Source organism: Flavitalea flava, assembly GCF_054461575.1.
Window position 1 is genome coordinate 1 of the sequence record NZ_JBTLQH010000010.1, and the last position, 115,343, is coordinate 115,343.

General features: G+C 46.6%; 88 protein-coding genes and 1 riboswitch (1 of these 89 running past the window's edge). Of the genes, 59 read left to right on the forward strand and 29 right to left on the reverse strand.

Going from position 1 to position 115,343, the window contains the following annotated elements; translation table 11 throughout:
• The 4 genes from ACX0G9_RS11505 to ACX0G9_RS11520 all read right to left on the reverse strand — a co-directional run.
• The coding region (locus ACX0G9_RS11505; RefSeq protein ID WP_459065049.1) for a carboxypeptidase-like regulatory domain-containing protein at window positions 1–1,819 on the reverse strand (1,819 nt) is incomplete at its 3' end.
• Window positions 1,820–1,962: 143 nt separating this feature from the next.
• A complete protein-coding gene (locus ACX0G9_RS11510; protein WP_459065050.1) occupies window positions 1,963–3,087 on the reverse strand; it encodes a FecR family protein in 1,125 nt (374 codons plus the stop codon).
• A 140-nt stretch (window positions 3,088–3,227) separates the two neighbouring features.
• Window positions 3,228–3,899: a lipoprotein signal peptidase gene (locus ACX0G9_RS11515; RefSeq protein ID WP_459065051.1), complete on the reverse strand. Its 672-nt coding sequence runs from the start codon at window positions 3,897–3,899 to the stop codon at window positions 3,228–3,230.
• Between the two features lie 238 nt (window positions 3,900–4,137).
• Window positions 4,138–4,719 (reverse strand): RNA polymerase sigma-70 factor, encoded by a 582-nt coding sequence (locus tag ACX0G9_RS11520; protein WP_459065052.1) that lies wholly within the window; start codon window positions 4,717–4,719, stop codon window positions 4,138–4,140.
• A gap of 85 nt (window positions 4,720–4,804) precedes the next feature.
• Between ACX0G9_RS11520 and ACX0G9_RS11525 the strand changes: the two genes are divergently transcribed.
• Both ACX0G9_RS11525 and ACX0G9_RS11530 read left to right on the forward strand, forming a co-directional pair.
• Window positions 4,805–4,960 carry a hypothetical protein gene (locus tag ACX0G9_RS11525; protein WP_459065053.1) on the forward strand — a complete coding sequence of 52 codons (156 nt, stop codon included), beginning with the start codon at window positions 4,805–4,807 and terminating at the stop codon, window positions 4,958–4,960.
• A gap of 295 nt (window positions 4,961–5,255) precedes the next feature.
• Entirely contained in the window at window positions 5,256–6,704 is a 1,449-nt protein-coding gene (locus ACX0G9_RS11530; RefSeq protein WP_459065054.1) for an AAA family ATPase, read from the forward strand.
• Window positions 6,705–6,732: 28 nt separating this feature from the next.
• On the opposite strand, the gene ACX0G9_RS11535 is transcribed toward ACX0G9_RS11530, so the two are convergent.
• Window positions 6,733–12,225, reverse strand: a complete 5,493-nt coding sequence (locus tag ACX0G9_RS11535; protein ID WP_459065055.1) for an alpha-2-macroglobulin family protein — start codon at window positions 12,223–12,225, stop codon at window positions 6,733–6,735.
• Window positions 12,226–12,617: 392 nt separating this feature from the next.
• Between ACX0G9_RS11535 and pbpC the strand changes: the two genes are divergently transcribed.
• Entirely contained in the window at window positions 12,618–14,984 is a 2,367-nt protein-coding gene (gene pbpC, locus ACX0G9_RS11540) for a penicillin-binding protein 1C (protein WP_459065056.1), read from the forward strand.
• Between the two features lie 66 nt (window positions 14,985–15,050).
• Here pbpC and ACX0G9_RS11545 read toward each other — a convergent pair whose 3' ends face one another.
• Window positions 15,051–15,785, reverse strand: coding sequence for a hypothetical protein (locus ACX0G9_RS11545; protein WP_459065057.1), 735 nt, complete (start codon window positions 15,783–15,785; stop codon window positions 15,051–15,053).
• A gap of 301 nt (window positions 15,786–16,086) precedes the next feature.
• Between ACX0G9_RS11545 and ACX0G9_RS11550 the strand changes: the two genes are divergently transcribed.
• The 4 genes from ACX0G9_RS11550 to ACX0G9_RS11565 are packed head-to-tail and all read left to right on the forward strand — an operon-like array spanning window position 16,087 to window position 18,761.
• The gene (locus ACX0G9_RS11550; RefSeq protein ID WP_459065058.1) at window positions 16,087–16,815 is read left to right on the forward strand and encodes a pirin family protein; all 729 of its coding nucleotides are present in this window, start codon (window positions 16,087–16,089) and stop codon (window positions 16,813–16,815) included.
• A 44-nt stretch (window positions 16,816–16,859) separates the two neighbouring features.
• Entirely contained in the window at window positions 16,860–17,165 is a 306-nt protein-coding gene (locus ACX0G9_RS11555) for a hypothetical protein (RefSeq protein WP_459065059.1), read from the forward strand.
• 20 nt (window positions 17,166–17,185) lie between these two features.
• Window positions 17,186–18,121, forward strand: coding sequence for a ring-cleaving dioxygenase (locus ACX0G9_RS11560; RefSeq protein ID WP_459065060.1), 936 nt, complete (start codon window positions 17,186–17,188; stop codon window positions 18,119–18,121).
• 22 nt (window positions 18,122–18,143) lie between these two features.
• Window positions 18,144–18,761, forward strand: a complete 618-nt coding sequence (locus tag ACX0G9_RS11565) for an alpha/beta hydrolase (protein WP_459065061.1) — start codon at window positions 18,144–18,146, stop codon at window positions 18,759–18,761.
• Window positions 18,762–18,770: 9 nt separating this feature from the next.
• Here the strand turns inward: ACX0G9_RS11565 and ACX0G9_RS11570 are convergent, their stop codons facing one another.
• From ACX0G9_RS11570 to ACX0G9_RS11580, 3 genes are read right to left on the reverse strand one after another with little or no spacing between them, the layout of a single operon-like run.
• The gene (locus ACX0G9_RS11570; protein ID WP_459065062.1) at window positions 18,771–19,352 is read right to left on the reverse strand and encodes a Crp/Fnr family transcriptional regulator; all 582 of its coding nucleotides are present in this window, start codon (window positions 19,350–19,352) and stop codon (window positions 18,771–18,773) included.
• A gap of 42 nt (window positions 19,353–19,394) precedes the next feature.
• Window positions 19,395–20,069, reverse strand: coding sequence for a hypothetical protein (locus ACX0G9_RS11575; protein WP_459065063.1), 675 nt, complete (start codon window positions 20,067–20,069; stop codon window positions 19,395–19,397).
• An 8-nt stretch (window positions 20,070–20,077) separates the two neighbouring features.
• Complete coding sequence (locus ACX0G9_RS11580; protein WP_459065064.1) at window positions 20,078–20,803, reverse strand: head GIN domain-containing protein; 726 nt, start codon at window positions 20,801–20,803, stop codon at window positions 20,078–20,080.
• A gap of 182 nt (window positions 20,804–20,985) precedes the next feature.
• Between ACX0G9_RS11580 and guaA the strand changes: the two genes are divergently transcribed.
• The 8 genes from guaA to ACX0G9_RS11620 all read left to right on the forward strand — a co-directional run bounded on the left by guaA (window position 20,986) and on the right by ACX0G9_RS11620 (window position 31,473).
• Window positions 20,986–22,518 carry a glutamine-hydrolyzing GMP synthase gene (guaA, locus tag ACX0G9_RS11585; RefSeq protein WP_459065065.1) on the forward strand — a complete coding sequence of 511 codons (1,533 nt, stop codon included), beginning with the start codon at window positions 20,986–20,988 and terminating at the stop codon, window positions 22,516–22,518.
• Window position 22,519: 1 nt separating this feature from the next.
• Window positions 22,520–23,821, forward strand: coding sequence for a type 1 periplasmic-binding domain-containing protein (locus ACX0G9_RS11590; protein ID WP_459065066.1), 1,302 nt, complete (start codon window positions 22,520–22,522; stop codon window positions 23,819–23,821).
• 84 nt (window positions 23,822–23,905) lie between these two features.
• Window positions 23,906–24,937, forward strand: coding sequence for a ligase-associated DNA damage response exonuclease (locus tag ACX0G9_RS11595; protein WP_459065067.1), 1,032 nt, complete (start codon window positions 23,906–23,908; stop codon window positions 24,935–24,937).
• Complete coding sequence (locus ACX0G9_RS11600; RefSeq protein ID WP_459065068.1) at window positions 24,934–26,619, forward strand: ATP-dependent DNA ligase; 1,686 nt, start codon at window positions 24,934–24,936, stop codon at window positions 26,617–26,619. The genes ACX0G9_RS11595 and ACX0G9_RS11600 overlap by 4 nt, the downstream gene beginning before the upstream one ends.
• Window positions 26,620–26,737: 118 nt before the next feature.
• Window positions 26,738–28,156, forward strand: a complete 1,419-nt coding sequence (locus ACX0G9_RS11605; RefSeq protein ID WP_459065069.1) for a c-type cytochrome — start codon at window positions 26,738–26,740, stop codon at window positions 28,154–28,156.
• 25 nt (window positions 28,157–28,181) lie between these two features.
• The gene (locus ACX0G9_RS11610; protein WP_459065070.1) at window positions 28,182–29,123 is read left to right on the forward strand and encodes a helix-turn-helix transcriptional regulator; all 942 of its coding nucleotides are present in this window, start codon (window positions 28,182–28,184) and stop codon (window positions 29,121–29,123) included.
• A 126-nt stretch (window positions 29,124–29,249) separates the two neighbouring features.
• The gene (locus tag ACX0G9_RS11615; RefSeq protein WP_459065071.1) at window positions 29,250–30,389 is read left to right on the forward strand and encodes an epoxide hydrolase family protein; all 1,140 of its coding nucleotides are present in this window, start codon (window positions 29,250–29,252) and stop codon (window positions 30,387–30,389) included.
• Between the two features lies 1 nt (window position 30,390).
• Entirely contained in the window at window positions 30,391–31,473 is a 1,083-nt protein-coding gene (locus ACX0G9_RS11620) for a winged helix DNA-binding domain-containing protein (RefSeq protein ID WP_459065072.1), read from the forward strand.
• 12 nt (window positions 31,474–31,485) lie between these two features.
• Here the strand turns inward: ACX0G9_RS11620 and ACX0G9_RS11625 are convergent, their stop codons facing one another.
• Window positions 31,486–32,208, reverse strand: a complete 723-nt coding sequence (locus tag ACX0G9_RS11625) for a hypothetical protein (protein WP_459065073.1) — start codon at window positions 32,206–32,208, stop codon at window positions 31,486–31,488.
• A 151-nt stretch (window positions 32,209–32,359) separates the two neighbouring features.
• On the opposite strand from ACX0G9_RS11625, the gene ACX0G9_RS11630 reads away from it, so the two are divergent.
• The 5 genes from ACX0G9_RS11630 (at window position 32,360) to ACX0G9_RS11650 (ending at window position 37,420) form a co-directional block, all read left to right on the forward strand.
• On the forward strand, window positions 32,360–34,921 hold the full coding sequence (locus ACX0G9_RS11630; protein WP_459065074.1) for a ligase-associated DNA damage response DEXH box helicase: 2,562 nt from the start codon (window positions 32,360–32,362) through the stop codon (window positions 34,919–34,921).
• A gap of 86 nt (window positions 34,922–35,007) precedes the next feature.
• Window positions 35,008–35,469, forward strand: a complete 462-nt coding sequence (locus ACX0G9_RS11635; RefSeq protein ID WP_459065075.1) for a heme-binding domain-containing protein — start codon at window positions 35,008–35,010, stop codon at window positions 35,467–35,469.
• Between the two features lie 138 nt (window positions 35,470–35,607).
• Window positions 35,608–35,805, forward strand: coding sequence for a hypothetical protein (locus tag ACX0G9_RS11640; RefSeq protein ID WP_459065076.1), 198 nt, complete (start codon window positions 35,608–35,610; stop codon window positions 35,803–35,805).
• Window positions 35,806–35,926: 121 nt separating this feature from the next.
• Entirely contained in the window at window positions 35,927–36,718 is a 792-nt protein-coding gene (gene pdeM, locus ACX0G9_RS11645) for a ligase-associated DNA damage response endonuclease PdeM (protein ID WP_459065077.1), read from the forward strand.
• Window positions 36,719–36,763: 45 nt separating this feature from the next.
• On the forward strand, window positions 36,764–37,420 hold the full coding sequence (locus tag ACX0G9_RS11650) for a hypothetical protein (RefSeq protein ID WP_459065078.1): 657 nt from the start codon (window positions 36,764–36,766) through the stop codon (window positions 37,418–37,420).
• Between the two features lie 83 nt (window positions 37,421–37,503).
• On the opposite strand, the gene ACX0G9_RS11655 is transcribed toward ACX0G9_RS11650, so the two are convergent.
• Window positions 37,504–38,253 carry an XRE family transcriptional regulator gene (locus tag ACX0G9_RS11655; protein WP_459065079.1) on the reverse strand — a complete coding sequence of 250 codons (750 nt, stop codon included), beginning with the start codon at window positions 38,251–38,253 and terminating at the stop codon, window positions 37,504–37,506.
• A 379-nt stretch (window positions 38,254–38,632) separates the two neighbouring features.
• Here ACX0G9_RS11655 and secA point away from each other — a divergent pair, with 379 nt between their 5' ends.
• The 5 genes from secA to ACX0G9_RS11680 all read left to right on the forward strand — a co-directional run bounded on the left by secA (window position 38,633) and on the right by ACX0G9_RS11680 (window position 44,476).
• Window positions 38,633–41,992, forward strand: coding sequence for a preprotein translocase subunit SecA (gene secA / locus ACX0G9_RS11660; RefSeq protein WP_459065080.1), 3,360 nt, complete (start codon window positions 38,633–38,635; stop codon window positions 41,990–41,992).
• 151 nt (window positions 41,993–42,143) lie between these two features.
• Window positions 42,144–42,395 (forward strand): RNA recognition motif domain-containing protein, encoded by a 252-nt coding sequence (locus tag ACX0G9_RS11665; protein WP_459065081.1) that lies wholly within the window; start codon window positions 42,144–42,146, stop codon window positions 42,393–42,395.
• A 300-nt stretch (window positions 42,396–42,695) separates the two neighbouring features.
• Complete coding sequence (locus ACX0G9_RS11670) at window positions 42,696–42,947, forward strand: short-chain dehydrogenase (RefSeq protein ID WP_459065082.1); 252 nt, start codon at window positions 42,696–42,698, stop codon at window positions 42,945–42,947.
• Between the two features lie 19 nt (window positions 42,948–42,966).
• Window positions 42,967–44,040, forward strand: a complete 1,074-nt coding sequence (locus ACX0G9_RS11675; protein ID WP_459065083.1) for a 3-oxoacyl-ACP synthase III family protein — start codon at window positions 42,967–42,969, stop codon at window positions 44,038–44,040.
• A 151-nt stretch (window positions 44,041–44,191) separates the two neighbouring features.
• Window positions 44,192–44,476 carry an RNA recognition motif domain-containing protein gene (locus ACX0G9_RS11680; protein ID WP_459065084.1) on the forward strand — a complete coding sequence of 95 codons (285 nt, stop codon included), beginning with the start codon at window positions 44,192–44,194 and terminating at the stop codon, window positions 44,474–44,476.
• 59 nt (window positions 44,477–44,535) lie between these two features.
• Here ACX0G9_RS11680 and ACX0G9_RS11685 read toward each other — a convergent pair whose 3' ends face one another.
• Both ACX0G9_RS11685 and ACX0G9_RS11690 read right to left on the reverse strand, forming a co-directional pair.
• A complete protein-coding gene (locus tag ACX0G9_RS11685) occupies window positions 44,536–45,882 on the reverse strand; it encodes an amidohydrolase family protein (RefSeq protein WP_459065085.1) in 1,347 nt (448 codons plus the stop codon).
• A gap of 10 nt (window positions 45,883–45,892) precedes the next feature.
• Entirely contained in the window at window positions 45,893–49,054 is a 3,162-nt protein-coding gene (locus ACX0G9_RS11690) for an amidohydrolase family protein (RefSeq protein WP_459065086.1), read from the reverse strand.
• A gap of 166 nt (window positions 49,055–49,220) precedes the next feature.
• On the opposite strand from ACX0G9_RS11690, the gene deoC reads away from it, so the two are divergent.
• From deoC to ACX0G9_RS11715, 5 genes are all read left to right on the forward strand, one after another.
• Entirely contained in the window at window positions 49,221–50,015 is a 795-nt protein-coding gene (gene deoC, locus ACX0G9_RS11695) for a deoxyribose-phosphate aldolase (RefSeq protein WP_459065087.1), read from the forward strand.
• A gap of 59 nt (window positions 50,016–50,074) precedes the next feature.
• Window positions 50,075–50,551 (forward strand): SPOR domain-containing protein, encoded by a 477-nt coding sequence (locus ACX0G9_RS11700; RefSeq protein ID WP_459065088.1) that lies wholly within the window; start codon window positions 50,075–50,077, stop codon window positions 50,549–50,551.
• Window positions 50,552–50,652: 101 nt separating this feature from the next.
• Window positions 50,653–51,888, forward strand: coding sequence for a M20 metallopeptidase family protein (locus ACX0G9_RS11705; protein WP_459065089.1), 1,236 nt, complete (start codon window positions 50,653–50,655; stop codon window positions 51,886–51,888).
• Between the two features lie 143 nt (window positions 51,889–52,031).
• Window positions 52,032–54,410, forward strand: coding sequence for an ABC transporter permease (locus ACX0G9_RS11710; protein ID WP_459065090.1), 2,379 nt, complete (start codon window positions 52,032–52,034; stop codon window positions 54,408–54,410).
• 89 nt (window positions 54,411–54,499) lie between these two features.
• The gene (locus ACX0G9_RS11715) at window positions 54,500–56,371 is read left to right on the forward strand and encodes a CocE/NonD family hydrolase (RefSeq protein ID WP_459065091.1); all 1,872 of its coding nucleotides are present in this window, start codon (window positions 54,500–54,502) and stop codon (window positions 56,369–56,371) included.
• 79 nt (window positions 56,372–56,450) lie between these two features.
• Here ACX0G9_RS11715 and ACX0G9_RS11720 read toward each other — a convergent pair whose 3' ends face one another.
• Window positions 56,451–57,263 (reverse strand): zinc-dependent metalloprotease family protein, encoded by an 813-nt coding sequence (locus ACX0G9_RS11720; RefSeq protein WP_459065092.1) that lies wholly within the window; start codon window positions 57,261–57,263, stop codon window positions 56,451–56,453.
• Between the two features lie 610 nt (window positions 57,264–57,873).
• Between ACX0G9_RS11720 and ACX0G9_RS11725 the strand changes: the two genes are divergently transcribed.
• From ACX0G9_RS11725 to sucD, 5 genes are all read left to right on the forward strand, one after another.
• The gene (locus tag ACX0G9_RS11725; RefSeq protein WP_459065093.1) at window positions 57,874–60,219 is read left to right on the forward strand and encodes an NADP-dependent malic enzyme; all 2,346 of its coding nucleotides are present in this window, start codon (window positions 57,874–57,876) and stop codon (window positions 60,217–60,219) included.
• Between the two features lie 55 nt (window positions 60,220–60,274).
• A complete protein-coding gene (locus tag ACX0G9_RS11730) occupies window positions 60,275–61,012 on the forward strand; it encodes an MlaE family ABC transporter permease (RefSeq protein ID WP_459065094.1) in 738 nt (245 codons plus the stop codon).
• A gap of 208 nt (window positions 61,013–61,220) precedes the next feature.
• On the forward strand, window positions 61,221–62,030 hold the full coding sequence (locus ACX0G9_RS11735) for an ABC transporter ATP-binding protein (protein ID WP_459065095.1): 810 nt from the start codon (window positions 61,221–61,223) through the stop codon (window positions 62,028–62,030).
• 50 nt (window positions 62,031–62,080) lie between these two features.
• Window positions 62,081–62,620, forward strand: a complete 540-nt coding sequence (locus tag ACX0G9_RS11740) for a YbhB/YbcL family Raf kinase inhibitor-like protein (protein WP_459065096.1) — start codon at window positions 62,081–62,083, stop codon at window positions 62,618–62,620.
• 343 nt (window positions 62,621–62,963) lie between these two features.
• On the forward strand, window positions 62,964–63,836 hold the full coding sequence (gene sucD / locus ACX0G9_RS11745; RefSeq protein ID WP_459065097.1) for a succinate--CoA ligase subunit alpha: 873 nt from the start codon (window positions 62,964–62,966) through the stop codon (window positions 63,834–63,836).
• Window positions 63,837–64,010: 174 nt separating this feature from the next.
• Here the strand turns inward: sucD and ACX0G9_RS11750 are convergent, their stop codons facing one another.
• Window positions 64,011–64,334, reverse strand: a complete 324-nt coding sequence (locus ACX0G9_RS11750; protein WP_459065098.1) for a hypothetical protein — start codon at window positions 64,332–64,334, stop codon at window positions 64,011–64,013.
• Window positions 64,335–64,642: 308 nt separating this feature from the next.
• On the opposite strand from ACX0G9_RS11750, the gene ACX0G9_RS11755 reads away from it, so the two are divergent.
• From ACX0G9_RS11755 to ACX0G9_RS11765, 3 genes are all read left to right on the forward strand, one after another.
• Window positions 64,643–71,020 carry an alpha-2-macroglobulin family protein gene (locus ACX0G9_RS11755; protein ID WP_459065099.1) on the forward strand — a complete coding sequence of 2,126 codons (6,378 nt, stop codon included), beginning with the start codon at window positions 64,643–64,645 and terminating at the stop codon, window positions 71,018–71,020.
• A 269-nt stretch (window positions 71,021–71,289) separates the two neighbouring features.
• Window positions 71,290–71,613, forward strand: a complete 324-nt coding sequence (locus ACX0G9_RS11760) for a DUF6934 family protein (RefSeq protein ID WP_459065209.1) — start codon at window positions 71,290–71,292, stop codon at window positions 71,611–71,613.
• A gap of 11 nt (window positions 71,614–71,624) precedes the next feature.
• On the forward strand, window positions 71,625–71,792 hold the full coding sequence (locus ACX0G9_RS11765; protein WP_459065100.1) for a hypothetical protein: 168 nt from the start codon (window positions 71,625–71,627) through the stop codon (window positions 71,790–71,792).
• Between the two features lie 159 nt (window positions 71,793–71,951).
• Here the strand turns inward: ACX0G9_RS11765 and ACX0G9_RS11770 are convergent, their stop codons facing one another.
• Window positions 71,952–72,836 carry an EamA family transporter gene (locus ACX0G9_RS11770; protein WP_459065101.1) on the reverse strand — a complete coding sequence of 295 codons (885 nt, stop codon included), beginning with the start codon at window positions 72,834–72,836 and terminating at the stop codon, window positions 71,952–71,954.
• A 245-nt stretch (window positions 72,837–73,081) separates the two neighbouring features.
• Here ACX0G9_RS11770 and ACX0G9_RS11775 point away from each other — a divergent pair, with 245 nt between their 5' ends.
• Entirely contained in the window at window positions 73,082–74,293 is a 1,212-nt protein-coding gene (locus ACX0G9_RS11775) for an NAD(P)/FAD-dependent oxidoreductase (protein WP_459065102.1), read from the forward strand.
• A gap of 74 nt (window positions 74,294–74,367) precedes the next feature.
• Here the strand turns inward: ACX0G9_RS11775 and ACX0G9_RS11780 are convergent, their stop codons facing one another.
• Complete coding sequence (locus ACX0G9_RS11780; RefSeq protein WP_459065103.1) at window positions 74,368–75,249, reverse strand: zinc-dependent peptidase; 882 nt, start codon at window positions 75,247–75,249, stop codon at window positions 74,368–74,370.
• Window positions 75,250–75,514: 265 nt separating this feature from the next.
• Window positions 75,515–76,327, reverse strand: a complete 813-nt coding sequence (locus ACX0G9_RS11785; protein ID WP_459065104.1) for a zinc-dependent peptidase — start codon at window positions 76,325–76,327, stop codon at window positions 75,515–75,517.
• 182 nt (window positions 76,328–76,509) lie between these two features.
• On the opposite strand from ACX0G9_RS11785, the gene aspS reads away from it, so the two are divergent.
• Window positions 76,510–78,345, forward strand: coding sequence for an aspartate--tRNA ligase (aspS, locus tag ACX0G9_RS11790; protein WP_459065105.1), 1,836 nt, complete (start codon window positions 76,510–76,512; stop codon window positions 78,343–78,345).
• The gene (locus ACX0G9_RS11795) at window positions 78,329–78,850 is read left to right on the forward strand and encodes a hypothetical protein (RefSeq protein WP_459065106.1); all 522 of its coding nucleotides are present in this window, start codon (window positions 78,329–78,331) and stop codon (window positions 78,848–78,850) included. The genes aspS and ACX0G9_RS11795 overlap by 17 nt, the downstream gene beginning before the upstream one ends.
• On the opposite strand, the gene ACX0G9_RS11800 is transcribed toward ACX0G9_RS11795, so the two are convergent.
• Complete coding sequence (locus ACX0G9_RS11800; RefSeq protein WP_459065107.1) at window positions 78,806–80,242, reverse strand: S1C family serine protease; 1,437 nt, start codon at window positions 80,240–80,242, stop codon at window positions 78,806–78,808. The genes ACX0G9_RS11795 and ACX0G9_RS11800 overlap by 45 nt on opposite strands.
• Before the next feature lie 68 nt (window positions 80,243–80,310).
• Between ACX0G9_RS11800 and ACX0G9_RS11805 the strand changes: the two genes are divergently transcribed.
• The 6 genes from ACX0G9_RS11805 (at window position 80,311) to ACX0G9_RS11830 (ending at window position 86,063) form a co-directional block, all read left to right on the forward strand.
• Window positions 80,311–81,576, forward strand: a complete 1,266-nt coding sequence (locus ACX0G9_RS11805) for a replication-associated recombination protein A (RefSeq protein WP_459065108.1) — start codon at window positions 80,311–80,313, stop codon at window positions 81,574–81,576.
• Window positions 81,577–81,579: 3 nt separating this feature from the next.
• Entirely contained in the window at window positions 81,580–82,020 is a 441-nt protein-coding gene (locus ACX0G9_RS11810; protein WP_459065109.1) for a GNAT family N-acetyltransferase, read from the forward strand.
• Window positions 82,021–82,243: 223 nt separating this feature from the next.
• Entirely contained in the window at window positions 82,244–83,221 is a 978-nt protein-coding gene (locus ACX0G9_RS11815) for a hypothetical protein (protein WP_459065110.1), read from the forward strand.
• Window positions 83,222–83,389: 168 nt separating this feature from the next.
• Window positions 83,390–83,824, forward strand: coding sequence for a T9SS type A sorting domain-containing protein (locus ACX0G9_RS11820; protein WP_459065111.1), 435 nt, complete (start codon window positions 83,390–83,392; stop codon window positions 83,822–83,824).
• Window positions 83,825–84,132: 308 nt separating this feature from the next.
• Window positions 84,133–85,299 carry a sensor histidine kinase gene (locus tag ACX0G9_RS11825; protein WP_459065112.1) on the forward strand — a complete coding sequence of 389 codons (1,167 nt, stop codon included), beginning with the start codon at window positions 84,133–84,135 and terminating at the stop codon, window positions 85,297–85,299.
• Window positions 85,296–86,063, forward strand: a complete 768-nt coding sequence (locus ACX0G9_RS11830; RefSeq protein WP_459065113.1) for a LytR/AlgR family response regulator transcription factor — start codon at window positions 85,296–85,298, stop codon at window positions 86,061–86,063. The genes ACX0G9_RS11825 and ACX0G9_RS11830 overlap by 4 nt, the downstream gene beginning before the upstream one ends.
• Window positions 86,064–86,132: 69 nt before the next feature.
• Here the strand turns inward: ACX0G9_RS11830 and ACX0G9_RS11835 are convergent, their stop codons facing one another.
• Both ACX0G9_RS11835 and uvrA read right to left on the reverse strand, forming a co-directional pair.
• On the reverse strand, window positions 86,133–86,660 hold the full coding sequence (locus ACX0G9_RS11835) for a 5' nucleotidase, NT5C type (RefSeq protein WP_459065114.1): 528 nt from the start codon (window positions 86,658–86,660) through the stop codon (window positions 86,133–86,135).
• A 70-nt stretch (window positions 86,661–86,730) separates the two neighbouring features.
• Entirely contained in the window at window positions 86,731–89,697 is a 2,967-nt protein-coding gene (gene uvrA / locus ACX0G9_RS11840; RefSeq protein WP_459065115.1) for an excinuclease ABC subunit UvrA, read from the reverse strand.
• 342 nt (window positions 89,698–90,039) lie between these two features.
• On the opposite strand from uvrA, the gene ACX0G9_RS11845 reads away from it, so the two are divergent.
• Complete coding sequence (locus tag ACX0G9_RS11845) at window positions 90,040–91,437, forward strand: MATE family efflux transporter (RefSeq protein ID WP_459065116.1); 1,398 nt, start codon at window positions 90,040–90,042, stop codon at window positions 91,435–91,437.
• Between the two features lie 87 nt (window positions 91,438–91,524).
• Here the strand turns inward: ACX0G9_RS11845 and ACX0G9_RS11850 are convergent, their stop codons facing one another.
• Window positions 91,525–92,412, reverse strand: a complete 888-nt coding sequence (locus ACX0G9_RS11850; RefSeq protein ID WP_459065117.1) for a DUF4382 domain-containing protein — start codon at window positions 92,410–92,412, stop codon at window positions 91,525–91,527.
• 405 nt (window positions 92,413–92,817) lie between these two features.
• Window positions 92,818–92,942, forward strand: a riboswitch (SAM riboswitch).
• A gap of 251 nt (window positions 92,943–93,193) precedes the next feature.
• Here ACX0G9_RS11850 and ACX0G9_RS11855 point away from each other — a divergent pair.
• From ACX0G9_RS11855 to ACX0G9_RS11875, 5 genes are all read left to right on the forward strand, one after another.
• The gene (locus ACX0G9_RS11855; protein WP_459065118.1) at window positions 93,194–94,396 is read left to right on the forward strand and encodes a trans-sulfuration enzyme family protein; all 1,203 of its coding nucleotides are present in this window, start codon (window positions 93,194–93,196) and stop codon (window positions 94,394–94,396) included.
• Between the two features lie 200 nt (window positions 94,397–94,596).
• Entirely contained in the window at window positions 94,597–95,931 is a 1,335-nt protein-coding gene (locus ACX0G9_RS11860) for an O-acetylhomoserine aminocarboxypropyltransferase/cysteine synthase family protein (protein ID WP_459065119.1), read from the forward strand.
• 111 nt (window positions 95,932–96,042) lie between these two features.
• Entirely contained in the window at window positions 96,043–97,083 is a 1,041-nt protein-coding gene (locus tag ACX0G9_RS11865) for a homoserine O-acetyltransferase family protein (RefSeq protein WP_459065120.1), read from the forward strand.
• Between the two features lie 221 nt (window positions 97,084–97,304).
• Window positions 97,305–98,561 (forward strand): homoserine dehydrogenase, encoded by a 1,257-nt coding sequence (locus tag ACX0G9_RS11870; protein ID WP_459065121.1) that lies wholly within the window; start codon window positions 97,305–97,307, stop codon window positions 98,559–98,561.
• A gap of 331 nt (window positions 98,562–98,892) precedes the next feature.
• On the forward strand, window positions 98,893–99,528 hold the full coding sequence (locus tag ACX0G9_RS11875) for a GNAT family N-acetyltransferase (RefSeq protein WP_459065122.1): 636 nt from the start codon (window positions 98,893–98,895) through the stop codon (window positions 99,526–99,528).
• 21 nt (window positions 99,529–99,549) lie between these two features.
• Here ACX0G9_RS11875 and ACX0G9_RS11880 read toward each other — a convergent pair whose 3' ends face one another.
• From ACX0G9_RS11880 to ACX0G9_RS11895, 4 genes are all read right to left on the reverse strand, one after another.
• On the reverse strand, window positions 99,550–101,325 hold the full coding sequence (locus tag ACX0G9_RS11880; protein ID WP_459065123.1) for an ABC transporter ATP-binding protein: 1,776 nt from the start codon (window positions 101,323–101,325) through the stop codon (window positions 99,550–99,552).
• Window positions 101,326–101,359: 34 nt separating this feature from the next.
• On the reverse strand, window positions 101,360–101,719 hold the full coding sequence (locus tag ACX0G9_RS11885) for a DoxX family protein (protein WP_459065124.1): 360 nt from the start codon (window positions 101,717–101,719) through the stop codon (window positions 101,360–101,362).
• Between the two features lie 18 nt (window positions 101,720–101,737).
• On the reverse strand, window positions 101,738–103,819 hold the full coding sequence (locus tag ACX0G9_RS11890) for a DUF5723 family protein (protein ID WP_459065125.1): 2,082 nt from the start codon (window positions 103,817–103,819) through the stop codon (window positions 101,738–101,740).
• A 189-nt stretch (window positions 103,820–104,008) separates the two neighbouring features.
• Entirely contained in the window at window positions 104,009–104,764 is a 756-nt protein-coding gene (locus ACX0G9_RS11895; protein WP_459065126.1) for a hypothetical protein, read from the reverse strand.
• A 161-nt stretch (window positions 104,765–104,925) separates the two neighbouring features.
• On the opposite strand from ACX0G9_RS11895, the gene ade reads away from it, so the two are divergent.
• From ade to ACX0G9_RS11925, 6 genes are all read left to right on the forward strand, one after another.
• A complete protein-coding gene (ade, locus tag ACX0G9_RS11900) occupies window positions 104,926–106,647 on the forward strand; it encodes an adenine deaminase (protein ID WP_459065127.1) in 1,722 nt (573 codons plus the stop codon).
• 331 nt (window positions 106,648–106,978) lie between these two features.
• Entirely contained in the window at window positions 106,979–108,130 is a 1,152-nt protein-coding gene (locus ACX0G9_RS11905) for a T9SS type A sorting domain-containing protein (RefSeq protein WP_459065128.1), read from the forward strand.
• Between the two features lie 420 nt (window positions 108,131–108,550).
• On the forward strand, window positions 108,551–109,375 hold the full coding sequence (locus ACX0G9_RS11910) for a LiaF transmembrane domain-containing protein (protein ID WP_459065129.1): 825 nt from the start codon (window positions 108,551–108,553) through the stop codon (window positions 109,373–109,375).
• A 113-nt stretch (window positions 109,376–109,488) separates the two neighbouring features.
• Window positions 109,489–109,848 carry a DUF4288 domain-containing protein gene (locus ACX0G9_RS11915; RefSeq protein ID WP_459065130.1) on the forward strand — a complete coding sequence of 120 codons (360 nt, stop codon included), beginning with the start codon at window positions 109,489–109,491 and terminating at the stop codon, window positions 109,846–109,848.
• 10 nt (window positions 109,849–109,858) lie between these two features.
• A complete protein-coding gene (locus tag ACX0G9_RS11920) occupies window positions 109,859–110,899 on the forward strand; it encodes a sensor histidine kinase (protein ID WP_459065131.1) in 1,041 nt (346 codons plus the stop codon).
• On the forward strand, window positions 110,896–111,651 hold the full coding sequence (locus ACX0G9_RS11925) for a LytR/AlgR family response regulator transcription factor (RefSeq protein ID WP_459065132.1): 756 nt from the start codon (window positions 110,896–110,898) through the stop codon (window positions 111,649–111,651). Before ACX0G9_RS11920 ends, ACX0G9_RS11925 begins: the two co-directional genes overlap by 4 nt.
• A gap of 41 nt (window positions 111,652–111,692) precedes the next feature.
• Here ACX0G9_RS11925 and ACX0G9_RS11930 read toward each other — a convergent pair whose 3' ends face one another.
• The 3 genes from ACX0G9_RS11930 to ACX0G9_RS11940 form a co-directional block, all read right to left on the reverse strand.
• Window positions 111,693–112,682, reverse strand: coding sequence for a family 43 glycosylhydrolase (locus ACX0G9_RS11930; RefSeq protein WP_459065133.1), 990 nt, complete (start codon window positions 112,680–112,682; stop codon window positions 111,693–111,695).
• Window positions 112,683–112,789: 107 nt separating this feature from the next.
• Window positions 112,790–113,968 (reverse strand): anhydro-N-acetylmuramic acid kinase, encoded by a 1,179-nt coding sequence (locus ACX0G9_RS11935; protein WP_459065134.1) that lies wholly within the window; start codon window positions 113,966–113,968, stop codon window positions 112,790–112,792.
• A 47-nt stretch (window positions 113,969–114,015) separates the two neighbouring features.
• A protein-coding gene (locus tag ACX0G9_RS11940) for a formylglycine-generating enzyme family protein (protein WP_459065135.1) crosses the window boundary here: on the reverse strand, window positions 114,016–115,343 show its 3' portion. The gene runs 889 nt beyond the window's last position; only the last 1,328 of its 2,217 coding nucleotides appear in the window; its start codon lies beyond the right edge, outside the window; its stop codon occupies window positions 114,016–114,018.

Here is a 115,343-nt window from a genome sequence, read left to right on the forward strand (position 1 = left end):
AACCATTGAGCTGGTATCCGAATGCTACCCGGGGTTCCGGGTTCAGATAGGTTTTTACCGCCTGCCCCGAATTATAATGCATGGTGTCGGTGATCTTACCCGTGGAATCTATATTATAATAGTCCCCCTTGCCGAGAATCGTAAAGGCAGAAACCCGCAGTCCGTAAGTGACACTTAATTTATCCGATGCCTTCCAGGTATTGGTAGCATAGAAGGCATTCTCCAGCGAGTATCTGCGTTGAAGCTCCATTGAATTGATGCCTGCGTCTTTAGAAGCGGATATTTCGCCCGGCCGTATGGTATGATGAATCGCATTAAATCCGATATTGACAGTATTCCGGGAATTGGCATACCACTGCAATTCCTCTTTTAAATTCCAATCCTTGATCTGTGAAAAAATATTAAATTCATTACCCTGCACATGATTGGAGATCTTAAAATTATAATTGCTGAAGATCAGAGAGGTATTGGAAAATAAGCGGCTGTTGAACAGGTGGTTCCACCGGGCCGTCGCCGTCGAGTTCCCCCAATTGATCCCCGAAACATTGTCCTGGCTCAATACATCCCTTCCAAAATAACCCGATACATATAGCCGGTCCTTATTTCCGAAAATATAATTCGCTTTGGCATTAAGATCATAAAAATACAAATGGCTTCTGTTGATGTTGGTATCGCTGGATAATTTGAGAAAGAGGTCGGCATAGGTCCTGCGGCCGGATATAAGAAAGGAAGATTTGTCTTTCTGTATCGGACCTTCTATGTTAAGACGACTAGCGATCAGGCCAACTCCGCCGCTTATCCCAAAGTCCTGGTTATTACCATCATTCATTTTTATGTCCAGGACAGAAGATAACCTTCCCCCATACTGGGCAGGCATGCCGGCCTTATAAACGGAAACATTTTTTATCGCATCCGAGTTGAAGGTGGAAAAGAAACCGAATAAATGAGATGGATTGTATACGGGTGCTTCATCCAATAAAATCAGGTTCTGATCGGCTGCACCACCACGAACAAAAAATCCGCTGTTCCCGTCCCCAGCCGATTTGATACCCGGCAGCATCTGGATGGTCTTAAGCACATCCCTTTCTCCAAACAAAACCGGAACATCTTTTATTTCCTTCATGGTAATACGTTCCAGACCCATTTGCGGGGTTTTCAGGCTCCTGCCTGCCGTTGTCGCCCGGATAGTTACTTCTTCAAGGTCCTTACTCTCTTCTTCCATGGATATATTCAACACGGTATTGCCATTGACGATTACCTCTATCGTTTGCCTTTTCATGCCCACCGCACTTATCTCCAGCGTATAATTGCCCGGGGCAAGGGCGATAGAATAAAAACCATATTCATTACTGGAGGTACCCGTTTGGGCATTAGCTACCCGGATGGTTGCGCCGATAAGGGTTTCTCCCGTTTTTTTAGCCTTCAGCGTACCGCTGAGCGTGTACTTCTCCGGAAGTTGCAGCTTAACGGTATGGAACAGATCCCTCCCGTCCTTTGTATTTTCTTCTTTTTTCAGGATGATATTGATGCCTACCTGTTTGTAGCGGATGTTGCGGCCTTTAAAAAGTAAAGACAAAACTTTGCTCACCGATTGATCCTTTACCATAAGGGTAACATCCTGCTCATGTTCAATATCCTCTGCCCTTGCCAAAAATTTAAAGGGGCTCACCCGCTCGATCTGCAGCATGGCTTCCTTCAAAGAAACCCGATGCAGCTGCAAAGAGATCTTTACTTCGGTCAGTTTTTGTGCCTTTCCTTCACTGGCCTTTAAAGAAGCAAGGAGGGTAATAAAAAATAACATGGTCATCGATACACGCATAAATATCCTTGTTAGCGGATTTGGTAAGGGCCGGGTCGGGGAAATAGTTTGCCCCTGAACGCATAATTGCATACTTTTATAATGGTTTTATTACGTAAAACTTTATTGATTCTGCAACCGGTTGCCGCCGGTTGCGGTTTTTTTTATTGGCATTCCCTTCCATCCAGCGTAACCGTCTTCAGGTCCTGGTCGATGCGAAAGGTCATGTCATTCATTTCTCCGATAGTGGTAAGGAGATTTTCGAGGCTGATCGTATTCTCAAAATTCAGATAATACCGACAGGAGCGCATGCCCGGATTGGAAAATTTAAATTGAACATTATACCACCGCCCCAGACAGGCCGTAATTTCTTCCAGGTTCTGCCCCTGGAATTTCAACCTGCCTTGCTGCCATCCAGCAATCAGGGCCGTGTCGACTGTCACCGTCCGGGTCTTTCCCGACCGGGTATCCAATTGCAATTGGCGGGACGGAGTCAATACATCCAATACACTGGCGCTATCCTGTACCTGAACCTTTCCCCGGATGACCGATACACTGGCCTGCGACTCACCGGCAAAAGATCTGACATTGAATACCGTCCCCAGTACCGTAGTGGTAAGCGTTCCGGAATGGACAATAAAAGGATGACCGGGATCCTGAACTACATCAAAATAACCTTCTCCATCCAGGTACAGTTCCCGCTTCCTGCCGAATTCCTTTGCATACCGCAGGGTACTTTGTGCATTCAACCAGACCCTGGTGCTGTCAGGCAATTGGATTTTCTGAATTTTCCCCGAAGGGTTATGCACCATTACATATTCCGTGTTTTTTCCCATTTGCAAACGCTGATACCGGTACCCGATCCAGGCGACCGCAGCTACCAGTATAATACTGGCGGCCACCCGCAAACCCCGGAAACGATAGACCTGGATTTGCTCCTGTTTGTGCATCTGATCCTGTAAACGCAGCAACATCCGGAGACGTAACGCTTCTTTCGCTTCCCCCAGACCATCAGGCCGGTCCTGAGCCGACTGGCCATCTTCGTCCGCACTCCCTGCGGCTGCCTTGCCCGGGTCAACAAGATTTCCCGCTCCATCCTGTTGACCGGGGGATCCCGGTTCGGCCGAAGACGGGCCTCCCGCTGGCTGTTCCCCGGTAAGAGCTATCGGCCATTCAACGGCCCCGATTTCCCCTCCCCGGTACCATTGATGCAATTCCCGCTCTTCTTCCGGGGAAGCTGTTCCGGCAGCATATTTCTGTATGAGCTTGTATAGGCGTTTTTCTTCCATGATACCCATTAGTACCCCCGGAAAGGAAGATCCCCTAAACTGCTTAGGACATTTTTTAAGGAAATGGAGAAATCAGGGGGTTATTGCAGCAGATTATTAAATCCGCTGATGGAGGCATGGTGACGGAGAGGCAGGAATCTTTATCCAAAAGATATGGAATTGTCCCTGTTGGGTTGGGGAGCAAATCGTTTGTGGAAAATGAACAACAGCAAAATTCCGGCACCGATCGATGCATCCGCGATGTTAAAGATGAGGTTGAAAAATTCGAACCGATCTCCACCCCAAATAGGGAACCAGGACGGAATATTTCCCCTGATCAAAGGAAAATAAAGCATATCGACGACATTACCATGGAACAGGCTTCCATAACTATGGGCCGAAAATAAAGAGGCCAACCCTTCATATCTGAGACCCGAACCATGCGGCCCCTTAAATGATGCCCCCTTATCAAAGAGTACGCCATAGAAGGTAGAATCTATCAGGTTACCGAGAATACCTGCATAGATCAGCGATACGCAGACAATAAATCCCAAACTCCGTTTTTGCCGGAGTATTTTCCGGATATAAAAGGTACCCCAGATCACAGCCACCAAACGAATCAGGGTCAATACAATTTTTCCCCAGGTAAAATGTAATTTCCAGCCTCCGGCCATCCCATCATTCTCTATGAACTGAAGCCGAAACCATCTGCCTATCATAAGGCGTTCTTCATAATAATGAAAATTCGTCTTTATATATATTTTAAGGAGCTGGTCGAGTAGTACGATTCCGATAATAGTCAAAATCGCTATTGAGGCATTGCTTTTCTTCATTTTCCCTGTTATTGAGATCCCGGACAAGTCCCTGTAGTTCCTGCTGTTAAAAATCGGGCAAAAACCCGGTAGTGCTTGTGGCCCCAATGGCCCGAATGTTCAGGTACAAGTTATTAAATATTTAATTGCTTTTGATAAGCAGGGTTTTGATTTTACCCCTTAAAAATGTAGGTAAAAACACTTAATTCCTTTTCTATTACAGATGAACTCTGAACATGAAAAAAATTTTATCCGGAATTTATTGAAGAAAACCTACAAATTGTAAAAGCGAAAATAGAGTAAGTTTACTCATGGAGTCCCGCAAAGTTTTTAAGGCCTTAGTCATATGATATTCCACCGCCTTGGGGGAAAGATCCATTTTGCCGGCTATTTCCCGGATGGAAAGCTCTTCTTCCCGGCTATATTTAAATACCAGTCGGGCCTTCTCTGGCAATTGCTCCACTACTCCTTCCAGAAAGTCTTTGAGGAAACGGGCATCCAGCTCTTCTTCGGTCTCATTGTGGACTTCCGGGCGTAATTGACCTGACAAAAGCTCTTCTCTTCTCTTTTTTCGGGCGATGGCCTTGAAAACTGAAAATTTTACAGCTGTTGCCAGGTAGGCTGATAAGGACCGGACCTCCAATTCCTCCCGTTTGTTCCATAAACGTATCAGCACTTCATTCACAATATCTTCCGCCGCCTCTTTTGCCCGGGTGTAATAATACCCGGTTGCCACCAGTTTTTCCCAGTACCTGTTATAGATCTCCGTAAAAGCAGCCTCCTTCCCTTTTTTCATCAGGAGTAGTAATTCCAGGTCATCCAGTTCCGAATAAACGATCATAATCTTTTGTATGGGCCGGCAAATTTACCAAAAACCCTCCATTGCCAGCAATGCCTTGCTGCCGCTCATGTATTAAATTCCAGTCATGCGCAAACGAATTCATGCACGAACGAATTATTATTCCAAATCCACCGGGAGCATGCTGCAAAAAAAATCTGCCCTCTTTAAATGGATCAATTTCCTTTCCGGTTTCTACGTATCCTCCGGGTCATTACCTGATTCAGGTGATGGCGGCGGGTAAGGTGCTGAGAACGGAGAAATTGATTATTACCAAGAAGGGGTAATATAATATATTGATTTTCAAAAATCAGCATACTAAAAAGCTACATCCGAAGCCAAAACCATCTTTTTTTATAGGTTTTGGCTTCGGATAATATTTTATAAAGAGCCAAAACTGCCTTTTTTTATCACTTTTGGCTTCGGATAAGAATTTATCGGCGTCCAAAACCATCTTTTTTTACTACTTTTGGCTTCGGATAAAAATCTATCGGCGTCCAAAACTTTTCTTTTGGATGATTTAAGTAAAAATAGAAAAAATGGATGTCCTGATCGGAAGAACGGCGGAGCAAAAAATGCTCGAGGAAGCCTTACATTCAACGGAAGCCGAATTAATAGCAGTTTATGGCAGACGAAGGGTCGGTAAGACTTTCCTGATCCGCAAAGTTTTTGAAGAGCACTTTGCCTTTGAGTTCACGGGAATACACGGGCTAGAATTATCTGAGCAATTGCAAAATTTTAGTCTTGCACTCAAAACGGCCATGAACAGTCCGGTAAATGTGGCAATTCCATCAAATTGGTTAGAAGCCTTCCATTCGCTGCAATCCTATTTAACGCATCTGCTGACAGTTAAAAAACAAGTAATTTTTTTTGATGAGTTCCCATGGATCCATACTCCAAAATCCGGCTTCCTTGGCGCTTTTGGCCATTTCTGGAATACATGGGCATCGAAGCAGGATAACCTGGTCGTAATCGTTTGCGGATCAGCGGCATCCTGGATGATCCGGAATATTGTAAATAATAAAGGAGGGCTTCACAACAGGATCACCCAAAAGATCAGGCTTCTACCTTTCAATCTTTATGAAGTAGAAGCCTATCTTCAAAGCCGGCATATTTCCCTGGAACGTTACCAATTGCTGCAAATATATATGAGTTTAGGAGGTATTCCACAATACCTGAAATCAATACAACCAGGAGAAAGCCCCGCTCAGTCAATCGACCGGCTTTGTTTTTCGAAAGACGGAAAATTGAAGGAAGAATTCGGCAATTTGTACCAATCCCTGTTTGATCACGCATCTAATCACATCAACATTGTCAAAGCACTGGCAGAAAAAGGCCAGGGCCTTACCCGCACCGAAATCATGGAAGTGTGCGGATTTTCCACAGGTGGAACAACGACAAAATGGCTGGAAGAACTGATCGAGTCCGGATTTATCACAACGTTCATTCCATTTGAGAAAAAAGAGAAGGATGCTATTTATAAACTAACCGATGAGTATTCCCTTTTTTACCTGAAATTCATGGAAAAGAACCGAAGCAACAAGCCGGATACCTGGCTAAGACTGACGGAAACCGCTTCCTGGAAAAGCTGGAGCGGCCTGGCCTTCGAAAGGATCTGCCTAAAACACATTTCACAAATTCAAAAAACCCTCGGCATACAAGGAGTCCTCACAGAAGAGTCAATTTGGCGCTATTCGCCTCAAAAAAACGAGAGCGGCGCCCAGATAGATCTCCTGATCGACCGCCAGGATCAATGCATCAACGTTTGCGAAATCAAATTTACGCTCTCTGATTTTACCATTGATAAGATGTATGCGTCGGAACTTCAACGAAAGCTGGCGGTTTTCAAAGAAAAAACAAAAACCCGCAAAACATTATTCCTTACGCTCATCACTACGCATGGCGCAAAAAAGAACCCGTATTACCTGGGGCTCGTGCAAAAGGAGATTACCATGCATGATTTGTTTTCAGATACTAATTACCGGTAATAAATTACCAGTCTACATTAACCCTTTTTTACTCGACCACCTTCACCGTGCCGGCGCCGTTGTACGAATGATATTCCCCATTATACATGGCATCCGCACTCACCGGGCCCATCCGGTAGGTTCCTGGTGACACAGCACGAACGGCGTAGTAATAGATCTGGCGGTTGCTTTGCAGATCGACGAACAGATTGATCCGGTCGTCACGTACATCCAGGGCGGTCGGCGTATAGGCATCCTTGATCCAATCCATGCCGGGTATATCCTTGGTGCGGGGATTTTCTATCTCAAAACCTGCCGGCAGCATATCTGTAATAACCACGTTGTCGATACTGGTGCTATAGGTTTTGTCCAGCGTTATCTGTACGATCACCAGTTCATTTTGTTTAAAGGTATTGCCGCTGATCGGCCTGCCATTCCTGTCGAAGAAACGTTTGCGAACTTTCAGATAACTGTCTTCTTCTTTGTAGGCTCCGGAGGCAGAAATGCCTTCAGCCTGCCAGAAATAATAAAGACGGCCGCTCCCCCTTGCACTGATACTTACATTACCGCCCTTTAATTCCTTGGTACCCAGGCGTAATGCGTATCCGTCCATAGAGCCCACCGTACTGCCGCCGGCTTTGACCTCTGCGGTGACATTGGACTTGCCGGCCTCCCGTGCAATCTTGCCCAGTGCCAGGAAACTAAAGGCCAGCTCCTGGGTGCTATACCAATAACGTTGTTTCAATTTATCGGCAACATGTTTGGCCATAAGCGGTATCTGCACATTGGAAGGGTCCACATCCACCAGTACATTCAAGGCAATCGCTTCATCGCGGATATCCGAATAAAAACTTCCTCCCGATTGCGCAACCGACTCCTCTCCTGCAAACTGCGAAGGCAGGAATTCGCGAAAACTTTTTTTATCACCAGACAAAGCATAGGCGGCCGATAATAAATATTTACCATCCAGGCTCAGCAAGGCCGGGTTCGCCTTATAATAATTCATCACACTCACATTCGGTTTACCTGCCAACGACAGCACGTATAAACCATAGACCACTTCTTTAGGGGCTATTTTCTTATTCTGGTCCCTGTTATAAAAATAAGTGATCGTTTCCCGGTTCTTCAACCGGCTGTTGATATAATTCAGCATGGTCTCTACCAGGCTCTTGTCAACATCAAAACCAGCCTTTTGTGCTTCCAGCAAAAAATGCGCGGCATAAATCGTGGCCCACCAATTCTCAGAACCTTCATTATCCCAAAGGGTTACCGCACCGTTATATAACTGGCGCATTTTGATCTTCCGGATCGCCTCCAGGATATTGGTATTGGCCGTTGTTTTTTGGCCCGAATTATTCTGTCTTACCAGATCGGCCAGATCGCCATAATACAATTGCGGGAACGCCGCCGAGACGGTCTGTTCCGTACAGCCGTATGGGTATTCCACCAAACGGCTCAGGTATTTGCCCAGTTCTATAGCAGGCGACCGGCTAACCACTAATTGATAATCCACACTTGACGGTATAAAATCATTGATCCCGGGAGCTGAGAAACTTATGGGTTGCGCACTGCCACCGCTCACAGAACCGCTACCCGTTATTTTTTGCAGAGAAGCCGCAGGCCGCACACTGATCTCCGTTTCATCCTTAAACGTCTCGCCAAGGCTACTCACTTCCACCTCTAATTTGCCTACTCCGATCACCGGAGGCGCCACTACCTGGAAATAAGCTCGCCCTTCGCTGTTGGCAGCAATATTCACAGACTGCTGATTACTACCTATCGATTGGAGTGCGCCGCTGATCTTGAGACGGGCATTGGCGGTGGTGCTGTTTGCCGTGGTATTGGTAATCGTCACCGGAACGGTGATGGAATCGCCAGGGCTCAGGAATCTTGGCAGGGCCGTACTCAACACGATCGGATCGGCCACCGTCATGGTGGCTTCTTTGGAACCGAAACTTTCGTTCCTGTAGGCTACCGCCATCAATCTTACTTCCCCGGAAAACTGCGGAATATCGAATTCGAATTCGGCTTCCCCACTCCCGTTAGCCTGAGCTATACCGCTCCAATAAGAAATGATCTTAATCCGTTTGGCTGGCATCGGATTCACCCTTTTTTTCATATCGCTCTCTGCATCCCCTCCCGTACTGCTCAGGCTCGCCCTGATCTCTGGAAATAATAAAGGATACAGATCATAGTTATTGACTTCCAGGGCTCTTCTAGCATAAAAATGGGCATAAGGGTCCGGTGTGGAAAAATCGGAGATCTGTAATACCCCATTGTCCACCGCCGCCAGTGTGACCATACTGCCCGGAGCCGCTTTGACCTTTACTTTCTGATGCGTATGGGAACGTACCGATTTTTGCGCCATGATTTCCACCGGAATCTTACGTTCTTTTTCTTCCACCTTTACGGATTGGAAACCATGCGCCACCGTTAGGGGAATATCCGATACTTCATGAGGTTTGATCAGTGTAGCGGTAATATACGCGTTTGGCAGGGCGTCAGCAGTAAGTTTCAGATCCAGGGAAGCCGAGCGTTTGTCCACATCCACATATTGATAAGAAACCACTTTATCCGTTTCCACCGTTACCAGCATCCTGCCGCTAAAGGGAGTCTTGAAGAGAACCTTGGCCGATTCGCCTGTGAGATAAGAAGACTTGTCGGTTTCGATTTCTATATGTCCTTCATTATTAACATTAAAAGAAGTATTATCTCCGCCCCAGGAGCCATAACTATAAAAACTCCGGCTTACATAACTGTTCGAACCGGGTATGGCGACCCTTAGTTCATAGTCTCCCGGAGACCTGGGAACAAAGGAATATTTTGTATTCTCTCCGCTGACCGTTACGATCCCGGTGTTGATCAATTTGTCTTCTTTCTGCGATTCATAGCGGAAATAACTGCCGCTCTTGGTCAGTACAGTACGGTATTCGTGTTTGATCACCTGCACCCTGGATCCAACCCCGTTCAATACTTTTTCATCCCGGTCCAGCGCAATGATCGGAAATTGTACGGTCTGGTTCAGGGCATAATAAGAATATCCGTCATCCGCCACCCCAAAGAATACCTTTTGCGTATAGATATCTACCGAAGTGCTCCTGCTTACCGGTCTGCCGGTTTCGTCGAATACGGTGGCGTAGAATACTCCTTGTAAAAGCCCGATGTTCGTCAACATATCCGGCACTTCATATTTTTCTACCGCATTACCCTGGTCATCTGTTTTTCCCTCTCGTTCTACTTTATCCTGCGGTGAGGATAGATTATCCAGGCTGAAATCGAACTGATTGTATTTTTTGGGTTTGAAAGACCGTTGTTTCAACTGGACCTCGAATTCATATTTGCGATTGGCGGCAGGAGGCCCGAAAAAGTTCACCGCATGGATATTCAGTTTGGTTGCATCCCCCGCTTCCAGCCAGGGTTTGTCCAGTTTGGCCGTCACCTTGATACGGTCTGGTACGAATTCTTCGATCCGGAACGGTTGGGTCGCCAGCAGGACATCGTTTGAGGTATATACTTCCAGGGAATAACTTCCGGTGATCGCCGTTGCGGCAATATCCACGCTACCTTCAAGGGACCCTTGCGCATTCAGGCTTTTACGGAAAGTCTTTAATTCTTTGCCGTTCGGTAACAGGAATTTCAATTTGACGGGAAGTTCACCGGGAGATTTCCATTGTTTGTCGCGGAGAATAACGGAGAAATTCAATTTTTCGCCAGGCCGGTAAATATCCCTTTCCGGATAGATAAAGGCGTCCAGACCGGATGTATTGCTACGGCGGCCGCCCACTTCAAAACGGGAGGTATTGACCCGTGTCGTCGAAAAGGGCAGATAGTTAAAATCTTCCATGGTTTTGGCAATAATCATCGCGGGGCGGAATCCTGCCATGTCCTTTCGGGTATAGGCGATCTCGGCAACACCGTCGGCCCCTGTCGAACCCATGCCCAATAGCTGGTTATTTGCACCATAGGCAATGATATTAACTCCTTGTAAGGCCGATGCATTCTTAATGGAGTTGGCAAATACCAGTATTTTCTCTTTCCCTTCTTTTGCAATCAGCCCGATGTCCGACAGGGAAATAAAACGGCTGTCCTTCACCCAGTAGTTCTTTTCCGACCGGATCATCATATGATAGATGCCCTTGAACTCAGGCAGTTTATCGGCAATATTAAAATTATAGACCCGATTACTTCCATTCTTTGGCAGGGACCTGGTATCGATCTCCTGCTCATAAACCACATCCCCCATGGTGAGATCACTCCCGCTATAGTCGTCATATCCTCCTCTATAATCTCCCTCTCCGTCTCCATCCGACTGGACATTCCGGTTGTTTTCCGGAGTCTCTTTCGGATAATAACCATACCGTTGCGCTGTCAGGAGGTTGCTCTCATAGATCTTGGAGATCACCACTTTCACTTTCGGCACATTGATGATCTTCACTTCCACGTTCCTGGCGCCTTTGCCGGAAAGATAAACACCCTTGCCATTGGCAAAGCTGATCGAAGGTTCCAGTTCCCCGAAGGTGATATTCGTATTGTACGGTTCATGAAGCACCCCTCCGATCCGTCCCCGCATTCCCTTGGCAAGGCTCAACTGATAGCTTTTTGTCTGATCGAAGTTATCGCTGCGGATCACAAAACCATCATCGGATGGTTCCACCGTGAATTTAATCGCCGGGGTAAAACTGATATATCCTGCCAATCCTGCGACAACTACCTGTTGACTGGTCGTAACTTTCAGGGTTCCGGTCTCTCCGTCATGTTCGGTATTGACCTCATTGATGCCCAGGACAAAAGGGGAAGGAATAGTCGATTCCAGTTCAATTTTTTCTTTCGAACCGTTGGTGCCGCCTTCCGGTACCAATCCCTTGTCAATGGATATTTTGGCATCGTAGTTCTTATCCTCCATTTTCAGGTTTACCAAACGCAGTGAAATCCTATCGCTGGCCGATAAGGTCTGGAAGGTATAGGAGACGGAATGTCCCCCGATCAGGATCTGCATTTTATCCTTTAACGTGGAGGGATTGACCGGGTAATTAAAATAAAGATCGACCTGGGGGATGGCGGTACTGCTGTTTTCGTCCTGCAAGACCCAGGTAACATTACTATTGTCCAGTTTCAGATCGGGGGTATGGAAAACCAGGTCTTCGGCCTTTTTGATCCGGCCATAGGAACTGTATTGCAAAATGTCGTTTTTGAGTGTAGCCTTGAAGGTCGTAGCCGGAGGTAAAGGCTGGGATGGCGAAAAAACCAGCTCATCTGGATGCTCCCAACGGAACCGTCCGGGAATTTTTGGTTCAAAATTTACATATTGGGTTGAATCCCACCTGCCAAGCAAGGAATCCTTGATCAGGGACTGGTCAAAACGGAAGATGAGATTGCCCAAAGAGGCCACTTCATCCCTGGCATTGGTATAATCAAGGCTAACCATGCTGCGGTTACATCCAAAGACAAATAGAAAGGCTGCAAATAAACAAATGAGTTGGCGAAGACGGGTTATATTTCCAAAAACCCGTTTGAAGCTTACGATGCCGGATCGGTTACGCATAGAGAGGTCAGATTGAAGATAGAATACTAATTTTATGCTTGAAACGCTGGCAAAATACAGGTAATATTCAAGGAAATTGAATGTTTACCCGGAAAATACCGGTAAAATAATCGGTTCTCCGCCTGGGCACAAGCAATGGACACAAGCAGGAATGCCGCAATTTAATGAAACGAAGCTAGGGAGGGTGACTGTTGGACCGCATTTTTAGCTGGGTATTGGGGAAATGATCCGGAAATGGGTTAATGAATGACGAGTTAAATGTACATCACGGGCAGGCCTGTTTGCAATAGGGAGTACGATAAGAATTTGTTAATTCAATAAGATCAGATCAGGGGTTGATTGAACTTGCGTTTGAAAGTATGGCTGTTTTTATTTCGCTATTATATTGATACATGAAGAATTTCTTTCGATCCACCTGGCTTTTATTTTCTTCAGGTCGTTTTTTTACGAAAAAGAACCTGATCCGGATACTAATCACGGCAACAGGAGTTTTTTTATTGTTCCTGCTGCTGAATGTCCTGTTCCCTCTTCCCGACCGGATCAGTTATTCAACCATTGTAACGGATAATAAAGGAGAAGTCATTCATGCCTATCTCACCGCTGATCAGCAATGGCGTATGAAAACCGAACTACAGGAGATCTCTCCCCTCCTTCGGAAGACCATCGTAGAAAAGGAGGACAAGTATTTTTATTATCATCCCGGTATCAACCCGCTGGCTATTACCCGCGCCTTTTTTAAGAATCTTTTCCGGATGAAACGTACTTCCGGCGCCTCCACCATTACCATGCAGGTTGCCCGTTCGCTGGAACCCAGAAAAAGGACCTACCTGAATAAATTGGCGGAGATTTTCCGGGCCTTCCAACTGGAATGGAAATATTCCAAGGATGAGATCCTGTTATTATATCTGAACAAGGTTCCTTATGGCGGTAATATCGAAGGAGTGAAATCGGCCTCTATCCTTTATTTTAAAAAGAACCCCGATCATTTGTCACTGGCTGAGATCACCGCTCTTTCCATTATCCCCAACCGACCCTCTACCCTGGTCGTGGGCCGCAATAATAACCGGATCGTGGAAGAACGGAATAAATGGCTTCGGAGATTCGCCCGGGAAAAAGTATTCAGTGATAAAGAAATAGAAGATGCCCTTTCCGAACCCTTGACGGCGACACGGGGAGCCGTTCCCGGCTTCATTCCCCATCTTGCCTATAAACTGAAAAAAAAGTACGGCCCGATTATTCATACTACCATCGAATTGAATACCCAACGTAAGATCGAAAAACTGGTTAAAGATTATTCCCGTACGCTCCGGCTGAAAAATATCCGGAATGCAGCGGTGATCGTTCTCGATAATACCACCCACCGGGTAGTTGCCTATGTCGGCAGCGCGGATTTCCACGATACGACAGATGGAGGTCAGGTGAATGGAGCGGCTGCGATCCGTCAGCCCGGCAGTACGCTGAAACCTTTGTTGTATGGTCTTTGTATTGACGAAGGTCTGCTCACCCCAAAAATGATGATCACAGACGTAGCCGTCAACTACCAGGGTTACGCGCCTGAAAACTACGACCGCAAGTTTAATGGATTTGTAACGATGGAATATGCGCTGGAACATTCCCTAAATATCCCGGCCGTTAAAAGCCTGAAAGCACTTGGTAAGGACAAACTGATCCGGAAAATGGCAATTTGTGATTTTCAGCAGGTCAAAAAGGATCAGAATAAATTAGGCCTTTCGATGATCCTCGGCGGATGCGGCGCGACACTGGAAGAATTGACGGGCATGTATTCCATTTTTGCCAATGAAGGAAAGTATGTGAAACCCATTTATAGATTGGATGCCGATTCGGCAACCGGGAAAACGACTCCCGAAGCAAAAACGATCTTAAGTCCTGCGGCCTCCTTCATGATCAACGAAACCCTGTCCAAGGTCAACCGGCCGGACTTCCCCCTGAACTGGGAAAGTACGATGCATCTTCCCAAGATCGCCTGGAAGACAGGAACCTCCTATGGCAGGCGCGACGGTTGGAGCATTGGTTATAATAAAAAATATACGGTAGGGATCTGGGTAGGTAATTTTTCCGGACTGGGGATTCCCGAACTCAGCGGAGCCAATGTAGCCACTCCTTTGCTGTTCACGGTTTTTAATACGATCGATTACGATGATGACCAGACCTGGTTCACCCAGCCTAAAGATTGCGATTTCCGCGTGGTCTGTTCCGAAACCGGTTTGCCCCCAACCGATCATTGCACCAATCTCGTTTCCGATTTTTTTATACCTCTGGTTTCGCCCTCCCGGCTCTGTGATAACCGCCAGGAATTCTTTGTGTCCGCCGATGAGAAAATCTCTTACTGCCGGAGCTGTCTGCCGGAGAACGGATATAAGAAGAAATTGTATAAGGTCATTATATCCGATATGAAGGAATACTTCGAACAGAACCGTATTGCCTATCAACAAATCCCTCCTCATAACCCCAATTGTGAGAAAGTATTTAAAGAAGGGGGTCCCGTCGTAACCTCACCGGCTAACGGCAGTGAGTACCTGATCAACAAAAAGGATCCCGAACCGCTCCAGCTTCGTTGCCGGGTTAGCAACGATGTCGGAAAAGTTTACTGGTATATCAACAATAAATTTTACAAGGCCGGGGAAGCCGGCAGCAAACAGTTTTTTATACCGGAGGAAGGCCCCGTGAAAATCTCTTGTACGGACGATAAGGGCAGGAATAAAGATGTCTGGATACGGGTAAGATATGTAAATCTTTAAAACCCGGGTCTTCTGATGGATCTGACCAATCTATCGGATCCAGTGGATCTGGTGGCTAGGGCGGATCTAGCGGTTCTTCCGAAAAGAGCTCCACAACCATTGACTCCGGGGGGTCCGGCGTCTTTCCCTTCTGCTGCCCACATGCGCACGCATCTGGTAAGTCAGGGGAATATTATCCGCAGTCAGTTGGGTCCATCCGTTACCGGCCGTTATATTGTAGATCCCGATATAGCCCCCTGCCAATATTTGAAAGGGACTGGTAATCTGGTTTCCATAGTCGAATTGTTCTCCGGGAAGATGGAACTCTTCGAACCAGGCCGGATATACAAAATCCGAGACCAGTACGTTATTGATCATATAACCGAACTGGTCCGCTTCGCAGGCATCACAATTTTCATACGCATAAAGGACGCCTGACCCGTCCTGTTGTTGGCGGAATACCGTCAGATTGATATCCGGATCGCCAAGTATCTCCATTAATTCATGGCTCGCCGTTACCGACCAGGAATTTCCGTATTGGGCATCCGTACCTGCGAATACCTTGCCGAGCGGCTGCCCCTGGGCAGTCATGTCATGATAACCCAAGGCTCCTGCCTGGTCGGAATTGTCAAAGATTCCCAATACCCAGGAGGTAGCGGGTACCTGGGTTTGATCGGCGTAATAGGTCAAGTCCGCATCGATTCCCCAGGCTGGTGCAAAATCACGATGAACCTGCACCTGTAAGGCATCCACCACTTCCTGCACCTGGCTGTCAGAAAGGGGAGAGTAGTTATTGACTACTGCAATCTGAAAATTTGCCATAAAAGTTGGTTTTCAGAAAAGGTAAGAAAATTTCAGGGCATATCGTACCGTATTTACACCTGAACTTAACCGCCCCAGCGCACCCGTTTACCGATCATTTTCCAATGGATAAATCAGGCCTTTCGATGATCCCCGGCGGATTCGGTGCGACACTGGGCCTATCTTTAGTTCCGGGTCCTTGCCTTCAAAATCTTAACCTGCATTAACTCTTTTTATTAAGTTAAGTTAATGGACTGGTAGCCCCATATATCGGACCTTTACACTGCAAATAACAAATAAGCTAATAATAAAAACAGCAGTAATGGCACAATATATTTATCACCAGTCGGAAACCAGGGGGCATGACAATCATGGCTGGCTGGATAGTAAAAAGACGTTTAGTTTTGCAGACTATTATAACCCCAAAAGAATGAATTTCGGCGTATTGCGTGTTCTCAACGACGATACGGTGGAAGGGGGAAAAGGTTTTGGCTCACACCCGCATGATAATATGGAGATCATCAGCATTCCATTGGAAGGCAGCCTGGAGCATAAGGATAATATGGGCAATGTTAAGGTGGTGCGGCAGGGAGAGGTCCAGATAATGAGCACAGGCAGCGGTATTTTCCATAGCGAATACAACAAAAATACGGACAGTCCTGCGAAGTTCCTGCAGATCTGGCTGTACCCAAACCGATTAAACGCTCCTCCCCGTTATGACCAGGTAAAAGTTGCGCCTGAAAAAAAACCGAATACCCTTCAACAGGTAATTTCTCCGGACCAAAAGGGGCCTGGCACCTGGATCTACCAGGATGCCTGGTTCAGCATGGGCAATTTTGAGCAAAATAAAGAGATCGCCTATTCTTTGCAAAAACAAGGCAACGGCGTCTATGCGTTTATCATTAAAGGCTCTTTTTCGATTGACGGAAAAGAGCTGCACGCCCGGGACGGGCTGGGCATTTGGGCAACTCAGACGATCGCCGTCAAAGCACTCGAAAATGATTCCGAGATCCTCATCATGGATATTCCTATGGAAGGGCCGGTTCATTAGAAGGCCGATTTGTTCAGAGAAGAAATAAAACCAAGGAGGAAGATATGGATGAGATCAAGATAAAGATCCTGGCCTTAGGGTACCATGCCGGGATTATGGAAGTGGTGCTTCGTTTGATCAACAGTCATGAAAATTGGTCCGGTACGCTGGTAACTTCCAAAGAAGAATTAGTGAACATGCCGGGTAAAGAAAAATATAACGTGATATTACTGTGTACCGGAGTCACACTGGAAGAAGAACAGGAAATTGCTGCAGATTTGATGAAATCGACCCCAGTTCCAAAACTAATCCGGCATTACGGAGGAGGAAGCGGATTGCTGGAAAATGAAATACGAAACGCTTTTAATTAAAGAAATTAAAAATACTATAAATGAAAGATACTATTTTAGGCTTGCACCATATAACGGCGATTGCAGGCAATGCCCAACGCAATTATGATTTTTATACAAAAGTCCTTGGCTTACGGTTAGTAAAGAAAACCGTCAATTTTGACGACCCGGGTACTTACCATTTTTATTATGGAAATGAAGAAGGCACTCCGGGCACGATTCTCACTTTTTTCCCCTGGGAAAGTATGGGTCAGGGCCGCACGGGCAGTGGTATGGCTACCGAGATTGGCTATTCCGTACCGGAAGGCAGTCTGTCTTTCTGGGAGCAGCGGTTTGAACACCTGAAGGTGCCCTTCAGCCCGGTCGCCGAGCGTATGGGAGAGAACTATCTTTCTTTTACGGATCCCGACGGATTGAACATCAGCCTGATCGTTCCTAAAGCCGGTGATACCAGAAAACCCCGCGAGACGGATGAGATCAAAAAAGAAACGGCCACAAGAGGTTTTCATAGTACTACATTGACCCTGCGGAAAACAGACCCTACCGCAAAAGTGCTGACCGATATTTTCGGCTATCGTTTGTTATCCCAGGAAGGCAACCGCTATCGATTCATTACGGATGCCGTACCGGATGCAGCTATTATCGACCTGTTGGAGACGCCGGATGGCAAAGCCGGCACTAATGCCCAGGGCACCAATCACCATGTAGCTTTCCGTGTAGCAGATGATAATATACAAATGGCTTTTCGGGAAAAGGTCCTGAACAAAGGGTTACAAATCACCCAAAAAATAGACCGTGATTATTTTTTCTCGCTTTATTTCCGGGAACCCGGCGGCGTACTTTTTGAAATTGCCACCGACAATCCCGGTTTCACGGTAGATGAACCTTTAACCGAGTTAGGAAAAAATTTAAGACTTCCCAAACAATATGAAACCGCAAGAGCCAAAATTGAAAAAAAATTGCCGGTTTTGAAATAGAGTAATATAATTACTGAAAAACATGCACCATAAAAATATATTGACAGGAGGCGCCGATATCCGCACTGCTTCAAAAGCATTAATTATGCTTCATGGCAGAGGGGCAACCGCGGAAAATATCATTTCGCTGGCCGGCCAACTTAAGGTTGAGGGATTTGCGCTGTTCGCGCCGCAGGCTTCCGACAATACCTGGTACCCGTTTTCTTTTCTCGCACCGCCACAGAAGAATGAACCCTTTCTTTCTTCTGCGCTAAACTTATTGGATGGCCTGGTAGAAAAGATCAACCAGCAGGGAATTCCAAAAGAGCATATCTATTTCCTGGGTTTTTCACAGGGCGCCTGCCTTATGTTGGAATTTATGACCAGGAATGGCGCGAAATATGGCGGAGCCGCCGCATTTACCGGTGGGCTGATAGGCGATAAACTATATCCGGAAAACTATAAAGGCGATTTCGAAAAAACACCGGTTTTTATCGGGACCAGTGATCCGGATTTTCACGTACCTGTCGAACGCGTTCACGAAACTACGGACCTGCTGAAAAGCATGGGAGCCGATGTTACCGAAAAAATATATAAGAATATGGGACATACTATTGTCCTGGATGAGATCGACCAGGTCAACAGATTGATTTTTACCTGATAAATTTAATTATTTTTTTCTGTTCATCCCTCCGCGCACTTTGCTAAGAAATTCAGGAGAAACACCCAGATAACGGGCAATCTGGTTTTGGGGGACACGTTGTATAATTTGTGGATACTTATCGATGAAGGCCAGGTAACGTTGTTCCGCAGTTTGCGTAACCAGGGAATGAACCCGTTTTTGCAAGGCAAATAAAGAACGTTGTACCAGCAAACGGAAGAGCGTTTCAAACTTGGGTATTTTTTTAAATAGCTCAGTCTTGCTTGTATGGTCGATGATCAGCAATTCGCAATCTTCTAAAGATTCGATGAACATACCGGAGGGCTTCTGCTCCGTAAAACTGTACAGATCGCTCACCCACCAATCCTCAATGGCAAAGGACAATATGGTTTCAGCACCTTCATCACTTAAATAATAGGTCCGGATACATCCTTTGACAATGTAGGCCTCGAAATCACATATCTCACCTTCCTGCAACAGATAACTCCGTTTGCGTACTCTTTTAACCTTTAACAGCGAATGAAAAAGCGTAAGCTCTTCCGGCGAAAGGGAAATACAATTGGCAACGTAATTGTCAATCTGTTCGAACATGCTGGGTTAAAATTGTTGGACAAATATAGGCTATACCTAAGATCAACCACCCCAACGGATCTTCCGGCCGATCATTTTCCATCCGGTGTCCGTATGCCTGAATAAACAGGTGGCTCCCATGCCACAAAGACGGGCATCGCAGCGATATTCCAGGTCAATGACCGCATACCGGCCGTCATCCGTGAATTCAGGGCGGGAAAAATAAAAAACAGTCCGCTCCTGAGCAGGCAGAAGGGACCATTTTTTAAATTTTTGACGTTGGTCCCTTTTTTGACGGCGCTGACTTTTCGTTGAATCGGTTGGGGGACCGAAAAGGCGAGGATCCAGCAAGGAATCTGTCTTTTCCCGGCTTAAACAAATAACGCTGTCCAGTTTACCCTGTTCCCATATAACCGGGCCCCGGTCTTCATAACATTTTTTAGCCAGTTCGTTAAGTATATCTATCGTTACAGGTTCCTGCAACGCATATTGAACCCACTCGACATAATCGAATTTCACAAAACTGCAGGGACTGGCTTGTCCATAAAGATAATAGTGGGTAAAACCGCTGTCGACTACGGAACGAAAGATCGCATTGACAAAGACCTCCCTAAAAGGATATAGGGATGAGTCTCTGGAAATTATGGATCCGTCACTGGAAATTACAGTTCCACATAATTCAACATTGCCGGCCATCCTTCCGGATATCCCCATCCAAAGAAAAATGATAAGGAACATTTGCAGGTTTAATTGACTTTTGAAACGCTGCCGGCACCGGCGATATGCTGGCTGACACTGGTTGCGTTGCCTTTATAATTGACACTACCCGCACCGCTAACATCCGCATCCAGTTTCACACTGGCATAGACTTCGGCAGAACCCGCCCCCGTAATGTCCACTTTGACATTTTCCGCCAGCAATTCATAACAATGAGCATGCCCGGAACCCGTCAGATCCAGGGACACATCTTTGGTCTGCCCTTTGAGATTGATATTTCCGCTTCCCGATACTTCTGCTGCCAGTTTCGGAGCATCCACTTCCATTTGTATATCTCCGGCGCCACTGACATGAAGGTCAAGGTTCTCCGAATTGGTGATCTTATTCTGTCCAAGGATGTCGCAGGCTCCTGAAGCCTCGATCCTGTTATAAACCGGCGCGGTCACATAAATTCTCAGCTCATTGGTAGGCATAAGGTGAAAGCCCTTTTTTTCCCGCACCCGGATCTGATCACCTTCCTGGGAAACCTCGATAAACTGAAGCAGGTTCTGGTCGCCTTCAATTTTTACAGCACAGGGAGACCCATTGGAAACATATACTTTCGCTGCGCCACTGACATCTACATTTTTAAAAGTACCCACTGCACGGTCTTCTGTTTTGATATTCCCATCCCCTTTCACCCGTTTGCCAAAATAATGCCTGCAGGAACCAAAAATGACCGGAAAGGCCAGTAAAATCCAAAGGAATTTTCTCATGTTGTTTGTTTTAAGTTGTTTTATATGTGTTATATGTTGTCGGTAGAAGTGGCCGGTAGTTTATGGAAACTGGTTTCATTCCCTGCAAAAATTAAACTTTTCCCCGATATTAAGACGGCTATTTTCCACTGGCGGTTACAGCAAGCCGGAAATTGACCGGTTTTTTTTACCTTCGCAGCACCATGACGGAAAAGATTCTTATTCTCGACTTCGGTTCCCAATATACTCAATTGATTGCCAGGGCAGTGCGTGAAGCAAATGTGTATTGTGAAATCGTTCCTTTCTCAAAACCCGTGGTATTTGATCCTTCCCTGAAAGGGATCATTCTATCCGGATCCCCGTTTTCCGTGAACGACGCCAACGCGCCGCTGGTGGATATTCCTTATCTGCACAGTAAATTGCCGGTTCTGGGCATTTGTTACGGAGCGCAACTGACTGCCAAACAATTCGGTGGCCGGGTTGCCAACAGCAACAAAAGGGAATACGGGCGCGCTTTGCTCCACAAACAACAGGAAGATATCCTGCTAAAGGACACCACCGAACTATCCCAGGTATGGATGAGCCATGCGGATACAATACTGGACATGCCATCGGGTTTCGAGGTCCTGGCCAATACGGAAAATATACCATTTGCCGCTTTCAAAAAACAAGCCGGTGAAAATCCTTTGTACTGTCTTCAGTTTCATCCGGAAGTTTACCATTCCACGGAAGGAAAGAAGATCCTGAAAAATTTCCTGGTAAGCATCTGCGGCTGCGCCCAGGATTGGACCTCCGCCCATTTTGTCAGCGATACCGTTGCCCGGCTAAGCGCACAGATCGGTAACCGTAAAGTGATCATGGCCCTCAGCGGAGGAGTCGATTCTACCGTGGCCGCCACCCTGATCCACCGGGCGATCGGAGACAGGTTATATGGAATATTCGTAGACAATGGCGTCTTGCGCAAGAGTGAGTTCGGACAGGTATTGGAAAGTTATAAAACGATCGGTCTTAATGTAAAAGGGATCGACGCCAAGGCCCTGTTCTATAAAGAATTGAAGGGTCAGACCGATCCTGAAACCAAACGTAAGACCATTGGCAGACTTTTTATCGACGTTTTCCAGGAAGAGGCTGGCAAAATACCGGGGGTTGAGCTCCTTGGACAGGGAACTATTTATCCGGATGTGATCGAAAGTGTTTCTGTACATGGCCCTTCAGTTACGATCAAATCCCATCATAACGTGGGCGGTCTCCCTGATAAAATGCACCTGGAGCTGGTAGAGCCTCTCCGGTTCCTGTTCAAAGACGAAGTAAGACGGGTGGGAAAAGAATTAGGTGTTCCCGATGATTTGTTACAACGCCACCCCTTCCCCGGTCCCGGTCTGGCTATCCGGATCCTGGGAGAAGTTACCGAAGAGAAGGTACAATTATTGCAGGAAGCTGATCACGTGTATACCAAAGGATTAAAAGATCATAATCTCTATAATGCCGTCTGGCAGGCAGGCGCCATTCTGTTACCTGTAAAAAGTGTTGGTGTGATGGGAGACGAAAGGACCTATGAATTCACCGTAGCCCTCCGGGCCGTGACTTCGGTAGACGGCATGACAGCCGATTGGGCCCATTTACCCTATACTTTTCTGGCCGATATTTCCAACGAGATCATCAATAATGTGAAAGGTATCAACCGGGTCGTATACGATATCAGCAGCAAGCCACCCGCAACCATTGAATGGGAATAGTATGAACAACCGTCTCCGATATGCTGTACTTTTTCTCTGTTTTTGGGCATCCTATGCCATGGGCCTGGCACAAACCGGTCCGGCGCACAGCCGTGCAGATTCCCTGAACAGGCGACAGGATTCCATCAACAGGAATGCAGGCAACCAATCCCTGTTTACTCCGGGTGGTTTGAATAGAAGCAGTTTCTCCAAAGATTCCGCCGCCCGCCACCAAATAGCAATTTTTGCTCCCTTATATCTTGACTCCGCCTTCGATGCCGCGGGGAATTACCGCTACGATAAGGTTTTTCCGAAATTTATTAATCCGGGTTTGGAATTTTATGAGGGTGCCCAACTGGCCCTTGATTCCCTGGAGCAGGAAAATGCAGAACTGGATGTCCATATATACGATACCCGGTCCACTACCCAAAATTTGCAGCAGGTTCTTCACAGTACGGAGTTCCAGGGAACGGAGCTGATCATCGGACATGTTCTTCCCGGAGAATTGCAACAATTGGCTGCGGCAGCCGCCCGTCAGAATATTCCCTTTATCAATGTAAACTTTCCCAATGATGGCGGAATCACCAATAATCCGAACTTTGTCATCCTGAACTCTACGCTGCGCACCCATTGTGAAGGAATTTACAAATTCATCCAACGGAACTATGCTACCAAGCCCATCCTTTTTTTCCGAAGGAAGGGCTCGCTGGATGACCGTCTCCATAACTATTTTACGGAGATCGGTAAATCAACGGCTTCCGTTCCACTAAAAATCAAGGTGATAACCCTCGAGGATAATTTCACAGCGTCCTCTCTCCTTCCTTACCTGGACAGCACTACACAAACTATCTGCATTGCCGGCAGCCTCGACGAAAATTTCGGAAAGAATCTCTGCCAGGCCTTTGCCTCTGTGAATAAGTCGTATACCGCCATCCTCATCGGCATGCCGACCTGGGATAATATTACTGATTTTACCCGCCCCGAATACAGCGGAACGGAGATCATTTATTCCTCTCCTTTTTATGTCAATTCATCGGACAACCTAACCAAGTCCATTCAGCAATATTTTAAGACAAAATTCTACTCCCGCCCCAGCGATATGGTATTCCGGGGTTATGAATCCACTTACCGTTTTGCCAAATTGCTCCTGCAATACGGGAAAAATCTGAGCGGCAGCATCGGCGAAAAAAAGTACAAAGTCTTCAACGATTTCGACATCGAACCCGTCTTCCTCAACAAACAAACCATGACACTGGATTATTTTGAAAATAAGAAAGTGTATTTCATTAAGAAACTGGACGGAAATATAACAGGAGTTTATTAGGAGTTAATGGGGCAACATTTCCCTGTAATAAAATGTATTTATCCATAAAATGGCTGGCTTGATGGTTGCAGGTTGTAACTAATTATGGCACTCATAGAATTCACCGATAAAGGCCTCTTTTGCCCGCAGGGCAATTTCTATATCGATCCATGGCGGCCGGTGGAAAAGGCCGTAATTACGCATGCTCACAGCGATCATGCCAAGGAAGGAAGTCAGTTCTATCTTTGTCACCGGCTCACCAAACCTTTGTTGCAACTCAGACTCGGAGATCATCCTTATCAAAGTGTGGAATGGGGCGAAACCGTTTTTATTAATGGGGTAATGGTCAGCCTGCATCCTGCAGGTCATATCATTGGCTCTTCGCAGATCCGGGTAGAATACAACGGAGAGATATGGGTGGTGAGCGGAGATTATAAAACGGAGGACGATGGCCTGAGTGGACCTTTCGAACCTGTCAGGTGTCACACCTTTATTACGGAATCTACTTTCGGCTTACCGATCTATGACTGGAAACCACAAACGGAAATTTTTAAAGATATACAAAATTGGGTTTTAAAGAACAGTACTGCAGGAAGGGTATCCGTATTACTGGCTTATAGCCTGGGGAAGGCACAACGTTTGTTATCCTGTCTGACCGGCCTCAGCGATCCCATATTTGTACACGGCGCCGTCTGGAATGTACACCAGGCACTCGTCAATGCAGGTGTTACTTTACCGGAAATTGTTAGGGTCACTGCGGAGATGCCCAAAGAATCGTTCCGCGGCAAGGTGGTGATCGCACCCTCCAGCGCGGAGGATTCTCCCTGGATCAAACGGTTCACCCCTTATGAAACCGGAGTATGCAGCGGCTGGATGCAGGTCCGGGGAAATATACGCAGAAGGAATGCCGACGCCGGTTTTGCCTTAAGCGATCATGCAGACTGGAAAGGTTTGTTACAGGCCATCAAGGCTACGGAGGCCCAAAAAGTATTTGTAACTCATGGTTTCCAGGCCGCTCTAAGCCGATACCTCAATGAATCGGGGATCGAAGCGGGTGAGGTAAAAACAGAGTATGGGGACGATGAGGAAACAGGGGGGAACCCGGAAGGCATGAAAAATGCAACGGATAAAGAATGAGCAACGTTATGGATAAAAAGCCTGAAGGGCTGGCCGCTTTTGCGGAACTGGTAATCCTTCTGGGCACCAGCACCAGGACCAACGATAAACTGGAAGCCCTTTCCGACTTTTTTGCCTCTGCCGTAGATCAGGACAAAGTATGGGTGGTTGCCCTGTTCAGCGGAAGAAAACCCAAACGCGCCGTCAATTCTACACAATTGCAAAGTTGGTGCAGGGAAATTACCGGTTTGCCCCAATGGTTATTCGAAGAATGTTATCATACGGTCGGCGACCTGGCAGAAACCATCGCCTTATTGCTGCCGGAACATCAACTGGTGAAATTTGAAAAGGAGGACATGGATGAACCCAAACAAACCCTCTCGTTTTACCTTGACAAACTAAGATCGATAGGAAAAGAGGAAGAAATTTATAAGAAGGCGTTCGTGGTCAGTTGTTGGGAAACGATGAGCCGGAAAGAACGTTTCGTTTTTAATAAACTGATCACAGGGGGTTTTCGCATCGGCATTTCCCAAAAGACGATCGTAAATGCCCTGGCCAGAACCGTCAACGTGAGCCCTTCGGTTATTGCCCACCGCATCACCGGTAACTGGGACCCGCATACCACATCTTTCGAAGCCTTGCTCAGCGAAGAAACGGCGGCGCTGGACATTTCCCGGCCCTATCCATTTTACCTGGCTTATGCCTTGGAGGATGAGATCGCCGCCCTTGGGGAACCTGCACAATGGCAGGCGGAATGGAAATGGGATGGCATCCGGGGCCAGCTTGTCAAACGGGGCGGGGATTTATTCGTTTGGAGCCGGGGTGAAGAACTGATGACCGATAAATTCCCTGAATACCAATCCTTAAAAGAAAAGCTCCCCGATGGGACCGTGATCGATGGAGAAATCATCAGTCTTACTACGAATCTTATCGATGCGTCTGGGTTTGCTACCGGATACAGGTTCATACCTCTTCCTTTTTCAGCCCTGCAAACCCGGATCGGAAGAAAGAATGTTACCAAAAAACAATTGACAGAAGCCCCTGCCGGATTTATCGCATACGATCTGCTGGAATCCGGTGGTTTGGACTTTCGGGAAAGACCTCTTTGGGAAAGAAGAGCCCTGTTAGAAACCTATGTCGAAGGGGCAAATGATCCGGCCCTGCAATTGTCACCGGTTATCACCTTTTCCGGTTGGGGGGAATTAAAAGAGATCCGCTCCCATAGCCGGGAAATGGGCAGTGAAGGGTTAATGCTTAAGAAAAAAGATTCCCCTTACCAGGTCGGACGCAAAAGGGGCGACTGGTGGAAATGGAAAATCGATCCTCTGGTGATCGATGCCGTTATGATCTATGCGCAAAAGGGGCATGGCCGCCGCAGTAACCTCTATACGGATTATACTTTCGCCGTTAAGGATGGCGACAAACTGGTGACCTTTACCAAGGCCTATTCGGGGCTTACGGATAAAGAACTGAGCGAAGTCGATGCCTTTGTGAAAAAGAATTCGTTGGAAAAATTCGGACCGGTACGCACTGTTAAACCCGAATTGGTTTTCGAGATCGCCTTCGAAGGAATTGCCGCATCCAACCGGCATAAGTCAGGCGTAGCCCTTCGTTTTCCGAGGATCAATCGGTGGCGGAAAGATAAAAAACCAGAGGAGATCAATACGTTGGAGGATTTGAAAAATATTTTATTGTCCCGGTAAAATGGATTTGTATTTTAGGGTATGGAATTTTTTGAAAAGAAGTACCCATGTATAAAGCTTGAGGCTATTTCTGGCTTGAAGCTTGTAGCTTCAAGTCTGAAAATCGTAACTTACAATTATGAAACTGTTGATATTCGCCCTGGCAGGGATGACGGGGCTGGCTTTTACCTCAGTATTCCAGCTCTACAAGGAAGACAAACCGGTAACAATACCATCCAGCCCCCAGCGGAGCGGTGATGCTGTCCGGGGTTTCTCCTATCTGACAACCGGCGATTACCTGAAAAGCGGGATTCCCTATAATTTTTTTCTGCTGGGCATCGGAAAAAACAAAAATAATTATCTGCAGCGCGATGGTCTCAATTCGGATATAAGCCATGAATATACCGCTGTAAAAGCACCAAACGGAGAAACGGTGGTGGCCCCGAATTGTCTGCAATGCCATGCGCAGGTTCTCGACAACAAACTGATCATCGGTCTCGGCAATACCCAGATCGATTTTACCAATAATCAAAAACTGAATCCGCAAACTTCCGCCATGGCGGAAAAATTCCTGAAGAAGGGCGACCCGCGCAAATATGAGGCAGCGGAACCCTTTCTGAAAGTGGTTCAAACAATCAGCGGTCAATTGTACACACAAGTGCGAGGCGTCAATGCGGCCGACCGTTTGGCCGCCCTTCTTGTAGCGCACAGGGATCCGGTTACTTTCCGCTGGAGCACCGAACCACTTCTGGATATCCCCGAACAGGTCATCCCTTCAGATACTCCCCCCTGGTGGCTGCTAAAAAAGAAACATGCCATGTTCTACAATGGTTTTGGCAGGGGAGATTTCGGTAAGTTCCTCATGGCCTCCAATTTATTGACGGTGAACGATACCGCTGAATCAAGAGAAGTCGACAGTCATTTTAATGATGTGCTCGCCTATATATATTCTCTTGAACCACCAAAATATCCCAACCCGGTAAATTCGACCCTGGCCAGGAAAGGTGGCGTTCTATTCGTCGAAAATTGCTCAAAATGCCATGGAAATTACGGCGATAAAGAAAAGAATGGAGGGAAAGGTGCATTAGATGATTATCCCAACCTCCTGATCCCCGAATCAATCATTCAAACGGATTCTTTTCTGTATAAAAATAATTATCAAAGCCCCCAGTTCGTAAACTGGTTCAATAACAGCTGGTTTGCTACCAGCGACCATCCCGCCCGTCTCGTTCCTTTCTCCGGCTATATCGCTCCGCCCCTGGACGGCATCTGGATAACTGCTCCCTATCTGCACAATGGATCTGTTCCTACCCTGGAAGGGGTATTGAACAGCAAAACAAGACCGGCTTATTGGTCCAGGGATTTTTCCAACCCGGTTTACGACTATGAACAGATGGGATGGAAATTTACTGTTGAAACTGCGCCAAAGACAGGGCCGGGAGCCTCCACCGTTTATAATACGGATCTGCCGGGGTACGGTAATTACGGCCATACTTTCGGTGATAAACTCACCGATAAGGAGAGGAAGGCGGTTATTGAATACCTGAAGACTTTGTGAGGATCAAAAATAATTATTTCACAGCATGAACAGGTTCGACCGCCTTACTGCCATCCTCATTCACCTCCAATCCAAAAAGATTGTAGTGGCACAGGATATTGCCGATCGTTTTGAAATTAGTTTGCGAACCGTTTACCGGGATATCCGGTCATTGGAAGAAGCAGGCGTTCCTGTCATCGGGGAAAAAGGATTGGGATATTCCATCATGGAAGGATATCGCTTGCCGCCGGTTATGTTCACGGAAGAAGAGGTACTTGCTTTTCTGATGGCTGAAAAGTTTCTCGAGAATCATGCGGATATCCATAACAGCGAGCTGTTCAAGTCCGCCATGTTTAAAGTAAAAGCGGTACTCCGCAGCGCGGAGAAATCCAAGCTGGAACAAATGGAGAACAGCATTACGGTTAAACATCAGAATTCCCGCCATAATCATCTCCTTAATGATACCTTGCCTGCCCTGATCAAAAGTATCTCAGAAAAGAAAATGATCCGAATTACCTATGAAAGTGAAGAGAACAGCAATACGATACGGGACATCGACCCCATTGGGATCTTTCATGAACACGGATCCTGGAGTGCCCTGGCCTTCTGTCATACCCTGAAAGATTACCGGTCATTCCGGACGGAACGGATACTGGCCCTTTCTCCTTCCGGAAAGCCCTTCCATCGGGAGCATATGACCATGAAGGATTATTTCGAAAAGATATCAGCTAAACAGATCTTTTTCCCCGTCGTCATCGACGTACGATCGGATAAAGCCCGATATCTTCAGGAACATAAATTCAATTACGGTTTTACCCAGGAAAAACAGGTTAAAAACCATATCCGTATGTATTTCGAGGCGCCCTGCCTGGAAGCCTTTTCCAGGTGGTATATCACGTTTGCCGATTTTGCCTCGATAATAGAACCTGTAAGCCTGAAAGGGTTGCTGAAAGAGCGTTTAAAGGCAGTCCTGCAGGAAATAGGTTAGATCGCGTGACCGGTTTCATTAGCAGATTCCGTGAATTTTTCATAAATCTTCGAGGGGCAATTCCCAACTGACATACAGCTGTCACTTAGGCCTTTTAGCTTTGTATTCAACTAATACGAAGCAATCATGCAAACACTACCCTCCTTTTCTATCGATGTAGCCGAAAATGTAATAGATGATCTTAAGACAAGAATGAAACAAACCCGCTGGACGGATTCTCCCGAAAACGCCGGCTGGGATTATGGGACCAATCCCGTTTATTTGCGGGAACTGGTTGAGTATTGGCAAAATACCTATGACTGGCGCAAACAGGAAACGCTATTGAACAGCTTTCCCCAGTTCAAGGTGGACATAGACGGCATCGGGATCCATTTTATCTATGTGAAAGGTAAAGGACCCAACCCGCAACCGCTAATTCTGACCCATGAATGGCCTGACAGCTTTTACCGTTTTTACAAAGTTATCCCCATGCTGACTGACCCTGCCGGTTATGGCGGCACTGCAGATCAATCTTTCGATCTGATCATTCCCTCGATGCCCGGGCATGGTTTTTCTGACCGGGTGAGTGTATCCTCGGAAAAGACTGCTCAGTTATGGGCAAAATTAATGACAGAAGTGCTGGGCTATCAGAGTTATTTTGCAGCAGGCGATTTTGCTGTAACTACCTCCCTGGCTGCCGCAAACCCGGATAAAGTAAAGGGAATCCATCTCACCGATGCCGGGTATCCGAATGGAACGGAGGACTGGGCATCCTTTTCTCCGGCGGAGCAGGCATTCGGCCAGAAGATCCAGTATTGGTTTTTTGCAGAAGGCGCATTTAATATGATCCAATCCACCAAACCGCAGACTTTAGGTTACGGCCTTAATGATTCACCGGTCGGCCTTGCCTCCTGGATCCTGGAAAAATTCTACGCATGGAGCGATACGAAGGGAGATATCGCCAATAGTTTTTCCAAAGATGAATTACTCACCAATATCATGATCTACTGGGTAACCCAAACGATCAATACCTCTATCCGGAGATACCTGATAGATACCCGCGCCGTATATGGCCAGGGAGGCCCCAAGCCGATGGAAAAAGTAACCGTCCCTGCTGCGATGAGCATATTCCCTGCTGATAGTGATACACCGAAAGAATGGGCTGAACGCAGGCTGAACCTGCAGCGTTATTCGAAACTGGATAAAGGAGGACGTTTTGCCGCACTGGAAGTACCGGAGTCTTATAGTAAGGAGCTGCGGGAAGCTCTTCTGCAACTAAAAAACTAAGGTGACAAGTAACGATATAGCCCAACTTCGCCTGGTCAGTCAGCAGATCATGGAAACCCGTTTTTCAAGGCCCGCTGATTTGATCGGGTGGATGGGTTGCATTCAGGCGCAGGATTATGACGAGGCCAAATGGGCGATCGGCAACCGGCTGAAGGATATTACGGAAGCTGAAATAGACAGGGATTTTAATGAAGGGAAGATACTCCGAACCCATATGCTAAGACCTGCCTGGCATTTTGTTTTACCTTCGGATCTTGGCTGGATACTCACCCTGACCTCTCCAACGATAAAGGCATTCAATAAAAACCTGCACCACAAACTCGGTATTGGCGATTATTTACTTAAACGCAGTAAAAACATTTTTTCGAAGGCCCTGGCCGGAGGCAAACAACTCACCCGACCGGAACTATTAGCAGCGCTTAAAAAAGAAAGGATCGAAACCGATGAATTAAGAATTAATTTTTTACTGATGGAGGCCGAATTGGACGGTATTATCTGCAGTGGAGGAAGACAGGGTAAACAATTCACTTATGCCTTGCTGGAGGAAAGAGTACCCAATCTCAAATATCCAGGTAAAGAAGCAGCCATCGCCCTGTTGACAAACCGCTATTTTGTAAGCAGGGGGCCGGCAACCCTATGCGATTTCTCAACCTGGAGCGGTCTGGCTTTATCCGATGCGAAAAGAGGATTGGAAATGAACAAAAAGGAGTTAATCTATTCGGTAGTGAATGGGCAGGCCTATTGGTTTGCAGCTGATCTTCCCATCCTTCCGGCCGGGCGTACCTCCCTTCAATTGCTGCCGGTGTCCGATGAATTTACTGTGGCCTACAAGGATCATTCGGATATTTTGCAGCTCAGACCATCCAAACCATCGGGCAGGGACTTTCAAAATGATCTTTTTAAACCGGTACTGGTTATCGACGGACAAATTGCCGGCACCTGGGATCATAAAATAAACCAGGCAGGTACTTTTGTCATCCCTCACCCTTTTATCACATTAAACAAGTCTGCCTATCCCTTAATCGTAAAGGCCGCCAGGAAATACGCCAACTTTACCGGAAATGCTTTGGCGGGAATAATGTAAACTGCCGGTCTGCTACAAGGCTTGTTTTACATATAATTTATCTCCGTCTGCCGTGTACAATCCAAACGTATCGGGCTCATTGGCCGTCAGCAGGACTTCCATTCCATAGAAATTATGTTTAAGGCTAAATTCCCCATTCGCATCTTTACCCAGCACGAAAGTGATATAACTGGTAAATTGAACGGGAGATCCTTTTTCATCGAAAACGATCCGTTTGAATTTGGTGGTCATTCCATCATGATCCTGCAGCTTTACCAGCTTTGCATTTTTCTCCTCTGCTGCTATATCCGGGACCTCAGCATCAAGAACGTTTATCAGGCTTTTGCTGATATAGCTGGATGGCGCTATAAATTCAATGCCTGCCGGAAGTTCAAATGAAGCGGACAGATCAGAGAAACCCGTTGATACTCCCCGGCCGACAGCAAAGGATGTTGTACTTGCCGTTCCAGTGACCTCTACCTTCCTGTTATAAAGACTAAGCGTTTGTCCATACCGGACAAGGGCGGACTTTTTCCAGTTCACATATAAAGGCTGGGCCGTCTTGTTAAAAATTGTTACGTTCATCGGCCCTCCCTGCCCATGAAAGTTATAAGTGAGTTTCATGGTGTCGTTCTCCAGGATAAATTCTTTTTTATCATTCTTGGGAATCTCCGGGGAGTTAAGTGTTACATACTGGTAAGTGGAGCAGGAACTGAGAGCCAGCAAAATAATCGCAAGGGAAAGGTAGGCAGGCATGGCTTTTTTCTTTTAAGTTAAACAATGGATTCGGTTTTTTCTACTACCGGGAAGTGCTGGGGAAAAATTTAATATTCAAATTAAAACAGTATTAACCCGCAGGTGTTAAACAGGGGAAAAGCCTGATGAACGGAGGATAAAATTCTTTTTTTTGAATAAAATAAAAATGGTAGTTTTTCCTATCGTGACGCTGAAGAAAACAGAAGGTTATAAGATCATCCGGGAGTGGCTGGCGGCCAAAGAACAAAAACCATTTGCGTTCCAGGAAGAGACCTGGCAATATATCATGGAAGGCCGTTCCGGCCTCGTCAATGCCCCGACAGGATGCGGAAAAACTTTTTCCGTATTTCTGGGTGCCATTATCGACTTTATAAATACCCATCCAACTGATTTCCGGACCAGGTCCGGGGCAGGTCTTCAATTATTATGGATCTCGCCTTTACGTGCGCTGGCCAAAGATATCGGCCGCGCCATGGAAGAGGTCATCCGGGAATTGGGATTGGCCTGGCGGGTAGGGATTCGTAACGGGGACACGGAAATGAGTGAGAGGCAGAAACAAAAACGTAAGATGCCGGAAGTACTTATCATTACTCCGGAAAGCCTGCACCTTTTACTGGCGCAAAAAGAGTATCCAAATGTCTTCCGATCGCTGAAGATCCTTGCCGTAGACGAATGGCATGAACTGCTGGGCAGCAAACGCGGCGTTCAGGTCGAACTCGCCTTATCAAGGATCTCGGGGGTAAAAAATGAAGGATTATCCATTATTGGTATCAGCGCAACCATTGGAAATCTGGAGCAGGCCAAGGATGTTTTGCTGGCTTCCCGCGAAGGCAGGCCGGACCGCGGCCGGGAAGCAGAGGACCTGAGGGCAAAGGGCCCCCAAACTTTTATCGTTAAAGCAGATATCCGCAAACGTATAGAAGTAGAGTCTATCCTGCCGGATGAAATTGAAAAATATCCCTGGGCAGGTCATCTCGGTCTGAAACTTATTCATAAAGTGATCCCTATCCTGGAAAAAAGCCGGACTACCCTGATCTTCATTAATACCCGGGGGATGAGCGAGACCTGGTACCAATCCTTGCTCACCGCCTGCCCGGAACTGGCCGGTGCGATCGCCCTTCATCACGGTTCCATCGATATGGATCTCCGCAACTGGGTAGAGGATGCCCTGCACAACGGCAAACTCAAGGCGGTCGTCTGTACGGCAAGCCTGGATCTGGGCGTCGACTTCCGGCCGGTTGAGACGGTCATTCAGGTGGGAAGCCCCAAGGGAGTGGCACGTTTCCTCCAAAGAGCCGGCAGAAGCGGCCATCAACCCGGCGAAACCAGCAAAATTTATTTCCTGCCCACCCATTCCCTGGAACTGGTGGAAGCGGCCGCTCTTAAATCCGCGATGAAGATCAATCTCATCGAGAGCCGCGAACCGATGATGCTTTGTTTCGATGTGTTGATCCAATATCTTTCCACCCTCGCTATCTCGGAGGGGTTTTATCCCGATGAAATTTTCAGGGAGCTTAAATCCACCTATTGTTATGGGCCGATGACGGAGGAAGAATGGAAGGATATCCTGCATTTTATCACAGAAGGTGGAGAGGCCCTCCACCAATATGATGAATTCAGGAAGGTGGAGATCCTGGAAACGGGTTTGTATAAGATCAATAGCCGCCGTATCGCCATGCGTCACCGGCTGCATATCGGCACGATTGTCAGCGATTCCATGCTGAAAGTAAAATTCATTTCCGGCGGGTATATCGGTGTGATCGAAGAATATTTCATTTCCCGTCTTTTGCCCGGCGATGTTTTCACCCTGGCCGGCAGGAACCTGGAATTTGTCCTGATCAAGGACATGACTGCACTGGTCAGGAAATCCAATGCGAAGAAGTCCATCGTACCCAGCTGGAACGGAGGTCGCATGCCCCTTTCGGCCAACCTGGGGTTAATGCTACGGAAAAAACTGGATGAAGCGGCGGAAATGACTGTTAAAAACGATAAATCGCTTACCGCCGATATTGAATTGAAGGTCCTTAAACCACTCTTCGATCTGCAAGCAGAACTTTCTTATATGCCTCGTGAGAACGAATTATTGATCGAGCACATCGAGACCAAAGATGGTTTTCATTTGTTCGTGTACCCGTTCGAAGGAAGACTGGTGCATGAAGCCATGGCGGCTTTGCTTGCCTTCCGGATCAGCCGGATCACCCCTATCAGTTTTTCCTTTGCGATGAATGACTACGGGTTTGAATTACTGAGCGACCAGCCCATTCCCGTCGACGATACCAATGCATATGATTTATTCAGCCCGGCTGATCTTAGTGCCGATATCCAGCGCAGCGTCAACAGCGCCGAAATGGCCCGGCGAAAATTCCGCGATATCTCCGTGATCGGCGGTCTGATCTTCCAGGGTTATCCCGGAGAATACAAAAAGGCCAGGCATATTCAATCATCTGCCTCCCTGCTATTTAATGTGTTCGCTGAATACGACCCCCATAATTTACTGATCCGCCAGGCCTACAATGAAGTGATGGAGCAACAAATGGAAGAACAAAGACTACGTAATATGCTGGAGCGGATCCGGCAGGGGAATATCGTGATCCGTGTGCCATCCAGGCTGACTCCTTTTTGTTTTCCCCTGAAAGTAGACAGCATGCGTGAAGATCTTTCATCGGAAAAACTGGAAGACAGGGTCAGGAAAATGCAGGCCCAGTTACGCTAGACCGGTACTTTTTGCGTAAAGAAAACAGGAGGGCAAGCCGCCGGTTTTGAACGATATTGTATAATTTGGCTTTGCAAAAAACAATCATGAGAAAAAAGATCCTGTTATCTTTCCTGGTCATCCTGATCCTGATCCAATTCATCCGGCCAGCGGAGAACCGTTCCGGCTCTCTTTCCTCAAATGATATAACCCGGCGTTATCCCATTCCGGATACAGTGTTGCATATACTTCAACGATCCTGCTATGATTGCCACAGCAACAATACTTTCTACCCCTGGTATAACCGCATCCAACCGGTAGCCTGGTATCTCCAGTATCATGTCGATCAGGGAAAATGGGATCTGAATTTCTCCGAGTTCGGATCTTATCCGGCGAAAAAACAGGCAAAAAAATTAAAAGAAATTACCGAACAGATCAAAGAAGATGGAATGCCCCTGGACAGTTATCTGTGGATCCATGGGAACGCGCGGCTTACGGAAGGAGAAAAAAAACAGCTGATGGGTTGGGCAGATAGTCTGAAGGCTACAATTCCTGCAGTTATGCAATAAGCGGCTAAATTTTATATTTATTTTTCCAATGCGGTCTTTTTAGTCCACTTTTATTATACATTTGTTTTTGTCAAACAGAACGCTTGTATATGACTAAGAAGAAGCCGCTAATCACGCAGGTCCATCAATATGACAATCATGGATAGCATTGCAAAATATATTAAGAAAGAAAAGGATATTTTCTACCTGATAGGTGAAAAAAAAGGTGAAGAAAAAAAGGCCATTAAGCTGGTTGAAAACCTTTTGCTTAATACTGATTTTGCCATTCTCAAAGTCGCCAATCTGGCTGAAGTATCAGAGGGTTTTGTCCGCAAAGTAAAAAAGACCTTAAAATAAGAATTTAAGCAGACCGCTTCCTACCTTTTACCTTTCTACAGGTAGAAAAAAGAATTCTCTTCTTATCCAGCATCATTTAGTTACTGCTACTTTTGTACATTTGCGTCCTTGTTCGTTCACTATGCAACCAGCATTTCCATATAAACTCAAAGGGCAACAATTATGGCTTTCTCCAGAACGATGTATTTTCTGGGAAGAGGAAAAAGCGCTTATTTTATCGGATCTTCATTTTGGAAAGACAGGGCATTTCCGGAAGTCAGGCATTGCCGTACCTCCATCCGTTTACCAGGAAGATCTTTTCCGCCTGCTGTCCCAGATCCAGTATTTTCAGCCCAAACAATTGCTGATCGTAGGAGACCTTTTCCACAGCCGTGAAAACAAAGAACTGGATCTGTTCAGAAAATGGAGAGAGAATTTCCCGCAACTTATTTTCCGGCTGATCAAAGGCAATCATGATATTCTGCACGAAGACTGGTACCGGGCATCCGGCATCGACGTAAGCCCGTTGAAATGGGAGGCAGGCGCATTCGCCTTTATCCATGATATTACGGACATCGCCGCGAACCCTTTCCCCGGGACCTACAGCTTCTCCGGGCATCTTCATCCCGGCATCCGGATAAACGGAATGGGCAAACAATCGCTTCGATTCCCCTGTTTCTATTTTGGGGATGATTACGCCGTGCTGCCCGCATTCAGCCGTTTCACCGGAATGGCATCTATCGACCCTGCACCCCACGAAAATGTATTTGCGATTTTGCCGCCGGATCCATCTGCTGCCGACTTTCCCATCCGGGGTCGCGAACTGCATAACAACAGGCAATCAGGAGAACAGGGAGTTATTTCAGAAGAGCCTGCTATTTCCAGGAAGGCGCCGCCGAAAAGAAATTCAGGAATGATCATTCAGATACAGTAAATTATACAGATTCTACACCCTTAACGCCTAAGCGATTTTACATATATGAAGTCTACCCTTTTCCTATTCGGTTTTGCCCTGTTTTTATCTGGTTGTGCCACGTCAACCATTAAGATTTTCACCAAAAAGGAACCAACGGTGCCTTATACTAAAATCCTGGCCATCTACCTGGATGAAGCCTGTTATTTTAATATGCTCGATTCCAATACTTATAATATCTGCGTCAAAACCTGCTTTTTAAAGGAGGACAATTTAGAAGGGCGGGTCTTCGTTGAAAATACCATCTCGAAAAACCTAACTACCTCAGGAACCATTATTGTTACCTCTTCCGCCCTTTTCGATATCCATAGAAATAGTTATGATGAATTTAGAAAACAAATTGACCTACTGTCCATCGATGCCATTCTTGTGGTAAATGTTCGAGGTTTCCTCCATGAGGAGGTTAGGGACGACAAAAATAAATGGAATAGTTACAAAAGTATAAAGAACCTTTTCTCGGGAGATGGTGATGAATCTAACCAAACACTCAATGCAGCCTTTCAATGTTATTTGCTAAATTCAAAAACCAGCAGCTTGCCAATCTGGGTGGCTCAATTAGAGACGAAAGGAAAATATTACCATAATGGAAAAAAAGAGTTAAACCAAAGTATGGTAGGAAAAATGGCAGAAACCCTTAAAAGTGCCGGATATATTGCCCACTGACGCCAAAGCAGAGCCTCTGCTAATTACCAGGGCTAACGATATAGCTCAAACGTTTACTCCTACTAATTTTCCCTTTATTATCCTTAATTCATCTTTTTCTTCAGCACGCTGACCTGATCCTGTAAATTGCTTACCAGACTTGCCAATTGATTGACATCCCACCGGTGCTGGGTATTGGCTTTGCTGATGACCATCTGGGCTTTCCAGACTTCTATAACATCATCTGCATTTACATTATAAGGCTGATAGGCAGTATTATCACTGACCAGGGTAAATTTGCTCCTGGTCTTATTATTCTTCATAACCCGTTTGTAGACTATGCCTTCATTGCGCGAAACCAATACGTAGGTTTGATTGTTCTTTACTTCCTCCAGATCATCCACCTTTTCGCCTACGATCACCGAACCGCTTGTCGTTGGCAGCATGGAATCCCCTACGATTTCAAAAGCCCGGTAATTCCCTGGTGCCAGCATGGGGAGGGTAAACGTATTTAGTTCATCCAAAAATTCAGGATCCGCATATCCCGCCAGATAACCTGCAGCCGCCTTTACCGGCACTAATTGTATCTCATTGGAGGCCGAGATCATTTTCTGGGCTCTTCGTTTGGACAGATAGCTGCCTTTGGAATCGCTTAATTCTTTCCGCAATAATTCATCCAGGGTCAATTTAAAAAGGTCGCCCACCACTTCCAACACCTCGATCCTGGGCTCTGCTCTTTCTTCCTCATAAGCCCCCAACAAGGATCGTTTGATCCCCAATTTGGCTGCAAACTCTTCCTGGGTCCATCCCCGCAATTTGCGAAGGTATTTCAGATTTTGTCCGGCAACTGACATAGACTAATAATTTTAGTGGTATTTAATCTCAGCTTTACTAAATATTCCTAAAATTACTAACTTTTTTGTCATTACCAAAAAAATTGTTGTAAAACCAGATAGAAGAAATGGCAATAACGGATCAAGACTTCCGCCGCAGCGTCATTATCCGGATCCCCATTTGCCATCCTGCACCCTGGCGCCAGGCACTTCTTATAAAGTATAATTAATATACCAATCTCCTTGTCTTTCAGACTCTTATTAAGGTCTGTTTCTTGCCTTTCTTCCGGGGTCTTTTCGTACCTTTGCTTCCCTGTCAATTTGGCCTATCGGCAAGGGTAGCATTAAATTTGACAGGAATAATCTTTTCGAATCTCAAAATCATTCAATACAAGATATTATGTTAGGTTTTATATCGAAAATATTCGGAGGCAATAAGTCTGAAAAGGATATCAAGCTGATTCAACCACTCACAGGGCGGATCAACCAGCACTTTGCGGCCTACCAATCCCTCTCCAACGATCAATTGCGCGCCAAAACAGTAGAATTCAGGGACCGGATCAAAGACCATTTAAGCAAAATCGACACAGAGATCGCAGATCTTAATAAAAGGGCCGAAGAGCTTCCTTTCAGTGATATAAACGGAAAGGATGTCATTTACCAGGAGATCGACAAACTGAAAAAAGAAAAAGACGAACAGGTGGAGGAAGTGCTGGAAGCTATCCTGCCTGAAGCCTTTGCCGTCGTAAAAGAGACAGGCCGTCGTTTTAAAGAGAACAAGGAGCTGGTTTCCCAGGCTACCGAACTGGACCGTAACCTAAGTATTAAAAAAGAGCATATCCGCATAGAGGACGATAAGGCTATTTATCAGAACACCTGGATGGCTGCCGGCAGCCCGATTACCTGGAATATGGTGCATTATGATGTACAATTGATCGGAGGTACCGTACTTCACCAGGGAAAAATCGCTGAAATGGCCACCGGGGAAGGAAAGACCCTGGTATCCACTTTGCCGGCCTATCTGAATGCACTGGCAGGCGAAGGCGTGCATATTGTAACGGTGAACGATTACCTGGCCCGGCGTGACTCCGAATGGAACGGTCCGATCTTCGAATGGCTGGGTCTGACTGTAGATTGTATCGACAAACACGAGCCAAACAGTAGTTCGCGCCGCAAAGCTTACCAGGCGGATATAACGTATGGCACAAATAATGAATTCGGGTTCGACTATCTCCGTGACAATATGGTGCATACCCCCGATGAAATGGTACAGCGCAAACATCATTACGCCATGGTCGATGAAGTGGACAGCGTATTGATCGATGATGCCCGTACACCGTTAATCATTTCCGGGCCCGTCCCGAAAGGCGATGATCAGCAATATCATATACTTAAGAGCCGGGTGGAAAAACTTTTCGATGTACAACGGAAAGTGACCAATCAGTTCCTGATCGAAGCCCGCAAAAAAATGGGTGAAGGCAACGATGATCCGAAAGACGGAGGCCTTGCCCTGGTCCGTGCTCACCGTGGTCTCCCGAAATCGAGCGCCCTGATCAAATTTCTCAGTGAACCCGGTATTAAGGTCAAGCTGCAGAAATCGGAAAATTATTACCTGGCAGATCAGCAGAAGGAAATGCCCAAAGTGGACGCAGAACTTTTTTTCCATATCGATGAAAAGAATAATTCAGTGGATCTGACGGATAAGGGAATCCAGATGATTACCCGCGAAGGGGAAGATCCGGAATTCTTTGTGTTGCCGGATATAGGCGTCAAACTGGCCGAAATTGAAAAAGGTGAATTATCCCCTGAAGAAAAGCTGCAGCAGAAGGAAGCGCTGCTAAACGATTATGCGGTTAAGGCCGATCGTATCCATACCGTCCAGCAATTACTGAAAGCCTACACTTTATTCGATAAAGATGTGGAATACGTGGTCATGGAAGGCCAGGTCAAGATCGTAGATGAACAGACGGGACGTATCCTGGACGGCAGGCGCTACAGCGACGGATTACATCAGGCCATTGAAGCCAAAGAAAATGTCAAGATCGAAGCGGCTACCCAGACATACGCCACCGTTACTTTACAGAACTATTTCCGTATGTACCACAAGCTGGCCGGGATGACCGGAACGGCGGAAACGGAAGCCTCCGAATTGTGGGATATCTATAAATTAGACGTGGTAACCATTCCTACCAATGTTCCTGCTATCAGGAAGGATCATCAGGATCTTGTTTTTAAGACCAAACGCGAAAAATACAAGGCCATTATCGACGAGATCGAACGTCTTCGTGCAGACGGACGTCCTTCACTGGTCGGTACGACTTCGGTGGAAGTATCCGAATTGCTCAGCAAGATGTTGCAGGTGAAAAAAATACCGCATAATGTACTGAACGCCAAACAACATGCAAGGGAGGCCCAGGTGGTAGCCGAAGCTGGTCTTTCCGGAGCCGTTACGATCGCCACGAATATGGCCGGCCGTGGTACGGATATCAAGCTCGGACCAGGCGTAAAGGAAGCAGGAGGTCTGGCGATCGTCGGTACGGAGAGGCATGAAAGCCGTCGTGTGGACAGGCAATTGCGCGGACGTTCTGCCCGTCAGGGTGATCCCGGTACGACGCAATTCTATGTTTGCCTCGAGGATGACCTGATGCGGATGTTCGGCAGCGACCGTATCGCCTCGCTTATGGATAAAATGGGTTATAAGGAAGGGGAAGTGATCCAGCATAGTATGGTAACCAAAAGCATCGAACGGGCCCAGAAAAAGGTGGAAGAAAATAACTTCGGTATCCGTAAACGACTGTTGGAATATGACGATGTCATGAACAAACAGCGTAATGTTGTCTATAAGAAACGCAGCCACGCCCTTTTTGGAGAAAGACTTGCCCTCGACCTGGACAATGCCTTTTATGTGGTGGCAGAAGGATTGGTCAGCTCTTTCCGGGAAATGGAGGATTTTGAAGGTTTCAAACTAAGCACCATCGTCAATTTCGGGATCGATACGCAGATCAGCCAGGAAGAATTCCTGAAAACCGATGCCGCTTCCCTTTCCGAAAAGTTATACCAGGAAGCCACTCATAATTATGAGCGTAAACTGGAAGATCTTCGCAAACATGCCGTTCCCGCATTTAAGAATATCCGGCTTACCCAGGGTAATCATATCCAGAATGTGGTCGTGCCTTTTTCAGACGGGAAAAAATCCACTAATGTACATGTGAGCCTGGATAAGACCCTGACCAGCGAAGGAAGAGAATTAATGAATGCCGTAGAAAGACAGATCACTCTTTCCATAATAGACGATACCTGGAAAGAACATCTGCGTTCGATGGACGATCTGAAGCAGAGTGTTCAGACGGCTTATCTGGAACAAAAAGATCCCCTTGTGATCTATAAAATGGAAGCTTTCGAACTCTTCCGCCGAATGGATAGCGAAGTGAATAAGGATATCGTCAGTTTCCTTTGTCATAGCGCCATAGCGCATAGCGACGGTCGTCACTCCGGCAGCGGTATCCGCGAAGGAAAAGAAGAGAAAACGGATATGAGCAAACTGAAGGTGCGCAAAGACGAGATGGTACCGTCTGGCGATCAGAACAACCGACAGGCGCCTCACGGTCCGGTACAGGAAGGCGGCGGCGATTATTACGAACCCAATGAAGCCGTTAAACAGGAACCGGTAAAAGTCGGACCAAAGATCGGACGCAACGATGCCTGCCCCTGCGGAAGCGGAAAAAAATATAAGAACTGTCACGGGAAAGATGTGGTGTAGGGCAGAAACAAACAGTCAGATTCATTAAAGAATAAAAGAACGGGTGGAAGAAATAGTTTAACTTGCCGGTGTCAATCTTTTCCTTGTCTTCTTCAAGTCCTTTCTGTTCAACCAATTCAGACATTCTTATTGGTTAATTAAAAGCTGGTTTATGGAAATTCGCGCCTCTAATCTTAGTATTAATGTCAGCGATACAGACGTCAGAAAGCTGTTTTCTTCCTTTGGCATAATCAATTCCGCTGCTATTGTCCGGGATAAGCTGAATGGACGGTCGAAGGGCATGGCCATCGTTGATATGCCCGTAGCCGCCGAGGCCAGGCAGGCCATAGCTTCCCTGAATCAAACGATGGTTTCCGGCAAAGTGATCTCAGTAATCGAGTTCAATACTTCTCCCCAGTGGTAAAATGGTAAGTGATTCCCATGGGTTTCAAGCCACTGCCCCATGCCGGTGCTACAACCGGTAAGGCCATCTATAGGCACTGCTGTGAAAACAATGCGTATTTCTCCCTTTAAAGACTTACCTTTGCACGACTTATAACCTCATTGACCCTTTCTTTTGGTCTGGCTTAGTCCATAAAGATCATAGGATTCAGATCGATCAGGAACATAAGGCGGTAGCAAAAGCATGGATTTACTCTGCCATTTCAACCTGAAGCAGGGAAAATTACATAGCCATTCATCATATGTTCTTTAAAATGTATTTATGACAACCGTTCAAATCGAAAATTTTTTACTGGAAAAGTACCTGGACAAATCCCCCGTTAAGATCAATTTTAAAACCAGGCAGCCTTTTGCCGGAATCTTCATTAAGACGGCCGATTACAACGAACTGAAATCTAAGAATCTTTGGCGGATCGTTTGGGAATCCAATATCGATAATTACAAAAGAACAAAAGATACCAGCCTGGCCCGTATTTTTAATGGTATGGAAATAACAAAATTGTCTGCCGGGTAAACCAGCCAAGCCTTTTTGTATGTTTCGATCCATTATAACAGGCACCGGAAGTTATATTCCTCCCACTGTTAAAAAAAACAGTGATTTCGCCTCCCATACCTTTTTTACAGAATCTCAGCAACAGATCCATACCCCTCCGCCTGAAATCATAGAGAAATTCCGGCTGATTACCGGCATAGAAGAACGCAGGTATGCCCCTTCGGGTATCAATGCCTCCGATATGGCCACGGCAGCGGCGTTGCTCGCTATCGCCGACAGCGGTATCGACCCGCAATCCCTGGACCAGATCATTGTAGCCCATAATTTCGGAAATGTTAGGGAAACCACCATACAATCGGATGCCGTTCCATCCCTGGCATCAAGGGTTAAGCACGATCTCGGCATCCGCAATCCTTCCTGTATTCCCTACGATATACTATTCGGTTGCCCGGGCTGGCTCCAGGGGCTCATACAGGCTGAAATTTATTTTAAGGCAGGAGCTGCTAAAAACTCCCTCATCATTGGTACAGAGACCCTTTCAAGGGTTTTGGACGAACACGACAGGGATAGTATGATCTTTTCCGATGGAGCCGGCGCCTGTGTTGCCGAATTTAAAGATATCACGGGCAATGACAGGGGTATACTCGGGTCTTCCATCCGGTCGGATAGTTTTCAGGAACTGGCTTATATCGATTTTGGCAGGACCAATGCCCCCGGGTCCGATTCAGCCACCCGTTATCTGAAAATGAAAGGCAGGAAAGTCTATGAATATGCCCTCCGTTACGTACCGGAAGCGATGAAGGAATGTCTCGACAAAAGCGGGGTATCTATCCACGATCTCAAAAAGATCTTTATCCACCAGGCAAATGAAAAGATGGACGAAGCGATCGTAAAAGCGTTTTACAGTCTTTATGGTTTACCGGTATCCCCGCAGTTCATTATGCCCATGTCCATCCACTGGCTGGGAAACAGCTCCGTTGCTACTATCCCCACTCTTTTCGATCTGGTCCGCAAAGGGCAGGTCCCGGATCATGGGCTCCGGACAGGAGATCTTATCCTGTTTGCTTCTGTCGGTGCCGGTATGAATATCAACGCCGTTTGTTACCAGTACTAAGGAAGTATTTTTGCAATTTCAATAGGAAAAGTTTATATTCATTAATAATTGAGAGCTACAACACTAAGTAATTGAAACCATAATTCCCCTTCCCCCCACTACTTTCTATTGTTCCCGGCTCAGTTCATTTATCACCTTTTAATTTAACAGTATGAACATGTACGTTTCAAACCTGGGCTTTCAAGTGACTGACCAGGACCTAAAGACGCTGTTTGAGGGTTTTGGAAAAGTAACCTCCGCAAAAATCATCAACGACAAAGAAACCGGTCGGTCCCGCGGGTTTGGTTTTGTGGAAATGCCCCAGGAGGCAGAAGCGGAGGAAGCCATGCAAAAGCTGAAAGGTAGCGAAATGGAAGGGAGGACTCTCTCTATTGAAATGGCCAAGCCGCGGCCGGACACTCCTTATGGCGATCGCAATTCCCGCTGGCAGAAATAGTTGAAAACGGCAAGGCCCCAACCGTTGGTAAGGACAGGTTGGGGCCTTGCCGTTGGGTTTTATCGCAACCCATACTTACTCATATACCGCTTATATAACTGCGTCTGTTTATTTTCCAGGCTCACTTCCCTCCCTTGTATGAAGGCGTGCTCTATCAGGCTGGTACGCATATCCAGGATATCTCCTCCACTGATCACGATATTGGCATCTTTACCGGCTTCCAGCGAACCGGTGCGGTAATCGATACCAAGGATCTTTGCACTGTTCAGGGTGATCGCCTGCAAGGCTTGTTCTTTGGTCAAACCATAGGCAGCCGCAGTGCCGGCATTGAACATCAGGTTCCGGTAACGGGTTTCATCATGCTGATCGTTCAGGGCAAACAGGACGCCGGCCTTTTGTAATTGGGCAGGAGTCTTGTACGGTTGATCCACATCGTCATCATCGGTTACTGGTAAAGCATGTTCCTCCTGCAGAATGACTGCAATATGGTTTTGCTTCAACAGATCCGCAATTTGCCAGCTTTCACTTCCGCCAACAATTACCACATCGAATCCGAATTCCTTTACAAAATCGATCGCCACGAGCATTTGTTTGACCTCATCGGCATGCACGAAGAGTTTCTGCTGTTTGGCATATAATCCTTTCACAGCTTCGAATTTCAGATTGATTTGCCGGTGGCCGGTTTCCTGGAGATAGGCTTTTGCCTCCCGGAAAAAGACCTTTAGTTCATTTATTTTTTCCAGGGCTTGTTTCGTTAATTCCTGCTGGGCCGTTTGGGGAATACCAAAAAAAGCAGCGAAAGCATTTGTCTTTGAAATAAAGGCCGGCAGATTCAAATGAATGGCCCCATCCATCCGGTAAGCGGCATCCTCCCAATTCCAGGCGTCTAATTGTACCACGGTGGAAGATCCGCTGATCGTTCCCCCCTGAGGAGTAATTCCGGCCAGAAGGATGCCATTTGCCTTCAGGGTATTAATGATCTTAGAATCTGTATTATAAGCTACAATGGACCGGATATTGGGATTCAGATCTCCCAGCTCCTGGTAATCGTTCGAACCTCTCACTCCGTTTGCAATTTCCTTTAAACCCAGATCCGTTACCGGAAGGATCAATCCAGGATAAATCTGTTTGCCTTTTGCATCGATCAGTTTCACCTCCCCGGATGGTATGGCAAGGCTTTGCCCAACCTGTACGATCCTGCCATTATTCACCTCTATACTTCCTCCCTCTATAACCTGACCGTTTCCAATATGGATCGTCCCGCCGGTTATGAAGAGCCTTCCTTTATATTCTTTTGCCGGATAGACATCATCCTGGGCCTGTGTCGTTGCCTGGAAAAACAAGAGGCCGGATAGGATAAGCAAACAGATGGGCTGATAATTTATACTGAAATTTAATTTTTTCATGTGCTGGATTTTAGCGGTTCATATTGGTTACGATAGTCTGCAAGCCGTCCTGTTCATCATGGTCCCCGCAACGTAGTTCGGTATGGAAATTGGGAGAAGCCGGGGCCATGGAAGCACCCCCCTTTTTATCAGAAAGCATTTTTTGCACCAGGCGGTTTCTTTCCCCGGCAATGCTTTTTCGCAGAGCCAGATCCCGTTCGACATCGTAATAGATAATCCCGTCTACGATGGTTCTTTCAGATCGCGCATAAATACTCAACGGATTATCGCTCCATAGTACCAGGTCTGCATCCTTTCCCACTTTAATGCTTCCTACCCGGTCGGCCACATGCAAGGCCTTTGCCGGATTGAGGGTGACCATCTTCAGCGCATCTTCTTCGCTCATGCCTCCGTATTTGACGCTTTTGGCGGCCTCCTGGTTCAGGCGACGGGCCTGTTCGGCATCGTCCGAGTTGATACATACGTTGAGCCCGGCCTTTTGCATGATCACCGCATTGTAGGCTATCGCATCCTGTACCTCCGTCTTATAAGCCCACCAATCCGAGAAGGTGGACACATTAGCGCCATGCTCCTTCATCTTATCGGCCACCTTATAGCCTTCCAATATATGCGTAAAGGTGTTTACCCGGAAACCAAATTTTTCAGCGACCCGCATCAGGGAGGTTATCTCACTTTGCACATAGGAATGACAGGTTATGAACCGCTTCTTATTGATAATTTCCACCAGGGCATCCAGTTCCAGGTCTCTTCTGACGGCTACGGAACCGGCACCTTTCTTTTTTCCAGCCTCAGCTGTCTTACGCTGATTCTCATAATCACGGGCCCGGGTAAACGCATCCATCAATACTTCTTCAACGCCCATCCGGGTATCGGGGAACCGGTTATTATTACGCGATGTTGTTCTTTTTACATTTTCACCCAAAGCGAATTTTATGAAGGGATCCCAATTCCTGAATTTAAGTCCTTCGTCATCTGTACCCCAACGTAATTTGATCAATTGGGTCTGTCCCCCGATGGTATTAGCCGAACCATGCAGAATATGGGCGGAAGTAACCCCTCCGCTCAACAGGCGATAAATATTGATATCCTCCGGGTTGAGATTATCCCCGATGCGTACTTCCGAAGTTACGGACTGCGCACCTTCGTTGATCGACATTGCTGCAATATGGGAATGTTCATCAATGATACCGGCGGTCAGATGTTTGCCTGTCCCATCAATGATCTTTGCACCGGGCGCATTGATCCCTTTCCCGATCTGCACGATCTTTCCCGCCCTGATCCAGACGTCCGTATTTTCCAGTTTACCATCCTGCTCATTGGTCCAGACGGTGGCACTGCGGATCAGCAGATCTTCCTGGCCTGGTAACACATCCCATCCATAGCCGTTGAAAGGGAATTTTATCTTTCCCGTAAGGAGAGTTTTTTTTCTGACCGAATCGGGTTTGGAAGCAGTTGCCCCGGAATAAAGGGCGGTCCAGGTCACTGGGTTACCGGCGGTATCTACTCCGCTTCCATTCCAGGAATCTTCACCGGCGACTCCGCTCAGACGGATAGAAGGCGATGCCTGACCGGATTTTTTTGTCCCTGCCGGAAGATTGGTTTCAACAGGACTAAAACTTATCGAAACGAGTTTGCCATCGTAGCTAAACTTCGCCGTCGCCGTATCTTTCCCGATCACCGTTGCAGAGCCGGAGGATTTTACATCCAGTTTGTATGTAAGCGTTCCGGAGGAGGAACTGCCCGGGGCACCAACCCCGGCCGGACTGATAACCAGGTTATATTGCCCTTTGCTATCCTTCCAGGCATCCTCTTTCACCGCGTATTTTTCACCTTGTACCCAGTTTTCAATGATGTTCGTTTTCTCCTGGAAAACAGGCCCGGTGGTGATAAGGAAGTTTGCCAGTTTGCCTGTCTCCAGACTTCCCACCTTTTCATAAATGCCCAATAAAAGGGCGGGGGTCCTGGTCAATGCCTCAAATGCCCTTTCTTCACTCAATCCGTAGTCAATGGCTTTTCGCAGGTTAACGATAAACTGTTTGGGATCTTTCAGATCGGAGGTGGTAAGGCAGAAAGAAATTCCTGCTTTTTCAAAGGCGGCAGGATTGCCAGGGGCAAGCTCCCAATGTTTCATATCCGCCAGGGATACATATCTTGCTTCCCCGGGATCTTCCACATCGATCGCCTGGGGAAAGTTCAGCGGGAGGATAAAGGTCGCCTTGGTGGCTGCAATAGCGGCAATCCGCTGGTATTCGTTACCACCGCCCTTTATGATATATTTTACACCGAATTCATCGCCGATACGAAACGCACGCAGATCGCTCCATTTATCACCCGCCTCGAAAACCTGGGGAAGGGTTTGTTCATCCAGCCATGCCTGGAGGCTCATATTTATCCCTTCCCTTGTCTGCATATGCTGGTCCTCTACCCGGTCATTGTTAAGACCTTTATACCACTGTCCGTCCAGATAGGTCTGACGAAGCAGGGCAATTACCCCCATCAGTGATCCGGGGTAACTTTGCGCGGAGCTGCCTTTGCTGAATGAATAATGAGCGGAAGCCCGCTCCTTAAGGATAACCAGGTTCTCCCGGCCACCGGCCAGGGTAACCACAGCTCCTGTTCCCCTGGCAATACCATCCTTAAGATGGGTAAGTACCGTGCCGAAACCATTTTCCCGGAAGGGTCTGGCCTTGGGATCATCGACCGAAAAAAGCCGGGCCCCTTCCATCTCGGGATGAATGGCCTGATTCCAGTTATAGGCCCCTTTTGTGCCAGAATTCATTTGGGTCGGAGCCGAATAATCGAACCCGCCCTTTTTTCTTTCCGGAGCGGTTATCCCATAATCGGTATAAATATCGATAAAAGAGGGGTAGATATATTTCCCGCTGCAATCAACCAGGACGGCATCCTTAGGGATTACCAATCCGGTTCCTGCTCCCAGGATGAAACCGTCCCGGATAAGCAAGGTGGCATTCGGGATAGTGGTTTTTGCATCTTTTACCAGAGTGGCATGGGTAAAGGCATAACATCCTTCCCGGGGGTCGGCGATGCCATTTACAGGAAAACTAACCTGTCCGGTGCCAATCATCGCATGCAGTAGCAGGCCTGCCAGCATAACAGGCCATTTCCGGGATAACCAATCCCGGATAAAGATCCAATACCGTAAATGTCTCATGTGTGTGTAATTTTGAATATAGATTTTTGATCCTTTAAAAATGATCTCTAATTTAATGAAATGGAGTAATTTTGAATGTACTGTTTTTTACCAGCGGTAAAAACCGCTATCCGGGTTTCGAATCATCCGGGTTTTGCCTCACCTGAAAATAAACCATATTTCGCCGGTGACATCAATCGCCTCTTATATCGACCATACTATTTTAAAACCGACAACTTCTGCAGAAGAGATCAGCCAGATATGCGGTGAAGCTCTCGAATGCGGTTTTGCCGCTGTTTGTATTCCTCCGCCAATGGTCAGACAGGCTGTTGAAATGATAAGTGATACCAGGAAGAAGGCGGCGGAAAATGGTAACGGTTCGCATCAATTGGTGAAAGTGGCCACGGTTATCGGTTTCCCTTTCGGCTATTCCTGCGTGAAAGCCAAACTCGAAGAGGTGGAACAGGCCATTGCCGATGGAGCCGATGAGCTGGATATCGTCATCAACCTTATAGCTCTTCAAAAGAAGGAATGGGAATTCCTGGAATGGGAGATGCAATCCCTGACCGATCGTGTGCATACTTATGGAAAAACAATAAAGGTCATTATAGAAACCGGCATTTTGCCGGAGGCTGCCATCATCCGTTGTTGTGAGATCTATAGTAAAATCGGGGTGGATTTCCTGAAGACGTCCACCGGATATGCCGAAAAAGGGGCAACCCTGGAAACAGTCCGGTTGATGCGTCAGCATTTACCCCCATCCATCAGCATAAAAGCTTCAGGAGGCATCCGCCAATATGCATTCGCCCGTCAATTGATAGAGGCCGGAGCAGACCGGTTGGGCTGCAGCGCAAGCCTGGAGATCCTGCGCGGAGAAAAAGCAGCCCAAGCGGGATCGGATGACCATGACCGTTCAGCAAAAGAAAATAAAGGAAAACCCAGGACAAAGGATATCAATTGGGAGGTCGGCGGAGAGGGCTAATCCCTTTTCCCGGAATTTGGCCGGAACTTTGCGTATTATCCTAAAAAACGACAATGCACATGATTAAAAATAAAATGGTTATCCTCAGTCTGTTTCTTTCGTCACATGCTTTCGCACAAACAGACACTGGTACGGGAGCGGGATTGGGCGCAGGAACGGCTGGCACAGGGACGGACTCCAACCAGGTTGTCGTTGTAAAAGATGCCCGTATCGATCTGTTAATCCACAAACAAATGGAGATCAACGAAGCTACTACGCGCGACAGCCGGCGCAGCATGCCAGGTTTCCGGATTCAGGTGATCAATTCCCCTGATCGTAATAAGGTTTTTGCCGTCAAGACCAAGATCTATCAGCAATTCCCGGAATTAAAACCATACCTGATGTATCAGGCTCCTAATTATAAATTGAAAGTCGGGAATTTCAAGACCCAGGATGAAGCGGAAGATTATCAGAAACAATTATCCAGGTTATTTCCTTCCGGAATGTATGTTATACGGGATACGATTGAGGTGTCGGCAGGTTCATCCACCCCCTGAGCACCTGAAGGGAGTGAAAGACAAAGAAGACCGGGAGAGGATTTGAATAGCTGAATGCATTCGTGGTCCGGGTGATTATTGAACAGTTTATAAAAAAGGAAATGAGCGAAATAAGCGATATAAAAAACTCCCCCTTAAGGGGGGTGGGGGGACTGGAGAATAGAATCAAAGAGCTGGCCAAACAATACGCACCCGACCTGATCGCAATCAGGCATCATTTGCATGCGCATCCGGAACTTAGTTACAAAGAATTTGAAACATCGAAATTCGTTCAGGAAAAACTTGGCGGAATCGGTATTCCCTTCCGGGTCATGGCTACTACAGGGGTTGTAGGGCTTATCGAAGGAAAGAACCCGGGCAAAAGGATGATCGCCCTTCGGGCGGACATGGATGCCCTTCCCATTCTGGAAGAAAACAAAGTTCCCTATGTATCGAAGAACGAAGGTGTGATGCATGCCTGCGGACACGATGTACATACGACCGTCTTATTGGGAGCAGCCAGGATATTAAATACCCTGAAAGATGAATGGGAAGGAACCGTCAGGCTGATCTTTCAGCCCGGTGAAGAAAAAAATCCAGGAGGGGCCAGCCTGCTGATCAAAGAAGGGGTACTGGAAAACCCGGCGCCTGACGCCATTTTTGGATTACACGTACATCCAGGGCTGGAAAGCGGCCATCTTAGTTTCCGAGGCGGAATGGTCATGGCCAGTGCCGATGAATTATATATTACCATCAAAGGAAAGGGAGGACATGCTGCCGCTCCTCATCTTACCGTCGATACCGTCCTGGTTGCGTCACATCTGATCGTTGCCCTGCAACAGATCATCAGCCGCAACCGCAATCCGCTATCCCCTTCCGTGTTATCTATCACCTCCGTGCAGGGAGGGCATACCACGAATGTCATTCCTACCGAAGTCAAACTGATGGGTACCTTCCGGGCCATGGACGAAAAATGGCGCTTCAAGGCTCACGAACTGATCCGCAAACTGGCTACCGAACTGGTTCATAGCATGGGCGCGGAGATAGACCTCCATATCGATATCGGTTATCCCATGGTGTATAATAACGAAACGCTGAATGAGATCGCCCGGACAGAAGCCGCACATTTCCTGGGAAAGGAAAATGTACTGGAAACTGAAATACGCATGGGGGCGGAAGATTTCGGTTATTACACCCGCCGGATACCCGGTTGCTTTTACCGCCTGGGCGTCATGAATGTTGCTAAAGGAATAACTTCAGGAGTACATACGCCCACCTTCGATATAGACGAATCCGCTATCGAGACCGGGGCAGGGATGATGGCCTGGCTGGGAAGCAGGATAGAGTTTAAAAGGTGAACACCCGGTGTATCGATTCCGGACAGTCAGAATTGATTTTAACCTTTATATTACTGAAAATCAATACGCTGCCATTAGGCATTGCGTTTGTAAACAATATACTGTTTTTGGCAAAAGGCCATTCTCTCCAAAACAGATATACTATGTTTAAGACCAATTTCAAATTTGTCCGGCGCAATCTTCTCAAAGACCGCCAGTTCACCCTTCTCAACCTTTTTGGTTTATCCACGGGTTTGGCCTGCGCCCTGATGATCGGGTTATGGGTATCCGATGAATGGAACGTGGACAAGTTTAATGAGAAAGATAAACTGCTCTACCAGGTAATGGCCAACCAGTCATCCGACGGAGGCATTAAAACGATGGCCAATACTCCTGGTATGCTGGCTAAATCCCTGAAAGAAGAGATCCCTGATATCGAATATGCAGTATCCATATTGCCCGCTTCCTGGTTTCCGTATAAAGGATTTATCGCGAACGGAGAGCAACATATCAAGGCTGGAGGTTCTTATGTAGGAAAGGATTTTTTTAATGTCTTTACCTGTCCCTTCATCGAAGGTGACAGGAACCAGTTGTTTGCCGGCCTTTCCTCTGTTGCTATCTCGGATGAACTTGCCTTAAAACTTTTCAATACCACAAAGGATGTTATCGGCAAACCCCTGAAATGGGATCAGCAGGAACTGGGCGGCAACTTTCTTGTTTCCGGCGTTTTTAAAAAGAATCCTTCCTCTGCCACCGAACAATTCGATTTGCTGCTGAGTTATGATCTACTCCTGAAAAGAAGACCAAATTTACTCGATTGGGGAAACAGCGATCCCAATACCTATGTGATCCTGAAGGAGGGAACGGATATACCCCGCGTGAACAATAAGATCAGGGATTTTATAAAAAATAAAAACAAACAATCAGGAAGCAGCATTTTCCTGGCAAAGTTTTCCGACAGGTATCTTCACGGAAATTATGAGAATGGCATTCAGGCGGAAGGCAGGATCACTTATGTACGGATTTTCTCCATCATTGCCTTATTCATCCTGGTCATCGCCTGTATCAATTTCATGAATTTATCGACGGCTAAGGCCTCCAGGAGAATGAAGGAAGTAGGCATTAAAAAAGTGGTAGGGGCTAGCCGCAGTTCGCTGATCCTCCAATTCATCAGCGAGTCCGTCCTGATGAGTTTTTTATCGCTGATCCTTTCGATCGTATTCATCTATCTCTTACTTCCCCTGTTCAATCAGATTGCGGGCAAACAACTGACGCTCCTTTTTAACAGCGTTACTATTTTCTCCGTCCTTGGCATCACGCTGTTTACCGGTTTTTTAGCCGGAAGTTATCCTGCGTTTTATCTTTCCGGCTTTAACCCCGTTAAGGTACTAAAGGGTAAACTAAGCTCATCCACAGGTGAGATCTGGATACGCAAAGGATTGGTCATATTCCAATTTACTTTATCCGTATTATTTATCGTGGCCGTTCTGATCGTATACCGGCAACTGGACTATATACAATCGAAGAACCTGGGCTATAACAGGGATCACCTGATTCATTTCGAGATCCCTTTAAGTATGGATTCAGCAAAATTAGAAAATGCAGCTTCTTTTGTAAAGGAAATTCAAAATATGCCGGGCGTACTGAGCGCATCCAGCTATTATCACAATCTTACCGGTGATCATGGATCGATCTCCGGATTCCAATGGCCGGGAAAAAACCCGAAAGCCGATATAGAGTTCTCCAACCTGGAAGTGGGATATAATTTCCTGGAAACATCCGGAATAAAGATCAAAGAGGGTAACAATTTTTCTACCAATTTCAATGCCCAAAACGAAATCATTTTTAACGAAACAGCCATAAAAGCGATGGGACTAAAAGATCCCATAGGGAAGACCGTTAAATTCTGGGACCAGCAAAGAAAGATCGTAGGCATTACAGCCGATTTTAATTTTGAGTCCTTATACCAAACCGTAAAACCCTGTTTTTTCCAGGTTTATCCCGTCCTGCCTAATATCATGGTCAGAATAAAAGGAGGAGCGGAAAAACAAACGATCGATCGTATTGAAAAAACCTATGCCGGTTTTAATTATGGGCAGGCTTTTGAATATAAATTCCTGGATGAAGATTACCAAACCCTGTATAATTCAGAGAAAAGAGTGGGGACACTGTCCCGCTGTTTTGCCGGACTGGCTATACTTATCTCCTGTCTTGGCTTATTCGGTCTGGCAGCCTTTACTGCCCAAAGAAGACAAAAGGAAATGGGGATCCGCAAAGTGGTCGGCGCTTCCGTGCAGGAAGTCGCCTTTCTTCTTTCAAGGGAATTCCTATACCTGGTGGGTTTGGCCATGCTTATCGCATTCCCCATCGTCTGGTGGGCTATGACCAATTGGCTTAATGGATTTTCCTACCACATATCTATCGGACCGGACGTTTTCCTGACTACGGCCGCATCGGTAATAGCCATTACCTACCTGACGATCGGTTACCAGGCTTTTAAAACAGCACTGGCAAACCCAATAAAAGCTTTACGAAGTGAGTAAAGGCATAGCCGTTAGCCGTTACGAGGATTTCCTAAAATTGTGAACGCTTCCTAAAATGTTGTATATTCATAAGGATAAAAACAACTGATATGAGCGTTTATATCGAAAGGCTTTCCCTCGTACTTTCCCTGTTAACCCTTAACCTCTCCGTATTTTCACATACGTTAACCGATAACATCTCTGCTAAAAACATTAGGGCAGATGAAAAATATACCCGTAAAGAAGTCATGATCCCCATGCGGGACGGGATTAACCTGCATACCGTCATCTTCTCGCCAAAAGAACAACCGGAGGCCCTGCCCTTCCTGTTACTGCGAACCCCATATGGGGTTGATGAAGAACCCAGTCCGGATAAGGATCAATATGTAAAGGATATGGCAGATGATGGATATATTTTTGTTTACCAGGATATCCGTGGACGTTATCAGTCCGGGGGGCAATATGTAATGCAACGTTTCCCCAGGGATAAAAAGGACCCGAAAGCCATCGACGAAAGCACCGATACCTATGACACCTTCGACTGGCTGCTGAAGAATATCCCCAATAACAACGGAAAAGGCGGCATGTATGGAATTTCCTATGATGGCTGGACCTCGGTCATGGGGGCGATCGATCCCCATCCCGCCCTGAAAGCCATCTCGGAACAGGCGACTCCCGCCGATATGTTCCTGGGTGATGACTTTCATCATAATGGCGCATTCCGTCTCAGCTATGGTTTCGAATATGCTTTCATGGAAGAAGCCTCTAAAAAAGATACACTTTTCCCTTTCTCCCATTATGACACATATGAATGGTATTTGAAATTGGGGCCCTTGTCCAATGTCAACAAGAATTTTTTCTTCGGCAAATTACCCTCCTGGAATAATTTCGTCCGCCATCCCGATTATGATGAATACTGGAAAAAGCAGGCACTGGCGCTGTTGCTCGACTCACCCCGCGTTCCCGTGCTGAACGTGGCCGGCTGGTGGGATCAGGAAGATTTTTACGGAGCTGTCAAGGCATACGAAACCTGGGAGAAACAGGATCATCGCCGGTATAATCACCTGGTCGTGGGTCCCTGGAACCATGGTGGCTGGGCAGGCGGTCCGGGAACCAAACTCGGCAATATCAATTTCGATTCAGCCACCGGCGTTCATTTTAGAAAAGAAATCCAGGCCCACTGGTTTGCCTGGTACCTGAAAGGAAAGGGAGACGGAGTTTTCCCGGAGGCGACGACTTTCCAGACGGGAAGCAATACGTGGAAAACTTATGACAGCTGGCCACCGCGCCAGGCCAAACGAAAGGATCTCTATTTCCGGGCAAACGGGAAACTATCCTTCGAAAAACCCAAGACCAATACCAGTTGGGAAGTAAAATTCGATGCCTATGTCTCCGACCCTGCCCATCCGGTTCCCTACAGGAACCGGCCTGTCGAAGAGACTTACGGCCCCGGCTCCAGATGGTATACCTGGCTGACGGAAGATCAACGTTTTGTTCACAACCGTCCGGATGTACTCAGCTGGGAGACGGATACGTTGGAGAACGATATCACCGTGACAGGCGCTTTGCTGGCCCGTATCTATGCCTCCACAACCGGTAGCGATGCCGACTGGGTCGTAAAACTGATCGATGTCTATCCGCAAATCTATCCGAAAGAGCCGAAAATGGCAGGTTATCAGTTCATGGTCGCCAATGATGTATTCCGGGGCCGTTATAGAAAAAGTTTCGAACATCCGGAAGCGATCCCGCCCGGAAAGGTGGAAGAATATAAGATCGATCTGCACACCTTAAATCATGTTTTCCGCAAAGGACATAAGATCATGGTTCAGGTCCAAAGTACCTGGTTCCCTATAATCGACCGGAATCCCCAAAAGTTCGTGCCGAATATTTTTGAAGCCAAAGAAGAGGATTTTCATTCCGCCACCCATAAGATCTACCGGTCGGCTATTTTCCCTTCACATATCGAGTTGTCGGTGATGTAAGGAGATATGGTCCGATAAATGCCTTACAGCTGCTCAATTCCGGAAAAGATGCTGAATGGCGAACGGTCAAAAGAGATTCCTATTGAATTGTCCGCATTGATTTCAGAGAGGAGGCGGAAAAGAGCTTACCCGATGTTCCCTCATATATACAGGAATCAGGCCTTTGAGGTGCTGGTAGGCTTTTGTTTATTTTTTCGTTTTTCAACGAGTCCAGATAAGCGGCAAATGCCTTCTGATAGTCCTTATCTTTTTCGTATCCTGTACAATAGGGTGAATCAATTCTGGAAACCAGGATCCTCAGAAAACGCGAATCTACTTTCGAAAAACAATCGGGACAGGAATGAAATTCCGCCTCATAGGCCAATATATTTTTGGGAACCTGGCTTCTCATCATAGTATATCCATCACTATGATTTCCCCCTAAATTATGGCCTATTTCGTGAATGAATACTCCTTTAATTAATTGTTCTACTAAAATTTCATTACTACCCAACCCGGTCATCCCCAATACATAAACATCTTTTCTTATTTTATCTATATCCATTGCAATTACAAAATTTCCGCCCTGCCCATAGGCTTCCTGATTATCGCTCATAGCCAGCACCATATTCCCAAAATGATGAAGAGAATCTATATAATCGGGAGAAAGGATTTCTTCCTTCAACAAGGATGTATCTTTTTCTTCAAAACTTAATTCAAATTTTACATAAACACGGGTCTTATTGTCTCCTTTTATTTTCCAAATCTTACCTCCTTGATTATAATCATTCATAGCTTCCCTGAAACCTGAGATTATTTTTTCATTCAGTCCACGGTAATAATAATAATGGGCGATAATGATATATGGATCGTTCTCCAAACCTTTGCCGGTAACCTTTCCATCCTTTTTCATCGATCCAATGTCAAATCCACAGGTATATTTTTTAAAGCCACCTGACCGGCTTCCTATTGCAGGTCCAGATAGGAAAAAAATAATCATCAACATACCTAATAGCCTTAGTATACTTGTCTTACAAACAGGTTCAGTCGGATGCATAAGGGGTTTTTTATAAAAGGTGGCCCCATTGTTTGCAATCAGTACCCGATTTTGAACTTCGGGCAACCGTCACTGCAGAGGATTCAGTGCATGCATGAATAATGAGGAATAAACAAAAATTAATACAAGCCACTGCGGCCAACCTGCAGGAATGTTTGACCTTAGGAATACCTGAGGGGAATCATGTATTAAAATGGACACAAACTATAATTGGAGGATTTGCTTATGGGACACCAGGACAAGGGAACCAGGATATCTGAGGAAATAATAATTTCGGGAAAGTGGCTTAAAAATGACCTTTAATGCGTTAAGGGTAAGGGCGAAACCCTGAAATCCTGGTTTAGAATCAATTTCGTATTTTGCACCGGTTTTTGTCGGTTGGCTAAACCGGTAAGGTGATGATCGGAAGATGAATGGAGGGTATGGATTTGCCGGATTCCGCCTGCCGCGTAACTAAATTCCCTGTATGCAAAAAAAAGAGCTCCGAAAGGAGCAAGCGCTAGAATATCACTCCAAAGGAAGACCCGGTAAGATCGAAGTCGTGCCCACGAAAGAGGCCAAAACACAAAGGGATCTTTCCCTGGCCTACTCCCCCGGCGTCGCAGAACCCTGTAAAGAAATCTATAAAAATGTAGAAGAGGTCTATAAATATACAGCCAAGGGCAACCTGGTAGCCGTTATCACCAACGGGACGGCCGTTTTGGGGCTTGGAGACATCGGTCCGGAAGCCTCCAAACCAGTCATGGAAGGAAAGGGGGTCTTATTTAAGATCTTTGCCGATATTGACGTATTCGATATAGAGATCAATGAAAAAGACCCTGAGAAATTCGTTCAGATCGTAAAAGCGCTGGAACCCACTTTCGGAGGCATCAACCTGGAAGATATAAAGGCTCCCGAATGTTTTTATATAGAACGGGAACTAAGGGAACAATTGAAGATTCCCGTGATGCACGACGATCAGCACGGCACGGCAATCATCAGCAGCGCAGCCCTGCTCAATGCCCTGGAGGTCCAAAAGAAAAAGATAGACAAAGTCCGTTTTGTCATCAACGGCGCCGGGGCGGCCGCCATGGCCTGTACCAAATTGTATGTAGCCCTGGGTGCCAAATACGAGCATTTTATTTTATTCGATAAAGATGGGGTTATCCACGAAGGCAGGACGGACCTGGATGAACAAAAAAAGAAGTTCGCCGTTGCCAAAAGCGATTGGACCCTGGAAAAGGCGCTTAAAGATGCCGATGTTTTCGTAGGGCTCAGTGTAGGGAATGTGGTGACTGCTGAAATGGTGAAGAGCATGGCTAAAAGGCCTATCGTTTTCGCCATGGCCAACCCGGATCCGGAGATCAGTTATGAGGTCGCTACCGAAGTCAGGGACGATATCATTATGGCTACCGGTCGCAGCGATTACCCCAACCAGGTCAATAATGTACTGGGATTCCCCTTTATTTTCCGGGGAGCCCTGGATGTCCGCGCCACCCAGATCAATGAGGAAATGAAGCTGGCGGCTGTGAAAGCCCTGGCTGAACTGGCCAAAACACCGGTGCCGGATATCGTGAATATGGCTTATAATGAGAAGACAATAGTTTTCGGACCCACTTATATCATTCCCAAACCCCTCGACCCCCGCTTGCTGTCCACCGTTGCCCCCGCCGTAGCGAAGGCAGCCATGGAGAGCGGGGTGGCTCAGACTTCGATTGATAACTGGGATGCCTATGCCATCGAATTGAACAAACGCCTGGGATTGGACAACCAACTGATCCGTCTCCTGGGTAGTAAAGCACGAAATAACCCCAAACGCCTGGTTTTTGCAGAAGCCGATAACCTGAAGATCCTGAAAACAGCCCAGATCCTGTACGATGAGGGAGTGGCCTTTCCTATGTTACTGGGAGATGAAAAAAAGATCCGTTCTATCGCTCTGGCCAATAATATCGATCTTGATGGCATGCCCATCATCAACCCGCAGAAGGATGAATACGAAGAACAGCGGAAGCTTTTCAGCGATCTGTTCTTTAAGAAACGTCAACGCAGGGGCTTCAATAAATATGAATCGCAGAAGATCATGCGGGACCGGAACTATTTTGGTTGTATGATGGTAGAGACAGGCGAGGCCGATGCCATGATCTCCGGACTGACGAAAAACTATCCCGATACGATCCGGCCGGCTCTCCAGGCGATAGGCACTGAAGACGGTGTTAAGAAGATTGCCGGGATGTATATGATGCTCACCAAAAAAGGTCCGTTATTCCTGGCCGATACTACCGTTAACTTCAACCCCACCGCCGAAGAACTGGCCGATATTACCTTGCTTGTTGCCCGGGAAGTACAGAATTTCAGTCTTACCCCCAGGATTGCCCTGCTCAGTTATTCCAACTTCGGGACCAGCGATTCACCGGAGGCCCGGCTTGTCGCTGAAGCCCGGCGGCTGGTCAAACTAAAGGATCCCACCCTGATCGTCGATGGGGAAATGCAGGCCAGTGTAGCTCTTAATAATGACCTGCTGAAAGAGAATTACCCATTCAGCGAGTTGGTGGACCAGGAGGTCAATACGCTAATCTTCCCCAACCTGGCAGCAGGAAACGTAGCCTATAACCTGTTAAAAGAGGTGGGGGCGGCCGATGCCATCGGCCCGATCCTGCTGGGTCTGAAAAAACCGGTTCATGTGTTGCAATTGGGCAGTTCTGTGCGCAATATTTATAATATGGCATTGGTGGCGATCGTGGATGCACAGATCAAATGTGAAAATTCAGCATCCAATGAGGAAGCGCTGAAAAAAGCACCCTGGTGGAAAAGATCAAAAAAATTAGAAAAATAAGGCAGTATAGGGCTAATCAAGATTTATAAGAACGGTTTAAATTGTATTTTCAGTCATGAAATTTTTTGCAGAATTCGGTCGATACCTGCTGATGCTTAAAGGCATGTTCTCCAAACCAGAGAATATGAAGATGTACTGGAAGGAGTTCATGCATCAATGCTCGGAAATAGGGATCGGTTCCCTTGGTATAGTGGTAATCATTTCCGTTTTTATGGGTGCGGTTTCCACCTTACAGACCGCCTACCAGTTGGTCAGCCCCTTTATTCCCTTATCTACCATCGCCCAGATCGTCCGCGATACGGTTATCCTGGAGTTCTCCCCTACCCTGGTCTGTATCGTACTTGCAGGGGTAGTTGGCAGTAAGATTGCCAGTGAATTGGGGAATATGCGCGTCAGTGAACAGATCGATGCCCTGGAGATCATGGGTATCAATACCAAGGCCTATCTTGTTTTTCCAAAATTAGTGGCGGCTATTGTCGTTATTCCCATGTTGGTGGTTATTTCGGCCGTTTTGGGAATAGTAGGCGGGCGGCTCGCTGGCACCCTGACGGGGATTTTGTCCGGAGCAGCTTTTGATAAAGGGTTGCATCAGTTCTTTAAACCTTACAATGTGTTTTTTGCGCTGGCCAAAGCCTATACTTTTGCCTTTATCATCTCCAGCATCCCCGCATATTATGGCTATTATGTGCAGGGGGGAGCCCTGGAGATCGGAAGGGCCAGTACGAAATCGGTAGTGGTGAGCTGCGTACTGGTGCTTTTTGCGGATTATATTCTGGCGGCCCTCTTGTTATGACATGACACCGTCGCGGCGTCATGTCATAACAAAGACATTAGAGCCCAGACAGGCTGTTGCTTGCAACAGCCGGGCACATTCAGGGAGCCCGACCGCTGAAGCGGTCATATCGACCGCTTCAGCGGCCGGGAAAAAACACCGAACAGTGGAGGGTTGAACGGAGCGTCGCAACTATAATGAAAAGAAGACCAAAAGACGACAAATTATCATGATAGAAGTTAAAGATATCAAGAAAAGTTTTGGAGAAAAGACCGTTATCAATGGGGTCAGCGCTACTTTCCAGACCGGGAAATGCAACCTGATCATCGGGACCAGCGGTAGCGGCAAAACCGTCTTTATAAAATGCCTGGTTGGACTATTTGAACCCGATAGCGGGGAGATCGATTATGACGGGCAGGTTTTCTCAGATATGAATAACGAGCAGCGCAAGGAATTGAGACAGCAGATCGGCATGCTGTTCCAGGGTTCCGCCCTTTTCGATAGTATGACCGTGGAACAAAACGTGATGTTCCCCCTGGATATGTTCACCAAAAAAACATATGCCGAAAAATTACAAAGGGTGAATGAAGTACTGGACCGGGTGAATTTAAAAGATTCCAACAAAAAATTTCCGGCAGAGATCTCCGGAGGGATGAAAAAAAGGGTAGGCATTGCCCGGGCTATCGTTCTGAATCCCAAATACCTTTTCTGCGATGAGCCAAATTCCGGATTGGACCCCCAGACATCGTTGCTAATCGACAAACTGATTCAGGAAATTACGATCGAATATAATATTACTACCGTTGTGAATACCCATGATATGAACAGTGTTATGGAAACCGGCGATCATATTATTTATATGTATCAGGGTTTGAAGGAATGGGAAGGAAGCAACAAGGAAATCATCTTCAACAAAAATAAACGATTAAATGATTTTATTTTTGCCTCCAGCTTCCTGCAGGATGCCAAGGACATGCGTATGCTGGAAATGAAAGGGAAGATCGACAATAACCGCGACATGGATGAATTGCTGAAATAAGAGAATCTTCAAATTATTTATAATAAGTAAGGCTCGAAAAATCTATCATCATGAAAAAACTACTCTTCATTTTAGGAGCTTTTGCCCTAAACACAACCCTGGTTTCTGCCCAGACTTTTACCTTAAAAAGCAATGATATCGGCGGACAGGCGACCAACAGGCAATTTTTTAATGGATTCGGCTGCCATGGAGAAAATATATCACCAGAATTGTCCTGGTCAAACGCCCCGGCTGGAACCCAGGCTTTCGCCGTTACTATGTATGATAAGGATGCTCCCACAGGCAGCGGATTCTGGCACTGGCTGATTTTTAATTTACCGGCAACTACCAGCGAATTGAAGTCCAATGCCGGGGACGTCAGTAAAGGACTTGCACCGGCCGGATCCATCCAGAGCCTGACCGATTTCGGCAAACAGGGTTATGGCGGCCCTTGTCCTCCCGCTGGTCCGATCCACGAATACCTGATCACCGTTTTTGCCCTAAAAAGCAAGCTGGATCTGGACAAAAACGCCAATCCGGCTATCGTAGGATTCTATATTAACTCCAATACCCTGGCCAAAGCCTCTATCGTGATGTATGGACAACAATAAGTAAATGTTATTTTTACGATATATTATCTAGCCACCCTCCCGGGTGGCTTTCTTTTCGGATTAGCACGCATAGGAACAAGGATAAATTGCTTTTAACTCAGTTATTTGATGTAAAATCTTAAAAAAACTATCCCCTTCAAAAACCCAGTATCCCATGATCGCCCACGGGGCGATCGGCCGAAGGCCCCGACATTAGATAAAATTTTGATCGGGGTATTTTTTACCAAAACCCCGATCAAAATTTTTCCCTAAATTTGCCCACCGAATGGTCAGCTTGTAGCTCCGGAACTTACGGTAAAACCCTGGGGCACAGTCAAAAACGATCGCTCTCAAATTTATTCTCATGGCAATTTTAGTTAACAAGGATTCCAGAATCATCGTACAGGGCTTTACAGGAACGGAAGGAACATTCCATGCTACCCAAATGATCGATTACGGCACCCAGGTCGTAGGCGGCGTAACCCCCGGAAAGGGCGGATCCACCCATATCGACAGACCGGTATTCAATACGGTATCGGATGCAGTCAAGGCTACAGAAGCCAATGTTTCCATCATTTTCGTTCCTCCGGCTTTTGCAGCCGATGCCATCATGGAAGCAGCGGAAGCCGGCATAGCGTTGGTAGTCTGCATTACAGAAGGCATTCCGGTTCAGGATATGGTAAAGGTTAGAAATTACCTTGCAGGCAAAAACACCCGTTTAATCGGTCCGAATTGCCCCGGAGTTATTACTGCAGGGGCTTGTAAAGTGGGAATTATGCCCGGATTTGTGTTCATTCCCGGCAAGATCGGTATCGTTTCCAAATCGGGTACCCTCACCTATGAAGCAGCAGACCAGGTGGCTAAGGCAGGTCTGGGCATCTCTACTGCAGTAGGGATCGGTGGAGATCCAATTATCGGTACCACCACCAAAGAAGCGGTAGAATTGCTGATGAATGACCCCGAGACAATAGGGATTGTAATGATAGGAGAAATTGGAGGAAGTATGGAGGCAGATGCTGCTAAATGGATCAAAGAGAACTCCCGCAAACCGGTCGTTGGATTTATTGCCGGCCAAACTGCTCCTCCCGGACGCAGAATGGGACATGCCGGAGCGATTGTAGGCGGTGCCGACGATACAGCAGCAGCCAAAATGAAGATCATGGCTGAATGCGGTATCCATGTAGTACAAAGCCCTGCCGATATCGGTGCGACTATGGCCAAAGTGTTGAAGAAATAGATTTTATTATTGGAGAAATTGCATTTTATACAGGCTGAAAAAGGCCAGACCGAAAAAGGCCGTCCCGGTAATCGAGGACGGCCTTTTCTTTTATTGAAGGTATTCGTACGCTGTTTGTAAAAACGTATTTTTAAGGTTAGACTTTCGCGATAAAAGGGTGTTTGGAAACTCTGTTTAGAAATTTTTCCTGTCATGATTCAGGTCATGATGATCATCACGCAAATCCCGGTGATCATGACGTATATCTCTACGGTCATGCCTTAAGTCTCTGCGATCCTGATGAAGATCGTGAAAATCTCCTTTCCGGCGGTCCCTTTCCAAACTCCTGTGATCGTACCGGAAATCATTCCGATCGTGACGGAGATCCATACGATCATGGCGTATATCCTTCCTGTCATGATAGGCATTCATATGGCCGGTCTTATTGTAACCCTGTGCTTGCGTGGAAGCTGCAAATAACAATCCCACTGCGATAATTATGGTAAATTTCGTTGACATAATTTTAATTTTTACTGGTTAAAAATTGTTCCTCTTATATAAGATTACAGACAGGAAGGTATGTTTAATGCCTATACGTTACAGTCGTGTTAAATAGAAATGAAAGGATATTCCCTGCTATGTAATTTCCCGGTTGCGGGCATCTGTTTGGAAGGGATATCATTTTTGCCCGTTAAATGGCCTTAGTAATGCAACCTTCGTCTATTGTCTGTTGTCAAGCATCCAACTGACGTATGTCTATTACGCCATGACGGTCAATTAATTTACGAGAATCAATAAAAACGGTAACTTTAAAAAAGTTTTCTTCTATGACTATGAAAAAATTTCTGGCTGTCTCCCTCCCCAGTTTGTTAAGTACTTTATTATTTAATTCTTTATTAATGGCACAGATCCGTCCTGCTGATTACGTTGCAAAATGGAAGGCTGTAGATTCCCTGATCGAAAAAAAAGGATTGACCCAGTCTGCGCTTACCGAAGTGAACAAGATCTACGCTGCCGCAAAACAACAAAACAACGACCCGCAGGTAATTAAGGCGTTGCTTTATCGGATGAATCTGCAGGCAATGACCATTGAAGATGGCGCAAAAAAAACGTTGGATGAATTGGATAAGGAGAGCGTCACAGCCAAACAACCTGCAAGGGCTATCCTTCAGAGCATATTGGCAGATGCGTACTGGAACTATTTCCAACAGAACCGGTGGAAATTCTATAACCGGACTCAAACGAAAAATTTTGTCAAAGAAGATATCGCCACCTGGGATGCGGGAGATTTCCAACAAAAGATCAGTGCATTATATATAAGCTCCCTTGCTGACGAAAAACTATTGCAGCAAACAAAACTGGAATTCTATGATCCCATTATTATAAAAGGTAATGCCCGCGGCCTGCGCCCAACTCTTTTCGATCTGCTGGCGCACAAGGCATTGGATTATTTTAAGACAGGTGAAAGAGAGATCAACAAACCTGCCTATGCCTTCGAGCTTGATGATCCGATGGTCTTTTCCGAAGCCGCTGTCTTTTCCAGGTATTTATTCACCACGAAAGATTCTCTTTCCAATCATTTTGTAGCATTGCAGTTATTCCAGCGCCTTATTCGTCTGCACTTGAATGACTCGAAGCCGGATGCATTTCTGGACGTGGATATCGAAAGGATCGTTTTTGCCAATTCCTTTGCAGTAATGGATGACAAAGAGACATTATATACAAAGGCTCTTGTGTATCTGACCGATCATTTTGGAAATGAACCCGTCGTTGCGCAAGCCTGGTATTTACAGGCACAGCAATATGCAGAACGAGCAGGAAAGTATAACCCCTCCCAGGATACGACGAATCGGTATGCCTATGTAAAAGCAAAGGCCATTTGCGAGAAAGTATTTTTACAGAAGGATAGCAGCGAAGGAAAAACGAATTGCGGGATGCTGCTGAATACCATACTACATAAGGAACTCGTCCTGCAGACGGAAAAAGTGAATTTGCCCGATCAGCCCTTTCGAAGCCTTATCACCTGGCGTAATTTTTCGCAACTCTATTTCCGGCTGATCCGGATAGATCGCATCCAAAAAGAAAAGCTGGGCAATAATCCCTGGGAAGACGGTTATTGGACGAAGCTCCTTCAATTGCCTTCCCTTAAAACTTTTACCCAATCTTTACCGGAAACCGGAGACTACCAGACTCACCGCACCGAAATAAAGATCGAGGCCTTGCCGGTTGGATCATACGCCCTCGTGGCCTGCTCGGAAAATGGGTTCGGGCTGACCAAAAATGCGATGGCTGTCCAGTATTTTTATGTTTCCGGCATTTCCTTTATAAATCAGGATCAAAATTATTTTGTCCTGAACCGGGAAACGGGTCAACCCTTAAAGACCGCTACGGTACAGGTTTGGAACCGGAGCTATAATTATAAGGATGGCCGGACCGAATTAGTTAAAGCCGAGTCGTACCGAACGGACGGGAACGGTTATTTTCGGCTTAAGGAAAAAGCACAGAACGACCGTATCGCTGGACAATCGCTGGAGATCAGCCTGGCGGGGGATCATCTTTTCACCGAGGACCAGATTTCTCCCAATTATTATAGCCGGAGCGAGGAAGATGCTTCCGGTAACCTGACCAGCGATAAGCTTACCTATGAAAAGAACAACCTGAATACTTTTTTCTTTACGGACCGGTCGATCTACCGACCCGGACAAACGATATATTTTAAAGGAATCGTAGTCACCCGGGATTTTGATTCCAAAAAGGCAAAGATTCTTTCCTCGTTTAAAACCAAGGTGATCCTGTATAATGCCAACCGGCAAAAAGTCGATTCCCTGGAATTGAGCACCAATGATTTCGGTTCTTATCATGGCCGGTTCACCTTACCGGATAACCTGTTGAACGGACAGTTTCAGATCGTGGATGATTCGACGGGAAATGAGCAATCCTTTTCGGTGGAAGAATACAAAAGACCAAAATTCTTTGTGGAATATGATAAGCTAAAGGGAAGCCACCGTGTCGGTGATACCATCCGGATAACCGGAAATGCAAAATCCTATAGCGGAAACAATATCGATGGGGCTGCGGTGCGCTACCGGGTGGTAAGGCAGGCACGTTTCCCTTATCCCTGGCTTTTCAGGAATGGGAGAAACTTCTATCCGGTAAGTGGTCAGGAGATCGCTCATGGTGAAGTGAAGACGGATGCACAAGGCCGTTTTGTAATATCTTTTACCGCACTACCCGACAGGAACATCAATAAAGAACTTGATCCCGTTTTCGAATACAGAGTAACATCGGATATTACGGATATCAATGGAGAAACCCGGAGCGGGGCAACTACGGCAAGAGTAGGTTATAAGGCGTTGGAATTATCTATTATCCAGCCGTCTGCCGAACATTTGCCGGCCGATAGTTTGAAGGAGTTAACCGTAACGGCGGCAAATCTTTCCGGAGAACCTGAACCGGCCAGCGTCCTTGTCTCCATATACCAATTAAAAGCTCCTGACCGGTTAATCCGGGCAAGGTATTGGGAACAGCCCGACCAGTTCGTTCTTGGCGAAAAAGAATACCTGAACGCGTTTCCGCATGATGAATACCGGGATGAAACGAAAAAGGAGAATTGGGAAAGGGGTGAAAAAGTGTCTGAACGCCTGGACTCTACCGGAAATATCGGGATCACTCGCGGAGAGTTTTCCACCGGAATGCGGGTTGGCGGCAAGATCAATGACAAAAGGCTTTTACCGGGATGGTATGTGATCGAGGCAACGACAAAAGATAAATACGGAAAGGAAGTAAAAGCGATAAAATATATTGAACTGTATGATAATAGAACCAGCCAGCCTGTTTCTCCGCAATATAATTGGGCACTCGGAGAGTATCAAACGGTCGAACCCGGGGATAAAGCGACGGTGAATATCGGTTCATCTGCTGCGGATCTGTTTATCATCCGGAAAATCGATCGTAGCACGGATGGAAGAAAACCAATTCGTCCCCTCTTTCCTAAACCTCGGCCATCGGTTACGGGAAAACCAGGGAGCCCTGTTAAAAACGCCATCAGCCAGGACCCAGCCGGGCCAGGGCAGGAAAATGAATTTTATTATTTGACCCTGAGCAGGGATAAAAAAAGTGTTGAATTTCCCATAACGGAAACGGATCGCGGCGGGTTCGGAATCCTCGATGTTTTTGTAAAAGACAACCGCGTCTACACCCGTTCCAATACCATTAACGTTCCCTGGACCAATAAGGAATTATCGGTTAGTTATACCAGTTTCCGTGACAAGACCTTGCCGGGGAGCGAAGAAAAATGGCAGGTAAAGATCGGAGGTTATAAGGCCGATAAGGTAACCGCGGAAGTCTTGGCCGGGATGTACGACGCCTCCTTGGATCAATTTAAAATGCAAAGCTGGCAGAAACCCGGCTTGTATCCCATCTACCAGGGTGAGCAAGCATGGAATGGAACGCCCAATTTTTCGGAGGTCCGTTCTCAGGAAAAGTATTGGAATGAAGATTATGGTCAGCCATTCACCCTTCAGTATGATGTGCTGTTAAGCCCGAATACAGGGGGAAGAAGGCAATATACAAACGGTGGAGAAATGTACGTACATGCAGGGAAAGTTATGGCACCCCAGGCGGCAATGCGGATGAAAGGAGAGTCCGATAAAGTGTTGGCAGGTGCGGCACCCGGTTTGGCCGTTGCAAATGATAATAAGAAGGAACTTCTTGCGGATAGTGCTTCTGTAAAAGCAACTGATTCAAAAGAAAGTACATCCCCAGCGCAATCCCCGGTACAGATCCGGAAGAATTTTAACGAGACCGCTCTTTTTTTCCCCGATCTCAGGACCGACAGCGAGGGCAATACCAACTTTTCCTTTACTATGCCCGAGGCCCTGACCACCTGGAAATTAATGACCCTGGCCCATACCCGGGACCTGGCATTCGGGTATGCTGAAAAATCAGTCATTACCCAAAAACAACTGATGGTTCAGCCCAATATCCCGCGTTTCTTACGTGAAGGCGACCGTATGGAATTGACTACGAAGATCGTGAACCTTACCGATTCGGAATTGACAGGCCAGGTTGAGCTTCAATTAACCGATCCTACCAACGGAAAGACGGCCGATGGCTGGTTCAGTAACCGTCAGCCTACCCAATTTTTTACGGTTGGACCGCACCAGAGCAGTGCTGTTGGATTTTCTATAGAAATCCCCTTTCAATATAACAGACCGCTGACCTACCGCCTGGTTGCAAAAGGTGCTCCTGCACATGCAGGAGGAAACCGGATGGAAACATTCAGCGATGGGGAAGAAGGCGTATTGCCGGTTGTCAGCAACCGAATGCTGGTGACCGAAAGCCTCCCGCTGAATATGCCCGGAAAAGGAATCCGCAAATTCGCCTGGGATAAATTGTTAAAGAGCGGCAATAGCGAAACGCTCAATAACCATGCATTGACGGTAGAGTTCACGTCTAATCCGGCCTGGTACGCGATTCAGGCTCTTCCGTATCTGATGGAATATCCTTACGAATGTGCGGAACAGGTCTTCAATCGTTTTTATGCCAATGCCCTGGCATCCAAAATTGCCGGCAGCTCACCGCGTATACAGGCAATTTTTGAAAAATGGAAAACCACGGATACGGCAGCCTTGCTGAGTAACCTGGAAAAAAACCAGGAACTGAAATCCGTGCTTCTGGAAGAAACACCCTGGGTTCTGCAAGCAAAAAACGAATCACAACAGAAAAAGAATATCGCCCTGTTGTTCGATATGACAAGGATGAGCCGTGAACTGGAGTCATCGCTGGCCAAACTGAAGGATCTGCAATCGCCCAATGGAGGGTTTGTATGGTTTAAAGGAGGAGAAGACAATCGTTTTATAACCCAATATATCCTGACGGGTATCGGTCATCTGCAAAAGCTGAACGCCATCCCGTCTTCTTTTACGGAAAAAATAAAAATGATCGTATCGGCAGCGCTTCCTTATACTGACAAAAAAATCAAACAGGATTATGAGGAATTGATGAAACAAAAAAAGACCCAATGGATCGGCGAATACCTTGTTCAATACCTGTATATGCGCAGCTTTTTCAACGATTACGGGATTCCGGGGGATGCTTTTGCGGCCGTGAATTATTTCCGCAAACAAGCCCAAAAATCCTGGCCGCAGACGGGCAGATTTATGCAGGGCATGGCCGCATTGGCTTTCTTCCGAACAGGGGATATTCAGACAGCCAAAGACATCATGACTTCCCTACGGCAAAATGCTATCCGGGATGAAGAAAAAGGAATGTACTGGAAAGGCATGGAAGGCGGTTATTACTGGTACCAGGCTCCGGTCGAAACTCAGTCGTTGTTGATCGAAGCCTTCCGGGAGATCAGCCAGGATGCCACCATCGACAGGGATCTTAAGACCTGGCTCCTCAAACAAAAACAGACCCAAAGCTGGCCGACGACCAAGGCAACTGCCGATGCCTGCTATGCACTTCTCCTGGGCGGAGCGAATTGGCTGAGCGAGGAAAGGAATGTTGAGATCAGGCTCGGTGATAAAACGATCTCATCGACAAGCGCACACCAGGAAGCCGGAACCGGATATTTCAAACAGATCATCGACGGCCCTTTTGTAAAGCCCTCTATGGGAAATATTACCGTTACACTGGCACCAGGTTCAGGTACCGGCAATTCGCCAACGGCTAAAGAAAAAGCAACGGGAGATCTTCCTGCCTGGGGCGCGGTGTACTGGCAATATTTCGAGAACCTGGATAAGATCACCCTGCCCGGCAATGCCAAAGCTCCTGTCAGACTGGTGAAAAAATTATTCGTCGAAAAAAATACAGACCGGGGACTTGTATTGGAACCGGTAGCGGAAAACGGCGTACTGCATGTGGGCGATAAAGTAAAGGTGCGCATCGAATTACAAACCGACCGCGATCTGGAATTCGTTCACCTAAAAGATATGCGTGCTTCCTGTATGGAACCTGTCAATGTCATCAGCGGTTATAAATGGCAGGGCGGTCTGGGCTATTATGAAAGCACTAAAGATGCCAGCACGAATTTCTTTTTTTCCTGGATTCCCCGGGGAACCTATATTTTCGAGTATCCCCTTTTCGTCGGTCAGAATGGTAATTTCAGTAATGGTGTTACGAATATAGAATGTATGTATGCACCCGAATTCGCCAGTCATAGCGAAGGGATACGGGTGAATGTGGAGGTGAATAATCCGTAAGATGTAGAAAGATTTTTTATTATTTAACCAGCTCTTTTTTTAAAAAGCCCCTGAAGCGATTGTTTCAAGGGCTTTTTTTATTTCTTCATTAAGCAGAGCTTCTGAAAAATAAGATATGCACATTTTATTTTTGAAATAAAATATTTTCTACTTTAGTTCTCCATCCCATTGCTAATCCTTCAGCTAGTTTAACGGTAAGGTGATAATTATCGCCTTTTATTTTCTTATGCCTTTTAGTAAAATTCCGCATTGTCGGAAGTTGAAAGGCTATTGGTGATTGGATTGATGATAAGGAAAGTTTTGACGACAAGGTTGTTACAAATAACCATGATCGGGATAAAGTATTGGCAACAATCGCAGCAATAGTAATTTATTTCATGGAAGAAAATCCAAATGCAATTTTATTTGTTAAGGGAAGCACCCCTTCCAGAACCAGACTCTACCAGATGGGAATAAATAAATATTTGAATGAAATTTCCGAACTATTTGTAATACAGGGCTATAAATTTGGTATTTGGGAGTTATTTGAAAAAAGCAAGAGTTATAGTTCCTTCTTGCTCAGAAACAAAAAAAGTTGTAAATCTAATTATTAAATTGTGTGACTATGGGAGTTAAAAAAATAAATAAAAAAAATGATTTGATCCAACCAATTGCCATTGATAAAAACATGAGAGATTACGGTAAAGATCCTATTATTATGAAAAAACACGCTGAGGCAAGTGCCTTTCTAACTCGTGTAGGTTTACCTGAGTCATTTAAGAAACATAAATAATTTACTACTTATAAGAAGATTATTCTCAGGCCGGATTTATCTCCGGCTTTTTTTATGCTTTCGAAGAAAATCAAAAATACGGTTCCTGATGGTCAATGAACTTAGCTGGACGCATAATAAAAGCATCATTGCTATAAAAGAGGATGCGAAAGGAGATTTTTACTTTGAAGCCCGGCGCACTCTGATATTAAAAAGGACTACCGAAAAAGCAATGATACTATAGGCCGTGACCTGCACCGCATTCAATTTTTCATGATAATAGGTCACGGCTATAAAAAAACCAACTAATGGGTTTATATACAAAAGGATCCCAACAGTTGATGATTTCAGCCCCTTCAAGGCAAATAGGTTCAGCAGCAATGGGAAGATGGTAAAAAAGAGGGCGATTACCGTGATCAGTATATAAAATTTAGTAGCCTGGGGTACGACGCCATGATAAGCCGGGAAAAAGGGTAGTAATAACAGGGCGGAAAACGTTACCTGAAGTGTCAGTAATAAAAATTTATCGACCCCATAATTTTTTCGCTGGCTGACCAGGTACAAAGCATAAGATAAGGCTGTAGCCAGGCTATATAAAAGATCGTTCAAACTATTAAAGGCAAGCAGCAGACAGCTGCCTACGCTCAGCAGTACAGAAACCCATTGCCATTTATTCAATTGTTCTTTCAGGATAAAATACGCCAGTACGGTGGTAAGAATCGGGCAGATCAGGTAAGCGAAAGAACCGGCCTTCACACTTATATGATTGGTCACGTAGATAAAACAAAACCAATTGGCCGTCAAAAAAAGCCCGCCACCAAGCACCTGCCTGATCAATTTATTTTTTTGATCCTTCGGTAGCGATAAATAATGAGCCTTCGTCGCCTTTAGCGTTTTTACCCTAAATGCCGAACTTATGATAAACATAATGGCGGCACTCAGGAATACTCTGTAAAAAAGAATATCCAAAGACGCATAATCACCAAGCGGCTTCAATACAAAACTGAAAAATCCCCAGATAACGAATGCAGTGATGGCAGCTAAGTAATACCTAAGACTTTGCATGTAACCTGCAATATACAACTACCGAATTATTGCCAAACAAATGATAAAATATTTAAATACGGGCCGGGAATGAGGAAGTATTTTCCCGAAACATTTCCTCATTCCACAGAAATGGGAACAGTTTTAAACGTAAATTCCGAGGCATATTATTTGTATAGAGTTAATTGGGTTTTTCATTAGGATTTGGGACTATTATATAAAGCCTGGAGTAATTTCCAGGCTTTTTTTATGCATTCCACTTAAATTTGACGGATAAAGCTATTGGACTTTTCCTCAATTTATCGCAGTACTATTTCATGCAAACAGACGTATTGATCATTGGACAGGGCATTTGCGGAACATTTCTTAGCTGGTGGCTGGAACAGGCAGGTGTTTCCTTTCTGGTGATCGATGAGTCCCGGCCGAACACGGCATCCAGGGCAGCGGCCGGACTTATCAATCCGGTAACCGGAAGACGAATGGTAAAAACCTGGATGATCGACGAATTATTGCCCTTCGCCCAGGAAGCTTACCGGAGGATCGGAGAAACCTTGGGTAAAAATTTTTTAGCGCCGCAAACGGTGGTTGATTTTTTCCCCACTCCTCAAATGCGTCTTGCCTTTCTTAAACGATATGAAGAAGATGCGCAGTATCTCCAACTCCCGGCAAACGAACATGCCTGGGACGAGTATTTCCGTTACGATTTCGGCTATGGGTCGATAAATCCCTGCTGGTTAGCCGACCTGCCCGGATTACTGGCTGCCTGCCGGAAAAGAATGCTCGAAAGGGGTATTCTTCTGGAAGAACGTTTTGACCTGGAGGCGCTGATCGTGGATGGGGTAGGAACGGAGGCGGGAAAAGGTAAAGGTGTTCGATATAAAGAGATAAGCGCCGGAAAACTTATCTTTTGCGATGGCGCCGAAAGTTTTTCCAACCCTTTTTTTACGATGCTGCCTTTCGCTCCCAATAAAGGAGAAGCCCTGATCCTGGACATTAAAGAACTTGTATCCCGGTCACCTTTTGCATCATCTTTAGCATCATCTTTAGCAGACAGATCCCCCGGACCGCAAAGCATCGGACAGGCGCGGGGGATCGTGTTCAAAAAAGGGCTCAGCCTCGCCCCCTGGCGGGATGGGTTGTTCTGGGCCGGGTCTTCTTACGAATGGAACTTTGAACATTCAGGTCCAACCGAAGTCTTCCGGAAAAAAACAGAAGCTGTCCTTACCGAATGGTTAAAGGTTCCCTTCAGGATAATCGACCATATTGCCTCTGTCCGGCCAGCTACCCTGGAGCGAAGACCTTTTGTTGGTTTTCATCCCCGTTACCCGGCCATTGGCATCCTGAACGGAATGGGAACGAAAGGCTGCTCTCTGGCACCTTATTTCGCCAACCAATTAACAGAACACCTTACCAACGGAAAACCCATATTGCCCGAAGCCGATGTACAAAGATTTGCCGGAATTTTAAAGAGGGGATAAAAAAGCCAGAACCCGGATTGGCGACAACCCGGGTTCTGAAATCAAATAAAAAAACAATAAGCAGTAAGTATGATTTAATTAGTCCGGTCGAAGACCCGGAGCAGAGACCTGTCGATCGTCGGCCTGGCGCCGGTGGCAGTCAGGGGGATACAACTGGCGATAAGGGTTGTATTTCCTGCAGCGAATGACAAAGGATCCTGGAAAAGCAAATTGGTCATTGCCTCATAAAGGTCCGGGAGGTCATTCCTGAATTGTGCCGGGTTCTCAAAAAATACTTCCACCGCCACGGCCCAGAATTCATGATAATTCGTTGCGGCATATTCACCCAACAGATTTTTGCTGCCTTCCTGCATAGCCGTGAAGATGGGACGGGCGACTTTGGAAAAATTGGGAAACTCCTGCTTGAAATGTTTGTCTTCCTCTGTCTGGGTAACAAAATTCACATAAGCCAGCGCATGCCCCATTTCATGAAGACCAACATTACAATTGGGCGTCTGACCGGTAATCCCCTTGATAAAATTGTCCCAGGAAAGATAGATGCCCGTCTGATCCACATGACCCATGAACGGGCGGGAGTAAAATCCATAATGATAATCATCTCTCAATATAAAGATGTCGTCAAAAAAGCCAAGCTTGAACTTCTCCAGGCCAAAAGTAAGCTGGACCGCCGTGGCGCTTACCAGGATCGGCATTTCTGCGATCTCCTTGACCTGGATATAATGGAAATTCTTGGATTGCTCGAACTGGTAGGTCCGGAACAGAAATTTACGCTGATCTTCCAGGCCTAATTTGTTATAATAGGGAAAATGCTGAGAAACAACGGAATGATAAAAGGTCTCCGTTTCCATGAATTTCTTAAACTGGTAACGGGAGTATAGATTCTGAACAAGCGCCGTAACAGGATGATTGAGTAATAATACACCCAGGACCAAAGAACAGATAATAATGATTTCCATGAGGCTCATTTTTCTTTTTGTTTCGAGAAGATCGATTGTTGAAATCGGGTCTTACATTGGCCTTGGATACGGAGCTATGGTCTATAACCAAAAAAGAGTGGAAAACCTATAGGCGGGTTTACTCAAGAGGAATGAATTATTACGGATTGGGAACAAGATAGAAAGAATTTCCAAAAATCAAAAGCATTGGGGAAATGTTTTCCGTTCATTTTTGCAACTAATTGACTGTTAACTATTTACAGAAAAATTATTTATTAAAAAGGGCTTAAAAAGCCTCGGGTAAAGTACTGACTTTTGCCGGGGTCAGCGGGTCCTGGTTCAGCAGCGTGCAAAGGGAAAAATATAGATCGGGGAGTTGTTTCTTAAAGGTAGTGGATCGTTCAAAAAAGGTTTCCACACATACCGCCCAGAATTCCTGGTAATTGGTGGCGGCGTAAGGATCCAATATGGTGACCTCTCCCGCCTGCATCCGTTCAAAAACCGGACGGGCAACGGTGGAGAAATCCTTGAATTTTTCATGAAAGGCATTATCCCGGCCTTCATTGACCGTAAAGTTGACATAAGTTAAAGCATGCGCCATTTCGTGCAGACCTACGTTCTGGCCATCCGAATAATCGATAAATTCCCGGATGAAATTGCTCCAGGACAAATAGATCCCCTCCTCGCTGACATGACCCTCAAAAGGCACATTATAGAGCCCATAACGGTAGTTGTTCTTCAGGATAAAAATGGTCTTAAAATAATCCAGCAGGTAGTTTTCCAGCCCGAAGGTTAATTGAATGGCTGTTGCGCTGATCAACAGGGGCATCCGCTCTTCCGGTTCTATGTCAATGTATTGAAATTCCTTAAATTCCATGAAAACCAGCACCCTTTTCAGAAACCGTTCACGTCCGGTACTATCCATGCTTTTGTAATAAGGGTTGTACTGGGACAAAATGGCGTCAAAATCCTGTTGTCTGTCCACATATACGCGGCTGATCTTTTTTCTTCGAAAACCCATATATCCATACTGGATCAGCCGGACTAAAAATACTCCGGACAATACCAGGACGACCATATATGCAGCCTCATTGGACATAACCCTGTAAAATACAAAAATTTACGGATGGAGGGATTTGTGATGAAAACTGCGGGGTTTTAAAGTACATTTGCACCTCCCGGGGAGGATCAAAACCGGGCGGAGCCCAGTTCGTGAGCTCAGCCCAAAGTAGCTTTAAGGCAGGCCAATAATCAATAAATCAAACGAAAAAAAGTAAAGAAATGTATCGAACACATACTTGTGGGGAATTAAGAAAAGGCCAGACCGGCAGCTCCGTTACCCTTGCCGGCTGGGTGCAGACCATCCGTAAATTCGGCAGCATCACTTTTATCGATCTGCGCGACCGGTATGGAATTACCCAGTTGTTGTTCGGGGAAGAACTGAATAAGGAACTGACAGAGAACCCCTTGGGGCGCGAATTCGTACTCCAGGTAAAAGGCATAGTGAACGAAAGGAGCAACAAAAACGCTAATATTCCAACCGGAGATATTGAATTAAAGGTTAATTCCTTCTCGATCTTAAATAAATCCGCCACCCCACCCTTCACTATTCAGGATGATACTGATGGGGGCGACGATCTGCGAATGAAATACCGGTACCTCGATCTTCGTCGCAATGCCGTAAAAAAGAACCTGGAATTACGTTACCAGGTGAACAGGGCTGCCCGTAACTATCTGCATGAGCATCAGTTTATGGACCTGGAGACCCCCTTCCTGATCAAGTCCACTCCGGAAGGTGCCAGGGACTTCGTAGTCCCTTCCCGGATGAACCAGGGTCAATTCTATGCGCTGCCCCAATCTCCCCAGACTTTCAAACAATTACTCATGGTAAGCGGCTATGACCGTTATTACCAGGTGGTAAAATGTTTCCGGGATGAAGATTTGCGGGCAGACCGCCAACCGGAATTTACCCAGATCGACTGTGAGATGAGTTTTGTGGAACAGGAAGATATTCTTTCTATGTTCGAGGGGCTGATCAAATACATCTTCAAAGAGGTAAAACATATCGATTATACGGAAAAGGTCGAACGCATGACCTGGGAACAAGCTATGTGGAAATTCGGGAACGATAAACCGGATATCCGGTTCGGCATGCAACTGCTGAACCTCAAATCGGCTTTTACGGTGGAGGGGACTGCGCAGGCGCAGGCTGAACTGATCAACGGAGCGGGCTTTGGCGTATTTGATAACGCCGAAACAGTCCTGGCCATTGCCGTTCCCGGCTGCAGCGAATACACCCGCAAACAAACCGACGAATTGACCGAATGGGTCAAACGTCCGCAGATCGGAATGCAGGGACTGGTCTATATTAAGGTTAATACAGATGGCACCCTGAAAAGCAGCGTAGATAAATTTTATGATGCACAAAGGCTGAAGGTCATTGCCACGGCGGCCAATGCACTGCCTGGGGACCTTATCCTTATGCTGGCAGGGCGGGAAGAACGCACCCGTAAAGCGATGAGCGAGCTCCGCCTGGAAATGGGCAAACGCCTGGGTATGCGCAAGGAAAACGAATTTAAATTATTGTGGGTCCTGGATTTCCCGCTGTTCGAATACGCAGAAGAGGATAACCGCTGGGTTGCACGTCATCACCCTTTTACTTCGCCCAAACCTTCAGATATCAGTGTGATGATCGACAATAATCCTCTCATCGGGAATGCGGATAAATACCTGGAACACCCCTATTCGACTATCAAGGCGAATGCCTACGATATGGTGTTGAACGGAAATGAGATCGGAGGCGGATCCATCAGGATCTATCAGCGGGAATTGCAGGAAAAAATGTTTGCTGCCCTGGGAATGAGTCCCGAAGAAGCCCAGCACAAGTTCGGTTTCCTTTTGGGAGCCTTCGAATACGGAGCGCCACCCCATGGAGGAATTGCGTTCGGGTTTGACCGTCTTTGTGCCATCCTGGGGGGAAGCGAAAGCATCAGGGACTTTATTGCGTTCCCCAAGAATAACAGCGGTCGCGATGTGATGTTGGATGCGCCGTCAACGATCGACGACAAACAATTGACGGAACTGTCCCTAAAAATCTCCGATGAGAAAAATAGCTAAGATTGCTGCCGTACTGACCTGGTTCAACCTGGTAGTATGGGGTCTCCTGTTGACCTTTGGTATTTTATTCGCTTTAGCCCTGCATAGTTTCCCGGTGCTGGTGCTGTTATTCCTGTTATCGTCCATATTGCTGCATAACTATGCGGCACTCCAATTACAAAGGAGCCTGAAGAATCCGGACCGGCCTCTTGGAAACCAGACTCCGTCAGGGATCCGGTTCGTCGGTTTTGTTGCTCTTTTCTTTGGGGTTTCTTTTGTAGCCAATGGCCTGGGTACCCTGCTGAACGCGGGAGATATCCTGTTACAAGTAAAGGAAGCCATGACAGGCATGCAGAAGCAGCTGCCCGCAGGTACCAAAGGATTTACGATCAATTATACGATCAACTATATTTATGCCATGGGATCCTGGGTCATATTGCTGGGATTGGCCATCGCCCTGAATGTATTTTTCAACTTCAGGTTACTTCGATGGTATTTTCTTGCCCGTGGAAACGGAATACAATAAGAATCCAACAGCCGACAGAAGTACGGCTGCCACCAAAAGAACGGGTGTGACCGGCCATGCTCCCCGTTCGTTCCCGTTGGCGAGGTTCTCCTTGCAATCGGAAATGTAGGTGTATATACCCGGATAGTTTTTATTCAATTGCCGGACCTCCTCGAATTTTTTAAGGGCAGTACGAAAATGCTGTTTGTTAAAAAAAGCAAGGGCATCCGAAAACAGGACGGTGGCCTTACCCACCCCGGGCGTTATATCCGCAGAATCGAGATATTCATTGAGGATGGTGATGGGTATGGCAAAATTCAATCCCGCAGCGAGCCCGCCGGTATTTTCCAAACTGCCAAAGGTGGTCAGTCCAATCACTTCTCCACGTTCATTACATACCGGACCGCCGCTGCTGCCATGATTGATATTCGCGTCCATCTGGATGATCGGCCAGCCGCCTACCGATTTTTTTAGCGCACTCACAATTCCACTCGTAAGGGTCGGCTCGATGGCCGATTCGACCGATACAAAATCATTGTTGGTGACAGGTCCGGGATAACCATAAACGAACAATTGCTCGCCAACCCGGGGCAGCCTGGCATCAGAAACCGGCAGAACGGGCATTTCCTTGCCGGCATCTATCTTTACAATAGCAATGTCCTTGCCCGGCATTGGCCGGCCTTTTATAACGACGGTAGCAGCCTTCTCTTCAATCCCAGGCCCCCTGTCCTCCCTGTCGCTCCGGTAAACTACAAAAATGTTTTTTTTCAGGTCATAGAGTACCATGGATAACAACCGGGAATAAACCGAGGCAAAGGTGTTATAAAGGGTACTGCGTTGCAGCTCTGTAAAGGTTGTGGCCCAGGCGCTTTCCAGGGCTGCAATATTCGCCCCGGTGATCTGCCGGAAGGCAGATAGGATAAATTGTCTGCGGATAAAGGAGCTTTCCCTCTCGATCAAATGACAATTAGTGGCAACATATCCATCTCCTGTTAAAAAGAAGCCGGTTCCCGTAGCCGTTATCTGCATCGGCTGTTTAATATAGTCGAAGGTGGTCTGGAAAAAACGGGCCGGGTGACTGTTCATTTCCCTCAGCACAATGTCCAGCTTTTGTTCAGCAGGAATCCCCCCTTCCCTATCCAGCCGTTGAATGGATTCCAACAAAGCATTGAATGCTTTATTATCCATTTTCATATTATTGACGTACACATTGGCGGAATACTCTGTTCGGATCATAACTACCCCTGGCCGGTTAATGGCATAATTCTCAATTCCTGATAATTTTAGTCTTTGTCCGGCTATTCTTTTCTGCCTGATACCAGGCCTGCACCCTGTAACAAGCAGGAGCAGCCCCAACACCCAAAATGTCTGTCCGAATGAAAATACCCGCCTGAACGAAGGGAATTGCACCATATTGGAGCGTTTTGAATTAAAACAGGAAAAAGGGTAACTTGTTGTCCTATTTACGTTTAATATTCTTTATGTTATCTTCACAAGCACCACTGGCAGAGCGGCTTCGTCCTCAAACGCTCGATCAACTGGTCGGGCAGCAGCATTTGACCGGCAAAGGTAGTGTTTTACGTACGTCTATCGAACACGGCAAACCGCCTTCCATGATCCTTTGGGGCCCTCCGGGGACCGGCAAAACGACTATCGCCGGAATTATCGCCAATTCCCTTAACGTTCCTTTTTATACGCTTAGCGCCATTTCTGCCGGTGTTAAGGAAGTTCGGGAAGTCATCGCAGAAGCCAGGAATAAAGAAAAGGCCATTTTATTCATCGACGAAATCCATCGATTCAACAAAGGCCAGCAGGATGCCTTATTGGGGGCAGTTGAAAAAGGGATCGTTACCCTGATAGGCGCCACCACCGAGAACCCTTCCTTCGAAGTCAACAGCGCCCTGCTCAGCCGTTGCCAGGTCTATGTATTAAAGGCCCTCGATGACAAGGATCTGAACCAACTATTACTCCACGCCCTGAAGGATGATGAAATACTCAGCAAGGAAAACATCGAACTGAAAGAAACAGGCGCCCTGATCAATATTTCCGGAGGAGATGCCCGCAAATTATTGAACCTGCTGGAGGTGGTATGTAATGCTGCAGGCAAAGAAGCCGTGATCACCGATGAAAAAGTGATGGAAATCGCCCAGCAACGTGTCGCCCTTTATGACAAGAGCGGGGAACAGCATTATGATATTATTTCCGCTTTTATCAAATCCATTCGCGGCAGCGATCCCAATGCAGCCTTGTATTGGCTTGCTAGGATGATAGAAGGCGGAGAGGATGTAAAGTTCATCGCCCGCCGTCTCCTGATCCTGGCAAGCGAGGACATCGGTAATGCCAATCCCAACGCTCTTCTGCTCGCCAATGCAAGTTTCGACGCCGTGAACAAGATCGGTTACCCGGAATCAAATCTTATCTTGTCCCAATGTGTAACCTATCTGGCCTCCTCACCCAAAAGCAACGCCGCAACGACAGCTATAGGGGCTGCGCAGTCTGCCGTCCGCCAGCACGGGGATCTGCCTGTCCCTCTCCATATCCGGAATGCACCCACTAAACTGATGAAGAACCTCGATTATGGAAAAGGCTATCAATACAGTCATAGTTATGAAGGCAATTTTTCACTGCAGGAATTTTTGCCCAAAGAGATCGCCGGTACAAAATTTTACGATCCTGGAAAAAATGCCAGAGAAGAGGAACTGCGGAAATTCCTGAAGGGTTTGTGGAAGGAAAAATATGGGTATTAATATATGAACTGGACTTCAAAAAAATTCGAAGACCTGACGCCTGCAGAGCTTTATGCGATAATGCAGCTACGCAACGAAGTATTTGTGGTAGAACAAAATTGTGTTTTTCAGGATGCAGATAATAAAGACCAATCTTCTCATCATTTAATGTATTGGGCCTCCGGAAAATTGCTTGCTTACGCACGTATCGTTCCTGCGGGGATTTCCTATGCCGAATCTTCTATAGGCCGCATCGTAACTTCCCCAAAAGCAAGAAGACACGGTATAGGCAAAACCTTGGTGCAAAAAGCCATTGAAACAGCATACGGCCTTAACGGAAAGACGGTTATACGGATCGGCGCACAATATTACCTGAAGAATTTTTATGAATCTTTTGGCTTCCTTGAAACCGGCGCCATCTACCTGGAAGATGGAATCGAGCATATTGAAATGCTCCTCCCGTAAAACACTAAGTAGATTTACACCAGCCTGTTAAGTATAATTTCCTACGAACAAAGTAGATCTCCTAATGCAGGTTCTGTAATTCCTCAATTGGGAATTTTGTGGATAAATTAGTTGGGTTTTGATGCACAATTAAAACCCTATTTTTCGTTTCTTGTAAGAGACCCGGTCCTTTTATTTAAAAGCGCTGGAATCCAAACCATCGGAAAACTAAAATCTAATATTCATGAAACAGAGTCTACACTCCTTGTTGTGGAAGTGTTTGTTCTTGCTGGTAGTAACTCTATCCATGCATTTCCCATCTCACAGTCAGGATGATTACAAAAACACGACAGAGGCCGGTATTACCGTAGGGCCCATTGTCTTTCTTGGTGACCTTGGGGGGCACGCAGGAAAAGGAACCACCTTTATCAAGGACTACAATATGGGTACGACCAAGCTGGCCTTTGGCGCCTACGTGACAGCGTACCCCGCTCCATGGCTGGGTTTGCGGCTATCTCTGAATTATGGTAGTATAGAAGGAGACGATGCCATCATTAAGGGTAAAGGAGGAGATGAAGAAACACGTCTCGCCAGAAACCTTGATTTCCGGTCTAAAATTATAGAAGGCACCCTGATGGCGGAATTTTATCCGACCGTATTCCTGGAAGAAGACCCGGAGGATGTTACAGGCCGTCTCAGACCTTATGGAGTGATCGGGCTGGGCGCTTTCCATTTTAATCCACAGGGAAGTTACAGGGACGCTAACGGAGATGTCAACTGGGTCGACCTGAAGCCTTTGCATACAGAAGGCGAAGGATTCCCCGAATTCCCGACTCGAAAGAACTACGCCCTGACACAATTAAATATCCCGATGGGTGTAGGTATCAAATATTATTTCAGTGAAAACGTGAACGTCTCTTTCGAGATCATTCATCGAAAGACCTTTACCGATTATATAGATGACGTAAGCACAAGATTTGTCGACCCCACTTTGTTCGACAAATATCTTACGCCATCGCAGGCTGTAATGGCAAAGGCCATGGCCAATAAAAGCCCGCTTAAGAACACCCCCGGTGCCGGTTATCAGCCCGACAATAAAAGAGGTGATCCTAAACAGAACGATGCTTATTTCACAGCAGGCTTCAAGATTGGGTTTCGCATAAACGGGGGAAGCGCTGAACGTTGGAGAAATTCAACCCATTGCCCGTTGTTGAGATTCTAATTTTATAAAGGTTTAAAGAAAGGGAATTATTAACTGAAGGAAAAGTGATTATACTGATTTTCCGAACCAGTAAAAGATAGTTTTAGTTGTTGATCGATCGTTTTTAGTTGTTGTTGATCCGTACCCTACTTTTTTATTGATATAATATATCAATGTCAACAGGTGCTTATGAATAAAACTGTACTCTGCAAGAAAACGTCCCGATTTCCGAAAGCGCTCTATGGCCTGACCGCCCTGAGCCTTTCCATGGCGCTGAATTTATCCTTGTTTGCATCGGAAACACCCGTTCAAACAGCGGCCCGGGCCGGCCTTGTCCCGGATACTGTACATAGTATCCTGGTCAACAAGTCAAAAACCAGCAAAAAAAATAAAGTCAGGTTATATCCTGATGCCAACCAGCAGGTACTTTTCTTTTCCGCCGATGGGGAAGAAAGGAAGGTATATCAATTGTACCTGTTCGATATGGACGGCAAACTGGTCCATCAGGCCAGTATCCGCAATCATGAAACAACTGTCCTGACCAATATAACCGAAGGAAATTATCTGTTCCAGGTTTTCAGCAATGATGACCGGATCGAGACCGGGCAATTAAATGTCCGGTAAAACCATGGGAAAGGCATGGCAAAGGCTGGCAAAGGCCAGGCAAAAAAAAGCTTAATAATCCGTACAACGTATAACCACCAGGCACGCAGGGAAATTAGTAAAATCCGAATATCCGCAGGTTGAACAAACCTGATCCGTTCCCTATTTTAGATTACCCTTTAAACAAAGATTTTATTGATCACTCCCTGCTGCCGCCTGTTGGTATCCACCGCGAATGCATTTATTCCCTGAAAAGCCGTTTTCATTGGCAGAAAGCAGGGCTTGATCGGTATTTATTACGATAAGGCTAAAAATTATTAGTTTTATCGATGCAATGGAAAAGCATACTCGATAAAAGCTACAGCAACCCAAAAATGCGCGCGGGCGCACATGTCTTATTCTGGTCATTTATTTTTGGCAGCGGTTACTATTTCAGCACGATCTCCTTTAATGGGTATTCCACTACTCCAGCCACCTGGCTGGTCGCCATCAAAAGCACCCTGATCCTGGCCACATTTTATTACACCTTAATGTATTTTATTTTTCCGTCTCTTTTATTAAAAAAAAGATATGTCCGGGGTAGTCTGGCCCTTGTCCTGTTGATCTTCTTTTATGCCTGTGCAGATTCCTATGGAGACAAATCTATATTCCGGGAATGCCGGGATTGTGCATCTCAGTTGATGAAAAATCAGCCGGTATATTATCACTATTTACAAGGCCCCGTCTCGGGCATCATTATGTCCCGCCTGTTCTCCTTAGGGCTATTGTACGAACTATTGATTTTCCTAAGCCTTCCCATTGCGCTAAAGACCGGACGCAGTTATTTCCGGCAGACCGTACAGCAATTACAATTGGCAAAAGATAACCTACAGCTGGAATTCAATTTTCTAAAAGCGCAGGTGAATCCACATTTCCTTTTCAATACGTTAAACAATATCTATTCCCTGGTAATACATGATAAAAAGGAAGAGGCTGCAGCAACCATTGCAAGACTGTCCGGCTTTATGCGGTTTGCTTTATATGAATGCAATGAAGATAAAACCTCATTGGAAAAAGAGATCCGGTTATTAAAAGACTATATTGAACTGGAAAAGCTACGGCTCAATCAAACCAGGGTGGAATTCACTTACCCGGAAGATTTTGATTCTCCGGCTACCAACGAGGCTTCCAGGGCTACTTCTCTTTACGGAGGGGCTGCCAGTGGTCCTTACTTTATTCCTCCCCTGCTTTTTATGCCTGCCTTCGAGAATGCCTTTAAATATTCTGCGGATCATTTGCCAAACAGTTATATCAGTATGGACTTACAGCTGGCAGGCAATCAGCTTTCCTTAACCATGGAGAATAGTTTCGATCCCCGCAAACCTGGCCGGCCGGGAGGAATAGGACTTCAGAACATGCAAAAGAGGCTCCAGTATTATTATCCGGACAATCATTCCTGGGAACTAACGACTATGAATAATATTTTTATCCTGAAACTAAGTTTCATACTGTCATGAGGACCATTCATTGTATCATAGTAGACGACGAACCCCTGGCCAGGGACCTTATTCAAACTTATGTGAGCAGGCTTGAAAACTGGGAGATTTCGAAGGTTTGTATGAGCGCCGCAGAGGCTTATGAGGCCTTGTGCCGTGAAACCATCGATATCCTTTTCCTCGATATTGAAATGCCCCTCCTTTCGGGATTAGACTTTTTACGCTCTCTCAAAAATCCACCCCTGATCATTTTTACAACGGCTCATGCGCAATATGCCGTAAATGCGTTCGATCTGGGCGTAGTGGACTACCTGCTGAAACCGGTAACGGAAGAAAGGTTTTTACAGGCCGCCGAAAAGGCACAAAATCTGCTTGCCTTGCCTTCCCTGGAGCATATGGACATGAAGAAAATGGGAATTCCTCCCAAAGAAGAGCGATTGCCACCGAAAGTGGTGGATCACGTATTTTTCAGGCAGGATAGCCGGATGGTAAAAGTGATGCTGGACGATATCTTATATGTGGAAGCATTAAAAGACTTTTCAAAGATCTATTTAAAAAATAATACTGTGCCCGAACATAGGACCATGTTGGTTGGCTCGCATTTAAAGCTGATCGAGGAGCTGTTGCCTGCGGAAAAGTTTATCCGGACCCACCGTTCGTATATGATCGCATTGAATGCTGTTACCGCCATTCAAGGGAACATTATTGAAATCGGCAAGCAACAGATCCCCTTGGGTGGAATATTCAAACAGAAGGTCTTAAAAAGATTAAATCTTCCCTCCTGAAGACTTGTCAAATGGGTTTTCGACATTCCTTACAGGTGTTAAGAGGCAGTACTGTACCCGTAGAAAAAATTACCGCAAAAAAATATCTGCGGCGTCCTTCCAGTTATTGATCCGGTCATACCCGGTAATTTCAAGATTGTGGGCAGCAGTAAAGAGGTATTGTTTGCCTTTAAAGTTGCTCAGATTTTTGACATGATCGTCGATCATATAATCCCCATATACCAGATCCTTGCTGCCGCATAAGGTTAATTGTTTCCAGGTAAAAAAAGGGAAATGTTCAAGCAGCCATTCCAGCTTGTCCTTTAGCGAATTAGGGAATTCCATGGCCGCCGAAACGATGAACTCTTCATACCGTTCGTTCATTTGCCGCAATATGTCCACGCTGTCTTCCATGACAGGCAGGTTACGAAAAAAACCGGGAGCCAGCAATCTTTCCCGGACCAGTCCCTGATGCTGTTCCGGAAAACCTTTTAACCAGGAACCCACCAACATCTTATCCCAATCCACGTCCAGCCCGTAATTTTTCCTGTACCATTCAATCATCTCTCCCATCGGGTCCGCGATCACTTCATCCATGTCTATTAACACTCTTTCCATATAATTTATCTCTTTCTTATACTACTTGCTGTTGTTACCTTATCGGGTGGTTGTCAAATTGCCGGAAAAATCACAATTCCAATTCTGTTTTCAGAAATGCAGCCGTAAAACTTTCCTTGTTCTTTACAAGATCTTCCGGAACTCCTTCGAACAAGATCCGGCCGCCTCCATCTCCCCCTTCAGGCCCCAGATCGATAATATGATCAGCGACCTTTATCACATCCAGGTTATGTTCGATCACGAGCACGCTGTTACCTCTGTCGACCAGCTTATTCAGGACATCCAGCAGATGCCGGATGTCTTCAAAATGAAGACCCGTAGTTGGCTCATCCAATATATAAAAGGTTTTTCCGGTATCTCTTTTCCCCAGCTCCGTCCCTAATTTTACCCGCTGCGCCTCTCCTCCGCTCAGCGTGACTGCCGACTGACCCAGGGTGATATAACCCAGACCCACTTCTTCCAGGACTTTGATCTTCCGGTAGATATAAGGGACATTCTGGAAAAACTCCACGGCTTCCTCAACCGTCATATCCAATACATCGCTGATGGATTTTCCTTTGTACCGGATTTCCAGTGTTTCCCGGTTATAACGCCGGCCATTACATTTTTCGCAATGGACATAAACATCGGGTAAAAAATTCATTTCAATGACCCGCATACCTCCTCCCTCGCAAACTTCGCAACGCCCGCTCTTAACATTGAAGGAAAAGCGGCCTGCATTATATCCCCTGATCTTAGCTTCCGGAACGGAAGCGAAAAGAGTACGTATATCCGTGAAGAATCCGCAATAGGTAGCAGGATTGCTTCGCGGGGTACGCCCGATAGGAGACTGATCTATCTCGATCACCTTATCTATATTTTCCAATCCTTTTATACTCTTGTATTCCAGTATGGGCATCCTCGAACCATAGGCATGTTTGCTCAGGAGCGGATACAGTGTTTCGTTGATAAGCGTGGATTTACCGCTGCCGCTCACTCCTGTCACGACAATGAATTTTCCCAGGGGAAATTTCGCATCCACATTTTTGAGGTTATTTCCTTTAGCGCCTTTCAATTCCAGGAATTTCCCACTCCCTTTTCTTCTTTCTGCCGGAACTTCAATTTTACGATGCCCGTTCAGATAGGAGGAGGTAAGGGTATCGAGTTTCAGCAAAGCAGGAGGACGGCCCTGGGCCACGATCCTGCCTCCATGAAAACCTGCCTTGGGACCTATATCCACCAGGTAGTCGGCAGCCATCATGATATCCTTGTCGTGTTCTACAACAATCACACTGTTACCTATATCCCTCAAATTCTGCAAAGCGACGATAAGCCGTTGATTATCCCGTTGATGCAGACCGATGCTCGGCTCGTCCAGGATATAGGTAATCCCCTGCAATTGCGAACCAATCTGGGTGGCCAGGCGTATCCGCTGGGATTCGCCGCCGCTGAGCGTACGGGAAGACCGGTTTAAAGTGAGGTAGGTTAGCCCTACGTCCAGCATAAACTGAAGCCGTTCACGGATTTCCTTCAGAATATCTTTGGCGATCGTGTTCTGTTTAATGCTCAGCTTTTTTTCAATATTGCCAAACCATTGAAGCAGGTGATCCAGGTTCATGGCGCTTAATTCGGAAATATTTTTTTCCCCCACCCGGAAATACAGACTTTCTTTTTTAAGGCGGGCGCCATTGCAGGTTTCGCAGGTCTTTAGCTCCATGAATTTCTCTACCCATTCCCGGAGCGCATCCGAGGTACCACCAGCAAACCATCTTTTCAATTGATTGACCAGTCCTTCATATTCGGTGGCATAGGTCTCTCCCTTGGCCGTTGCCTCTTCAAAGTCCAGATTGACCTCCGTATTTCCCGTCTCGTTGCCATAAAGGACCAGGTTCAACGCCTTTTTGGGCATGTCTTTGACAGGAGTATCCAGGCTGAATTTGTTCTTTTTCGACAGAGCCTGAACCTGTTTGAAAACATAGGATTCTCTTTCTTCTCCAAGGGGTGCTATAGCACCTTCATTAATGCTTTTGGAGGGATCGGGAATGATCCCATCCATACTTACCTGGTAAACCACCCCTAAGCCCTTGCAGACGGGACAGGCTCCATAAGGGGAATTAAAGGAAAAGGTATTAGGCGAAGGTTCCTCATAACTGATCCCGCTGTCTTCGCACATCAACTGTTTGCTATACTGGATAAGCCGGTTATCGTCATTGAGGAGCAGGAAGAGCAGATCCTTTCCCATCTGAAGGGCTTTTTGTACACTTTGACTCAGACGCACCTTCATATCTTCCGTTGCGGCCATCCGGTCGATCACTACTTCTATATCATGGATCTTGTACCGGTCGACCTGCATTTTAGCAACCAGGTCCTTTACTTCCCCGTCAACCCTTACTTTCAGATAGCCCTTTTTCCGGATATCCTCGAATAACTCCCGGTAATGCCCCTTGCGGCCACGAACCAGGGGGGCCAGTATGGAAATTTTTTTATTTTTAAATTTTTTATATACGTTCTCGACAATCTCCTCCTCGCTGAACTTAATCATCTTTTTGCCTGTATTATAGGAAAAGGCATCCCCTATCCGGGCATAAAGCAGCCGAAGAAAATCATAGATCTCCGTCACGGTTCCTACCGTACTGCGGGGGTTTTTATTGGTGGTTTTTTGTTCGATAGAGATAACAGGGCTCAGACCGGTTATCTTGTCCACATCCGGTCTTTCCATATCACCTATGAATTGACGGGCATAGGCGCCAAAACTTTCCATGTAACGCCGCTGGCCTTCTGCGTAGATCGTATCGAAGGCCAGGGAAGATTTACCGCTGCCGCTGATACCTGTGATCACAACCAATTGATTCTTAGGTATCCGGATATCGATATTCTTCAAGTTATGTACACGGGCTCCAAATACTTCGATCTGGTCCCCTTCGGGGAAATCATCGGCTATTTCCGTTCCTGTTGTTTTCGTGATAATAGCTGCCGGTTTCTTCGTCACTGATCCTTTTACTGCTGAGGTCGTCATTACTGCGGACGTTGTTGCAGCCTTCTTTCCTGATGTCGCCATAGGTCAATATTCCTTTGTTTTTAATCCTTTTCGGAATCCAATCAACAAAATCGGGCAAACAAAACGCTAAATTGCTAAATAGATTTTGCTAAATAAGTTACTAAGGTAAGAACAACATTTGGAATGCAGAGAAGGTTTGCAGATTACCTAAGTATGATCAGGAAAATTGGAGCCATTCCCAGCGTTCCCGTCGCAATCCACCCCTCAGAATGTCATATTCACGGCTCCTGAGAACGCTGAACCCTGCCTATATTTGACCTTCAAATAATAACAGCCCTATTTTAACGGATTCATTTTTTTAACAGCTTCATTCTTATACACTTGATTGGAAATCATCAGAAAATGGAAAAACAACCAACCGCAGGACCCGTTACCCGCATTTTTAATGCCATCCGTTTATCCCTCAACGGAGAACAGCAGGATTATACGGAAGGGAGTATCCGCAAGGCCGTTTTTCTGCTGGCTGTACCAATGATCCTTGAGCTAAGCCTGGAAAGCGTTTTTGCTGTGGTGGATATTTTTTTCGTAAGCAAATTAGGGCAGAATGCCATTGCTACGGTTGGTCTTACCGAATCAGCGGTAACCATCGTCTATTCCATGGCCATCGGGCTCAGTACAGCTGCAACGGCCATTGTCGCCAGAAGGATCGGCGAAAAGAATCCCGCAGACGCAGCCCACGCCGGCGCCCAATCCCTGATTATCGCCTTTTTGGTAACGCTGCTGTTGAGCATTCCCGGAATTATTTTTGCCGGGGATATCCTCAGACTTATGGGAGCAAGCCCGGAAGTGATAGCCGAAGGAACCATCTTCACCCGCATTACCCTGGGAGGTTGCCTGGTCATCATTCTCCTGTTCCTGATCAACGGGATCTTCCGGGGGGCAGGCAATGCAGCCATGGCCATGAAAAGCCTTTGGATAGCCAGCATCCTCAATATCATCCTGTGCCCGGTCTTTATTCATTTCTTCGGATTGAAAGGGGCGGCTATGTCAACGCTTATCGGCAGAAGTTCGGGCGTACTTTATCAATGTTATCATTTATTCAAAGGAAGCGGGATCTTAAAATTCCACAGCCGTTATTTCAGGTTTCAAAAGGAGATCATCCAATCCATTATCCGGATAGGATGGCCGGCTACCATTCAGTTCATAATCGCAAGCGGAAGTTGGATCGTGCTTACCAGGCTGGTTGCCGAAACCGGCGGTACCACGGCATCTGCGGGATATCAGATCGCATTCCGGAATTTTGTTTTTTTTATCTTACCTGCATGGGGGCTCAGTAACGCTGCCGCCACTTTAGTGGGACAAAATCTTGGCGCGGGAAAAATTGAAAGAGCGGAAAAAAGTGTTTTGCTCACGGCAAAATACAGTGCGCTCCTGATGAGTTTCGTCATGATTCTCTTCCTGGCTTTTTCCACCCCGATCATCGGTTTTTTTACATCGGATCAGGCTATCATAAAAACAGGTTCGATGGCGTTGAAGATAATCGGATCCGGTTTTATTTTTTACGGAGTTGCCATGGTGATGACACAGGCGCTGAATGGGGCCGGGGATACCCGGACCCCCACCGTTATCAATTTTGTTTGTTTCTGGTTGTTCCAAACCCCACTGGCCTATTACCTGTCCAAGGGTCTGGATATGAAAGCAACAGGGGCATTTATTGCGATACCGGCTGCAGAAATGCTGATCGCCATCGTTAGCTGGTATTATTTCAAAAAAGGAAAATGGAAAACGGTCAAGGTATAATTTTGAAAAAAAAGCGGGGCTGACCTTTTTAGTCAGCCCCGCTATAGGATTGGTTGGTAATGATTATGGATAAAGCTCTTTAGCTATTTATTTATGAAGCTTAACGGTAGGTACCTGAACCACTTTCATGGAATCGACTACTATATTACTGATCGTCGTATCCTTGTATCCGAATAATCCTTTGAAATTCAGAGAATAGGTTCCTGCCGGCACTCCTCTGAACAGGTATTTTCCATCCCAGTTCGGAATAGCATATAAAGTATCGGTAGTCGTAAAAGCGGTGATCAGCGCAACCGAATGATCGGGATCTACCCGACCCTGTATTTTTGCTTTCTGCACATCGTTGAATACTGTGATATAGGGTTTAAGCAGATAGGTTCCGTTCCAGAAGAAAACCGATCTTGCCAGGTTGAAATCGAGCCAGAGCTTGAAATCATTGCTGGCAACGGAGGAAACGTTTTCCCTGCGTACATTGATCGTAAAATAGGGATGCGGGCCGAAGACCTCCAACGGATAGAACGTGGTACTGTCTGTATAAACAGTATTATCAGAACCTAATGTGATCTTCACTTTCAGGATCTTTCCACTGGGAAACTGCCCTGATGCCAATAAGGTATCGGCTCCATTCCGGAGCTGCAAAAGATCATATACTCCCGGCTTGATGGAAAGGGTATCCCAAATGACCGATTTATTATCCTGATTCCGGTGACGACCGCAAAAATTATCATCCCATTGATCATCCTCATCCCCTTCTGTCTGTTTGGATGCAGTATCGATCAATACGACTACCTGCCGGATATCAATCAAAACTTTTGTGAACTGGATCGGATCATCCATTAAAAAAACGGATACCTGGGATTTCCCGGCCGGAATATTGGGGTTGGATCCCGAAGAATTGCTTTTATTACAGGCAAAGAACAAAATGAGGGCAGTTATGCCGCCGAAGGCAGCAGACCATTTAGTTACCATTTTCATATTAGTGAATTTTTAGGTAGATATCCCTCATCGTATGGGCATAGGGTTTCAAAAACCGTTCCAAAATGGGTTATCTGTCCGTTAATCCATGAGGTTTTTTCTTCCAAAAACAGCTGTATTTGCCTGTAAATCAATTCATAAAAAATTTAAACCATTTCGCTGCCGGCCTGTCTTGAACCAAATAGGAAGGACAAGGGGAGGACAAGGGGGGGACGTAGGAAAGGCGTGGGAAGGACAAGGCATGTGCGAGGGCAGCGAAGGGAAGGAAAGGGCGAAGAAGGAGAAAGGGAAGGGCAGGTGCCGGCTAAAAGTCTACAAGGTTAGTAGATTATTTTTAAAATTAACCGGCTAAGATTTGGAAATATGGAATAAGGATTTATATCTTTGCACCAGTTCTTAGTACATCTCTTATCAAGAAAGGCTGAGGGAAATGGCCCGAAGAAGCCTTGACAACCTGCTGATGTTTGTAATTAACAAACTGAAAGTAAGGTGCCAACTCCATCCCGATGGAATATCGGGACAGATAAGTCAGATTCCGCCTTGACAATAGTATACCACTACACTATATGCAAAGCTCTTCTGACTATCAGAAGAGTTTTTTTATTTACCCACCACCCTCCTAAAGGGAGGGCAGGAACAACCACAGGTTCCGAAAAAGGGTGAAGCAAAAAAAGAAAGACTCTCCTGATGCTTATTTGCTGGTTTCTTATAAGAGTGATCGATTGAATCACTATTTAAAAACAAAACACTCTCGTCAGAGAGAAATCAGGAGAGCCAAATTATGCAACCGACCACTCAACTCATTCACAGTATTCCTGTAGATCCTTTAACCGGCGCAATTTCCGTTCCTATTTACCAGACGTCCACCTTTGTTCAGGAATCACCCGGCGTAAACAAAGGGTATGACTATGCCCGCTCCGGGAACCCTACACGCGCAACGCTGGAATCCCTTATCGCCCAATTGGAGAATGGCAGTACAGGCCTGGCTTTCGGAAGCGGGCTGGCGGCTATCGACGCTGTGGTGAAATTACTGGAAACAGGCGATGAGATCATTGCAGTCGACGATATCTACGGCGGCGCTTTCCGGCTTTTCGAACAGGTCTACCGTAAGTTCGGGATCAGCGTAACCTATGTGGATGCTACGAATCCGGAAAACATTTTTAATGCCCTTACCCCAAAAACAAAGCTGATCTGGATTGAAACGCCCACCAACCCAACGCTGAAGATCTCCGATATCGAAGCGATCGCGAAAATTGCCAGGGCTCACCGATGTTTACTTTGCGTGGATAATACTTTTGCTTCACCCGCCCTTCAAAAACCTCTTTCGCTGGGAGCTGATATTGTAGTTCATTCGGGAACCAAATACCTGGGAGGCCATAGCGATCTGATCGCCGGCCTGGTGGTGACCAAAGATCCTGAACTGGGACAAAAGATAAAGTTCTATCAGAACGCCTGCGGAAATATCCTCGGCCCGTTCGACAGCTGGCTGCTGATCCGTGGTATAGAGACCCTGCACCTGCGTATCCGGCAGCATAGCGCCAGCGCACAGGCCATTGCGGAATTCCTCACCGGCCATCCTGCCGTCGATAAAGTATATTACCCCGGCCTGAAGGATCATCCCGGTCATGCTATTGCACGCAGACAGGCAAAAGGATTCGGCGGTATCGTTTCATTCAGTCTGAAAAACGACACGGAAGGGGCAGCGATTTCCTTCGTAACCTCTACCGGCCTGTTCAAACTGGCCGAGAGCCTGGGCGGTATCAAGAGCCTGATCTCCCATCCGGCGACGATGACCCACAAGACCATACCTGCGGCCAAAAGACAGGCTGCGGGGGTAACAGATAGCCTGATTCGCCTTTCTGCCGGTCTGGAAGACACCGAAGATTTGCTGGAAGACCTGCAACAGGCCCTTGATAAAATCGTGGACGTCAGCAAAATAAAGGCCGGTTTGGAAACAAAGACCGTGGAGAAGGTCCTGGCATAAACGACGGGGAAATTACCTTTGGAACAATGGGATCAACCGTACAATGGCTGGATCCTGCCGGATAAAGGAATCCCCCCGTCCCAGGGAAAATACCGGCAAAAACAAGGCTGCTTTATAAAAATGTCGACTACTTTTATAGAGTACAACAACTAATAAAAGACGGCAAAAAAACTTATCACTCAACTTTAAAAAAAAATTTTATGAGCAAGCATCGTTTTGAAACTCTTCAATTACATGCCGGTCAACAAATCGACCCTACCACCAAATCAAGGGCCGTTCCTATCTATCAAACCACTTCCTATGGATTCGATAATTCCGAACACGCGGCCAACCTGTTCGGCTTAAGGGCTTTCGGTAATATCTATACGCGGATAATGAACCCCACTACCGATGTGTTTGAACAACGCATCGCCGCCCTGGAAGGCGGGGTGGCGGCTCTAGCCACAGCTTCGGGACAAGCCGCCCAGTTCCTTGCCCTGAACAATATCCTACAAGTCGGAGACAATTTCGTAACCACTACTTATCTCTATGGCGGCACCCATAATCAATTCAAAGTAGCGTTCAAACGCCTGGGAATCGAAGCCCGCTTCGCCGATGGAGACAATGTAGAAAGCTTTGTAAAACATATCGACAAGAATACCAAGGCGATTTACCTGGAAACGATCGGCAATCCCCGGCTCAATATTCCTGACTTTGCCAAATTCGCAGATCTGGCCAAAGAATATGATCTTCCCCTGATCGTCGATAATACCTTCGGCGCCGGAGGTTACCTGTTCAGCCCGATCGAATGGGGCGCAAATGTCGTCGTTGAATCCGCCACCAAATGGATCGGAGGTCATGGCACAACCATCGGCGGCGTGATTGTGGACGGTGGAAATTATAACTGGGGCAACGGAAAGTTCCCCGCCTTCACAGAACCTTCCGAAGGATATCACGGTCTTAAGTTCTGGGAAGTTTTCGGCGAAGGTAATCCCCTGGGCCTGCCCAATATCGCATTTGCCATTCGGGCAAGAGTCGAAGGGCTGCGTGATTTCGGGCCATCACAAGGGCCGTTTAATTCATTCCTGCTCCTTCAGGGCCTGGAGACCTTATCCCTGAGGGTACAACGCCATGTGGATAATGCGCTCGTCCTGGCCCAATGGCTGGAAAGTCATCCCCAGGTCGAATTCGTGCAATACCCTGGCCTGAAAAGCAGCCCTTATCATCAACTGGCGTCAAAATATTTAAAGAACGGGTTTGGCGGCATTCTTAACTTCGGCATCAAAGGCGATGGTAAACGAAGCGGAAAGGATAATGCCAGTAAGTTCATCGACTCCCTGAAACTGGCAAGCCATCTGGCCAATGTAGGAGATGCGAAGACCCTGGTAATCCACCCTTCTTCCACGACTCATGAGCAGTTAAGCGAAGCCGAACAGGTCGAAGCCGGGGTTCAGCCCAACCAGATCAGGATCAGTACAGGTATCGAGCATATTGAGGATATTAAGGCAGATTTCGAACAGGCTTTTGAAAAAGTCTTCGCGAAAGAACTGGTATAACCAGTCTGGTGTCACCATTAATATTCCTGTATCAGAATTAAGGTCTTTAACCATTCATTCGATCAATTCGACGGCCTGCCTGTTTAACAGGCTGGTCGTCGTTCTTAACATATGGTATTCAAAAAGAACGAACCCTTCGGATTGGAATCCGGCGCGACGCTGCCGGCCTGGCACCTGGATTATACTACTTACGGAAAACTGAACGATTCAGGAGACAACGCCATATGGGTGTTCCATGCGCTGACGGCAAACAGCGACCCCGTTCAATGGTGGCCCGGTTTGATCGGAACAGGCAAACTTTTTGACCCTGCCCGCTATTTTATCGTTTGTGTGAATATGCCGGGAAGCTGTTACGGAAGCATTAATCCGCTGGATACGGACCCGCTCACTATGGAACCCTATTATCACGATTTCCCCCTGTTTACGACAAGAGATATGATCCGCACCTATCAACCTTTACGGAAATCGCTGGGTATCCGTAAGATCTATGCCGGCATCGGAGGAAGTATGGGGGGACAACAACTGCTGGAATGGGCCATTGAGGAACCTGACCTTTTTACATTCATCTTTCCTATCGCTACCAATGCCCGGCACTCTCCCTGGGGAATCGCTTTTAATACCGCACAAAGAATGGCCATCGAAGCAGACAGTACCTGGAAAGAAAGAAAAGATACGGCAGGGATGGAAGGAATGAAGGCAGCGCGGTCATCGGCTTTACTTTCGTACCGGAATTATGAGACCTATGGTATGCTGCAACCCCGGGACGAGTCCTATGTGACGGAAACACCAGCGTTAAAGGGCAGAAATGGAGCTGCCTCTTATCAACGGTACCAGGGCGACAAACTGGCTGACCGTTTTTCACCATTCAGTTATTACCAGCTAAGCCTAAGTATGGACTCCCATGACACAGGGAGGGGAAGGGGCGGTTTGGAAAAAGCGCTGCAAAAGATCCGTGCAAAGTCATTGGTCATAGGTATTGAATCGGATATCCTTTTTCCCTTGTCCGAACAACAATTTTTGGCAGACGGGATACCCGGAGCCTCCTTCCGATCCATTTCCTCGTTGTATGGGCATGATGGGTTCCTGCTGGAGTTCGAACAAATTGAAAAACTGGTGCAGGATTTTATGGCTTATAAAAAGAACCACGTATAAAAAAAGTATACTTCTGGAAGGCCAGGGGCGGCCTGGAAAAATTTAACGACTGGCAATCCATTGATAATGAATGTGATGCGCGAATGTAACGCTATAAAAAAAATCCTTTTTCGGAATCGTATTATTTTCCGTAAAAAGCGGAAATTTGCACTCCTTTCCCGATATCCGGGCCGGAGGAAGGTTCTAACCATTTCAAGATAATTATAAGCGATATAATCAATATGGAAACACATAAGCAGTTGACAATAGGTCTTTTCGGATTTGGGGTAGTCGGGGAAGGATTGTACAAGGTTTTACAACAAACGCCTTCTTTGAATGCATCAATAAAAAAGGTCTGCATCAAAAATCCCCAGAAGAAAAGAGAAGCTCCGGTTGGATTGTTCACTACTGACCGGGACGCTATTCTCAACGACCCTTCCATCAATGTGATCGTGGAAGTGATCAACGAATCGGGACCGGCTTTCGAGATCGTGTCCACAGCTCTTAAGAACGGCAAGTCCGTAGTAAGCGCCAGCAAAAAAATGATTGCCGAACACCTACCGGAATTATTGCAGTTACAACAGGATACCGGCGGATCCTTCCTTTATGAAGCGGCAGCCTGCGCCTCTATTCCCATTATCCGCAACCTGGAAGAGTATTACGATAACGACCTTTTACATTCAATAAAAGCCATCGTGAACGGCAGCACCAATTTTATCCTCACCAAAATGTTCGAGGATAAGCTGGATTTTCAGGATGCACTCCTGCTGGCCCAACAACTGGGCTTTGCAGAAAGCGATCCTTCCCTCGATGTTGAAGGTTATGATGCCGCCAACAAATGGACTTTTCTATTGACACATGCCTATGGTATCATTGAAGAAACCCGCAACCTGGTTTTTAACGGCATACAGAATATACAGGCAGGAGACGCTGTGGTAGCCCGTGAAAAACATTACGATATTAAACTGGTTGCCCAGGCTAAAAAACTGGAGACCGGGAAGATTGCCGCCTTCGTGCTGCCTCAATTCATTAAACAGGACGATCACCTGGCCTTCGTAAAAAATGAATATAACGGGGTGGTCATCGAAAGTGGTTTTTCGGATAAACAGTTCTTTTATGGTAAAGGCGCAGGCTCTTTCCCTACGGCATCCGCTGTTCTCAGCGATCTTTCCGCGCTGCGTTACCAGTATAAATATGAATACAAAAAACTCTATCATCACAAACCGCATGAGCTGACCCAGGAATTTTTTGTCCGCGTCTATCTGAGCTTTGATGACTGGAGATATATTCCCCGGGATAAATTCGAATGGATCGAAGAATGGCATGCGGAAACCGATCGCAAATACCTGATAGGTGTCCTTCATTTCCGGGAGATCAGCCAGAATACCTGGTGGAAGGAAAATAACACTTCCCTTGTCCTGACGCCGGAGCCCATTATTGAAGACGTGGAAATACGCAAACTGAAGAAAAAAAGCCTGGAACTGGCGGGGATCATTTAATTCACGGCCGTCCGGTCTTACATGAACCAGGTTCTACATACATCCGGTTATATTTTATAGAAAAAAAGGTATCCTTCCGGATACCTTTTTTTGGGCATTTTCCTGTCCGGGCATAGCCGAAAAATAAGTGATTCCATGTAGGTAACCCTAATGGATTGGACATATATTCCGGATCTTTCAGGATAATAATGCGGTCTGCCTTCTTTTTTTTATCAATTTGGCTCCTCATTAACCGGGCACAATGAACCCTTCGCCTTCCACCCTGCCCCATTTTTTATTTTATTGATAAGGCTCTGATTGGACGTTACTGATAATTTTCAAACTTATTGCTATGTCTATGTCCATTAAACCTTATAACCGTTCGCGTATCCGCAAAAACGTGGACAAAACCAGGAGCCACCCCGAATTGTGCATGTCCTTTCTTCTTGCGGAGACTCAATATCCCTTACCGAATACGTATCTGCCCGAAAAAAAGATTACCGTCAGCGCAAGGCCCCTGTCACTGGAAGGAGATATACCCGTTATTTACAACTGGTTAAAAAATGAGGTCGGCGGTCCGTTGAAGGCTGGGAAAAATCCCCCTGCAGAATTCCTGGAAACTTATGCCCTCATGCAGGAATCATCCTGTGCACAATCCTTTATAGGAGAGATCAATACCCTGCCTGTATGTCTTTTGGAGGTCTTTAAGGTCCGGGAAGATATGATCAGCCTGTATTACGAGGCCAGACCGGGAGATTATGGCCTTCGCCTGACCATGGCTCCCCTGGTTGTACAGGACCATGCCTTCGCCTTAATAGAAGTCTTTGTCAGCTATTTTTTGTCCTTCCCCGAGGTGAACAGAATTGTTGCCGAAGTCGATCCTGACAAGGATTGGATAAATTCCTTATTCCCAAAAGCAGGATTCCGGTTCAGTCACCAGATAGATCTGTCTTACAAGACCGCCAACCTGTACATGCTTAGCCGGTGAAAAAGTGAACTATAATTCCCATTACCCGGGCAGAGGTCCGGCCTCCTTCTGGTGCCGCCATAATTCCTGGAATACGGGGCTGTTATCACGCAGGTATTCGAAGTTGCCTTCATCCACGATCCGGCCTTGCCGCAGTACATATACATGATCGAACCGGTTCAGCAAATGTAGCCGGTGCATCGAGGAAATGATCGCCTTATCGGAAAAGGCAGCAAATAATCCCTCATAGATCAGGGCTTCTGTCCTGGGGTCTACGCTGCTGGTTGGCTCATCCAGCAATACCAGGTCACTGTCACGTGCAGCCAGGATTCCTCTCGCCAGGGCCAGACGCTGTTTTTGGCCTCCGGAAAGGTTAACTCCTTTTTCCCGGATATCCGATTCCAGCCCTTGCGGCAATTCATTAATAACCTCAGAAAAATGAGCGCTTTCACTCACACGACGGATCTCCTCTTCTTCAAAAGGAAGGCCAAGCGTTATATTGTAGGCAAGGGTATTTTCAAATATCTCCGGCTCCTGGGGAAATAAAGTGACCGTTTCATTGAGTTGATCCAGCCCACGCTGAATGCCATCCACTTCGATCTTTAGCCCCGGCTCAGGCAGATACAAACCGCGCAATAAGGATAACAAGGTACTTTTGCCGCTACCGCTTTCACCGATCAGCGCTATCTTTTTCCCCCGGCGGATATGAAGATGCAGATCATGAAGGCTCTGAGCGCCCTGCCCGTTATCATAGGTTTCCCGGTGGGAAAAATTCAGGCCGCTGATCCTGATCTCCTGCCAATTCGCGGGAAGACCCTGCGGCAGGTCTGCCCGGTGCTGGCGGGCATAGGCGTCACTGATGCCCGACGCCGTTTGCACATAGGTGTTGTATTGAACAATATCCGTGTATTGCCAGGCGATATCCTGGAAAACGCTGGTAAACTGGTTGACATAGGCAAGCAAGGTCACCAACCCTCCCACATAGAAAACACTACCCGGCTTCCAATGCTGATAGATATACCCAACGGTGATCATCCCGTAGATAAACACAATCAGCATTTCAGCACAAAACCATTTCCATTCATTGATGAGCGCGCTTTTACGGAATGGCTGCTGGATCTGCTGCACCTTTTTCAGCAAGCCGGTCGCCATGCTTTTTTCCAGGCGGAGGGTGATCACCGTCATAATATTGGACAAACTGTCAAAAAGGGTGGCCGATACGATATGTTCCTTTTCATTGACCTCTTCCAGTGCCCTGATAAATGGTTTATCGAATGTCCGGATAACAAAAATGGTAAGGATTCCCAGACAAACGGCAATGGATCCGAACAGCGGAGAAAAATATAGCATGGCAATTACGGAGAACAGGAATTTCGTCAACGCATTGATATACATGAACCCCCTGTCAAAAAACTCACGGAGCGCCTCATAAGCTTTACGGACCCTGTTGATCGTAGCTCCGCTATGATGGTCCTGGTGCCATTTTACAGGCAGGTGCAGTACTTGTTGATACCGCTCCTGCAGAAAATTCCGGCTGAGCTGAAAGGACAGCGTGCGTTCCATGATCCTTGCCGGTCCGTGAAAACACCATTGGACGAACTTCAGACCGATATAAACGCCGATATAAATAAAGGTATATTTCAGAACCTGTGAAGCATCCTGCTGAACCTTACCGATAAACCATCCGAAAAGAATGGGGTTAAGTGAAATGACGAGATTCGCTGTGAAAAACATAGCATAAACAAGCACATATTTTTTCCGTTCCCTGCGTGCATAATGCCAGGCCGTCCGAAGCAGCGAGATATAAGGATTTGCCATTTTCGTTACAAGAAATTACTTCCGCAAACCTACATTAAAAACCGATGAACCAGGCCCATGCGATCAGAAGGAATTGCAGAGGAAGACGGATAAGAGCCAGTTTCCTGGTTCCCATGGCCGGTTTCTCCCGGAATATATCCCAAATGTGAAGCGGAAGAAATCCAATCATCATGATCAGAATGAGCTGTGCGGCGTGCTGCCGGTAAACCGGAATGAAGAGCCCGGCTCCTGTCACCAGCTCCAACACACCGGATACCAGTACGATGGGTATACGCAAGGGAAAAAATTCCGGGATGATCCGAAGATACATTCTCGTTTTTCTGAAGTGCATGATCCCTGCCAGGATCATTCCCATCCCTAAAAGAAAGGTCAACACCTCTTTTATGGTTCCCATTAACCGAATGTAGGGAATTTAATAATTCGTCAGGTCCATTTCCACTCTTCGGTTCTGAGCCATACCTTCCCTTGTATCATTGGACGCTAAAGGACGCTTGCTGCCATAAGCCTCTGTATCCATTCTGGACGCAGGGATGCCTTTAGCTCCCAAATAACGTTTGACAGCTTTGGCCCGTCTCAGGGACAAAGCATTGTTGCGTGCATCCGTTCCTTCGCTATCGGTATGGCCCTCAATATGCAGATGCAGCGTGGAGTCTGCCTGCAAAATGGCTACTACTCTATCTAATTCCGAATAACAGTTCTTCTCGATCACCGCCTTGGCCCGGACAAAGAAGATCCGGTCAGCAGCCCTGTTCAGATTTTGTATCACCTCGGGCCGGATAGGAGGACAACCATGATTGGAAACCAATCCCTTTACCAGGGGACATTTGTCCTCATCGTCGTTCACGCTGTCACCATCGCTGTCCGGCGCAGGGCAACCCGCGAAATTGGGGGAACCCTTGACATCCGGGCATTTATCTTTATTGTTCGGCACTCCATCTCCATCCCTGTCAGGACAGCCGATCAGCGCGATCGGACCAGCAGAATCCGGGCAGGCATCCTTTTCATCCACTACCCCGTCCCCATCCTTATCATGCGTAATGAGTATCTTTTTGTACAGGGTATCGGTCTTTTTATCCTTGTCCTTATCCTTATTTCTGAATATGGGAATGGTAAGCCCTACATGAAAATCCGCAGCCGCTATCCGGCTGTGCATGAGGCTCGACAAAACGGTTCCGCTTCCTGCAAATACCGGCCCGAAACGGACCCCGGCTCCCCAGGAAAAAAGACCATTTGCATTATAGGAAAGAGGAGAATAAATGCTCATCCATTTTTTCTCCATCCTCGGTGTAAGCGTAAAAGTGGTAACATAATTCGGGCTTATTAAATTCGTTGTAGAAACCATATTGAGGAGCATATCCCCATCCAGGAAAATTCTGCGGTAAACGTGCCAGTCCAGATTGACATGGACAGCCGTAGGAAGATTTGCCTTTAATGGGGAGGTCGTGCCTTTGGCGACGATCAGGCCACTGGTCTTGAGCCGGTTCAGATATTGATCATAGGTCTCCCCATCCTGCTTCTGCAATTCTCCGGCATTGTGCCCGGCAGCATTCATCGAATAGGTCTGTCCGTTCGGGGATTTGGTATAATTCACAGATCCCACGTCCGTTATGGAAATACCCAACCGTACTTTATAAGGAGTGTGGTCATGGCTCAGCCATCCACCCGGTGAAGCGCTGCTATCCCCCGGCGGAGGCCCTTCATCCCTCCACTCATAGACCATCCCAACGTCAAGCCCCAAACCATTTCCCGTATGTTTATTAAGAGCATCGGTAAATTTGCCGGTTCCCAGGTTATCCAGGTTGGAAGAATATTGAGCGGTGATATCCGCATTCAGGGTGGTAATATTATTTGCAGGGTCTAAATTTACCTGCATCTGCCCTGAGGACAGGGAGGCCAGGGCAAGCCCCGCAATATATTTAACCGTAATCCCAGCCTTGAATTCATGACGCCAGTCCTTTTTCAGGACCAATCCATACGTCAGACCGACTTCGGCAAAGGAATGCATTTTTGTCTGAAGGCTCCGGTTGTAGATATCCGTGTTGTAAAAACCGGGATCTGCCTTTCCCAGTAACTGGAACAGCCCATTGCTGAGATTGTATTGATTCCCCATGGTACGCATACGGGTAGTAATGCCTAAACCGTTGCGTGCATTGATATTGAACATGGCGGAAGGTCCGAGGATATCCGCATTCACATAAGCAAATTTATAGTCGGTATTTTTGGCTTTGTAATAACCGTCTCCCTCCTTCAGCCCGGAAAACTTAAGCCCGAACAATTTACTCCGGTCCATTTCATAGGCATTATTGCCCGCCAGGACACTGGCCGATAAAATGTTCACATTCAGTTTGTACTTACTATCCGCTACCATCCCGGGATTGAGTAACAGGCTGTTGACTCCTGAATAATTATCATAGCCATAACCCACAAATGATTGTGAGGATCCGGTCAGACACATAACCGTGCCTAACAGGAGCAATACACTCGCTCTTTTCATCCGATAATTGGATTTTTTACGGGCCGCCGGATCCCAGCGATTCCAAACGACCGGTAATTGGTTCTTCAATTGGATTGAATCTGGATTCCCAAAATTGGATTCCCTAAGTTGGTAAACGAAAAATGGTCCATTCTATTGCCTTAGAATGGACCATCCTATTGATAAGTTAATCTTCTTTGTCTGGCTGATTTATTTGCCTGGTTTACTCAGGGCTTCTTCGTCCGTCACCTTGTTCACTTCCAGTTTTTCAACGCTGGTCTTTGCTCCGAAACCACCGGCAACGATAGTAAAGGGAAAAACATATCCATCCGGAGTCTTCTGGTAATCACTGAAATCGATATTGAACTCCCCATCCGCGGGACGACGGCCACCGCCTCCGCCGCCACCCATCATACCGCCGCCCTTTCGGGTTTCCCGGAGGACATAATAGGTTTTGGTATCAATGGAATAAGTAATATACTGTCCGGTAGGGAAACTCAGTTTTATTTTATAACACTCGTTGCCGTTGACAGTGTCCTTACCCAGCAATTCCACTTTATCCCCCTTTGCTGCATAATCCGCCAAAGGACCGGCTGCTTCCAATTGGGGTTGAAGGCTCTTTACCTGTTCTTCACTCATTGCTTTGAATACGCCTCCGTCACGGGGGCTGGAACTCCAGCCCTGGGCCGGAGTAACGATGACGACAACATTACCCATGGGTAAGGAGATCTCCTGACGGTAGAGTTTGCCCTGCACCCTCCAGTTCTTCGAATCGATCTCTCCGCCATTCTGCATTACGGCAACTCCTTCCAGATAAACGGAATGGATCGATTGCAGTTTTTCTTTTCCGCCAAGGACAGCTACGTGACGGGCAACAATCTCTTCAGCAGACTGGGCACGGATTCCCGAAGAAAATAAAACCAGGACCATCAAAGAACAGGCTGGCAAAATTTGTTTATGATTCATATAAATAAAAGGTTTTAGAATTATTGGATGAAAATAAGAAGTAAAGGTATGCCACCTGCGGTTTTATTTCTTTAATTTTCCGCCGCAATAAGGCGGCAGTTTTCGCCGAGCGAACTGCTTTTAGTAAAACATATTTAATTTTTTTGTGGTAAAACAAACATATGCAAAGGATCACCGGCAGGTTGGCAGATATCTTTCAGGAAAAAATTTATACTGCAGAAATAGTAATCGAAGACGGGATTATTCGCTCCGTTACCCCCCTGGACATGGAGCCCTCCCCCTACCTGCCATTCCTGCTTCCCGGTTTTATCGATGCTCATGTCCATATCGAAAGCTCCTTGCTCATTCCTTCGGAATTCGCGAGACTGGCGGTAGTTCATGGGACTATAGCAACGGTCAGCGATCCGCACGAGATCGCCAATGTATGCGGTTTACCCGGTATTGAATTTATGATCAACAATGGTGAGACCGTGCCTTTCTATTTTAATTTCGGCGCCCCCAGTTGCGTACCCGCCACCCGTTGGGAAACGGCTGGGGCAAACCTCGATGCCACCGCTGTCGAAGAATTGCTGAACCGGAAGTCCATTAAATACCTGAGTGAAATGATGAACTTTCCCGGCGTATTGAATAAGGATGAAGAGGTGATGCAAAAAATAGCGGCCGCCAAAAGGTGCGGCAAACCGGTCGATGGCCATGCTCCCGGTCTGAGCGGCCAAATGGCCAAAGATTATATCGATGCGGGGATCAGCACCGATCATGAATGTTTTACCGCCGCTGAAGCCAGGGAAAAATTGCAATACGGGATGAAGATCCTGATCAGGGAAGGCAGCGCCGCCAGAAACTTCGATGCGCTGATCGGTCTGCTGCATGATCATCCCGACCAGATAATGTTCTGCAGCGATGATAAACATCCCGATAGCCTGGTCCTGGGTCATATCGACAAGCTATGTGCCCGTGCTATCGCCAAAGGAGTCCCCTTGTTCAACATCCTGAAGGCAGCCTGTCTGAATCCGGTTCTGCACTATAAGCTGGACAGCGGTCTGCTGCGGGTCGGCGACCCTGCAGATTTTATCGTGGTGGAGGATATTCAAAAATTCAAGGTATTACAGACCTATATCCGGGGGAAACTGGTTGCCGAAAACGGCAGGTCCCTGATCAATACTCCCACTCCCTGCGTAGAAGGGGGTGCCCATGAAACCATTAAGGTGGATGAACCTATCAATAAATTCAGCTGCCAGACCCGGGTCCCTTCCGATTTTACTTATCTGCTGGATAAATGGGGAGAACAGGAGAACGTCGAGCAGGTTTATCTTATCGAAGCCATGGATGGTCAACTCATTACCAACAAACTGACGATCCCTCTTAAAGAAGTACAGCCTGACAACGGTCATCTGCAAAGCAATCCCGAAAAAGACATATTGAAACTGGTCGTTGTTAACCGTTATAACCCAGCCCCTATTGCCAAGTCCTTTATCCGCAATTTTGGCCTTAAAAGAGGAGCCCTGGCTTCTTCTGTAGCGCATGACAGCCATAATATCGTTGCCGTTGGAGTGGACGATGAGAGTATCTGCCGTGCCGTCAACCTGGTGATCCGGCATAAAGGCGGATTGAGCTGCGTGGATCCGGGAGGAGATCCCACTGGCATTCCCGGGGACAATGGTACCGAATTGATCCTGCCCCTCCCTGTGGCAGGGCTCATGAGCCAGGAAAATGGTTATGCCATCGCCGAATCCTATACCGCGCTCGACGGCCTGGCTAAGAGCCTGGGTTCCAATCTATCAGCTCCTTTTATGACACTATCTTTCATGGCCCTTCTCGTCATCCCTCACCTCAAATTGGGAGATCTCGGTTTATTCGACGGAGATGAATTCAGACTCCTGTAAAAATTGAATGTACCCACGTAAGCCTTTAGGAATGCCCCGGAAAAAGTCCGGCTAAAGCCTTATGCAAAAAAAGTCCGGTAAAAACTGCTATTATCCCCATAAATGCCGGAATGCGGCTCCCTGCAATGATTTCAGGGCTCTTTGCCATTTAGATTTCAAGCTGAGGCAAAAAACAGACTATTATTTGGTTTTTGATCCCAAGACCTATGGTTACCTAAGTGTTTGCACTTAGGCATTGTTCTGTCGCCCTTTTTCGAACAGCCTTTTGTTAATCCAAGGTGTTTCATAGTAGTAGACATGAATAAAAATCTTCATTCTTCAAATTAATACTATGAAATGGAAAAACTTTACCTCTAAATCGATCTTAATTGCAGCTTTTGGCCTTTCTACGATTTCTCTGTCCGCGCAGGTTACTACTGCCGATATGAATGGAACTACCAGTGCTGATTTGAATTCGATCGGGGCCTTTGCCTGGGTCAATCCATCCAATGCCCAGACCAGCGACGGTACCTTCGCCACAGCAGGTCAGTTACTTAGCCTGAGTTTGATCAACCCGGTTTCGGTTACCTCCCATTATCTAACTGAAACCGTATTCGATTTCTCTGTTATTCCTGTCGGAGCCACTATTTTAGGCGTCACGGTCAAGATTCAACATCAATTTCAGAGCCTCCTGTCTCTAAATACACATGTCCGCGACCATTCTGTTAAACTGCTTGTTGCCGGTACTCCAACGGGTACGGATCATGCCCTGACTGGCCCTGCAAACAACTGGTCGACAACAGAAGGAATCATCACCTATGGAGGACCAACCGATACCTGGGGAGTCGCACTGACACCAGCAATCGTAAAAAGCAGCAATTTCGGGGCCGCAATCGCCGCTGACCTTATCGGCGATGCAGGTATCTCCTTAGGCTTGCCAACAGTAGCCGGCGTCGACGATATAAGCATCGCCATCACTTATCAGGTCGGAGCCCTGGTCATAAACCTGCAGAATTTTTCTGCAACTCAAAAAGACAATACCAATGTCCTTAGCTGGACGGCCTCCTCCGATAATACCGGTGATCAATTCATCGTTCAGCATTCCGCCGACTCCAGGAACTGGGAGAATCTGGCCACTATCCCTGCTTTCCAGGATCAGCATCAATATACCTATACCGATAATAGTCCTGCCAGCGGTCCTAATTTTTACCGGCTGTTTCTGGAAAACAAGGACGCAAACGGTGTTTACTCAGCCATACAGGAGATCAACAACCAGGCTGTTACTGCTATTTCCTGTTACCCCAACCCCTTTATAAGCACGATAACCGTTTCCAGCCCCAAACCGATCCATAGTTATGAACTAAGGGATTTCCAGGGCAGGACCATCCAATCCGGCAAACCGTCCACATCGACTAATTCCCTGCAATTGCAGGCCGCAGGGCTTCCTCCAGGTCTTTATCTGTTGAAAGTCGATGAAAGTCTGTTCAAACTGATTAAAAAATAGAATAGTACCAGCAAAATATAGGATCAAAGATAGTAGACCAGAGCCCGCTTCAACACACGAACACCCCGGCGACTTTTTTGTCGCCGGGTTTTTTATTTTTGGACTTTTGCCGGGCCCAAAGGCGGGTGGAACTGCCGAAAGGCGGAGGAGCCGCCTTGACCGAAGGTCCATCATCAGCCGTATCCTGGAGGGGGATTAAATTCCAAAGAATCCCCCTCCAGGCATAAAGGCGGTTCCACCGCCTTGACCGAAGGTCCATCATTAGCAGTATCCGGGAGGGGGGATTAAATTCCAAAGAATCCCCCTCCCGGATACTCACCGACAAAATACCAGTTTTCGCCGCCTTCTTGCCCAGATATAGCCTATTACCGCTTGTATGTTCTGCGTCAACCTATTAGCTTTGATTAAAATTCAAACATAATGGAGGAACAAAATACAACCAGGGGGGACGAGAAATATGCCGGCAAAGGTGATGAAAAACTGGAAGGCGGTGAAGATAGGTTTGGCTCCAGAGGCCTGGGCCGGATTGGCGCAGGATTGGTACTCCTGTCAATTGGAGCGGTTTTATTGCTGGACCAAATGGGCTTTCCTTTCCCGGATTGGTTATTCACCTGGCATGTCCTGCTTATAGCCATAGGCCTCTTCATCGGGTTGCGTCATAATTTCCGGGGGGGGGCCTGGCTGATCCTGATCCTGGTAGGCGGTTTCTTCTTTATCCAGGATTCCTTTCCACATATCCCTCTGCACCGTTTCATCTGGCCCATCGTCCTGATCTTCGTCGGGTTACTGATCATCGTCCGGCCGCATAATAACCGGCCCAAATGGCGTGACAAACATTGGGAAGACTGGAAACAAAATCATAAATGTTACAAACATGATCTTAACCGTGATATAAGCGGGGCCGCCACGGGCGATTACCTGGACTCCACGACCATATTCGGCAGTACACATAAAAAAGTAGTTTCGAAAAATTTCAGGGGCGGCGATGTCACTGGAGTTATGGGCGGATCGGAAATCGATCTTACCCAGGCAGATTTCACCGGCATTGTGAAAATGGACGTTACGACCATCTTTGCGGGTGCCAAGATCATCGTCCCGGCCCATTGGGAAGTCCGTTCGGAAATTACAGCCGTTTTCGGCGGCTTCGAAGATAAAAGGCAACAGCCGGCGGTCACTAACCCAGATAAGATCCTGATCCTGCAAGGAGCTTCCGTTTTCGGAGGCATTGAATTAAAGAATTATTAATGCGGATAATTACAGACTAACCATTCTTTACCCCTTTGTGGGTAAAAAGATAACCGGAAGTTATCAGATCGCTTCTGTTCTATATCTGTTGCTAACCAAAAACTTAATCTTCTATGAACTGGTATCTAAGCAAACTCGTTTTCAGGATCATATGCGGAGAGGGGCAGCATACTCCTCAATTCGATGAGCAGCTCCGTCTTATCACCGCCTCCAACGAAGAGGAAGCCTTTAACAAGGCGATGATCATAGGTGATAAGGAACAGGATGGATTTTATAATCATGAGGAAAAATTAGTCCAGTGGAAATTCATCAATGTAGCAGAGTTGTATAAGATCAGCGGCCTGCTCGATGGTGCCGAGGTTTATTCCAGGATCCAGGAAACGGATGATCCCGACCAGTATATCGAACTTACGAATAAAAAAGCCGCACATATCCTGGAGAGCAGCACCCATAAATTATTGGAGCTTTTATAAAACATCTTTTTTGGCCAGATCCCCATTATCAATCGGAAAGTTCCTGCTCGTCTTTATCACCTGGTGGTTGATATGGGGATTCCTGCAGACTATTTTATTGCTGGATTTCGGCCTGAGTCTTGACGTGGCCCTTTATGACAGCGTCATTTCCAATGCTCTTCTGGCCGTTGCCTCCGCCCTGGTCAGTATGAATCTCCAGTTTTACCTCCCCAAAAAAGACCGCTACTGGTATATCCTTTTTGTAAGCCTTGGATTAAGCGGACTGATCCTTTTGGCCAGCAAATACATGCTGCTTTCTTTACTGAAGGAAAAAACAGGACTGGCTTATCCGCAGTTCTTCACCCGGTCCTGGGTGGTCCGGTTCGATATCATTTTCTTACAGATCAGCTGTATGACGATCCTGAGTGTCTTATGGTATTCCTCTGAGGAAGAACAGCAGAATCTTCAACGTAAGGCCGATGCGGAAAGATTATCGAAAGAAGCAGAACTGTTCAAATTACGTCAGCAACTCGCCCCGCATTTTTTATTCAATAGTCTGAATTCCATCAGCGCCCTGATCGGTAGTCAACCCGAACAGGCCCGCACCATGGTACAGCAGCTTTCTGATTTTCTGCGCGGAAACTTAAAAAAAGAAGAACAACAATGGGTTCTTTTATCCGAAGAACTGCAATACCTGCAACTTTACCTGGATATCGAAAAGGTAAGGTTCGGTCATCGTCTTTCCGCAGTCATCGATCACGATGAAGCAAGCCTGAACAGGAGACTGCCTCCCATGCTTCTGCAACCAATCGTAGAAAATGCTATAAAATTCGGTCTTTATGATACGACCGATTCGGTAATAATTACACTGAGAGCCCGCACCGAAGGGAATTTCGTTATCATCTCCGTCCAGAACCCATTCGATCCCGAAACATCAAGGCCAAGGAAGGGAACCGGTTTTGGATTGAGTTCCGTACAACGCCGGCTTTACCTGTTGTTTGCCAGGACCGACCTGCTCAGCACTGAAATAGATAAAAATTTATTTACCACCATTGTGAAAATACCTCAATGATAAAAGTAATTATTATAGACGACGAACCCCTTGCCAGGCTGATTGTAAATGAATATTTGCAATCCTATTCCGAAATAACCATTGTCCAGGAATGTAATGACGGATTTGAAGGGATCAAGGCTATTCAGCAACATCGCCCCGATCTGATCTTTTTGGATATCCAGATGCCCAAGATCAATGGTTTTGAAATGCTGGAACTGATCGAGGAGCCTCCTGCCGTTATTTTTACTACTGCTTTCGACGAGTATGCTATCCGCGCCTTCGAGACCCATGCTGTCGATTATCTGCTGAAACCTTTTAACAAACAACGTTTTGACAAGGCTATCCGAAAATGGATGGATCAATATGAAGATACATCCGCCGGCTCCGGGGGAGAAAATCAAAACCGAACTCTGCTGGAGACAGCTTCACTTTCTCCCGCCCAGCAACAACGCGTCGTAGTCAAAACAGGCGGAAAAATCAAGATCATTCCCATGGAAGATATCCATTACCTGGAAGCTTCCGATGATTACGTGAAGATCCATACGCATAACGGCGCCTTTCTGAAAAATAAGACCATGAGCTTTTTTGAACAGGTGCTGGACAGCTCCAGGTTCGTTCGCACCCACCGTTCATATATCCTGAATATCCAGCAGGTTACCCGTATCGAACCCTATGAAAAAGACAGTCATCTTTGTATACTCCAATCCGGTGCGCAGGTGCCGGTCAGCAAGTCGGGTTACGTTAAGCTGAAAGGAGTGCTGGGATTGTAAGGTTATTTCTTTGACCCGGTCTTTGACATGGTTGCCGTCCTTTAATTTGTTTTAGTAGTTGAAATGGCCCCGGATGTTGTAATGACTTTTTGAATGGAGCCGTCGGCATTAAAATATAATTTGTCTACGCAAATGGATCTTAACCAATCTTCGTGCGAAATTGCGCTGTTATGATAAAAGGCATACCATTGTCCTTTATATTCTACAATTGAACCATGATTGGTATAACTATCCGTCGGATCCATATAGATCCCCCGGGAGGTCCAGGGACCTAAAGGGCTGTTGCCCGTAGCATAACGCATCTGATTGTGTTTGCCGGCTGAGTCATGATTATCGGAATAGGAAAGATAATAGATCCCTTTTCTTTTATGCACCCAGGAGGCCTCATGAAAATCGGTCAACCCCTCCATTGTTTTCATTTCGCCGTCGATCTCCACCATATTGTCCTTCAGTTTCCCGCCTTTGCATACTGCGCCGCCTCCGTAATAAAAATAGGCCTGGCCATCGTCATCGACAAACACACAAGGGTCGATCAACGGATCGAGACCTTTGATATACCCCTGCACGGTAAAACCGCTGGCCGGGCTTTTACTGGTCGCTACGCCGATCTTCCAGGTTTTATTCCAGTCCGTGCCACTGGGATGGGGAAAATAAAAATAGTACGTGCCGTTCTTATACGCACAATCCGGCGCCCACATAAAACCGCCTTCGGGTCTTCCCCATGGCACCTGGCTGGCACGTATGATCTCTCCATGATCCTTCCAATGGACCATATCGTCGGTCGAATAGACATGATACTGATCCATAAGATCGCATCCGCGGGGAGGAGCGATGTCATGGGAAGCATAAACATAAAGCCGCCCGTCCGCCCAAACATGAGCCGATGGATCTGCCGTATACATATTCGTGATAAAAGGGTTGGTCTGCGCCAGACAACGGCCAGGAGGCAGGGTTAGCAGGGTGAACAGACCGATTAATGCTAAAATAGCCTTTATGGCCTGGGAGGGTTTGAAACTAATTTCATACTTCATAGACAAGCAGCATTTTATTATGAATGATGCTGCAATTAACAGGGAATGGCCTAATGAAGGGACTAATTAGGAGCTAATTGGAGGATTAAGTCAGGAATTTGTATGAATTATGCATCCTGCCCAATCCAAACTGCTCCGCCGATACTATCCCGGCTGGCACCGGTAACGGAGGACAATACATTGTTTTCTTCCCTCCACCGTAAGATGCCGATCAGCGCCATAACAAGTGCTTCTTTGTATTCAATGAGTTCTTTTTCGGGAACTTCTACTTCCACGCTCAGAGGTGCCAGCAGTTCACGCAAGCGTCCGATCAGGAAATGATTGTATGCACCGCCGCCAGTTACCAGCATTTTCCCCCCGGAGGCAACACCTTCCCTATGCCTTTCTTCCACAGCATTTTTTATCTGCGCGCAAATATGTTCGGTATAGGTCCGTAAAGCATCAGCCGTTCCCAATCCGGATTCCCGGATCATCGGATATACCGTATCCGTTCCGAAATCATTGGCCAGGGATTTGGGATAGGGCATGTTATAATAAGGCAATGCATTCAGACGCTGTAATAAAGAGTCATCTGTCTTTCCGCTGGCCGCCAACGTACCGCCATCATCATAGTCCTTTCCTACCAAGGCTGCCAGGATATTCAGCACCCGATTGGCCGGGCAAACATCATACGCTATAAAAGAACCGGCAGCGATCCGTCGCGATACGGAATCAGGACCCGGAATGGCCTGGCTGGCGGCTTGCGTAGGTAAAGCCGGTGCAGCCGCTGGTGCATGAACCGAAATATTGGCAATTCCCCCAAGGTTGAGAAAAAGACCATAGCCGGGCAGTAATAGTTTCTCCCCAATAGGAACAATCGGCGCTCCCTGGCCACCAAGCGCAAGATCCATTGCCCGCAGATCGCTGACCACGTTGATCCCGGTAACCGCAGCCAGCGCAGCACCATCACCCAGCTGAGCCGTCATTTTACGGCCGGGCAAATGAAAACTGGTATGCCCATGGGTAGCGATCAACTGAACCTGATAATGTAATTGGTACTGTTCAATGAATTGATTTACACGTTCCCCCAGATAATGCCCATAATCGGTGTGTAATAGTTGATAATCTACCGCAGAAAGGCCAGGCGCTTCGGCCAGTTTCTTTTTCCACTCATCCGGATAAGGATAACAATCCGTCTGAACAAAAGTATATTCCCATTTCTTATTGCTCACCTGCAGGTGAACATAGGCTATATCCAACCCATCCAGGGAAGAACCGCTCATCAATCCAATGACTCTATATACCATAGACTACAAAAATAAGGTAGAAACGATTACCCGGAGGCTTAGACTTCTCAGGGTTTGTCTGCAGGTTTATCAGACGGTTTACTGGCAGGTTTATTGGTAGGTTTATCCGCCAATTTATCCGCCACACAACGAAAGCCGATCGTTCCCGACCGGTCGATACCCGGAGACATCAATAAATACTTACCGTAGGCATTTACTTCATAGGCCGGTGGAAAATACCACATCGAGGTCTGGGCCCGGAAATATCCGCTGCCTTTTAAAATTGCCGATCGCGTATGTTCATCCCTGTATTCGTCGGTCCATTGCCAGAGATTCCCCACCAGGTCCACTACACCGAAAGGACTGGCTCCCTGTGGATAGGTATTGACGGCGGTTGGAAGGCGCATATTCCGGCTGGTATCTGGCCAGGGAATTCTTGAAGAATCCATAGCATTTCCCCAGGGGTACAACCGGTTGTCCAATCCCTGTGCAGCATACTGCCACTCCCATTCATGCGGCAACCGTTTGCCGGACCAGGCTGCATAGGACCTTGCATCTTCCAAAGAAACCCAGGTAACAGGATCCTCGTCGGCGGCCGGCGGAAAGTTGCCGTTCTTCCAGTTCTTCAGGAAATTCTGATCATCCGCTGGATGATAATGGGTAGCGTCGATAAATTTTTTATACTCCTGATTGGTCACTAAATAACGATCCATATAAAATGAAGGGATCGACAAAGTATGTTTTTGGGATCGGGCAGGATGCTCCTCCCAGGGATGCTGTACTCCGACGGCGGCAGGCAGTTCATCCCCTTCGATCATCACCCCTTTGGATTCGAACGCATAATTTTCTGCGCCAGGAATGGAGACCATACCCACCGGCGCTTTTGTATAAGGTCTGGTTCCGGGTATGGTAACGATTTGTTGTGGCAATGGTTTCCAGTCTGTCGAAAGACTATCCAGCGGGCGGACAGACATTGCATACATTTTTGCCAGGAACGACTTTAATGCAGGGCTAACCTGACCGGCCTTTATAACCAATACTGCCCCGTATCCCCTTCCTTCCATTTGGAAATCCAGGTATATTCCACCATCTGCCCGCTGCGCAGAAAGCTCCTTGCCATTCCACAGATCAAAGTATTTCATTCCTTCTTTATAAGGCAGTTTCAACTGTCTTCCCTTAACGCTAACGCTATCCCTGTTTACCAGGGTATATACCGTCCTTTGCTCTTCCGGAAAAGCAGAGGCAAACACTCCTTTTTGGATCGTAGGTATATACGGCTCCCAGTTACTGCTGTTCCATATTCCGGGAAACCCGCGGTAGATGGACGCAATCCTGCGGATCGCTTCGCCGTGACGTTCAGGGATCAGGTTCCAGATACCCCAGATATTTTCCCAGG

Excerpts from the sequence above, each read along its gene's own strand:
- ACX0G9_RS11510 (WP_459065050.1), bottom strand. The coding sequence starts at position 3,087 with ATGGAAGAAAAACGCCTATACAAGCTCATACAGAAATATGCTGCCGGA.
- ACX0G9_RS11515 (WP_459065051.1), bottom strand. The coding sequence starts at position 3,899 with ATGAAGAAAAGCAATGCCTCAATAGCGATTTTGACTATTATCGGAATC.
- ACX0G9_RS11520 (WP_459065052.1), bottom strand. The coding sequence starts at position 4,719 with ATGATCGTTTATTCGGAACTGGATGACCTGGAATTACTACTCCTGATG.
- ACX0G9_RS11525 (WP_459065053.1), top strand. The coding sequence starts at position 4,805 with ATGCGCAAACGAATTCATGCACGAACGAATTATTATTCCAAATCCACC.
- ACX0G9_RS11530 (WP_459065054.1), top strand. The coding sequence starts at position 5,256 with ATGGATGTCCTGATCGGAAGAACGGCGGAGCAAAAAATGCTCGAGGAA.
- ACX0G9_RS11535 (WP_459065055.1), bottom strand. The coding sequence starts at position 12,225 with ATGCGTAACCGATCCGGCATCGTAAGCTTCAAACGGGTTTTTGGAAAT.
- pbpC (WP_459065056.1), top strand. The coding sequence starts at position 12,618 with ATGAAGAATTTCTTTCGATCCACCTGGCTTTTATTTTCTTCAGGTCGT.
- ACX0G9_RS11545 (WP_459065057.1), bottom strand. The coding sequence starts at position 15,785 with ATGGCAAATTTTCAGATTGCAGTAGTCAATAACTACTCTCCCCTTTCT.
- ACX0G9_RS11550 (WP_459065058.1), top strand. The coding sequence starts at position 16,087 with ATGGCACAATATATTTATCACCAGTCGGAAACCAGGGGGCATGACAAT.
- ACX0G9_RS11555 (WP_459065059.1), top strand. The coding sequence starts at position 16,860 with ATGGATGAGATCAAGATAAAGATCCTGGCCTTAGGGTACCATGCCGGG.
- ACX0G9_RS11560 (WP_459065060.1), top strand. The coding sequence starts at position 17,186 with ATGAAAGATACTATTTTAGGCTTGCACCATATAACGGCGATTGCAGGC.
- ACX0G9_RS11565 (WP_459065061.1), top strand. The coding sequence starts at position 18,144 with ATGCACCATAAAAATATATTGACAGGAGGCGCCGATATCCGCACTGCT.
- ACX0G9_RS11570 (WP_459065062.1), bottom strand. The coding sequence starts at position 19,352 with ATGTTCGAACAGATTGACAATTACGTTGCCAATTGTATTTCCCTTTCG.
- ACX0G9_RS11575 (WP_459065063.1), bottom strand. The coding sequence starts at position 20,069 with ATGTTCCTTATCATTTTTCTTTGGATGGGGATATCCGGAAGGATGGCC.
- ACX0G9_RS11580 (WP_459065064.1), bottom strand. The coding sequence starts at position 20,803 with ATGAGAAAATTCCTTTGGATTTTACTGGCCTTTCCGGTCATTTTTGGT.
- guaA (WP_459065065.1), top strand. The coding sequence starts at position 20,986 with ATGACGGAAAAGATTCTTATTCTCGACTTCGGTTCCCAATATACTCAA.
- ACX0G9_RS11590 (WP_459065066.1), top strand. The coding sequence starts at position 22,520 with ATGAACAACCGTCTCCGATATGCTGTACTTTTTCTCTGTTTTTGGGCA.
- ACX0G9_RS11595 (WP_459065067.1), top strand. The coding sequence starts at position 23,906 with ATGGCACTCATAGAATTCACCGATAAAGGCCTCTTTTGCCCGCAGGGC.
- ACX0G9_RS11600 (WP_459065068.1), top strand. The coding sequence starts at position 24,934 with ATGAGCAACGTTATGGATAAAAAGCCTGAAGGGCTGGCCGCTTTTGCG.
- ACX0G9_RS11605 (WP_459065069.1), top strand. The coding sequence starts at position 26,738 with ATGAAACTGTTGATATTCGCCCTGGCAGGGATGACGGGGCTGGCTTTT.
- ACX0G9_RS11610 (WP_459065070.1), top strand. The coding sequence starts at position 28,182 with ATGAACAGGTTCGACCGCCTTACTGCCATCCTCATTCACCTCCAATCC.
- ACX0G9_RS11615 (WP_459065071.1), top strand. The coding sequence starts at position 29,250 with ATGCAAACACTACCCTCCTTTTCTATCGATGTAGCCGAAAATGTAATA.
- ACX0G9_RS11625 (WP_459065073.1), bottom strand. The coding sequence starts at position 32,208 with ATGCCTGCCTACCTTTCCCTTGCGATTATTTTGCTGGCTCTCAGTTCC.
- ACX0G9_RS11635 (WP_459065075.1), top strand. The coding sequence starts at position 35,008 with ATGAGAAAAAAGATCCTGTTATCTTTCCTGGTCATCCTGATCCTGATC.
- ACX0G9_RS11640 (WP_459065076.1), top strand. The coding sequence starts at position 35,608 with ATGGATAGCATTGCAAAATATATTAAGAAAGAAAAGGATATTTTCTAC.
- pdeM (WP_459065077.1), top strand. The coding sequence starts at position 35,927 with ATGCAACCAGCATTTCCATATAAACTCAAAGGGCAACAATTATGGCTT.
- ACX0G9_RS11650 (WP_459065078.1), top strand. The coding sequence starts at position 36,764 with ATGAAGTCTACCCTTTTCCTATTCGGTTTTGCCCTGTTTTTATCTGGT.
- ACX0G9_RS11655 (WP_459065079.1), bottom strand. The coding sequence starts at position 38,253 with ATGTCAGTTGCCGGACAAAATCTGAAATACCTTCGCAAATTGCGGGGA.
- secA (WP_459065080.1), top strand. The coding sequence starts at position 38,633 with ATGTTAGGTTTTATATCGAAAATATTCGGAGGCAATAAGTCTGAAAAG.
- ACX0G9_RS11665 (WP_459065081.1), top strand. The coding sequence starts at position 42,144 with ATGGAAATTCGCGCCTCTAATCTTAGTATTAATGTCAGCGATACAGAC.
- ACX0G9_RS11670 (WP_459065082.1), top strand. The coding sequence starts at position 42,696 with ATGACAACCGTTCAAATCGAAAATTTTTTACTGGAAAAGTACCTGGAC.
- ACX0G9_RS11675 (WP_459065083.1), top strand. The coding sequence starts at position 42,967 with ATGTTTCGATCCATTATAACAGGCACCGGAAGTTATATTCCTCCCACT.
- ACX0G9_RS11680 (WP_459065084.1), top strand. The coding sequence starts at position 44,192 with ATGAACATGTACGTTTCAAACCTGGGCTTTCAAGTGACTGACCAGGAC.
- ACX0G9_RS11685 (WP_459065085.1), bottom strand. The coding sequence starts at position 45,882 with ATGAAAAAATTAAATTTCAGTATAAATTATCAGCCCATCTGTTTGCTT.
- ACX0G9_RS11690 (WP_459065086.1), bottom strand. The coding sequence starts at position 49,054 with ATGAGACATTTACGGTATTGGATCTTTATCCGGGATTGGTTATCCCGG.
- ACX0G9_RS11700 (WP_459065088.1), top strand. The coding sequence starts at position 50,075 with ATGATTAAAAATAAAATGGTTATCCTCAGTCTGTTTCTTTCGTCACAT.
- ACX0G9_RS11705 (WP_459065089.1), top strand. The coding sequence starts at position 50,653 with ATGAGCGAAATAAGCGATATAAAAAACTCCCCCTTAAGGGGGGTGGGG.
- ACX0G9_RS11710 (WP_459065090.1), top strand. The coding sequence starts at position 52,032 with ATGTTTAAGACCAATTTCAAATTTGTCCGGCGCAATCTTCTCAAAGAC.
- ACX0G9_RS11715 (WP_459065091.1), top strand. The coding sequence starts at position 54,500 with ATGAGCGTTTATATCGAAAGGCTTTCCCTCGTACTTTCCCTGTTAACC.
- ACX0G9_RS11720 (WP_459065092.1), bottom strand. The coding sequence starts at position 57,263 with ATGAAAAAGGATGGAAAGGTTACCGGCAAAGGTTTGGAGAACGATCCA.
- ACX0G9_RS11725 (WP_459065093.1), top strand. The coding sequence starts at position 57,874 with ATGCAAAAAAAAGAGCTCCGAAAGGAGCAAGCGCTAGAATATCACTCC.
- ACX0G9_RS11730 (WP_459065094.1), top strand. The coding sequence starts at position 60,275 with ATGAAATTTTTTGCAGAATTCGGTCGATACCTGCTGATGCTTAAAGGC.
- ACX0G9_RS11735 (WP_459065095.1), top strand. The coding sequence starts at position 61,221 with ATGATAGAAGTTAAAGATATCAAGAAAAGTTTTGGAGAAAAGACCGTT.
- ACX0G9_RS11740 (WP_459065096.1), top strand. The coding sequence starts at position 62,081 with ATGAAAAAACTACTCTTCATTTTAGGAGCTTTTGCCCTAAACACAACC.
- sucD (WP_459065097.1), top strand. The coding sequence starts at position 62,964 with ATGGCAATTTTAGTTAACAAGGATTCCAGAATCATCGTACAGGGCTTT.
- ACX0G9_RS11750 (WP_459065098.1), bottom strand. The coding sequence starts at position 64,334 with ATGTCAACGAAATTTACCATAATTATCGCAGTGGGATTGTTATTTGCA.
- ACX0G9_RS11755 (WP_459065099.1), top strand. The coding sequence starts at position 64,643 with ATGACTATGAAAAAATTTCTGGCTGTCTCCCTCCCCAGTTTGTTAAGT.
- ACX0G9_RS11765 (WP_459065100.1), top strand. The coding sequence starts at position 71,625 with ATGGGAGTTAAAAAAATAAATAAAAAAAATGATTTGATCCAACCAATT.
- ACX0G9_RS11770 (WP_459065101.1), bottom strand. The coding sequence starts at position 72,836 with ATGCAAAGTCTTAGGTATTACTTAGCTGCCATCACTGCATTCGTTATC.
- ACX0G9_RS11780 (WP_459065103.1), bottom strand. The coding sequence starts at position 75,249 with ATGGAAATCATTATTATCTGTTCTTTGGTCCTGGGTGTATTATTACTC.
- ACX0G9_RS11785 (WP_459065104.1), bottom strand. The coding sequence starts at position 76,327 with ATGTCCAATGAGGCTGCATATATGGTCGTCCTGGTATTGTCCGGAGTA.
- aspS (WP_459065105.1), top strand. The coding sequence starts at position 76,510 with ATGTATCGAACACATACTTGTGGGGAATTAAGAAAAGGCCAGACCGGC.
- ACX0G9_RS11795 (WP_459065106.1), top strand. The coding sequence starts at position 78,329 with ATGAGAAAAATAGCTAAGATTGCTGCCGTACTGACCTGGTTCAACCTG.
- ACX0G9_RS11800 (WP_459065107.1), bottom strand. The coding sequence starts at position 80,242 with ATGGTGCAATTCCCTTCGTTCAGGCGGGTATTTTCATTCGGACAGACA.
- ACX0G9_RS11805 (WP_459065108.1), top strand. The coding sequence starts at position 80,311 with ATGTTATCTTCACAAGCACCACTGGCAGAGCGGCTTCGTCCTCAAACG.
- ACX0G9_RS11810 (WP_459065109.1), top strand. The coding sequence starts at position 81,580 with ATGAACTGGACTTCAAAAAAATTCGAAGACCTGACGCCTGCAGAGCTT.
- ACX0G9_RS11815 (WP_459065110.1), top strand. The coding sequence starts at position 82,244 with ATGAAACAGAGTCTACACTCCTTGTTGTGGAAGTGTTTGTTCTTGCTG.
- ACX0G9_RS11820 (WP_459065111.1), top strand. The coding sequence starts at position 83,390 with ATGAATAAAACTGTACTCTGCAAGAAAACGTCCCGATTTCCGAAAGCG.
- ACX0G9_RS11825 (WP_459065112.1), top strand. The coding sequence starts at position 84,133 with ATGCAATGGAAAAGCATACTCGATAAAAGCTACAGCAACCCAAAAATG.
- ACX0G9_RS11830 (WP_459065113.1), top strand. The coding sequence starts at position 85,296 with ATGAGGACCATTCATTGTATCATAGTAGACGACGAACCCCTGGCCAGG.
- ACX0G9_RS11835 (WP_459065114.1), bottom strand. The coding sequence starts at position 86,660 with ATGGAAAGAGTGTTAATAGACATGGATGAAGTGATCGCGGACCCGATG.
- uvrA (WP_459065115.1), bottom strand. The coding sequence starts at position 89,697 with ATGGCGACATCAGGAAAGAAGGCTGCAACAACGTCCGCAGTAATGACG.
- ACX0G9_RS11845 (WP_459065116.1), top strand. The coding sequence starts at position 90,040 with ATGGAAAAACAACCAACCGCAGGACCCGTTACCCGCATTTTTAATGCC.
- ACX0G9_RS11850 (WP_459065117.1), bottom strand. The coding sequence starts at position 92,412 with ATGAAAATGGTAACTAAATGGTCTGCTGCCTTCGGCGGCATAACTGCC.
- ACX0G9_RS11855 (WP_459065118.1), top strand. The coding sequence starts at position 93,194 with ATGCAACCGACCACTCAACTCATTCACAGTATTCCTGTAGATCCTTTA.
- ACX0G9_RS11860 (WP_459065119.1), top strand. The coding sequence starts at position 94,597 with ATGAGCAAGCATCGTTTTGAAACTCTTCAATTACATGCCGGTCAACAA.
- ACX0G9_RS11865 (WP_459065120.1), top strand. The coding sequence starts at position 96,043 with ATGGTATTCAAAAAGAACGAACCCTTCGGATTGGAATCCGGCGCGACG.
- ACX0G9_RS11870 (WP_459065121.1), top strand. The coding sequence starts at position 97,305 with ATGGAAACACATAAGCAGTTGACAATAGGTCTTTTCGGATTTGGGGTA.
- ACX0G9_RS11875 (WP_459065122.1), top strand. The coding sequence starts at position 98,893 with ATGTCTATGTCCATTAAACCTTATAACCGTTCGCGTATCCGCAAAAAC.
- ACX0G9_RS11880 (WP_459065123.1), bottom strand. The coding sequence starts at position 101,325 with ATGGCAAATCCTTATATCTCGCTGCTTCGGACGGCCTGGCATTATGCA.
- ACX0G9_RS11885 (WP_459065124.1), bottom strand. The coding sequence starts at position 101,719 with ATGGGAACCATAAAAGAGGTGTTGACCTTTCTTTTAGGGATGGGAATG.
- ACX0G9_RS11890 (WP_459065125.1), bottom strand. The coding sequence starts at position 103,819 with ATGAAAAGAGCGAGTGTATTGCTCCTGTTAGGCACGGTTATGTGTCTG.
- ACX0G9_RS11895 (WP_459065126.1), bottom strand. The coding sequence starts at position 104,764 with ATGAATCATAAACAAATTTTGCCAGCCTGTTCTTTGATGGTCCTGGTT.
- ade (WP_459065127.1), top strand. The coding sequence starts at position 104,926 with ATGCAAAGGATCACCGGCAGGTTGGCAGATATCTTTCAGGAAAAAATT.
- ACX0G9_RS11905 (WP_459065128.1), top strand. The coding sequence starts at position 106,979 with ATGAAATGGAAAAACTTTACCTCTAAATCGATCTTAATTGCAGCTTTT.
- ACX0G9_RS11910 (WP_459065129.1), top strand. The coding sequence starts at position 108,551 with ATGGAGGAACAAAATACAACCAGGGGGGACGAGAAATATGCCGGCAAA.
- ACX0G9_RS11915 (WP_459065130.1), top strand. The coding sequence starts at position 109,489 with ATGAACTGGTATCTAAGCAAACTCGTTTTCAGGATCATATGCGGAGAG.
- ACX0G9_RS11925 (WP_459065132.1), top strand. The coding sequence starts at position 110,896 with ATGATAAAAGTAATTATTATAGACGACGAACCCCTTGCCAGGCTGATT.
- ACX0G9_RS11930 (WP_459065133.1), bottom strand. The coding sequence starts at position 112,682 with ATGAAGTATGAAATTAGTTTCAAACCCTCCCAGGCCATAAAGGCTATT.
- ACX0G9_RS11935 (WP_459065134.1), bottom strand. The coding sequence starts at position 113,968 with ATGGTATATAGAGTCATTGGATTGATGAGCGGTTCTTCCCTGGATGGG.